Source organism: Aeromonas sp. R7-1, from assembly GCF_040908115.1.
In the GTDB taxonomy this organism is placed as follows: domain Bacteria; phylum Pseudomonadota; class Gammaproteobacteria; order Enterobacterales; family Aeromonadaceae; genus Aeromonas; species Aeromonas caviae.
Genome location: NZ_JBFODD010000041.1, coordinates 1 through 87,500, shown reverse-complemented (window position 1 = coordinate 87,500; position 87,500 = coordinate 1). Strand labels below are relative to the sequence as shown.

Here is an 87,500-nt window from a genome sequence, read left to right as displayed (position 1 = left end):
GGCGTCTCCGCAGGAACCGTCACCATCACTGCCTCCGGTGAAGCCAATGGCCAATCCTTCAGCGCGACGGCCGAGGTGACCATCACCCATGCCGTTGTGGCCCAGCTACAGATCACCCCCGCCGTTTCTTCTCTGCCGGTTGGCTTGAGTGAACAGCTCACAGGGGAAGTCATTCTGTCCGATGGCCAAGTGCTGGATGTCACCGCTGACGACCTTGTGAGCTGGCGCTCCAGCGACCCGGCCGTCGCCACCATCAGCAGCAGTGGCACCGACAAAGGCAGGGTGACCGGCGTGTCCGCAGGAACCGTCACCATCACCGCCTCCGGTGAGGCCAATGGCCAGCACTTCAGCGCCACCGCCGAGGTGACCATCACGGATGCCGTCGTGACCCGGGTACAGATCACCCCCGCCGTTTCCTCTCTGCCCGTTGGCTTGAGTGAACAGCTCACAGGGGAAGCCCTTCTTTCCGATGGTCAGGTGCTGGATGTCACCGCTGACGACGTGGTGAGCTGGCGCTCCAGCGACTCGGCCGTTGCCACCGTCAGCAACAGTGGCGCCGACAAAGGCAGGGTGACCGGTGTCTCCGCAGGAACCGTCACCATTACCGCCTCCGGCAAGGCCAATGGCCAGTCCTTCAGCGCGACTGCCGAGGTGACCATTACCCATGCCGTCGTGACCCAGCTACAGATCACCCCCGCCGTTTCTTCTCTGCCGGTTGGCTTGAGTGAACAGATCACAGGGGAAGCCCTTCTTTCCGATGGTCAGGTGCTGGATGTCACCGCTGACGACGCCGTGAGCTGGCGCTCCAGCGACCCGGCCGTCGCCACCATCAGCAGCAGTGGCGCCGACAAAGGCAGGGTGACCGGCGTGTCCCCAGGGACTGTCACCATCACAGCTTCCGGTGAGGCCAATGGACAGCACTTCAGCGCGACTGCCAAAGTGACCATTACCAAGGCAGTTGTGGCGGAAGTACAAATCACCCCCACCGTCTCCACCCTGCCAGCAGGCTGGAGTGAACGGCTCACAGGGAAAGTCACTCTGTCCAATGGTCAGGTGCTGGATGTCACCGCTGACGACGCCGTGAGCTGGCACTCCAGCGATCCTGCCATCGCCACTATCCATAGCAGTGGTCCCGACAAAGGCATGGTGACCGGCGTGTCCCCAGGGACCGTCACCATCACAGCTTCCGGTGAGGCCAATGGCCAGCACTTTAGCGCGACAGCCAAGGTGACCATTACCAGTCTCGTCGTGACCCAGGTACAGATCACCCCCGCCGTTTCCTCCTTGCCGATTGGCTTGAGTAAACAGCTCAAAGGAGAAGCCCTTCTGTACGATGGCCATCAGTCGATGCTGCTGCTGGATGTCACCGCTGACGATGCCGTGAGCTGGAGCTCCAGCAATCCGGCCGTTGCCACCATCAGCAGCAGTGGTCCCGACAAAGGCGTGGTGACCGGCGTATCGACGGGCACTGTCACCATCACCGCCTCCGGTGAGGCGAATGGTCAGCACTTTAGCGCCACCGCCGAGGTGACCATCACCCACGCCGTCTTGACCCAGGTTCTAATCACCCCCACCGTTTCCGCCCTGCCTGCAGGCTTGAGTGAACAACTCAAAGGAGAAGCCCTGTTCTCAGATGGCCAGGTATTCGACTTCACCACTGATATCGCCGTGAGTTGGAGTTCCAGCAACCCGGCCATCGCCACCATCAGCAGCAGTGGTCCAGACAAAGGCATGGTCACCGGCGTATCGGCAGGCAACGTCACCATCACCGCCTCCGGTGAGGTCAACGGCCAGCCCTTCAGCGCCACCGCCGAGGTGACCATTACCCATGCCGTCGTGACCCAGGTTCAAATCTCCTCCACCATTTCCACCCTGCCTGTAGGCTTGAGTGAACTGCTCAAAGGGGAAGCCATACTCTCTGATGGCAAGGTACTCGATGTTACTGCGGATAACGCTGTGAGCTGGAGTTCCAGCAACCAGGCTGTAGCCACCATCAGCAGCAGTGGCGCCGACAAAGGCATGGTGATCGGCGTGTCTGCCGGGACTGTTACCATTACCGCCTCCGGTGAGGTCAATGGCCAACATTTCAGCGCCACCGCAGAAATAGAAGTAGAAGAGGTGGCTCTTTTACCGTTTTTCACAACTCCTGACACCATCAAGCGTAATTTGCGGAATGCCGATGCCTATTGTAAAGGACTGAACCCCGCATATCGCCTGCCAACCATATACGAGCTGGAAAATCTATTTATTCAGAGCACTTCTGCCACGGCTACCGGTCAGCCCAATTCAGAGATGTGTAGTGTTCACGGGTGGCCCCTGGGCAATCCCCATCAGTGTGGTGGTACTACCAGCTACTACTGGACCTGGGCCCGCAATACAACGGGGATACTCAGTCACCACAGCAAACACATGGGTAGCGGCAACACCAACTACGCCAGCATCAACAGTGAATACAACGTAACTTGCGTTCGTAAGGACATTTAGCCTTTAACCTGTTGCTGGCGCGCAAGCGCCAGCTATATCCGTGCGCTTGGGCATCTGCAACACAACACCGTCCTGCGCCCCCAGTAAATAAACGTCTCGACAGTGAATAGATTACTGGCGGCCACCATCCGCCAACCAACACCTGGCGATTAACGCCGCTCTGATTGAAATCGTATGTTCTGACTGGGTTTCTAAACACCGCCATCAAAAACATGATTTCCAGCCAGACTGTCACGACGCGCATAAATTCATGTGAGCCCTTCAAGGCTTGCGCCAGAAATATAAACCTGGAGGACTTTACCTATGACAAAGATATTACGGTCATATGTCGCCCTGCTTTTTTCATTTTTATTATTGGGTTGTAGTGGTGGCTCAGAGGATTCCACCCCCGAGACCTCCCCATCGTTAGAACGGATCCATATTGTTGCCAGCCCGGTCAGCACTCGAGGAAGCAGCTCACTCATTCTGGCAAAAGGCAATACCCAGCCCTTTATTGCAACGGGTCATTACGGCGATGGTTCGGTCAAGGATCTGACGAATGAGACAAGCTGGCATTCCAGTGACGACCGGATCGCCACCCTTTCGGCATCCGGTGCACTCACTGCAAGAGACGCGGGGACAACCACCGTCACCGCCAGCCACGATGGCATCATCAGCAACACAATCCAGATCACCGTCACCGATGCCGTCCTCACCGCCATCCAGGTCACGCCGCCAAGCGTGTCGGTCGGCAAAGGCCAGACCCAGCAGCTGACTGCCACCGCCACCTACAGCGACAACACCACGGCCAATGTGACCGGCAGCGTCGCCTGGCTGCCAGCCGACATCACCACGGCCACCGTCTCCACCACTGGTATTCTGACCGGCAGGATTGCGGGCTCCACGGAAGTGACCGCCAGCCTGGATGGCGTGACCAGCAACGCAGTCCTGGTCACCGTCACCGATGCCGTCCTCACCGCCATCCAGGTCACGCCGCCAAGCGTGTCGGTCGCCAAAGGCCAGACCCAACAGCTGACCGCCACCGCCACCTACAGCGACAACACCACGGCGGATATCAGCGGCAATGTCGCCTGGCTGCCAGCCGACATCACCACGGCCACCGTCTCCACCACAGGTCTTCTGACCGGCAGGATTGCGGGCACCACGGAAGTGACCGCCAGCCTGGATGGCGTGACCAGCAACGCAGTCCAGGTCACCGTCACCGATGCCGTCCTCACCGCTATCGAGATCACGCCGCCAAGCGTGTCGGTCAGCAAAGGCCAGACCCAGCAACTGACCGCCACCGCCACCTACAGCGACAACACCACGGCCAATGTGACCGGCAACGTCGCCTGGCTGTCCAATGACACTGCCGCGGCCACCGTGATCAGCGGCCTGCTGACCGGTGTGGAGCAGGGCACCGCGGAAGTGACCGCCAGCCTGGATGGCGTGACCAGCAACACAGTCCAGGTCACCGTCACCGATGCCGTCCTCACCGCTATCGAGATCACGCCGCCAAGCGTGTCGATCGGCAAAGGCCAGACCCAGCAGCTGACCGCCACCGCCACCTACAGCGACAACACCACGGCGGATGTGGCCGGCAACGTTGCCTGGCTGTCCGATGACACCGCCGCGGCCACCGTGATCAGCGGCCTGCTGACCGGTGTGGAGCAGGGCACCGCGGAAGTGACCGCCAGCCTGGATGGCGTGACCAGCAATACCGTCCAGGTCACCGTCACCGATGCCGTCCTCACCGCCATCCAGGTCACGCCGCCAAGCGTGTCGGTCGGCAAAGGCCAGACCCAGCAGCTGACCGCCACCGCCACCTACAGCGACAACACCACGGCGGATGTGACCGGCAGCGTTGCCTGGCTGTCCGATGACACCGCCACGGCCACAGTGATCAGCGGCCTGCTGACCGGTGTGGAAGAAGGCACCACAGAGATCAGTGCCAGCCTGGATGGCGTGACCAGTGACAGGGTGACAGTCAATGTCGTCGTCACCCCTCTTTTCGGGGAGTTTAAAGATGTTTTCGTCAATGACTTCACGTTTGCGGTCGATGCCGGGTTCCCGGCCACGGGGTTTGATGGGGCAGAATTTACCCTGAATACCCCCAGTGCGCCGAGTGATTACACCTGGAGCAGTGATGCCCCATGGGTCTCTGTGGATAGCAGTGGCACAGTGAGCTTTATATCTCGGGGTAATGCCGCACCGGTGACGATTACTGCAACCCCCATCTCGGGCGGGGAGCCTCTGGCCTATACCTTCGCAATAACCCATTGGTTCCACGGCAACGGTAGTGAAAAGTTAGCAAGGAGTGCTGCCATCAGCTTGTGCAATACACTAGAACTCCCGTTGTTCAAATGGAACATCCCCCATTACTCATTATTAAATGTAAGAACTCATACTCGAGGAAACATAGGACAGCTCTGGTCTGAATGGGGCAATATGCACGTGTATAGTAACGCCGCCTTCCCTTTAAGGACTTACTACTGGGCAAAAGGATCAGGAACAAGCGTCAATTATCTTGTCAATTTAGGGTTAAATGGTTGGTTCGACAATACAACATCAAATACTGACGAATACGGTGTGATCTGCCACATGGAATTATAGGATATCAATACAAAGCAATATAAACCGCCACCACCTTTTGGTGGCGGCCTTATCTAGCTGCAACAAGAGCAAGAAGTAGTTTTTATACTTCAGTTGGCTAACAACATATCGCCCTCAAATAATCGTTGAGTCATCCAGCCTATCCCACTCATATTCAACATAAGCGTCGCCTTCTACCTTCCCGCCGGTCGTCACAAAGGTCTGTCGTGCGGCTTTATTTCCCATATCGGTCCCGGCCCAAACCAGTCTGACACCATCGCGCGTGCAGCAGGCAATCAGGGAATTGACCAACCCTTTTCCTATGCCACGCCCTCTTTTTTCATCCATCACCTCAATATCATAAAGATACGCCAGGTGCCCCCCGGTTCTCACGTCGGGGAAATGGTACGCACTGAGCAGCCCGACAGGCTCATCGTCATGCAAGGCAACCAGCAGATAACAGCGCTCATCGGAAATAGCGGCGGCAATATCCTCCAGAGAGGCTTTTTCTGCCCCCTCACCTGTTTCAGCAAGCAGTATGGATAATGCCTTGAACCAGATATTTTCGTCACCGCGCGCCAGTCTTCTTATTTCCATTGGATGACCTCATGCTGATGCCCGACCTGATATGCATCATCGATATCAGGTGACAGGCATTTATTAAAAGAGGACTCCATCAATAACATACTGAATAATGTGCATGAATGATCGAGCGCACACTTTTCGCGACCATGCCTCCATCTTTACTCGCGGCAAATAACCAACATCATCGCCAGCACACGCCCTGTCCAGTCACGACCGCATGACAGAGGAGCCATCACATTCAGGCATCCTCCTTGACGGAGAGTGGCCCCCTCGGGCAGCCCGGCGTGCACCGAAGACAACCAGGCGGGCATTGCCGCCCAGGGTCGGGTATGAGACAACGACAGCGCGGGAGACAGATCCTCTCGTTCAAATCTTGAAAGGAGTCATTCATGACCATGTGGACAGGTATCGTCCTGATTGTCTTTATCAGCGTGTCGTTCAGCTATCTCACCAAACGCGCCCGCTACCAGATGGGGGATGCCCGCATTACCGACCGTCTCGGCAAGCAGGACATGATCATCAAGGAGTTGCAGGAGCGCATCGCCAATCTGGAGGCCATCGTCATCGAGGAGGAGAAGCGCCGCCCGTTCAAGGAGCTCTGATCCGGCAAGCCGGGCGGCAAACCGGCCAGCCCCCGGGCTGCAAGGGTTTGCCGCCGCCCCCGCTCGCACCCGCTCGCCCTCTGCCTGGCAAAAGCGAAATTCACAGCAGGATCAATCCCCTGCCATTTTTCGGTTGAATGATCGCCAAGCTGGCCCGTTCCCTGCTCCGTCATGACATCAGTCGTACGGAGAGTGACATCATGATCGCCATCGGCACCCTGCTTCCCCTCGCCTCCCTTGCCATCAAGCTCGGCAGCAAGCTGCTGGGCGACAGCACGCCGCCCGCCCAGACCGAGCCCGCCGTGCAGGAAGCGCACCTTGCCCCCATGGTGCAGAGCCTGTTCCAGCGCCTCGGCATCCAGGAGGCTGACAGCGAGCAGAACCGCCCCGCCATCAACCACTTCATGGGGGCGCTGACGCAGACCCTGGGTCAGGAATCCTCGGGTCAGCCCCTGCCCCAGGCCATCGATGCCGCCCGCACCCAGTTGGCAGACGGCACCCAGAGCACCCGCCTCGACGCGCTGCAAAACGAGCTCGACACCCTCAAGGACTCCGTGGGCAACAGCGACCTCAACCTCGATCAGCTGCTTTCTGCCTTCAAGCAAACCCTGCCACAGGGCCCGGGGGAAGGCGTCGGCAAGCTGCTCAATGCCAGCGCGTGAGCGGGAGTGGAACCATGAAAAACGGCAACCAGACGGTTGCCGTTTTTGTCGAGCAGCTCCCTGGGTGCCACGCTAGGGCTGTGAAGGGGGCGGGTTCAGCATGGCGCCGGCCAGCGCGGTCTGCCCGCGATCCTGCAGGGCATTGGCCGCTCCCAGGCGATCCGCTGTCTCCTTGTTCTGACCCAGCTTGAACTTGCCGACCAGCCGCTCAATCTCGATCTCTATGCCCACCACGGCCTGCACCATGGTCTCGAGATAGTCTCGCGGCGCATCCGCCATCTTCCAGGGAATGGACTCTCCCGCCTCGTGGGTACGGGTCAGGGTCGCGAGCAGGCGACGCACGAAGCGGGCATCGTCCCTCACCCGGATACGTCCATGGGCGTGCACCACGGCATAGTTCCAGGTGGGCACCTGCTTGTGATGCACCTGCTTGCCCGGATACCAGCTGGGAGAGATATAACCCTCGGCGGCTCTGAAGATCACCAGCACCTCGTCGCCCTCTTTCACCTCCTGCCAAAGCGGGTTGTTGCGGGCCACATGGGCCCGCAGCACACCGTGGGCCCCCTGCCCCCCATCGAACTCGAACGGCAGGTGGTTGGCATCCAGCCCCCCTTCACCACAGGTGATCAGGGCCCCCAGGGGGTGCGCCTGCATCAGCTGGTGCAGCGCCTCGGGGTCGGTAACGGCGAAATGGGGTGGCAGGTACATGGGAACTCCTTGATCCGGTTGACGCGTCCATACGCATTGCAGCGGGATCATGCCCTGCCCGGCACGGGCCGTCACCCTGAATGTGCCCCACTGAGCCAGTTCATTGCCGCAGGTGGCCGCAATGCCACATCATCATCCGCAAGCGCGATATAACACCCTATGTTCACGATGCGAATATCACTTTCACAGCCCAAGTGAATGGAAAAACAACATAAATAACAAAGATAATTCCGCTTTACACCCCACCCCCCTTCGCCAGATAGCCGACACGGTAGATCTCGCCCCCGCCAGGCAAGGGCGATGAGAGGGACGGGAGAAAATCCGCCTCCAGCCATTCCCATCGGGTGAGATCCCAGCCGCTCACCATGGCCTCGCCGTGCAGGTCGGCCAGCTGGTCGTGGGAAGCGACCTTGGTGCGCCGCAGCCTGGCCATGCAAGCCCCGTCGAGGGAGGCCGGATCCGGCGCCCGCAGCAGATGCCAGGTCTCGATGCGGGGCCAGCCGAAATGCCGGGTGAGCGCCGCGAATCCCTCGCTTGCCAGAAATCGGTGCATCGCCTCGGCGCTGTGCCACACATAGAAGGGGGCATAGCGGTTCTCCTGCCCCGGCAGGGCCCCATCGTCCTGACGGCTGTAGAGATAGGCCTTGAACAACAGACCGGGAAAGCCGTCCAGTCTGGCGCCATTGCTGGCGATCCGCTGCTCGATCAGCGCCATGTCGTAGTCTACGGGCAGGGTGAATCGGTAGTGCATGGCGATCATGAGGTCACCTCCTGTCTGAACATCCGGCCCTGGCCGAAACTCCACGCCTCGGCATCGGTCTGCTGGATCACCACCATGAGGTTGTCGGGGTGGATCCCAAGCTCGGCCTCAAGGCGCTCGGCGAGACGTGCATAAAGCCGCTCCCTGGTCGCGGTGCTGCGCACCTTGCCCGCCAGGATCTGGAAGAGGATGAAACCCTGGTCCCGGCGGCCGGTCTGGTAGTGGGGGTCATAGATGAGCGCACTGGCAGGCAAGATCTCGAGGATCTGGAATTTATCCTTCGGCGGCACCTCGAACACCTCCACCAGGGTCTGGTGGTAGAGGGCGCTGAGTTGTTGCAGGTGTGCGTCGCTCATCCCCTCGCACAGGGTGATACGGGTCAGCGGCATGGGGTCACCTCCTCGCGCGGGGGCAGATAGCCCACAGCCGTCACTGCGGCGGGCAAACCGGCGTAGAAGGCAAGATGGGTGAACAGCTCTTCCAGCTCATCCCGGGACAGGCCGTTTTGCCGGGCGAATGCAATATGCCAGGGCAGTTGTTGCACCCGGCCCAGGGACGCCAGGATGGCCAGGGTGATCAGGCTGCGCTCGCGGGCCGAGAGGGTGGGGCGCTGCCAGATATCGCCAAACAGCGTCTCTTCCGCCAGTCGGGCGAGTCGGGGGGCAAGCTGCGCCAGGGTGGCGCGATCGGGAACATCGGGTGTCATGGCAATCTCCTTGGTGGATGACGCCACTCTCCCTCACTGCTACAATTTATAAAATCGAAACATTCAAGACCAATCATCCTGATTATAAGGATAGTTATGTCACCCCTTCCCCCCAGCCTGGATCTCGATGCCCTGCGCAGCTACGTGCTGGGGCTGGAGTGCGGCAGCTTTGCGCTGGCTGCGCAGCGGCTGTGCCGCTCCACCTCGGCAGTCAGCGCCCAGTTGAAAAAACTCGAACAACAGTGCGGCACCAATCTGGTCATGAAGCAGGGACGTCACCTGGTGCCGACAGCCAGCGGTGAGCGCCTGCTGGGCTACGCCAAGCGGCTGCTGGCGCTCAATGACGAAGCCGTGCTCGCCCTCAAAGGGGAACTGCTGCAAGGGGAGATCCGGCTCGGGGTGCAGGAGGACTTCGGTGAATCTTTGCTCCCCGCCGTGCTGGGGCCCCTCTGTCGCCAGCACCCGGCCCTGCGCATGACGACCCGCATCGATCGCAACGGGGCCCTGGTGCAGGGGATCAGGGAGGGCACCCTCGACATGGCTCTCGCCTGGCAGCCACAGGGAGAGCGGGAGGATCTTCCCCTCATCGAGGTGGTGCAACTGGCTTGGATTGCCCACCCCGAGTGGGACCTCGCCCCTTTGCTCGCGCGCGGGGAGCCCCTGCCCCTGGTGCTCTTCGATGCCCCCTGCCTGATGCGGGCACGGGCCATCCGCGCCCTCGACGATGCAGGGATCCCCTGGCGGATCGCCTTCACCAGCCAGAGCCTGGGCGGGATCTGGGCCGCCGTACAGGCCGGGCTCGGGATCACGGTGCGTTCCCCCATCGGCATGCCGGCCAGTCTCGCCCTCCTCGGCGGCGTGCTGCCCTCACCGGGTACCCTGGGGGTGGTGCTGCTCGCCGCCAGCCATGAAGCCGACGAGGCCAGATGCCAGTTGCAACGGCTGCTCACGGACGCCGTGCATCAGGCCAGCGCCGGACACAGGGGCTGAACAGCTTCTGGTCAACGCGCCTCACGGCGCCGAGGCGTGCCCATAAAAAAACGGCAACCCTGGGGTTGCCGTTCTGCCTTCTTGTTCCCATGGCGAGCCGCTTGGCTTAACCCGCCCGTTTGGCCAGCCAGGCCTCGGCGGCGGTGAGGGCTGCCTCTATCTGCTCGCGAGCGACGCCTCCCTTGGCAACCCGCTTGGCCAGAGTCGCTTCCAGCTCCAGGTTCGGGTAAACATCCTCCCCCACCACGGGGCTGAAGCGCTGGAACTCGGGGAGGGAGAGCTCTTCCAGGGGCTTTTTCACCTGGATCGCATAGACCACGGTCTCGCCGACGATATGGTGCGCCTCACGGAACGGGATGCCCTTGGCCACCAGATAGTCCGCCAGCTCGGTGGCGTTGGCGTAACCGCCCTGGGCCGCCGCCTTGGTCCGCTCGCCATTGACCTTCAGATCGATCAGCACCAGCGCCGCCATGTCGAGGCAGTCGTGCCAGGTGTCGAGGGCGTCGAACAGCCCCTCTTTGTCTTCCTGCATGTCCTTGTTGTAGGCCAGCGGCAACGCCTTGAGGCTCATCAGCATGCCCATCTGGGCGCCGACCACCCGGCCGGTCTTGCCACGAATGAGCTCCAGCGCGTCCGGGTTCTTCTTCTGGGGCATCAGGGACGAGCCGGAGGTGACGGCGTCAGACAGCTCAACAAAGCCCGCCTCGCCGGTGTTGTAGAAGATAAGGTCTTCGGCAAAGCGCGACAGGTGGGTCATGGACAGCGACGCCACGTGCATCAGCTCCACCACGTGATCCCGATCGGACACCGAATCCAGGCTGTTGCGGGTGGCGCCGCTAAAGCCCATGTCGAACGCCAGCGCTTCGCGGTCGATGGCATAGGCGGTGCCCGCCAGCGCGCCGCAGCCAAGCGGGCTGGTGTCGAGGCGCTTGAGGGCATCCTGCAGCCGGGAGTAATCCCGCTCCAGCATCTCCACATAGGCCAAGGCCCAGTGGGCGTAGGTGACCGGTTGGGCCCGCTGCAGATGGGTGTAACCGGGCAGCACCGCGGCCTGATTGGCACGGGCGGAGGCGACCAGCCCCTGTTGCAGGGCGGTGATGGAGCCGAGCAGCAGCTCGCCCTGCGCCTTGCACCAGAGTTTCAGGTCGGTGGCGACCTGATCGTTGCGCGAGCGGCCAGTGTGCAGTTTCTTGCCCAAATCGCCGACGGCGGCGATGAGCTGGCTCTCGACCCAGGAGTGAATGTCTTCGGCATCCGAGCTCAGGATCTGCTGGGGATCCTGCTGCACCGAGGCGAGCAGCACTTCCATCGCCTGCTGCAACTTGGCCTGTTCACCCTCGGTCAACACGCCCACCTTGACCAGCGCTTTGGCCCAGGCCATGGAGCCCTGAATATCCTGCTCCGCCAGCCGGTAATCGAACCTCAGCGAATCGTTGAACTGCTTGAACCGGCTATCGGCTCCCTGACTGAAGCGTCCACCCCAAAGTGCCATACTGCTCTCCTTGAATGCGTTGTCGGCGGCGCCTTGCGCCGTCGAACTTGAAATCTTGCCCTGTTTTTCTGCGAGCCTGTTATCTCACAGAAGCGGCCAGGGCGCAGCCGCTCTTGTCACACCCGATGAGGATGGCAAAGGGCCTCTCTGCCTGTAAAAGAGGGGGCCATGCCCCCTCGAATCAACGGGTGATAGCGCTTGTTTAGCCGTGGGTATGGTCGCCACCGATGGCTTGATGCTGCTCTTTCATGGCGCGGATCCGGCTCGCCAGAGTGTAGAGACGGATGAAGCCTTCGGCATGGCTCTGGTCGTACACTTCGTCGGCGCCGAAGGTGGCGAAGTCTTCGGAGTAGAGGCTGTTCGGCGACTTCTTCTGCACCGCGGTGACCTGACCCTTGTACATCTTCAGCACCACTTCACCGTCGAGCTCCTCGGCGATGGCGTTGGCGGAGGCGACAATGGCCTTGCACAGCGGGGTGAACCAGCGACCGTCATACACCAGGTGGGAGAACTCGGCGCCGAGTTTTTCCCGCCAGGCGCGGGTCGGTCTGTCCAGTACCAGCTCTTCCACGGCGCGCAGTGCGGCAACCATCACGGTACCACCCGGGGTCTCGTAGCAGCCACGGGACTTCATGCCCACCATCCGGTTCTCGGTGATGTCGATCCGGCCCACGCCGTGCTTGCCGGCACGCTCGTTCAGGGTGGTCAGGATCTGGTGCGGGCTGAGCGGCTGGTCGTCAACGGCGACCACTTCGCCCTTGGCCACGGTCAGCTTGACGTATTCCGGCTCGTTCGGGGCATCCTCTGCAGAGACGGTCCACTGCCAGACGGCTTCGGACGGCTCGTTCCAGGTGCTCTCCAGCTCGCCACCCTCGGTGGAGATGTGCCAGGCGTTGGCGTCGCGGCTGTAGATCTTCTTCAGGGTCGCCTTGCAGGGAATGTTGCGGGCTTCCAGATAGGCCAGCAGATCTTCCCGGGAACGCATGTCCCACAACCGCCACGGGGCGATCACTTTCAGCTGGGGCGCCAGGGCAGCCACCGCCCCTTCGAACCGCACCTGGTCGTTGCCCTTGCCGGTGCAACCGTGGGAGATGGCATCAGCCCCTTCCGCCAGGGCAGCCTCGACCATCGCCTTGGCGATCACCGGACGGGCCATGGAGGTACCCAGCAGGTAGGTGCCTTCATAGACGGCGCCGGTCTTCAGGGTCGGGTAGACGTACTCTTTGACGAACTCTTCCCGCAGATCCTTGACGATGCACTTGACCGCGCCGGAGGCGATGGCCTTCTGCTCGATCCCTTCCAGATCGTCACGCTCCTGACCCACGTCGGCGACGAAGGCGATGATTTCAGCGTCATAGTGCTCCTTCAGCCAGGGAATGATGGCCGAGGTATCCAGTCCGCCCGAGTAAGCCAGTACGATCTTGTTGATTCCGCTCATTTACTTCTCTCCGTGATGATTCGATAAAAAGGGGTGATTCCGGGTCGGTTGCCGGATTACTTCTGGCCCTGTCCGAACAGGGTCAGCAGCACGGCGTTCTGGATATGCATCCGGTTTTCTGCCTCATCCATGATGAGGGAGGCTGGGCCGTCCATGACCTCCGAGGTGATCTCCAGCTCCCGGTGGGCCGGCTGGCAGTGCAGCACGTGCTGGATGCCGGTCCGATCGAGCAGGGCCTGGTTGATCTGATAAGGCATGAAGATATCTTTTACCTGCTCCATTGGTGTGTTGTCACCCATGGAAACCCAGGTATCGGTATAAACCACGTCAAAGCCTTCGATATCCGCGACATCATCGCTGATATGTATGGTTGCGCCAGATTGAGCTGCCAGCGCCTGGGCCTGCAGGAAGATCTGGGTATCCGGGCCATGGCCTTTCGGGCAGACCAGGGTCACGTCGGTACCGAGGGTCGCCCCCAGCAGCAGCAGGGAGTGGCTCACGTTGTTGCCATCGCCGAGATAGGCCAGCTTCACCTTGGACAGATCGCTGTAGTGCTCGCTGATGGTCATGAAATCCGCCAGCCCCTGGCAGGGGTGGTAGAGGTTGCACAGGCTGTTGACCACAGGCACCGAGCCGAACTCGGCCAGCTCGACCAGGGTCTGGTGATCGAACACCCGGGCGACGATGGCGTCACACCAGCGGGACAGGTTGCTGGCGAAATCCTTCACCGACTCCCGCTTGCCGAGCGCCCCGTTCTGCTGATCCAGATAGACGCTGTGACCACCCAGTTTGGCGATGCCGATGTCGAAGGTGACCCGGGTACGCAGGGAGGGCTTCTCGAACAGGGTGACCACGCTCTTGCCCGCCAGGGCCTGGCTGTATTTCTTCGGATCGGCCTTGACCGCCTTGCCAAGCGCCAGCAGCGCCTCGATCTGGGCCTTGCTTAAATCACTGTCTTTCAGAAGATGTTGCATCGGATTGTCCTTTTCCCGGTGGAGATCAGAGGGTGACCTGGGTGCCGACCGCGCCGCCAGCCAGCAGCTTGAGCAGCTGATCCGGGTAGCGCCAGCTGGCGACACAGACCGGCTTGCCCAGGGTTTCGGCGGCGTGCAGGGCGGCTTTCACCTTGACGGCCATGCCGTCCGTGATAACCCCCTTCTCCATCAGGTCCAGCGCGCTCTGCTTGTCCAGTTGCGGCACCAGCTTGCCCTTGCCATCCAGAATGCCGCTCACATCCGACAGCATCACCAGATCGGCGCCCAGCGCTTCGGCGATGGCGGTGGCCGCCTGATCCGCATTGACGTTCATCATCTGTCCGTCGGCGGTAATGCCGATGGAGCTCACCACCGGCAGGAAGCCCTGCCCCAGGATGCCGGCCACCAGCGCCGGGTTGCCCGGTTTGCAGTCACCGACCGCACCGAGATCCGGATCGAGCTGGGTCACCTGGCACAGACCGCCGTCGGCGAGGCACAGACCCACAGCAGGAATGCCGGTGGAGATGGCCTTGGCCATCATCATCTTGTTGGCGGTCCCGGCCAGGGCACCGGCAATCACGGGGATCTGCTCGAACGGGGTCACCCGCAGGCCGTTCTTCTTGGTGGAGGTCATGCCCAGCCCCTTGAGCAGGTCGTCCACCAGGCAGCCACCACCGTGCACCAGCACCAGAGGACGGTGCTGATCATCCAGGAAGGTCTTCAGGGTGGCGAACAGGGCGGTCAGGGCCTCGTCGTTCTCGATCAGGGCACCACCCAACTTGATTACCAGCGTCTGCTTGTCCATCTTCTCGATCCTTTCTTAAAGCGTTAAATCAGGCCGGTGGCCGGTTCAAAACCAAACTTGATATTTATGCACTGCATGGCTTGCGAGGCGGCCCCCTTGAGCAGGTTGTCGATGGCAGAAACCACCACCAGCATGTTGCCCTGCTGCTGCCAGGCGATGTCGCAGTAGGGCGTGCTCGCCACGCCACGGATGGAGGGCATCTGGCCGGTGAGGCGTACCAGCGGCTTGCCTTCGTAGGCCTTGAGGTAGGCCTGATCCACCTGGGTCGGCGTCACCCCTTCCGCCAGTTGCACATAGATGGTGGCCAGGATGCCCCGCACATAGTTGCCAAGGTGAGGCTGGAACAGCACCTCCTTGCCGAGGTGGTGGCTGATCTCCGGCTGGTGCCTGTGATTGAAGGTGCCGTAGGGATTGAGGCTCACTTCGCAGAAACTGGTGTTGATGGCGGCCTTGCGACCGGCCCCGGAGACGCCGGAAACCGCATTGATGATGGGCTGCCACCCCTGGGCAATCAGCCCGGCCTGTTGCAGCGGCTTGAGAGCGCACAGGGAGGCGGTCGGGTAGCATCCCGGCACGGCAATCAGCTGGGCAGCCTTGACGGCATCGGCATTCCACTCGGCCAGACCGTAGGCGGCCTGCTCCAGCCACTGCTCATTCTCGTGGGTGAAGCCGTAGAAGGAGGAGTAGAACTGCTGATCGTTGACCCGGAAGGCACCGGAGAGATCGAACACCGGCAACCCCTTGGCCAGGAACTTGGGCGCGAGTTCCGCACTCACCTCGTGAGCAGTGGCCAGCACCACCAGATCGGCCTGGGTCAGGATCCGGGTCATGCCGTCTTCGTCCAGGGGCAGCAGCGGCTGATCCAGCTTGCCCACCCACTGGGGATGCAGGGAAGAGAAGCGCTTGTGGGCGTCCTGGCTGCCGGCGGAAACATAGAGGCCGAACAGCTCGAGTTGTGGATGGTTCTGGACCAGAGCGGCCAGTTCGGCCCCCGCGTAGCCACTGGCACCGACGATAACGGTCTTAAGCATGTTTGAGTATTCCAAGTCTGGGTTCGAAATTCACAGCATGGTGCTGCGGTGCAAGGGGTCGGCTATCGCCCCTTTGATGCAACGAGTGCGGAGGGGCAATTCAGGCGGATATGCGTCGTCGGTTACAGATCAGGTGACAGAACATTAACTTTCCCTTACAACTAGAGGCCTTGTCGATGAGCACTCGAACAGAATATTCATGCACTCACTTTGCATTTGTATTTTCTAACAGAAACACTCCGGGGACGCAAGGAGGAGCTGATGGCCAAACTGGATTTTTTTTCACTTTATAAGAATATTATTGCGATTCCCTCTATCAGCAGCACGGATACTCGCTGGGATCAGAGCAACGAGGCGGTGATCCGGCTGCTGGCCGACTGGTTCGGCCAGCTTGGGTTCCAGTGCGAGGTCACGGCCCTGCCGGATCTGCCGGGCAAGTTCAACCTGGTGGCGACCTATGGTCAGGGAGAAGGGGGGCTGCTGCTCGCGGGTCACACGGATACCGTTCCCTTCGATGAAGGAGCCTGGACCAAAGACCCCTTCAAGGTGACCGAAGAGGGCAACCGCCTGTACGGGCTCGGCACCATCGACATGAAGGGCTTCTTCGCCTTTATCGTGGAAGCGCTCAAGGAGGTCGACCTCAAGACCCTGAGCAAGCCGCTGCGCATCCTGGCCACCGCCGATGAAGAGACCACCATGGCCGGGGCCCGCGCCATCGCCGCCGCAGCTGAACTCAAACCCGACTACGCGGTGATCGGTGAACCCACCGGGCTGGTGCCCGTGGTGGCCCACAAGGGCCACATGTCGGAAGCCATTCGCATCACAGGCCGAAGCGGCCACAGTTCGGATCCCGCCAACGGCGTCAATGCCATGGAGATCATGCACAAGGCCATGGGTCAGGTGCTCAGGCTCCAGCAGGATCTGAAGGAAAAGTACGCGGATCACCGCTTCGCCGTGCCCCAGCCCACCCTGAACCTCGGCTACATCCAGGGGGGCGACAGCCCGAACCGCATCTGCGGCTGCTGCGAGCTGCACATCGACATGCGTCCCACCCCGCAGGTGGGTCCCGACGAGCTGATGGGCATGCTGAAAGAGGCGCTCTCCCCCATCGAGATCCACCAGCCCGGCTGCCTGCACCTGCAGCACCTGCACGAACCCATTCCGGCCTATGCCTGCCAGGATGACTCCGAGCTGGTGCGGGAGGCAGAAAAGGCGAGCGGCCGGGCCGCCGAGTCCGTGAACTATTGCACCGAAGCCCCCTTTATCCAGCAGCTGGGTTGCGAGACCATAGTGATGGGCCCAGGCCATATCACCCAGGCCCACCAGCCCGATGAATACCTGGATCTGTCGTTCGTCAAACCGACCACGGCGGTGCTGCAGCACCTGATCCGGCGCTTCTGCGTCTAGCCAAATAGGGATGTAAGTAAGTTACATGACAGGCGCCTTGGGACAGGTGAGGGAAATACATGTTCTGAATCGGCTTGTTATTTGACCTTGCGCAGACAATCTGGGTAGATTGTCCCCCTAAGATGACGGAGCATATGTTGTAATCGCACAACAATAAGTGAGGTCGCCTCCCGCCTGGAAGGTCAGGAGGCACCAACAAAATAAGGATGTGGAATGAACGAAAAGTACGCCGCACTACGGGCCAACGTAGGCATGTTGGGCCAACTGCTGGGTAAATCCATCAAGGATCATCAGGGGCAGGCCTTCCTCGACAAGATTGAGACCATTCGCCAACTGGCCAAGTCTTCCCGCAAGGGGAACGAGGCTGACAGAGAGCGCCTGCTCGACACCCTGCGTACCCTCTCCGATGACGAACTGCTGCCCGTGGCCCGTGCCTTCAGCCAGTTCCTCAACCTGGCGAACGTGGCGGAGCAGTTCCACACCATCTCCCGTCGCTGCGAAGAGCAGGTCTGCACCCCGGACCCGCTGGAGCAGATGTTCGACAAGCTGAAAGCCTCCAACCTGTCCCAGGAGGCCATCATCCAGGCCGTGCGCGAGCTGGACATCGATCTGGTGCTGACCGCTCACCCCACCGAGGTGACCCGTCGTACCCTGATCCACAAGCACGTGCAGCTCAACGACTGCCTCGAGGCCCTGGAACTCTCCGATCTGCTGCCCCGCGAGCGGGACAAGATCCAGAGTCGCATCGAGCAACTGGTCAACCAGGCCTGGCACACCAACGAGATCCGCGAACAGCGCCCGACCCCGGTGGACGAAGCCAAGTGGGGCTTCGCCGTGGTGGAAAACAGCCTGTGGCCAGCCATCCCCGAATTCATGCGCAATCTGGACGAGCGCCTGCAACACCATCTGGGTGTGCGGCTGCCGCTGGACGCCGCGCCGGTCAAGTTCACCTCCTGGATGGGCGGTGACCGCGACGGCAACCCCTTCGTCACCGCCAAGGTGACCGCCGAAGTGCTGGAGCTGGGCCGCTGGATGGCGGTGAGCCTGTTCTACAAGGACATCAAGGAGCTCACCTCCGAGCTCTCCATGGCCGATTGCACCGACGCCGTGCGTGCCCGGGTCGGCGACAATCCCGAACCCTATCGCGCCCTGGTGCGTGAGCTGCGCGAGCAACTGCGCGAGACCCAGGAGTACCTGACCGCCAAGGTACAGGGCCAGGCGAGCGAGAGCCGGGATCTGGTCAAGAGCACCGCCCAGCTGCGCGAGCCCCTGGAGCTCTGCTACCACTCCCTGCACGCCTGCGGCATGGGCAACATCGCCGACGGCATGCTGCTGGACGTGCTGCGCAAGCTGGCCTGCTTCGGCATCCACCTGGTCAAGCTGGACATCCGTCAGGATGGCGAGCGTCACGGCCAGGTCTTCTCCGAGCTGACCCGCTACCTGGGTGTGGGCGACTACGCCGAGTGGAGCGAAGAGGACAAGCAGGCCTTCCTGCTGCGCGAGCTGAACTCCCGCCGCCCCCTCATCCCGAGCGACTGGGATCCCAGTGCTGAGACCCGCGAGACCATCGACACCTGTCGCGTCATCGCCCAGCACGACCCCGATGCGTTCGGCATCTACATCATCTCCATGGCCGGTGCCCCGTCCGATGTCTTGGCAGTCCAGCTGTTGCTGAAGGAAGCTGGCTGCAAGTTCCGCATGCCGGTTGCCCCGCTGTTCGAGACCCAGGAAGACCTGATGGCGGGCACCGCCGTGATGGAACGCCTGCTGTCGGTGGACTGGTATCGCGGTTACATCCAGGGCCGTCAGTACGTGATGATCGGCTACTCCGACTCCGCCAAGGATGCGGGCATGATGGCCGCTGGCTGGGCCCAGTACGCCGCCATGGAATCCCTGGTGGCGCTGGCTGAAGCCAACAACATCCGCCTCACCCTGTTCCATGGCCGCGGCGGTACCGTCGGCCGTGGCGGCGCCCCCGCCCATCAGGCGATCCTGTCGCAACCCCCGGGATCCCTGCGCGGCGGCCTGCGGGTCACCGAACAGGGGGAGATGATCCGCTTCAAGTTCGGCTTGCCGAAGGTGGCCATCCAGAGCCTGAACCTCTACACCAGCGCCGTGCTGGAGGGGAACCTGCTGCCGCCGCCCAAGCCGAAAGAGAGCTGGCGCGCCGTGATGGAGCAGCTGGCGTCTGTCTCCTGTGATCACTACCGCAGTATCGTGCGCGGTCACCCGGACTTCGTGCCTTACTTCCGTGCCGCCACCCCGGAGATGGAGCTCGGCAAGCTGCCGCTCGGTTCCCGCCCCGCCAAGCGCAAGCCCAACGGCGGTGTCGAGAGCCTGCGCGCCATCCCCTGGATCTTCGCCTGGACCCAGAACCGGCTGATGCTGCCGGCCTGGCTCGGCGCCCACAAGGGATTGCAACAGGCCATCGACGACGGCCAGAAGAGCGTGCTGGACGAGATGAGCCGCCAATGGCCCTTCTTCCGCACCCGTCTCGAGATGCTGGAGATGGTGTTCCTCAAGGCCGACCTCTGGCTGGCGGAATACTATGACACCCGCCTGGTGCCGGAGAACCTGTGGGCACTCGGCAAGCAGCTGCGTCAGGAGCTTGCCGACTCCATCGAAGTGGTGCTGAAACTGCGCCCGCAGGGCGACCTGCTGGACGATCAGCCCTGGATCAAGGAGTCCATCAAGCTGCGCAACCCCTACACAGACCCGCTCAACGTGCTGCAGGCCGAGCTGCTCAATCGCTCCCGCAACCACCCGGAGACCCTGCACCCCGAGCTGGATCAGGCGCTGATGGTCACCATCGCCGGCATCGCCGCCGGCATGCGCAACACCGGCTGATCCCGGACCGTTGCAAACAAGGGCGCCCCGGCGCCCTTTTTCATCTCTGCCGGGCACGGGGATCCCGATATTGCCGCCAGCACAGCCCCCTCTAAGGGGAAAAAACATCCACAACAAACAGGGCGCCATGATGGCGCCCTGTTTTATTTCGCGATATGGCCTCTCATCAGGAGACCTGGTTGCGACCCCGACGTTTTGCCTCGTAAAGTCGCTGGTCCACGCATTGAAGCCAGTCATCCATGCGCCTGTAACTCATCTGATAGGGCGTGAGCCCCACGCTGATGGTGACGGTGATCGGCTGGTGCTGGTACAGGAAGGTGTGCTGCTCCACCTGGCGCCGGATGCGTTCCATGATGGTGTGGGCCTCCTCCAGGGTCGTGCCCCGCAGCAGCAGGATGAACTCCTCCCCGCCAAATCGCGCCACCAGATCCTTGCTGCGTACCGCCTGCATCAGGAGCCCCGCCAGCGACGCCAGCACGGCATCTCCGGCAAGGTGTCCATATACATCATTGATTTGTTTGAAGAAGTCGATATCTATCAAGGCCAGGCAGCAGGCCTCCCCTTCGGCGGGATGGTGCTGGACGTGATCCAGCAACACGTTGGCCTGCTGGAAAAAGCTGCTGCGGTTGGGCAGCTTGGTCAAGAAGTCGTGCTCGGCGTTGAAGCGCAGCACCCGCTCCATGCGGCTACGCTCGTCCTCCAGGTTGCGGGCGTGGATAAGGGTGCCAAGGGCCGTGGTGAGGGGCTCGAGCAGGCTGACATGGGTCTCGTCAAAGCCGCCCGGGCGGTTGGCCAGGGCGATCATGCCGATCGCCTCCCCCTTGTGGCGGATGGGAATGCCGAGGAAGCTCTCCAGGTGTGGATGACCACGGGGGGAGACACCGCGACTGGCTGGATGGCTCGGCAGATCGTTGCAGCACACCAGAGTATTGTGGGTCACCACGTGCCCAAACAGGTTGTCGAGCTTGCTGAAGATGAGCCCGCCCCGGCTCTGGCGCTGCTGCTCATACCAGGCATGGGTCGCCTCGTCCCAGGAGACATTGGAGATGGAGGGGACATAGAGACTGGGACGACCCTCCTCGTACTGGATGATGCCGATGAAACCATAGGAGCTCTCGCTCACGCTCAGCAGGCGCTCGAAGACGGTATCGCAGGCGGAGCCGAGATTGCGATCGAGCAGAAAACTCTGGTGCGCGGCCACCACGATGTCAAACAGCTGGCTCTGCTGCTCGACCCGCTGCTTGGCCATCACAGCCGAGGTAATGTCGTGCGCCAGCTTGACCACCCCCAGCAGGGTGCCGGCCTCGTCGCTCACGGGCATGTAGGTGGCATGGAGCCAGAGGGGGCTGCCACCTTGCCTGACCCGGCGAAACTCCCCCGACTGGATCTCGCCACCCAATACCTTCTGCCAGAAGAGATCATGCTCCGCCTGCAGATCCGGCGGCAACAGCATGAGATGGGACTGGCCCACCAGCGCTTCGGGGGGATAGCCCAGCATGTCGCAAAACAGGGGATTGACCGACACCATGCGACCATCGAGATCGAACTCGACCATGCCATAGGCCCGATCAAGGGCGGTCAGCCTGGCTAGGGTCTCATATCGATCCATCGCGTCGATATCGCGAGCGCAAAGTGCTGTGGTATTCATGGCTACGATTCCTTTCGATCGCCGGCGCATTACATTGGAATGCGGGGACAAGTGCCCAAATCATAGGATCCGGCACCCGGTTACGCTAACACAGGCCCCGATTGGGTGTGAAGACTGGTTCTTGCCACATCCGGCTCCCGGGCGCAGACTGTCTGGCCTTGCCACGGTTCGAGGAGACCCCATGACACCCGCCATCAACTTGCTAAAAAAGCTCAAGATCCCCCACAGGCTCTACCCCTACGAGTGTGAAGCCCACGACGACTTCGGCAAGCATGCCGCTACCCAACTGGGCCTGCCTGAGGCGCAGGTGTTCAAGACCCTGCTCGCCCATCACGACAAGCAGGCGGTGGTGGCCATCGTGCCCTCCTCGGGCATGTGCAGCCTCAAACAGCTCGCCAAGGCCACCGGGCTCAAGAAGGTGGAGATGATGAAGCCGGCGGAAGCCGAAAAGCTGACCGGCTACAAGGTGGGCGGCATCAGTCCCCTGGCCCAGAAGAAGCTGCTGCCCACCGTGCTGGACGACTCCGCCATGGCCTTCGACGAGATCCTGGTGAGCGGTGGCAAGCGGGGGCTCTCGGTCGGCGTGGCCCCCGGGGACATGGTTCGGCTGATGAACTGGATTGCGGCCCCCATCGGCGATCACCACGACTGAACAAACAAAAGAGGCGCCATGACTGGCGCCTCTTGCGTCTGGATATCGGATCTGGCGCCTTGTGTGCGAAGGATACCCAAAGCCCCGGCACCGGAAACCGCCCCGTCCCGGCGGGTGATCTGCCGCCCTCAACACGCCGCAGAGCGGCAGGCGGCGGTCAGTTCGGAGAGTCGCCGACGCTGACGCCCGGCATGGTCGAAGTTGCCGTCCTCCAGCCAGCGCTCGAAGCACCCTTTCAGGGCGGGCCACTCGCTGTCGATGACGGAGAACCAGGCCGTATCCCGGTTGTGCCCCTTGTCCACCCGCGCCTGACGGAAGGTCCCCTCATAGTGAAAGCCCAGGCGCAGGGCCGCCTGGCGCGAAGGCAGGTTCAGGGCATTGCACTTCCACTCGTAGCGCCGGTATCCCAGAGCAAAGGCATTGGCCATCATCAACACCATGGCCGCCGTCGCCAGCCGTGACTGCTTCATGGCGGGGGAGAAGTGCAGCCAGCCCACCTCGATGCAGCCCGCCAGAGGATCGATGCGCAGGTAGCTCGCCAGACCCAGCGCCCGTCCGCTCCCCTCGTCGATGATGCCGTAGAACTGGGGATCCCACTTGGTGGCCACCTCCCGCAGCCAGACCCCCATGGCGGCCTCGTCCGCGAAAGGGCCGCTGGTCAGGTAAGTCCACATGGCCCCGCTGTCGGCACTGAATGCCTGCCACAGATCCCCCAGGTGGCGCTCGGGATCAAGGGGCTCGAGACGACAGCCCCAGCCATGCAGGGCGCGGTGGGGAGGGAACTCGGCGCCGCGCCATTCTGGCAGTGCACGCCCCAGAGGCTGCCCAAAGTCGTTGAAAAGGGCGGCGCCGGACAGGGAGGCGTCGCCCCCCTCATTGCAACGTTCAACAGGCACAGGCAATTCCCCCTTCCAGCAACACTCCGGGCTCGCTGCCCGTGGCGACGGCGAAACCGTCCTGACGCCACCAGTGCAGACCCCCTATCAACTCCTTGACCTCAAACCCGAGGGACGCCAGCTTGTAGGCCCCTTGGGTCGAACCGTTACAGCCGATGCCGTCGCAATAGCAGACATACACCAGGTTCCGGTCCAGTAACGCCGTGGTCGACGCCGTCATGGTCCTGTGGGGGAAGGAGATGGCGCCGGGAATGTGCCCCTCGGCATAGTGTGCGGGGGAGCGGGTATCGATGACCACGATCCCCGCCGCCCCGGCCAGCAGATCGGCGGCCAGATCCGCCGGATCGGTACGAAACTTCAGTTGGGCCTCGAAAAAGGCGCTGGCTTCGGCGGCCCCTGCCACCCCTGTGCTCAATACATGACTCATCCTGAACGCTCCTGATGACTAGATGACGATCTCTGTGGTGACGACGGTGTTGACCGAGTTGGCGATGAAGCACTCCTCATGGGCCTGGTGGTGCAACTGCTCCAGATCCGCCAGGGCGGGCTCCCGCTCTCCCCCGAAGATCACCCTGGGACGCAGGTTGACCCGGGTCATGGCGAGGCGACCTTGCCCGTTTTTCGCCATGATGCCGACCGCGTCGTCCCGGTAGCTCTCTACCCGATAGCCCGCCTTCGCCGCCAGCCAGAGGAAGGTGAGCATGTGGCAACTGGAGAGGGCCGCCACAAACGCCTCTTCCGGGTCCACATGTTCCGCCACCGAGTAAGGCAGCGGCACCACATGGGGAGAGGAGGAGGCCGGCACCCTGACCCCGCCATCAAACGCCCACTCATGGGCCCGGCTGTAACGCTGATCGACGAAGGGCTCGTGCTCCCCCCGCTGCCAACTGATGGTGGCACTGTATTCCGACATGCAGACTCCTTGTGTTGCCAATCCGTGCCGCCCGCTGGCGCCACCCTGTGACCACCAATGTAGCGACAAAATGGCCTTGCCACGCCGACCAATTTTGCCAATATGGGCAGACCAATTTCATCGAGCCGCCACCATGACCATCCACCCCACCCGCTCTGCCCGTCGGTCGCCAGCCCCACAGCCGCGCCATGCCCTGCGGGTAGGATCCCTGCCTCGAAAGGGGCGCAACCCCCGCGCCAACGGGAGCGCATCATGACCGTTCTGCCAACGCTCTTCGCCAGCCAGCAGCAAGGGGATCTGCCCCTGCACGAACAACTGGTGCGTACCCTGCGCGAGGCCATCCTGGCGGGCCACCTGCCCCTGCACAGCCGCCTGCCCGCCAGCCGTCTCCTGGCCCGGGATCTCGGGATCTCCCGCAGCACGGTGGAACTGGCCTATGGCCGGCTTGAGGCGGAGGGGTATCTGGTGCGCAAGGTGGGCGCCGGCAGCTTTGTCGCCCTGGCGGCGGTGCGCCCCGCGCCGCGCCCGCCCCAGTCAGCGGCTGGCCTCTCCCGTCGCGGCCAGGAGATGGCCCTGGGTGGCGCCTGTCACGACGTGCCCGAGGTGGGCACCACCTTTGCTTCCAGCCAGCCGGATCCCCGTCTCTTCCCCCAGGCACTCTGGGGTCGGTTGATGCAGCAACAGTGGCGCCAGCGCGCCAGCGACTGGATGAACTACGGGGATCCCCAGGGGCTTGGGGAACTTCGCGCCGCCATCAGCAGCTATCTGGTGCAATCACGCGGCGTGGTGTGCGAGCCGGATCAGATCCTGATCCTCACCAGCTCCCAGCAGGGGATCCTGCTGGCGACCCAGTTGCTCATCGATGCCGGTGACACCGTCTGGGTGGAAGACCCCGGTTATCCCGGGGCTCGCACCGCCATGGAGAGCGCCGGTGCCCGGGTGCATCCGGTGCCGGTGGATGAAGAGGGGCTCAACCCTCATGGGGATCATCCTGCGCCGCGCCTCATCTACTGCACCCCGGCACACCAGTATCCCCTTGGCGTCCCCATGAGCCTGCCCCGCCGCATGGCGCTGCTGGCCGAGGCAGAGCGTCACGGCGCCTGGATCCTGGAGGACGATTACGACGGGGAGTACCAGTATGATCAGCGTCCCCTGCCCGCCCTGCAGGGGCTCGACGGCCAGGGGCGGGTGATCTATGTGGGCACCTTCAGCAAGGTGCTGTTCGGCTCGCTGCGTCTCGCCTACCTGGTGCTGCCCAGGCCGCTGATGGACTCCTTCTGCCGCGCCCGGGCCGCCGTCGACGGCCACAGCAACCAGTTGCAGCAAGCGGTCACGGCAGACTTCATCCGGGGCGGGCACTTCGCCACCCACCTGCGCCAGAGCCGCCTCCTCTACCAGAGCAGACGGGATCTGCTGCTGGCGGAACTGGCCGAGCACTGCCCGGGGCTCACCCCCATCCACAGCGGCGCCGGCCTGCAGTGCGCCGTGCTGCTGCCCCCCGGTGGCGAGGCGCGCTGGACCGATGCCGCCAACGCCTGCGGGCTGGGGCTGCGTCATCTGGGCCAGTTCTACCTGGGCCCGCCGACGCTGGAGGGGTGGCTGCTCGGCTTTGGCTGCCTCGACAACCAGACGCTGCGCCAGCTATGTCGTCGCCTGGGTCTCTTAATGAAATCCGCATGACCCCCTTCTCAAGAGGTCAGATCTGCCAGAGCCTGATAGCGCTGTGTCGACGGGAATGGCCCGTCTATACTGGGCACAATCACGTTGCCGAACCCGGTCAAGATGCATCGAACCCTGCTCCTTTTGCTCCTCCTTTCCCTCCCGTCCCTCACGATGGCGGCCACCCGCTTCACCCTGATCACCGGGGAAACCCAACAGGATGTGCGCATGAATTATTACCGGGCGGCGATGCAGCTGGCGCTGGAGAAAACACGGCCCGATTACGGCGACTATGAACTGCTCGACGCCATCAGGATGAACAAGGCGAGGATGCGGCTCGAAGTGCAAACGCCGGGCAAGAATGCCCTCTTCATCGTCGACAGCTGGCCCCAGGAGATCCCTCAACCCGGCGTCACCCTGGTCCCCTTCCCCATCGATCTGGGCGTGCTCGGCTACCGGGTCTGTTTTGTCGGCAGCGCCCGTGCCCAGGCCCTGGCCGGGGTTCACACCCTGTCCCAGTTGCAGCAGTTCACGCAAGGGGTGGGCACCGGCTGGCGGGATGCCGACATCCTTCGCTACAACGGCTTCAGGGTGCAGGAGGTGGATAACTATGAGTCACTGTTTCGCCTGGTGGCCCGTGGCCGGATCGATCTCTTCTGCCGTGGTGCCAACGAGATATTGAGCGAGTGGAAAATCCACAGACCCGGCCTGCCGGGGCTGACCGTGGATAGCCATGTCGCCCTCTTCTATCCGCTCATCCACTCCCTCTACAGCCACGCCACCTACAGCAAGGAGCGCGAGCGCCTTTTGCGCGGCCTGCAACTGGCCTGGAAAGATGGCTCCCTGCAGCGCCTCTGGCGCCATCATTTCCAGCCTTCCCTGGTCTTTGCCCGGCTCGATTCACGCCAGATCTTCCGGCTGACCAACCCGCAGTTGCCCGACGAGAGCACCGACTACCGCGCCTATCTCTATGACCCGATGAGGGATGACTTTGGCATCGCTCCCTGACTGGCTCGCCGGTTCTCCCCTGTCAGGCAGGCTCCCCTTGCGCACTCTCTGCCTGGCGCTGCTGCTCTGGTTGCTGCCGACCTGCGTCATGGCCGCCCCCGGCAGCATTCGTGCCTGCATGGAGAACAGCGATTCGCCTCCCTGGTTGCTGATGTCCGGCGAGGGGATAGTGCAGTTCCACCTCAAGGAGGTGGCAAACCGGATCGGGCATCCCATCATTCTCACCCCCCTGCCCTGGAAACGCTGCCTCTCCCTCGTCAGCCAGGGCCAGCTTGATGCCGCCGTCAAGCTGAGCTACAGCGAAGAGCCTGCTCGCACCATAGGGGTCTATCCCATGCGACAGGGGGCACCTGATCCCGCCAAGCGCCTGCTCACCGAGAGCTACAGCCTCTACCAGCCAAAAGGCGGACAGGTTCGCTGGGATGGCCGGCAGCTCGTCGCCCGGGGCGTCATTGCGGCGCAGTCCGGTTTCTCCATCGTCGCCTAGCTGCAGGAGAGCGGTGTCAGGGTGGATGACTCCAGCAGGGAACCACTGATCCTGCTCAAGAAGGTCGCGATGCAGCGCGCCGTTGCCGCCGCCCTGCAAACCGGGGTCGCAGAACGGACCCTGGCCGCCCACCCGCAGTTGCAGGCCACACTCGAGCGGATCACCCCTCCCCTGGTCGAAAAACCCTACTACCTCATCTTCTCCCACCCCTTCCATCAGGCCCACCCCGATCTCAGCCAACAGGTGTGGGACGAGATTGAGGAGGTGCGACACTCCGCAGCCTATGCCCGCTTCGTCACAGGCATGGCGTCACCGGGGACCCCCTAACCCCAGACCCTCTCTTCAGCCCTGTTCGCGGCACAGGGCAAGCCAGGCCTCGGCGGTGCGGGAGAGGTAGCGATCCCCTGGCCAGATCACCCCGAGCCGCCAGCTCAGCGCCGGGGCCAGAGGGCGCAACACCAGGCCGTCCGGCGTCAGCCGCCGGCAGATGGGCTCCGGCAGGAAAGCGACCCCCATGCCGCTTCGCACCATGGCGGTGAGAAAGTCCCACTGGCTGCTGCGGGCCGCCACCTGAGGCACGAACCCGGCTTGCTCGCAGGCCTGCTCCAGCCGCTCGCTCAGGGTGAAGGCCTGGGTATAGAGCAGGAAGGGTTCGTCCCGCAGAGCCTCCAGCCGGATCTCGCCCCCCTCGCGCCAGCGGGGCAGGTCCGGCAGCACCACCCGGATGGGGTAACTGTCCAGATCCAGGGCGCAGAGGGCCCCCTCTTCCCTGGTCGGCAGCATGGTGATGGCGAGATCCAGCTCCCCCGCCAGCACCGCCTGCTCGATGCGCCGCCCGCCATATTCGACGATGGAGAGCTCCACACCGGGGTAGCGGCTGCGATAGGTACGGATGAGATCCGCATAGACATGGCCCACCATGGGCGGGATGCCGAGGGCAAGACGCCCGGATTGCAGGCTCTGCAGATCCGCCAGCTCCGCCTCCAGCTGCTGCATCTCCGCCAGGATGGTCTGGGCCCGATTGAACAGCACCTGGCCGCTGTCGGTCAGGGTGAAGCGGCGGCCAACCCGGCTCAGCAGGGGCTGGCCCAGCTCCTCTTCCATGTTGCGGATCATTTTGCTGATGGTGGGCTGGGTGACGAACAGCTTTTCGGAGGCGCGGGTGAAGCTCTGCTCCCGCACCAGCTCGACGAAGTAACGCAGGGCTCGAATATCCATGGTGCTCTCTTGACGGGAATGGCTGGCTAAATCATGCCTCTTTGGCATGATTTTGATAATTTAAATTCATTTTTTGCAGGTTTGGTCCCCCTCTATACTGTGAGCAGGTTCACAGAAAGACGCTTGCCATGAAAACCCTCTGCCTTCGCTGGTTGCAAACCCCCTTCCAAATCGCCCTGCTGGCGGCCATCTGGTTGCTGGCCGACATCGCAGTGCGCACCTTGCACCTGCCCCTGCCCGCCAACCTCACCGGCATGTTGCTGCTGCTGGTCTGCATCCTGCTCGGGGTGGTCAAGGCCCAGTGGTTCAGTGCCGGGGCCCGCTGGCTGCTGGCGGAGATGCTGCTCTTCTTCGTCCCCGCCGTGGTGGCCGTGGTCAACTATCAGGAGCTGCTGCTGCAGGAGGGGTGGCGCATCATGGTGGTCCTGATCGTCAGCACCGTGCTGGTGCTCGGCACCACGGCCCTGGTGGTGGACAGGGTCTATCGCCTCGAGCTGAAGCTGGCCCGCCGGAGTCGCCGCCATGTCTGACACCCTGCTCGGCCTGCTCTGCTTCGCCCTGACCCTGCTCTTCTACTACGCCAGCAAGTGGCTCTATGGCAAAAAGCGCATCCTGCCCCTGATGCCGCTGCTGCTCGCCCCCACCCTGCTGGTGGCCGTGGTGATGCTGTTCCACATTCCCTACCGGGACTACATGGCCGAATCCCACTGGCTGCTCTGGCTGCTGGGCCCTGCCACCGTCGCCTTCGCGGTGCCCGTCTACGAGAATCGCCAGCTGATGCGCCGCCACTGGCTCTCCCTCTCGGTCGGGGTCGTGGCGTCCGTGGTGATGGCGGTGGGCAGCACAGTGCTGCTGGCCCGCTGGCTCAACCTCTCCGAGCTGTTGCAACGCAGCATGGCCATGAGATCCATCACCACCCCCTTCGCGGTGGAGGCGACCCGTTCCGTGGGTGGCAACGCCGATCTCACCGCCCTGTTCGTGGTGCTGACCGGCGTCATCGGCATGGCGGTGGGAGAAAGCGTGCTCACCGTGCTCGCCATCCGCAGCCGCCTCGGCAAGGGCGCGGGCTTTGGTGCCTCGGCTCACGGGGCCGGGACAGCCAGGGCCTATCAGATGGGCAACGAGGAGGGGGTGGTCTCCAGCATGGTGATGATGATCGCCGGCATGGCCACCGTGCTGCTCGCCCCCCTCCTGGGCCGGCTGTTCTGGTAACTCCGCCACCCGATAACAGAAGAGGCGCCCTGGGGCGCCTCTTCTCATTGCATCGTGTCACGCAGCCTCAGAGGCTGGCGCAGATCTGCCAGAGATCGTACTGGATGGCGGCGGCCGTCACTTCCCGGCCCGCTCCCGGCCCCTGGATCACCAGGGGGTTGGTGCGATAGCTGTCGCTCTCGATGGCGAACACGTTGTCGCAGGGCAAGAGGTTGGCAAACGGGTGATGGGGCTCCAGCGCCTCCAGCCCGACGCGGGCCTTGCCGTCGTGCTCGAAGCGGGCGACATAACGCAGCACCTTGCCGACCCGGCGCGCCCCCTCGAAGGCGGTCTGGATAGGGTCATCCAGCTCCTTGAGCCTGTCCATGAACTGATCCGCACTCACCTTGCGCAGGACCACCGGCACCAGGTTCTCCAGCTCGATGTCGGCGGAGTCGAGTTCGAAGCCCGCCTCCCGCGCCAGGATAAGCAGCTTGCGGCGCACATCCTGACCGGAGAGATCCTCCCGGGGATCCGGCTCGGTCAGGCCGTGTTGCCACGCCTCGTCCACCAGTTCGGAGAAGGGGCGAGTGCCATCATACTGCTGGAACAGCCAGGAGAGGGTGCCGGAGAAGATGCCGGAAACCCCCTGGATGCGGTCACCGCTCTGACGCAGCATCTGGATGCTGGACTGGATGGGCAGCCCGGCCCCCACGGTGGCGTTGTAGCGCCACTGCACCTGATGGTCGCGGCAGGTCTGCTTGATGCGCTGGTAAAACTCGCTGTCGGCGGCACCGGCAAACTTGTTGGCGGCGATGATGTGGATGCCGAGCTGGGCAAAGTCCGGGTAGTAGCGGCTCACCGTCTCGCTGGCGGTCATGTCGAGCGCGATCAGGGAGTCAAAACTGTGCTGCTCCAGCTGGGAGAGCAGCTCCGGCCAGATGAGCGGCTTGGGATGGAAGTTGTCCTGTACCTTGAGGGGATCCAGCCCCTCTTCGTCCAGCAGCCCGCCCTTGGAGTCGAAGACCCCGTAGAGGGTGAGCGCCAGATTGAGCTCATGCTCGAGGCGCGCCTTCTCGCGGGCGTAGAGCCCCAGCCAGTGACCGCCGATATTGCCTTTGCCGAACACCACCAGCCCGACCCGGGTCGGGCGGCTGAACAGGGCACTGTGCAGAGCGATGAGCAGCGGCTCCAGCACGATCTGGCGCAGCACGGCCACCAGGCTCAGGCCGTCTTTGGCCACCTGCACGAACTCCAGGGGCTGATCCGCCAGCAGCTGGTAGAAACGGTGGCACTGCTCGGCGTTGTCGGTGACGCCGGCCCCCACCAGGGCGACCAGGCTGAACCCCTCCTTCTGGATGAGGCCGGTAAAGTTGCCCTGCAACTGGAAGTCACGGAGCACCTCGAAGGCCCCTTGTGCCACCTCCAGGGTGTAGGCCAGACGCAGGACCCGCCGATCCGGCTGGCGCTGCAGGGTGAGCGGATGGAGGCGATGGCGGGCCAGATGGGCCTCGATGGCCGCCACTGTCTGCTCAAAGTCCGTCTGCGGCAGCACCTTGAGCTCGATGAGGGCTATCTGATCCACCGAGGAGACGATGCGGGCACCGCCGGAGCGGGGCGCACGGCGCAGGATGTGGGTACAGCCTTCGTCCGGATTGTAGCTGCAGCGCAGGGTGAGTCGCTGGCGGCTGTCGGCCACCGGCTGCAGGGTACGCGAATGCAGCACCGAGGAGCCCAGGCGCGCCAGCTCGTTGGCCTCGGCCAGGCTCAGGCGCTCCAGCAGACGAGCCTCTTTCACCCGGCGCGGGTCGGCACTGTAGACCCCGGCCACGTCGCTCCAGATGGTGGTGGACTCGCCGTCCGCCAGCGCCGCCAGGAGGCTGGCACTGTAGTCGGAGCCGTTGCGCCCCAGCAGCAGGGAACGCCCCTCCATGTCGGCGGCGATGAAGCCGGTCACCACGATGCGACCGGCGTGCTCGGCCAGGCGGGCCTTGAGCAGCTCGCTGGAGAGGGCGGTATCCACCTTGATGAGGGCGCCGTCTTCTGCGCGCAGGAAGCTGCGGGCATCGAGCCAGGCGGCCGCCTCACCCCGGCTGGTGAGCAGGGCAGCCAGCAGACGGGCGGACCACACCTCGCCAAAGGCGAGCAGGCCGTTGCGCTCGAAGCGGTCAAACTGCCCCTCCAGGGTCTTGGCGATCAGCTGCATGTCGTCCGTCAGTTGCTGGCTCAGATCGAGGTGAAGATCCCCTTCCAGCAGGCCGTCGATCAGGCTTTGCTGATAGGCGTGCAGGGCGGTGATGGCTTCGCCTGCGGCCTCATCCCCCGCTTCCGCCAGCTCCACCAGCTGGATCAGCCGGTTGGTGGTCTTGCCCGCGGCGGAGACCACCACCAGCTCGTTGCCCCCCACCTGTTGCTCGACGATGCTGGCGACCCGGCGATAACAGACCGGATCCGCCAGGCTGCTGCCGCCGAACTTGTGTACATGGCGCCGCTTGAAGACTGCCTCTGTTGCCACCACACACTCTCCTTGTTGTTGTTCCATTACTTCACCTGCTCTGCCTGTTGTGCCAACTGCGCCTGTTCAAACCCCTGGGCCAGATCGGCCACCAGATCCTCACCGTGTTCGATCCCCACCGACAGGCGCAGCAACTGGGCACTGATACCCGCCGCCTGCTGGGCCGCAGGGGTCATGGCCCTGTGGGTCATGCTGGCCGGATGGGCCACCAGACTCTCCACACCGCCGAGGGACTCCGCCACCGAGAAGAGGCGCAGCCCCGCGAGGAAGGCGCGCAGCCCCGTCTCGTTGCAATCGAGCTCAAAACTTAGCATGGCGCCAAAGCCGGACTGTTGACGGCGCGCAATGTCGTGGCCCGGATGGCTCGGCAGGCTGGGGTGATAGATCCGCTTGACCAGCGGCTGCTGCTGCAAGAAGGCGAGGATGCGATCCGTGTTCTCCTGATGGGTGCGCAGGCGCGGGGCCAGGGTGCGCAGGCCCCGCAGGGTGAGGTAGGAGTCAAAGGCACCGGAAGTGAGCCCCAGGCAGTTGGCCCACCACACCAGGGAGTCGGCAAGAGCCTGATCCTTGGCGATCGCCACACCCCCTACCACGTCGGAGTGGCCGTTGATGTACTTGGTGGTGGAGTGGACCACCACGTCGGCACCAAGGGCCAGGGGCTGTTGCAGCAAGGGGGAGAGGAAGGTGTTGTCCACCACCACCTGGGCCCCCACCCCGTGGGAGGCCTCGGCGATGGCGGCGATGTCCACCACCCGCAGCAGCGGGTTGGAGGGGGTCTCCACCCACACCAGTGCGGGTTTCTGGGCCAGCGCGGCGGCCAGCGCCACCTCGTCCCCCTGATCCACGAACTGCACCTGGTAGTGGCCCTTGGCCGCCAGATACTCGAACAGACGCCAGGTACCGCCGTAGCAGTCGTGGGGGGCGATCAGCAGATCCCCCGCCTTGAGCAGAGCCGTGGTCACCAGGTGAACGGCCCCCATGCCGGTGCCGGTCACCACGGCGCCGGCTCCCCCTTCCAGGGCCGCCAGGGCGTCCGCCAGATTGGTGCGGGTCGGGTTGCCGGAACGGGCATAGTCGTATTGACGGGGCTCGCCAAAGTCGGCAAAGGTGTAGTTGCTGGAGAGGTAGATGGGGGGCACCACGGCACCGTGCTGCGTGTCTGTCTCAATCCCGGTGCGTACCGCCAGGGTGGCCTTGTGGGTCATGTCACTCTCCTTGATGGGTTGCCGGAGCCGGTCCGCCTCGTGGGTCGTCCAGCCCCGCTCTCATTTTCGTTGGCCGGACTGCCGGCCCATGGTGCACCACACTACGCCACCTTAAAAAAGCCGTCAACACTTCTAGACGTCTAAATGGCTTTGCTGTTGGATTGCCATTGAATTCCTTAAGGGTTAAAATCCGCGCTCACGGCCAAACGACTACAGGTGGAACATGGGTACAGAGTGGAACGGCGACTACGTCAGCCCCTATGCAGAGCACGGCAAGAAGAGCGAACAGGTCAAGAAGATAACCGTCTCGATCCCGCTCAAGGTGCTGAAAGTGTTGACCGATGAGCGCACCCGTCGCCAGGTGAACAACCTGCGTCATGCGACCAACAGCGAGCTGCTCTGCGAAGCCTTCCTGCACGCCTTCACCGGCCAGCCGCTGCCCTGTGACGACGATCTGCGCAAGGATCACCCGGACAGCGTCCCCGCCGAGGCCCGCGCCATCATGGAAGCCCTTGGCAAAGAGATCGAAGACTTCGACGCCGAGTAATGCGGCTGCCCATGGCAAACGATGCATCCCTGTCAATGACGCGGCCCGGTGCCGCGTCATGCTTATCTGCCGCCTCCCCCTTCAGCCTGCGTCACTACCAGAGCGACATGCAGAGCCACAGTCATGACCACGCCCAGCTGGTGATCCCCCTCGTCGGCCCCCTCGAGATCGAGGTGCAGGGCCGGGGATGTCGCCTCGCCCCCGGTTTTGCCTGCATCATCGCCCCTGGCCTTCGCCACGACTACGCCGCCGACCCGGCGCACGTGTTTCTGGTGCAGGAGAGCCACTGGCTGCCAGCCGCCCTGGGGGACCACCCCTTCGTCGAGCTGGATGAGGCTCAGCGCCACTACCTCGCCTTCCTGCACCGCATGGTGGCCGAGGGGCGCCACGTGGCCGGCATGGATCAGGTGTGGCTCGGGCTGCTGACCGAGGGACGCGGCATGGGCCCCGCCGTCGCTCCCCGCATAGCCCCTCGTATCGCCAAGGTGCAGCGTCATATGGAAGCCCACCTCGCAGACCCCCTCACCAACGAGGAACTCGCCGCCATCGCCTGCCTCGGCCTGAGCCAGTTCAAACACGCCTTTCGCCAGCAGGTGGGCACGAGCGTCTCCCACTACCTCAGGATGCGGCGTATGGCACTGGCCCGCACCCTGCTCGCTCGCACCCGGCTGCCAGTCGGCGAAGTGGCCAGCCGCTGCGGCTACCAGAACCAGGGAGCCTTTGCCGAGCGCTTCCTGGCCGAGACCGGACTGACCCCTTCCCTCTGGCGCCGGCAAAACGGCCGCCTGCCGTAATCAGTCGGCTCTTTGCCGAAGACAATCCCCGGGCATTCGAGGCATGCTGAGGCTCATGCAAGGTATGAGCAACGAGGAGCCAAGATGCAGACCATAAGCTGGCAGGATTTCGAGATGGTGGAGCTCAGGGTGGGCACCCTGGTGCGGGTCGAGCCCTTCCCCGAGGCGCGCCGCCCCGCCTACAAGGTGTGGGCGGATTTCGGCCCCGAGCTCGGGGTGCGCAAGAGCAGCGCCCAGATCACCGACCTCTATCGACCGGAGGATCTGGTGGGCCGCCAGATCGTCGCCGTGGTGAACTTTCCCCCCAAGCAGATAGGCCCCATCCAGTCGGAGTTTCTGCTGACCGGCTTCTATCGCCCGGATGGCGCCGTGGTGATCGCCATCCCCGAGCAGGCGGTGGAGAACGGCGCCAAGCTGGGGTGAGACACGGCAAGGCAACCAGAAAGCAGAAGCAAGAGAGGCGACCCCCGGGGTCGCCTCTCTTGTTTGATGCTGACGGCCTGGCTTATTTCAGCAGGCTGAACAGCAGGGCCGAGACCGCCAGGGCACCGGTCAGCAGGATGAAGCCGTTGACCCAACGGTGACGGAAGCGGGCCAGCGCCTCCACCTTGTAGATGGCCACCACCGGCATGATGAAGAGGATCATGGCGATGACGGGACCGGAGAGGGTCTCCATCAACCCCAGAATGCCCGGGTTGATGATGGCGGCGCCCCAGATGGCGAAGAACATCAGGGCGATGCCGAGCTTGTCCGCCTTCGCCAGCGGCAGGCCGGTGGGCTTGGCGATCAGGCTTTTCAGGCTCTCGCGGGCACCGAGGAAGTGGCCGAGGAAGGAGGAGCTGATGGCGATGAAGGCGATGAGCGGCCCCAGGGTCACGATCACCGGGTTGTCGGTGATGTTGGCGAGATAGGAGAGCACGGAGACGTTCTGGGCCTTGGCCTCGGCCAACTGAGCCGGGGAGAGGCTCAGCACGCAGGAGAAGACGAAGAAGAGCACGAAGCCCACCAGCATGACGGTGGTGTTGCGCAGGATCAGGCCGCTCTTGGTTTCGGCCTGCTCCCCGTACTCCCGGCGCTGCACGTTGGCAAAGCCCGAGATGGCGGCGGCGTGGCTGAAGGCGAACACGGTGACCGGCAGCGCCAGCCAGACGGTGTTGAGGAAGCTCGTGCCTTCAAAGGCGGTCACTTCCGGCCACTGCCACTGGGGAATGAGGTAGCAGGAGAGGGCCAGCAGGATAGCCGCCAGCGGGTAGACCATGACGGCGAAGGCCCGCAGCATCGCCTTCTCGCCGGCCAGCATCACGGCGATCATGGCGAACACCAGCACGCCGGAGAGCATCACCCGATCCGGGGAGGCCAGGCCGAGCTGGTTGACCATGAAGCTCTCCACCGTGTTGGTCAGCCCGACGCCGTAGATGAGCAGGATCGGGAAGATGGAGAGGAAATAGAGCGCCGAGATGAGGCGCCCGGCCATCTTGCCGAAGTGCTCCTCGGCCACCTCGGTGAAGTCGGCCTGGGGGCGCGACGACGAAAGCACGAAACGCGCCAGCCCGCGGTGGGCGAGGAAGGTCATGGGACCGGCCAGCACGGCGACGATGATGAGGGGCCAGATCCCCCCCAGACCCAGGTTGATGGGCAGGAACAGAATGCCGGCGCCGACGGCGGTGCCGAACAGGCTGATGACCCAATGGGTGTCGTGGCGACGCCAGCCGGTGCTGGCCATGGTGGAGGGGGAACCGGAGAGCTCCCGTGAGACGTCTGCAGATAAACTCATCGATAAATCACTTTTACGTAGTATTAAAATCTAAAAAGATTGTGCTCCTTTAGCATTTAATTCTCAAAAAGGGAGACTGGCAGATCTCACTGGCAAAGCCCTGTTCCACCAGTGAGATTGGGAGGAAATTTCACCCCGGATTATTCGATTAATCCTGACATTAACCAAAAGTTAGGAATATAAAACCAAAATTAAAACCGACGTCGATTTTTTGTTTCGATGAAATGCATGTTTTCAGAATTAAATGAAATTTATGCCAGTACAGCCAGATTGGATGTGATGATCCACTGCCGTTATCGCCATCACTAGCGAATCTCCCTAAAATCCCCGTAACCAGCCAGTGGATCACACCAATGCAATCAGGCGACCCTGTGGTCGCCTGATTGCATTCCCTGCGAGCTGGTCGACCCGTCAGTGGGCCAGAATGCGACCCCAGGCGAGATCCGGGTCCCCCATCACGATGAAGTCCGGGTTCTCCAGCGACTCGGTCTCGTTGTAGCTCAGCGGTTGCAGCGCCAGGCTGAGGATGCGCCCCCCTGCCGCCTCCACGATGCACTGGGCGGCAGCGGTATCCCACTCCCCGGTGGGGCCCAGACGCACGTAGCAATCCGCCACGCCTTCCGCCACCAGGCAGGACTTGAGGGAGCTGGAGCCGAGCGGGATCAGCTCGTAGTGGATGGCCGGGTTGAGGCGACGGGTCAGGTTCTCCAGTTTCTGGCGGCGGCTGATGGCCACCACCAGGGAGTCTGGCTGATCGTGTTCATGATGGATGGCGCTGATGGGACGGCTCTCGCCGTTCGCCTCCTTGAAGGCGCCGTGACCACGCACCGCCCAGTAGAGCAGATCGGATTCGGGGGCATAGATGACCCCGAGCACCGGGACATTGTCCCGCACCAGGGCGATCAGGGTAGCGAAGTCGCCGCTGCCTGCGATGAACTCACCAGTGCCGTCCAGCGGGTCCACCAGCCAGTACTGGCGCCAGTTCGCACGCTGGCTGAAGGGGATGTCGGCCGCCTCTTCGGTCAGCACGGGGACATGGGGAGTGAGCGCTGCCAGCGCCTGTTTGAGGTAGGCATCGGCAGCAAGATCGGCACTGGTGACCGGGGTCGCATCCTCCTTCAACTGGCGTTCGAACTGACCGCCGCGATAGATCTCGTGAAGGATCCTGCCCGCCTCACGGGCGATCTCCTTGACCTCGGGTATCCAGGCCAACAACTCCTGCATGGTGCTTACCTCTGCCTCTGATTACCAAACAGACCCTCTGCGGGCTAATTTCCCTGCTCCGCCAGCCATTTGCTGGCCAGCAGCAGGGCACTGATGCTGCGCGACTCGGTGAAGTCCGGTCGTGCCAGCAACTCGTCGATCCGGTTGAGGGGCCAGGGGATCACCTCGAGAGGCTCGGGCTCGTCACCGACCCGCTGCTCGGGGTAGAGATCCCGCGCCAGCAAGATGTCCATCCGGCTGGAGAAATACCCCGGCGCCAGCGACACCTGCTTGAGCAGGGTCAGGCTGCTCGCCCCGAAGCCCGCCTCCTCCATCAGCTCCCGGTTGCCCGCCTCGAAGGCATTTTCACCGGGGTCTATCAATCCCTTGGGGAAACCCAGCTCGTAGGAGTGGGTGCCCGCCGCGTACTCGCGCACCAGCAGCAGGGTGTGGGCATCGAACAGGGGCACCACCATGACGGCACCCCGGTTGCCGCCGCGCATCCGCTCGTAGACCCGCTCCTCGCCGTTGGAGAATTTCAGGTGAAGGGACTCCACCTTGAACAACCGGCTCTCGGCCACGATCTCGGCCTTGAGGATCTCCGGCTTGCTCTTGTCATGGGCCATGGTCTCGACACTGAGGTGGACGGGATTGCGCTTGTGGGGATCGCTCATCGGGGGCTGACTGCTCGTTAAAAAATCGTGTTTCAAGAGTAAACGACTCCCCTGCCGAACACCACGGGGCAAAGAGGGGAAAGATGCCTGAAAAATCCGTTATAATGCGCCCCGTTTTTCCCATCACCACAGACATCGCGAGGCCCCATGTCGACTCCCCTGCCCTGGCACCAGATTGATACCGTGTTGCTCGACATGGATGGCACCCTGATCGATCTCCATTTTGACAGCCACCTGTGGCAAACCCTGGTGCCGGCGCGCTACGCCGAGCGACTCGGCCTGCCGCTGGCCGAGGCGAAGGCGCAGATAGACACCCACTATCATGCGGTCAACGGCACCCTCGACTGGTACTGCGTGGATTACTGGACCCGGACGCTCGGGCTCGACATCCGCGCCCTCAAACAGGAGATCCTGGAGAAGATCCAGTGGCGCCCCAACGTCATTCCCTTCCTGGCCGCACTCAAGGCCGCCGGCAAGCAGGTGGTGCTCTTCACCAATGCCCATCCCGCCAGCCTGTCGGTGAAGGATGCACGCCTCGGCCTCGCCCAGCACCTCGATCTGATGGTGAGCACCCATGAGCTGGGGTGGTCGAAGGAGAGCCAGCACTGCTGGCAGGCACTGGCCGAGCGGCTGGCCTTCGACCCGGCCCGCACCCTCTTCGTGGATGACAGCGAGCGGATCCTGGCCGCCTCGGTCGAGTTCGGCATCGCCCACCAGCTCGGCATCCGTCACCCCGACAGCCAGATGCCGCCACTCACCTTCCAGCACTTCCCGGCGCTCGACGACTACGCCGACCTGCTCCCTCTCGGCGCCTGACACGCACAAGGCCCTCTTCACGAGGGCCTTGTCACATCAGCTCAGCAGCCTGCCGAGCGCATACCGTTCATGAAAGCCCTCAGGCCGCATCGCGCGGGGCCAGCACCCCCATGCCGGCCAGGTAGTCGAGGGCGCTTGGGGTGAAGCCAACCTCCGTGAGGTGCGCCGCCGTGAAAGGGGCTGCATGCAGAGGCAGGCCGCGGCTCACCCGTTCCATCCAGTCCGGATTGCCAAGGGCCGCCGTGCCCACCGCCACCAGATCGGCGCCGCCGGCCAGAGCCCGCTCCGCCGAATCTGCGTCGCTAATCTTGCCCGCCACCATGAGCGGCACCCGCCCGGCCAACCCGACCCTTACCGCCTCCAGCAGGGCGCCGCCGTCGGGATCCCCCGCCACCGCCTTGAAGCTGTCCCCCATGGAGAAGTGCAGGTAGTCGATCCCCTCGTCCGCCAGCAGGCGCGCCACCGCCAGCTGATGGGCCAGTTCGATGCCCTGGATATGGGCATAGCTCTCGGGGGAGAGACGCACCCCGACCAGGAAGCCCCGGGGTAGACGGGCGCGAATGCCGCGCACTATCTCCACCAGGATCCGCCCCCGGTTGGCGAGGCTGCCACCCCAGCGGTCGGTGCGCCGGTTGTGCAGGGGGTTGAGGAAGTTGCAGAGCAGGAAGTGGTGGGCTGCGTGCAGCTCGACCCCGTGCAGGCCGGCGCCATGGGCCCGCTCCGCAGCGCTCACAAAGGCGTCAATGAGCGTCAGAATCTCCTCCTCGCTCAGCCCCTTGACCCCGAGGGGGTAACGCCCGCCCGGCGCCAGCGCGCACGGGCCGACTGGCGCCCCGTCGTTCAGCTCGGGCAGAGCCCGCATCCCGCCGTGATGCAGTTGCACCACCGCCAGCGCCCCGGCCTGCCGCGCACTGTCGGCCAGGGCCGTGAAGGCCTGCTGCTGGGCGTCCGTCATCAGGGCAGGCTGCCCCGCCCAGCAGCGTCCGCCGGGCCGCACCTGGGTGGCGGCGGCAATGAGCAGGCCGAAGCCGCCACGGGCGCAGCGCGCCAGCCAGTCGAGCTCGGCCTGGCCGGGATCACCGCCTGCGCCGCTCATGTTGTGGGTCAAAGGGGCCAGCACGGCCCGGTTCTTGAGCCGCAATCCGGCTCGCTCGAAGTGGAAGCTGTCGCCCAGTGTCTTGTTCATCGTCCTCTCCCGGGATCGCAATGGCATGGCGGCCACTATAAACCCGGGCCAACAGGATATAATCAGGCGCACAAGCAAGACATTCATTCCCAGCAAGACACAATAGGCCACCCTTCATGAGTCACCACAAGCTCGACACCCTCTACCTGATGCGCCTGCTGGTCGCCATCGTCCGCTGTGGATCCTTCGCCGCGGCGGCGGCCCAGCTCGGCATCACCCCGAGCAAGGCGTCAAAAGATCTGCGCCACCTGGAGCAGAGCCTCGGCAGCGTGCTCCTGAGTCGCACCACCCGCCGGGTGCAACTGACCGACGCAGGAGAGCTCGCCTACCGCCAGGCCGACCAGATGATCGCCCTGCACGAGCAGTTGCTGGACGGCCTGCAGCGCCGCCGCTCGGCACTGTGCGGGGAGCTGCGCATCACGGCGCCGGATCTCTGGGGAGAAGTGGTGCTGACCCCGGTGCTGCTGCGCTTTCGCGCCGACCACCCGGAGGTGCGGATCATCGCCGACTTCAGCAATACCCCGGCCGACCTGCTGCGCGACAACCTGCACGTGGCGTTTCGCAGCACTGAGCTCGGCACCCAGCCCTACCTGGCGCGCCCCATCGCGGTGGACGATCTGGTGCTCTGCGCCAGCGCCGACTACCTGGACCGCCACCCGCCCCTCACCACACCGCAGGATCTGCACCAGCACAGCCTCATCACCCGCAGCCAGGAGTACGGCCGCCACGAGCGCTGGCCCCTGCTTGCCCAGGGGCGCGAGATCCCTCTCGAGGTAGCGGGCGAACTGGCCTTCAGCAGCAAGAAGGCGATTCACCAAGGGATGCGCCAGGGACTGGGGATAGCCCGCCTGCCGCGCTACCTGGTGGCGGCCGAGCTGGCCGAGGGGGTGGTGCGCGAAGTGCTGCCGGACTATCGCCCCAAGGGGGCCCATTTCTACGCCCTCTATACCCAGCGCCGGGCCGAGTCGGCCCTGGTCGGCCACTTCCTCGACTACGTCATCGAGGCGCTCACCCCTTCATGAGCGGATCACCAGGTGGTACTGCTTCTTGCCCCGGCGCAGCAGCAGGTAGCGGCCGAACAGCCGATCGTCAGCGGTGAGCGGCTCATCCCGGCGGATCGCACCGTTGACGCTGACGGCCCCCGCCGCCAGCAGCTCGCGGGCGACCCGCTTCGAGTTGGCCAGGCCGCACTCCACCAGCAGGGTCACCAGATCCGTTTCCCCCTTGATGGGGCTGCTTGGCATGCCATCTTGCGCCAGCTGAGCCAGATCGCTCTCCCCAAGGCGGGCTACCTCGCCACTGAACAACGATTCGCTGATGCGCTGCGCCGCCGCCAACGCCCCCTTGCCGTGTACCAGTTCGGTCAGCTCGTCCGCCAGCACCTGCTGGGCCAGCTTGCGCCCCTGCCGCTTCGCATCCTCCGCCTCCAGCGCCTCAATCTCGGCCAGCGGCATAAAGCTGTAGTAGCGCAAGAAGCGGTAGACATCCTCGTCCGCGGTGCCGAGCCAGAACTGGTAGAAGGCGTAAGGGGAGGTGAGCGCCGGGTCGAGCCAGATAGCGCCCCCCTCGGTCTTGCCGAACTTGGTGCCATCGGCCTTGGTGATGAGCGGCAGCGTCATGCCATAGACCTGAGTCTGATGCAGCCGCCGTGTGAGATCCATGCCGCTGGTGATGTTGCCCCACTGGTCGTTGCCGCCGATCTGCAGGGTGCAGCCGAGGCGCTGGTTGAGCACGGCGAAGTCCTGGGATTGCAGCAGGGTGTAGGAGAACTCGGTGAACGAGATGCCCTGATCCGGACGGGCCAGGCGCTGGCGCACCGATTCGCGGGCCAGCATGGCGTTGACCGAGAAGTACTTGCCGATGTCCCGCAGAAAATCGAGGGCGGACATCTGCCCCATCCAGTCGGCGTTGTTGACCAGCAGCGACGCCGCCAGCCCGTCGCTCGCTGGCAGCAGCGCTTTTATCTGGGCCGACAGGCTGGCCACCCAGCCCTGCACCGTCTCGGCGCTGTTGAGGGGGCGCTCGCTTGCCTTGAAGCTGGGATCGCCGATAAGGCCGGTGGCCCCGCCCACCAGCGCCACCGGGGTGTGGCCCGCCAGCTGGAAGCGGCGCAGCATCAACAGTGGCACCAGATGGCCGATGTGCAGGCTGCCGGCGGTGGGATCGAACCCGCAGTAGACGGTGCGCGGGGTGGCGAGGTGGTCAGCCAGCGCCACCGGGTCGGAATTCTGGGCCACCAGGCCGCGCTGGGTCAGCTCATCGAGCAGGTGAGGATTTGTCATGGAGGGCTCCAACAGCAAGAGAAAGAGGGCCATCCTCGCCGTTTGCAGTGCTGGCAGATATGTCCCCCAGGGGACAGTTTTGCCACTCCCGTGCTAGCATCCTGCCATCGTGGGGAAGCCATTCCCTGACCCGGAGCCCATCGCCATGTCCCCGTCTCCTGCCACGGATACCCTGAGCCTGACCGCCGCCGTCGATGCCCTGCACGGCAGCGGCTTCCCGGCAGCCCTGGTGCGCCTCATCCAGCAACAGGTGGCGTTCGACTGTGCCCTGCTGCTCGGGGTGGGGCTGCGCCCCGTCTACCTCTACGACAACCTGCATCATCAGCGGGCCCTATTGTTCGACCGCTACCTCACCCGCCACTTCAGTCAGGATCCCTTCATGCAGGCGCTGGAGCAGGGGCTGGGTGCCGGGGTCTGGACCCTGGCGCAGGTGTCGCGGGGGCGGCTCGACCCCGAGTATCGCCACCACTTCTATCAGGCCACCGGCTGGCAGGAGGAGGTGGGGCTGATCCTGCCGGTGCGCGGCGGCCTCACCCTGATGCTGTTTCTGGGCCGCCTCGACAAGCGCAGCTCCCTCAGCCGTGACGAGCTGGCCAGGCTGGAGGCACTGTTCCCGCTGGTCCACTCCCTGTGTCGCCAGCACTGGCGGGAAGAGACACCCCGCCTGGCCCGCAGCCCGGCCAGGTCAGATGGCACTGACCTCAAGGGGGCGGTGGAGCAGGCTATCGCCAGTGTGGGGGGAGATCAGCTAACCCGGCGGGAGCGCCAGGTGGCGGGTTTGCTGTTGCAGGGGCTGGATACCGAGGCCATTGCCGATGCACTCGGCATCGGCAGCGGCACGGTGAAGAATCACCGCAAGCACCTCTACGCCAAGTTGAACCTGCACTCCCGGGCCGAGCTGTTCAGCTTCTTCCTCAATCACCTCATCACGGCGCCAGCCGGCGCGCCCCCATAACGACACCACCCCGCCGGGGCGGGGTGGTTCAAACCATGGGCAACGCCGTCAGATGCGGCCCTGATAACGCAGTGGGAAGCGCCCCTGCCCATCGGGCTGGCCGAGGAAGGGGAGCCCCTGTTTCATCTGGTCCGGCAGCTCGGGACCCGGTTTCAGGGTGCCCTGGAACAGGTACTGGCGATTGGCCTGCAACTCCAGCTTGCCCAGCACCTGCACCGCCTCCGAGCCCTGCTTGATCTTGGCCACCAGCCGGGAGTCGAGACAGGTGAGCGTGATCTCGGGATCCCCCAGGGCCAGCTTGCCCGCCGGGGTGTCCGCCTGTGCGTCATACCAGTGAAGATCCCCGTAAAGGTTGTCGCACCAGGGAGTGCCCTGGGCAAACTGATCGATCTTGAGCTGCAACTGGCCCGTCGCCGTCAACGGGAAGGGGGGTCTCATCGGCACCCGATCCAGCACCCAGGGGGCCGGCGCATTCAGGGTGATGTCGCGCCCGAAAGCGGCACCGTTCCAACCCAGGATCCCCTGCCCGTTGAGTCCGCTGCGCTCGCCAAAGCGCACCGACACCTCGGGCGCCAGCCGCAGCAGGGACCAGCCATCGAGATCCCAGCGCAACTGGGTGAGGGACTCGCTGGCATATTGCACCCGGGCGGCCTGACCGCTCCAGAGGGTGCCGCTCACCCCCTCCAGCCGCACCAGATTGGGGGGCAGCGGCAGATGGCGCACCACCAGGGATGCTGGCAACTGGGCCAGCAGGAAACCGAGATAGGCCAGCAGGAAGAGACTGGCGATCACTATTTTTCGCTTCATTGGGAACGACTCAACTGCAAACGTCTGACCTTGACCAGCCCGGGGGCCAGCCCCTCGCGGGCCAGCTCGATGATCTGCACCTGGACGCCGTATTGATCCGAGAGGGTCGCCAGCCAGATCAGCAGATCATCGAACGGCACTGTGTCTATCCATACCTGCAGCTCCTGACCCTGGGGCTGCAAGCGAGCAATCTTGATCTTCTGGTTGAAGGCGGTGCGGTTCACCACACCGTCCAGGGTACCGCCGGTATCGACCTGGCGCCCCTGTCCCCCCTGCATCGCCAGCACCTCCTGCCCTTTCTCCTTGAGCCAGGCCAGGGTCTGCTGCTGGTTCACCACCTGCCGCTCGCGCTCGGCAATGCGATTTGCAACCGGCTGCCAGATCGCCCAGTAGAAGAGCCCGATGAGCAACACGCTGCCCCCCACCGCCACCAGCCGCTGCTCGCGGGCACTGATGCCGCGCCACCAGCTCTGCAGTTTGTCCATCATGACGACCTCCCCTTGAGCACCAGCGCCCCTTCGACCTTGCCTTCGGTACTTCGCACCTCACCCTGCTGCACCTCGAAGCGCTTGCCCGCCAGCTCGCGGAAACGTTCGATCTCGGTGAAGCCGGGGGCCGTCACCTGCAACCTCAGCTCGCCCCGGGCTGCATCGAAGCGCAGCACCTCGGGCTTGAGGCCGGGCACCTCGGCAAACACCGGGGCCAGCTCGGTCAGGAGCAACAGGACGCCATCCTGCGGAGCCTGCCCCAACTGCTGGAGGTGCTGGGTCATCTGGCTGCGCACGTTGACGATCCGCGTCTCTCCCGGGAAGATCCGGGTGTAGACCTGCCGGATCTCCGCCTTGAGGGCCTTGTCCTGTTCCGTCAGCTGGTGCAGATGCACACCGCGCTGCACCAGGGCCACCAGCAACAATACGCCTGCCAGCACCGCCACCTTGCGCCACTGCAACCAGTAGCGGGCGTATTCGGTCTGGGGACGATAGGGCCCCTGCAACAGGTTGGCCTGGCAGGTCAGCGCCCCTTTCGCCAGCAACAGCATGGGCAGTTCCGGGTCAGCCCCCTGCCAGTTGCCCGCCGCCATGGCGGGGATGGGAGTATGGCAGTGAAGGGTGACGGGTTCGGTCTGCGCTGCCAGCAGCATGGCCAGCAGGGATTCCTCCGCCACTATGCCCTGACGGGGGCCCTGGCGGACCAGCCACTCCTCCCCCAGCTGCAGGGCTGACCAGCCATCGGCGGCGAGCGGCAGCGCCAGCACGTCGGGCAGCAGGTGCAGGGTCTTGAGCCCTGCCTGCTCCAGCCAACCGAGCCAGGAGTGCATCTTCCCCTTGTCCACCGCCATCAGATCCACCTCGCGGCCCTGATGGCCGAGCACCACCAGGTGCAGATCGTCCACGTCTGAGGCGATCTGCTCCTCCAGCAGATAGGGCAGGGCCGCCGCACTCTGGCGGCTGTATTTGCCCGGCAGATTGACCCGCCGGAAGATAAGATCGCTGCCGGGCACCAGGGTCACCACGGGGCGACCACCGGCACGCTCCTGCAGCTCGCCGAGGGCGTGCGCCGAGGCCAGGATGCCGGAGGCGATGATCTCCTGCTCCTGCGCCGACCAGACCAGCCAGTGCACTGGCTGCTGCGCATTGGTCCCCAGACGGATGACCAGACTCTCGCTCACTAATGTCTCTCCTGCCATGCCCGCTCCTCCCTCAGGGGGGCGGGCGCACAGCCATGGGTTGCAGTCCAATCGGGGGATGCGCAGGGCAGCTGAACCGCCCCACGCCCCCTTGTTATTCGGCGCCGCCGCTCAGGCGACGCAGCATCACCAGCTTGTTGTCCTTGCCACGCTGGAAGACGGTCTCAAGCCTGGCGCGGGTCTCCCCCACCTCCGCCAGCAGGCGGGCCTCGAAGAAGCTGCTCTTGATGTCCAGGGCGCCATCCAGCCCGGTGATGGCACCCGGCTGAACCTGCAACTGCTCCGTCATCTCCTGTTTGTTCTTCCACCCCTTCTTGGGGCGGCTGGTCAGCACCCGCTTGGCATCGTCCAGCCCGATCTTCCCCTGGTAGAGCCCCACCAGCAGGGCCGCCTGCTCCGGCCGGATGGTGTTGATGTTCACCACCAGCTTGTCATTGGGCAGGGAGCACACATAGGGGGCCAACCGGGCGTACAGGCTGGCGCTCACCCCGCGCACTGCCCGCAATTCGTCGGTGCCCAGCATCCGCTGGTTAGCCACCAGGTAGGGGGGATTGAGTCCCTCGTAGTAGGCATCCTCGGCCCCGTTGCTCGAGACCAGCTGGGTATCCTTGTCGGTCCAGTCACGGATGGCGTCCGTCAGCTGCACCGCTTCGTAATCATCCACCTCGAGCTGGGCGAGCAGGGCCCGGAACACCTTGAACTGATAAGGTTGGGCCTCGAGATCGTCGCCGTTCTCCCCCTCCTTGAGGGGCACGCTCAGGCTGTTGAGGTTGAAGCAGGATTGCAGATCCCGTACCCGGCCCGAGAGAGTGCCATCCTCCACCGGGAAGACCCCGTCCTCCCGCGCCCAGTTCTGTCCCAGACTCACCCGATCCGGGTCATCCTTGAAGTCCTGGTTCAGCACCTTGATCACCAGGGCCTCCGCCGACATGGCATACCACCAGGCCTGCTTGCCCAGGGTGAGGTTGGCGGTGCGGCGCAGCTCCAGTTGCAGGCGGCCACTCATGTTGCTGGCGACGATCACCATCACCGCGAGGATGAGCAACACCACCAGCAGGGCCATGCCCCGCTGTCTGCCGGGGGCCAAAGGAGGGCGGGGGCGCTTAACTGCCATTGTCCGCCCTCTGGCCACCAGCGCCGATCAGGAACTGGCGACGTCGAATAGTGCCGTCATCCTCCGTGACGGACAGGGGAAAACGACGATCAGTTACCATTCTCTGCCCTCTGGCCACCGGCTCCGATCAGGAACTGGCGGCGTCGAATAGTGCCGTCATCCTCCGTGATAGACAGGGGAAAACGACGATCAGTTACCATTCTCTGCCCTCTGACCACCGGCTCCGATCAGGAACTGGCGGCGGATGGTGCCGTAGTCTTCAAGCTCCAGCTCCACCGCCAGCCCGTAGGGCAGCAGGTCGCGCTGGGTCCACTCCTCCTTCCACTGTCCCTTGTCGTAGAAATAGAGGCGCAGCGCCGTCACGCCGGTCAGCACGGGCTGAATGCGCGGCTCGGTGCCAATGGCCGGATCCGGATAGAGGTAGCTCAACCGCTCCAGGGTCTGCCCCTTGAGACGCCAACCCACTCGTTGCAGGCCGGAGCGCGGCAGTATGCCGTCCGGATTGAGCCAGCCGCCGCGAATGAAGGCCATGCCCCAGTCGTCGCTCTGCTGGCCGAAGCGGGACGCCGCCAGCAGCACCTTGTTGTTCTCGCCGTCGATGCGACCGCTGCGCGGCACCATCTGGGTGACGTCCCGCTCCAGCAGGCTGAAGGCGAGCTGCAGTTCCGAAAGGCGGGCCTCCTTGCGCTTGGCCACCTCGTCGCTGGTCAGCACCCCTTGCAGCACCTGATAGGCCCCCAGGCTCAGGGTGGCGAAGATGGCAATGGCCACCAGCATCTCAAGCAGGGTAAAGCCGCGGTGGCGCGATGGGCGGGGGTTGCTCTGGATCATCGGCTGACACCGGCTCCGGATCATGGACGCACGTTGATGAATGTTCATCGGCTGAGATAGGTCCGGATCATGGCCACCGGGCTCTCGGCCTTGGGCGCGGTGCGCACTTCCATGTCCAGCGCCCTGAAGTTGCTGTCCGCCGTGGCGACGCCGCGATAGCGCCAGTACCAGGTCTGCCCGGCCATCTCCTCGTCCCCTTCCACCCAGCTGTCTCCCGGCCACTTGCCTTCGAGCTTCTGCTGCACCAGCTGATTCTCCACCACCCAGGTCGCCAGGGTCTTCTGCTCCAGATAATTGAGGCCGGCCAGGTGTTCGCTCGCGGTCTTCATCACCGCCAGCCCGGCGATGGCAAACACCGCCAGGGCCACCATGACCTCCAGCAGCGTCATGCCGCGCACCCGGGCGGGGCCGCCCGACAGAGCGGTGCGACGCGCTAGAACGCCCCCTGCGGGCCTGGCGCTCTTCACTCTTCTTCCTCTTCATCCTGCAGCAGGGAGAGACGACCGAACTCGTCCCCCCTGACGGTGCGCAGGTAGTGCAGATCCTCGTCCTGCTGGCTCAGAGTCAGCACGAAGGGAGAGAGCTCTCCCCCCGGAAAGACCAGGATCTGGGGTGTCCGCTCGCGCTCGTCCCGACCCTGCTCCTGGCGTTCGTCCGACGCAGTGCGCCAGTTGAAGCCTTCCAGCTCCACCGCCAGGGTCATCCCCTCCGGCAACGTCACCGGCCCCAGCAGCTTGTCACCGGTCAGTGCACGCCACTTGCGATCCTTGGGATCCCGGGACATAAACTGCCAGCCGTTCTCCTCGACCCGCAGCCCCAGCAGCCTGCCATCCATGACCGAATACTCCTGGGCCTGCTGCAGGGTCGCCATGAAGCGGCGCGCCTGCTTGTCGAGCTCCCGATCCCCCCTGGCGCCCCCCATGCTGAGGGTGACGGCGGTCGCCACCAGTCCCATCAACATGGCGACCAGCAACACCTCCAGCAGGGTAAAACCGGCCTGGTGACGGGCCCAAGAGGCCACCTTCATTCAGGCAGCCCCGGGGTGGCCCGGTGAGCACGACGCGGCGGAATCACTTATTGGAAGTCCTTCAGGTTCCAGTTGCCGATGTCGTCATCGGTCCCGGCTTCGCCGTCCATCCCCATGGAGAAGATGTCGATCTTGCCGAACTGGCCCGGGCTCAGCAGCTGGTACTGGTTGCCCCAGGGATCCTGCGGCAGGCGCTTGATGTAGCCCCCTTCCCGGTAGCTGCGCGGCTCAGGGGATGCGGTCGGCTTGTTGACCAGGGCATCCAGCCCCTGCTCGGTGGTGGGGTAGCGGTTGTTGTCCAGCTTGTACATGTCGAGGGCGTTTTCCAGCGCCACTATGTCGGAGACCGCTTTTTGCTGATCCGCCTTCTCCTTGTTGCCCATCAGGTTGGGCACCACCAGACTGGCCAGGATCCCCAGGATCACGATGACCACCATCACTTCCAGCAGGGTAAAACCCGATTGACGACGCTTTTGCATGACTGACTCCCTAACGAAATGAGATGGCATGAGCCATCAACGATTAACTGTTAAACCACGATCGTTCGATTGAATTTGCAGGTTCGAATGGCGAAGCCTATTCGGGCACCCGACCCTCACAGATTCACCATGTTGTTGAGCTCCAGGATCGGCTGCAGGATCGACATCACGATAAACAGCACCACCCCTGCCATGGAGACCACCAGCATGGGTTCGAACACCCCGAGGGCGATGTTCACCTGGGTTTCGAACTCCCGGTCCTGGTTGTCCGCCGCCCGCTCCAGCATGCTGTCGAGCTCGCCGCTCTGCTCGCCCGAGGCGATCATGTGCAGCATCATGGGCGGAAAAATTCTGGTTTCATCCAGCGACTTGCGCAGGCTGGTCCCCTCCCGCACCCGCTCGGTGGCCTCACCGATGCGCATGCGGGCATAGTCGTTGGAGAGCACTTCGCCGGCGATCTTCATTCCCTCCAGCAGGGGCACGGCGCTGGCGTTGAGGATGCTCAGGGTGCGGGCAAAGCGGGCGGTGTTGAGACCACGGCTGACCCGACCGATCACCGGCAGGCGCAGTATCACCTGGTGCCAGCGACGGCGACGCTTGTCGTCGGTCAGCCACCAGCGCCAGATCAGGCCGCCAATGCCAAGGAGCAGCAGGAACCAGAGGCCGTAGTGCTGCAACAGCTCGCTGGTGCCGATGAGGAAACGGGTGGTACCCGGCAGTTGCTGGCCCATGTGTTCGAACTGGGCCACCACCTTGGGCACCACGGCGGTGAGCAGTATGGAGATGACCCCCACCGCCACCAGGGTGAGGACGATGGGATAGATCATCGCCTGCAGCAGCTTGGTGCGCATGTGCTGGCGCTGCTCGGTGTAATCGGCGAGACGGTTGAGCACCTTCTCCAGGTGACCGGACTTCTCGCCGGCCGCCACCATGGAGCGGAACAGCTGGTCGAACACATGGGGGAAGGCCCCCAGCGAGTCGGCCAGGGAATACCCCTCCACCACCTTGCTGCGCACCGTCGCCACCAGGCTGCGCAGGTGGGCCTTCTCGCACTGCTCGGCGACCGCCTTGAGGGCCTCTTCGATGGTGAGACCGGCCCCCACCAGGGTCGCCAGCTGGCGGGTGATGAGGGCCAGTTCTGCGGTGGAGGCACCACGGCGAAACAGCACGAAGCGGTTCGCCTCCCGCTTGGCCTTCTCGGTGGTCTCGTTCACCTCGAGGGGGGTCAGCCCCTGCTCGCGCAGCAGCTGGCGCACCTGGCGGGCGGAATCCCCTTCCAGCACGCCGCTCTTGTTGCGCCCCTTGCCGTCGAGGGCCTTGTATTCAAATGCCGCCATCTCAGTCTTCCCGGGTCACGCGCAGCACCTCTTCGAGGCTGGTCTGCCCCTTGAGCACCTTGTCGATGCCGTCGCGGCGGATGCTGGGGGTGTGACCCCGGATCAGCCGCTCGATGGCGAGCTCGCCGCTGGCGCTGTGGATCGCCTCGCGCACCGCCTCGTCCACCACCACCAGCTCGTGGATGCCGGTCCGGCCGCGATAGCCGGTGTGGTTGCACTGCTCGCAGCCCACCGGACGCCAGATCTGCTGATCCGGCGCAAGCTCGATGCCCATGGCCAGACGCTCCTGCTCGGTGACAGGGTGCGGTGCGCGGCAGTCCGGGCAGAGGGTACGCACCAGCCGCTGGGCCAGTACCGCCAGGAGCGACGAGGAGAGCAGGAAGGGCTCGATCCCCATGTCCCGCATTCGGGTGATGGCGCCGATGGCGGTGTTGGTGTGCAGGGTCGACATCACCAGGTGACCGGTGAGGGATGCCTGCACCGCGATCTGGGCGGTCTCGAGGTCACGGATTTCCCCCACCATCACCACATCCGGATCCTGGCGCAGAATGGCGCGCAGGCCCCGGGCGAAGGTCATGTCCACCTTGCTGTTGACCTGGGTCTGGCCCACCCCTTCGAGGTCATATTCGATGGGGTCTTCGACGGTCAGGATGTTGCGATCCCGGGAGTTGATCTCCGAGAGGGCCGCATACAGGGTGGTGGACTTGCCCGAACCGGTCGGGCCCGTCACCAGGATGATGCCGTGGGGCTTGCGAATGAGCTCGCTGATGATGTTGCGGTTGGCCAGCGTCATGCCGAGCTGCTTGAGCTCGAGGCGCACGTTGTTCTTGTCGAGCAGTCGCAATACCACCCGCTCGCCGTAGCTGGAGGGCATGGTGGAGACCCGCACGTCCACCGCCCGGCCGCCGATGCGCAGTGAGATACGGCCATCTTGCGGCACCCGCTTCTCGGCGATGTCCATGCGCGACATGACCTTGATGCGCGACACCAGCAGGGAGGCGAGTTTGCGATGGGGGCGCAGGATCTCCCGCAGCACCCCATCGATGCGAAAACGGATCACCAGGGCCCGCTCGAAGGTCTCGATGTGGATGTCGGACGCCTCTTCTTTTATCGCCTCGCTCAACATGGCATTGATGAGGCGAATGATGGGGGCGTCGTCGTCGGCGTCCAGCAGATCCTCGCTCTGAGGCAGCTCTTCGGCCAGGGCAAAGAAGTCCATCTCGTTGCCGAGATCCTCCATCAACTGACGCGCCTCGGAGGAGTCACGCTGATAGTGTGCCATCAGGAGCGTTTCGAACTCGTCGTTGCCAAGCTGCTCCACCGCGAAGGCACAGCCCGCCACCCGTCGCACCTCCAGCAGGGTCTGGGGGGAGATCCCCTGACGACAGAGCAGTACCGGGGCACCCTGGCGCTCGGTCAGGATGGCCCCGAAGTTGCGGGCAAACGCGAACGGCAGTTCCGGCAGGGGAGCCGGCAGCTCGCTGCCATCGAGCTGGTAGGCGGCCATCAGGGCTTGCTCTGCACGAAGGGCTGCTCCTGCACCTGGGCGCGCACGCCGGTGGCGGTCGCCTGCTGCTGGGCCTGCATTCTCTGGATCTGCTGCTGCACCTCGGGGGACATCATCACGTCCTGGCCATAGGCGGGCAGCACCTGGCGAGCCGGCGAAGTGGCATAGCCCTCTTCCGCAGCCCGGCTCAGCTGTTCGGCCCTGAACAGGGTGTACTTGTTGCTGGAGACCCCGGAGTAGACATTGGCGTCACGCAATATGGTCGGGCGGATGAAGACCATCAGGTTGCGCTTGGCGGTGGAGGTCTTGGAGGAACGGAACAGGTAACCCAGTACCGGAATGTCCCCGAGCAGGGGCACCTTGGAGATCTGCTCCTGGGTCTGTTCGTCCATCAGGCCGCCCAGCACCACTGTCTCGCCGCTCTTGACCAGCACGGCGTTCTTCACGGTACGGGTATCGAAGGTGGGGCCCAGGTTGGCGGTCCCGGTCGCCTGCTTCTGTGCCACGCTGGAGACCTCCTGCTCGATGTTGAGCAGCACGGAATCTCCTTCGTTGATCTGGGGCGTCACCACCAGCTTGGTCCCCACTGTCTTGCGCTCTATGGTGTTGAACACCTGATCGCTGGTGGTGGAGCTCTGGGAGCCGCTCTGCACCGGCACTTCCTGACCGACGTTGAAGGAGGCCTCCTTGTTGTCCATGGTGACGATGCTCGGGGTGGAGAGAATGTCGTTCTTGCTGTTGGTGGAGAGCGCCGTCACCAGCGCCGCCCAGTCCCCGTGATAGAAGCCTGCCGCCATGCCGCTGAAGCTGCCCGCCAGGGATGACAGACCGTCGGTGTTGCCGTTGTCTTTGTAATCCTTGGCGGCGATGGCCAGGGAGCCGATGGGCAGACCGGTGTCGGTGAACTGGGTGCCGCCGCCATTGGTGTTGGCCCACTGCACCCCGAGGTTCATGCCGTCACCATCCGATATCTCGACGATGATGGCCTCCACCAGCACCTGGGCACGGCGAATGTCGAGCTTGGCGATCACCTGCTCCAGCTCGGCCATCACGTCCGGCTGGGCGGTGATCACCAGGGCATTGGTGGTCTCGTCGGCGGAGATGGCGAGCTGGCCGCCGCCGATGCTGGCACCGCCCGTGGCCGTGGCAGGCGCCCCGCCCTTCTTGTCGGCGGCGATGCTGGAGCTGACCCCCTTGAGGACGTCCACCAGATCCTTGGCCTTGCCATATTTCAGGTAGAAGACCCGGGTGTTGCCCTGGCTCTGCAGATCCCGGTCGAGCTGGCGCACCATCTGGATGATGCGGGCACGGGCCTTGGGCTCGCCGCTGATGACCACGGAGTTGGTGCGCTCGTCGGCCACCACCTTGGGGGAGAGCAGCAGCGAGGCGTTGGCCCCCTGATTGCTGCCATCCTTGTTGAGGTTGGTCACCAGCCGCACCATCTCGCCGGCGGAGGCGAACTTGAGCTTGATGACGTCCATGTCCTGATCCCCCGCCTTGTCCACCCGGCGAACCACCTCCACCAGGCGGTTGACCACGGCGGCGCGGCCAGTGATGAGCAGCACGTTGGAGGGCTCGTAGTGGACCACGTTGCCGCCGCCGGCGTTGTCGTTGAGCTGACGCAGCAGGGGGGCCAGTTCACGGACCGAGACATTGCGCACCGGCACGACCCGGGTCACCATCTCGTCACCCACGCCGGGGTTGGTGTCATCCACCACGGGGATGGCCGAGGTCTTGGCATCCTTGGAGCGCACTACCTTGAGCACGCCGTTGTTCATGGGCACCACGGCAAAGCCGTAAACGTCGAGCACGCTCAGGAAGAACTGGTAGTACTGATCCTCGTTGAGCAGGTCATAGCTGCGCACGTTGATCTTGCCGCGTACCGATGGCTCTATGATGATGGTTTTGTTCAGGTTCTTGCCGACCGTGTTGATGAACTCCTCGATGTCGGCGTTCTTGAAACTGGCGGAATACTCGGTGGCCCAGGCAGAACCGGCCATCATCAAGGCTGCCGCCATGGTGGCCAGACGCCAGCCCTTCCCTTTATTTGTCATTCTTGGTGCTACTCCAATTCATTATTCTGACAAGCCGACATAGACGTCGTAGAGCTGTCCTTGCCGCTCGACGGTGACGGTCATTTCCGTGGCGCCCGCCACCTGCTGCATCGCCTGCATGGCCTGGGCGTTGTCACGCAGATCCAGGCCGTTGATGCTGACCGCCAGATCGTTGGCGACCAGTCCGAGTTGATTGAACAGTTCCGGATTGCGACCCGGGTTGAGGCGATAGCCGGTCATGCGACCGTCCACCCGGACCGGAGAAATATTGAGGTAATCGGTGATCTTGCCCGGGTTGCCCAGCAGTTCGCTGCGCACGGAGGAGAGTCCCTCCTGGCGGGCCGGTTTGGGCAGGGGCTTGCCATACTCTTCCCCGTCCAGCATCAGGGTCTCGTCACGGCCGTCCCGGGCGATGATGACCCGATCGGCAAACACCTGGCGTATCCTGGCCTGGGTACCGTCGATGTAGTCTCCGATGCCGTAAGAGTTCTGTGTCCCGTTGTGGGCGATGATGGCGATGGACTTGGCGGGATCCGAGCTTGCCAGCACCCCGTTGAGCTGGGCGTTGAGCTGGGTTTTCGGGGCATCCGCCGCCACCGTCTCTGCCGCCTTGTCCGCCTGGGGTTGCAGCGCCTTGCCAAAGAGAGAGAGGCGGCTGAGGTTGCCAAGATCGAGGCGATCGCCGCCACTCCCCTGCACCGAGGTGACCGAGGGTTGCCAGGGGGTCAGGGGAGCGGGCTGGGCCAGTTCGTACAGGCGCCAGGTGAGCACGGCGCACTGCTGGGCCAGCAACAGCAGCAGAAGCCAGAACAGGGGCTGGCTGAAACGGGAGAGTGGCATGGCCTTGCAGCGAGCCAGAAGGGAAGTCAACAAATCATCCCTGAACGGTAGCGTCATCTTTCTCAAAATTGTCTGGCATCCAAGTCGGTTGGCTATTGTGTACGGCAATGGACCCAGAGACAACCGACCGGATGGGACCAAGGGGTGAAAATTCAGTTTCCGTCACACCCGGATGCCCCCTGTTTCTATCCCGGGGCCCGCCTCTGGTATAATCAGGCACCTTTTCAGCCATCCCGGAGCCGATCCATGTCGAATCCAGCACAAAGCAGCACTCAGGTCCGTCTCGACAAGTGGCTGTGGGCCGCCCGCTTTTACAAGACCCGCAGTCTGGCGCGGGAGCAGATCGACGGCGGCAAGGTGCACTACAACGGCCAGCGCACCAAGCCGGGCAAGGCGGTCGAGGTCGGCGCCCTGGTGCGATTCTGGCAAGGCCAGGACGAGCGGGAGGTGCGGGTGCTCGAGGTGAGCGAGCAGCGCAAATCCGCCCCGCTGGCCCAGCAACTCTATGAAGAGACAGAGGCCAGCCTGAAGAAACGGGCCGAAAACAGCGAAGCCCGCCGCTTCAACAGCCAGTTTGCCCCAAGCCCGGAGCGCCGACCCGACAAGCAGGAGCGACGCCAGCTTATCCGGGTCAAGCAATCCTAATCCGCGTCTGTGGCCCCTTTATGACGACAGGTGGAGGAATTAGTTCCTAACCACCTGTTTAACAATGTGTTTATTTTTCCCCAAGAACATCCTAGGAAACCATGATGAGTAACCAAGACCTCCTGTATCGCTATCTGTTCGAAGAGTACGAAGTGCGTGGGGAGCTGGTCCAGCTGGATCGTACCTACCGCCACATCATCGACGCCCAGAACTACCCGGTACAGGTGCAGCACCTGCTGGGCGAGCTGCTGGTTGCCACCAGCCTGCTGACCGCCACTCTCAAGTTCGAAGGCTCCATCACGGTGCAGCTGCAGGGGGACGGTCCGGTACGTCTGGCCGTCATCAACGGCGACAACAACCAGCAATTGCGCGGCGTGGCACGCTATGAAGGGGAACTGCCGACTGACGGCAAGCTGCAAAGCCTGATCGGCAACGGCCATCTGGTCATCACCATCACCCCGGATCAGGGAGAGCGCTATCAGGGCATCATCGCCCTGGAGGCCGACACCCTGGCGGCCTGCCTGGAGCACTACTTCGCCCAGTCCGAACAACTGGCCACCCGCCTCTGGATCCGCACCGGCCACCACGAGGGCGAGCCCCGTGCGGCGGGCATCCTGCTGCAGGAGCTGCCGGCCCAGAGCGAGGATCACAGCGAAGATTTCGACCACCTGGTCCAGCTCACCACCACCATCAAGGACGAAGAGCTGTTCGGTCTGGACGCGGAAGAGATCCTCTACCGCCTCTACCACCAGGACAAGGTACGGGTGTTCGATCCCCAGGCCATCGAGTTCCGCTGCACCTGCTCCCGCGCCCGTTGCGAAGGGGCCTTGCTGCAGATAGACAAGGAGGAAGCGGTATCCATGGTGCAGGAGCTCGGCAAGATCGACATGCACTGCGATTACTGCGGCGCCCACTACGAATTCGACGGGATAGACATCGAAACCCTGTTCAGCAGGGCTCCCGGTAATGATGCAAACCAGTTACACTAATCAAAGGCGGGCAAAACCCGCCTTTAACTTAAATAACAAAAAAATACCCTATTTTATAAAGTTTGATGGCGATCGCTAAAAACTACCACCTAGGTGGTAGCATGAACGTCAGATAGAACCCTACACACCTCTGAACCCAGGAGAATACAATGACAATCGTGGTAGAACCCACCCTGGCCCAACAACTGAAGCTGGACCAATACGGTATCAAAAACAGCCAGGAAATCGTTCGCAACCCCTCCTATGAGCAGCTTTTCGCTGAAGAGACCCGCTCAGACCTTGAGGGCTTCGAACGTGGCGTCGTCACCGAGCTTGGCGCCGTCAACGTCAACACCGGCATCTTCACCGGCCGCTCCCCTAAAGATAAATATATCGTCAAAGATGCCACTACCCAGGATACTGTGTGGTGGTCTGACCAGGGTAAAAACGATAACAAGGCGATTACCCCGGAAGTGTGGTCACATCTGAAAGGGCTGGTCACCAAGCAGCTCTCCGGCAAGCGTCTGTTCGTGGTGGACGGCTTCTGCGGCGCCAACCCGGACACCCGCCTGGCAGTGCGCATCATCACCGAGGTGGCCTGGCAGGCGCACTTCGTGAAGAACATGTTCATCCGCCCGAGCGAAGAGGAGCTGAAGACCTTCAAACCGGACTTCGTGGTGATGAACGGTGCCAAGTGCACCAACCCGAACTGGAAGGAGCAAGGTCTCAACTCCGAGAACTTCGTCGCCTTCAACATGACCGAGAAGATGCAACTCATCGGCGGCACCTGGTACGGTGGCGAGATGAAGAAGGGCATGTTCTCCATGATGAACTACTTCCTGCCCCTGCGCGGCATCGCCTCCATGCACTGCTCCGCCAACGTGGGCAAGGATGGGGACGTGGCCATCTTCTTCGGCCTCTCCGGCACCGGCAAGACCACCCTCTCCACCGATCCCAAGCGTCAGCTGATCGGCGATGACGAGCACGGCTGGGATGATCACGGCGTGTTCAACTTCGAAGGGGGCTGCTACGCCAAGACCATCAAGCTCTCCGAAGAGGCCGAGCCGGACATCTACCACGCCATCCGCCGCGATGCGCTACTGGAGAACGTGACCGTGGCCGCCGATGGCACCATCGACTTCGACGATGGTTCCCGGACCGAGAATACCCGCGTCTCCTACCCCATCTATCACATCGACAACATCGTCAAGCCGGTCTCCAAGGCGGGTCACGCCACCAAGGTGATCTTCCTGACCGCAGACGCCTTCGGTGTGCTGCCCCCGGTCGCCAAGCTGACCAAGGAGCAGACCAAGTACCACTTCCTGTCCGGCTTTACCGCCAAGCTGGCCGGTACCGAGCGCGGCATCACTGAGCCGACCCCGACCTTCTCCTCCTGCTTCGGCGCGGCTTTCCTCAGCCTGCACCCGACCAAGTACGGCCAGGAGCTGGTGAAACGGATGGAAGCGGCAGGGGCTGAAGCCTATCTGGTCAACACCGGCTGGAACGGCACCGGCAAGCGGATCTCCATCAAGGATACCCGTGGCATCATCGACGCCATCCTGGATGGTTCCATCGAGAAGGCGCCGACCAAGGTACTGCCGGTGTTCAACCTGGAAGTGCCGACCGAGCTGCCGGGCGTCAACCCCGCCATCCTGGATCCGCGAGACACTTACGCCGACCAGGCCGAGTGGGATGCCAAGGCGGCCGATCTGGCCGGGCGCTTCATCAAGAACTTCGAGCGCTTCACCGACAACGACGAAGGCAAACGCCTGGTCGCGGCGGGCCCGCAGTTGTAAGAAACGCGCCTCGCGTCTCACAATCCCGTACCGGTCAGCCCTGCTGGCCGGTATTTTTTTGGCCGATGCGCAGCATATGGCTCCCGCCAAGCCTTGCCTTGACGGCCCTTGCGCGTTAGATTCAGCCAAACTTTATACAATATACAATTTTGCAACCTGCCCGTGACCCCAGCATGACCCCACCTTACAAGACCCGAACCCAGATGGTGATGGAGAACCTCCGCGGCCGGATATTGCGTGGCGAGTTTGCTGCGGGCGCCCCCCTGCGCCAGGACGCCATCGCCAAGGAGCTGGCGGTGAGCCGCATCCCGGTGCGGGAAGCCCTGATGCAACTGGAAGCTCAGGGGCTGGTGAAGTTCGAGGCCCATCGCGGCGCCGTGGTGACCATGCTGGATGCCTCGGCCATCGAGGAGCTCTTTTATTTGCGGGCACTGCTCGAAGCCGATACCCTGTTCCACGCCGTCGACCTGATGACGGAGGAGACCTTCGCCCAGGCGCAAGCCATCCTCGCCCAGTTTGATCTGGCGCTGGAGTCTGGCACCCAGATCGAACACTGGGCCGAGTTGAATCACCGCTTTCACGCCACCCTTTACCAGGCAGCCAATCGCCCCCAGGCACTGGAACTGATCGCCCAGATCAATCTGAGCTGCGACCGCTATGTGCGTTTCGAACTGCTGTTCGCCCAGGGCGGCGTGGACAAGGCCGAGCGGGAGCACGCCCGACTCCTTGAACTGTGCCGCGCCCGGCGCAAGCACGAAGCAGTGGTACTGCTCAAGCAACACATCGAGGCGGCAGGCCAATCGATCAGACAGATCCTGGCAAGCGGCCACCATCAATGAACACTCACATCACCACAAGCTGGCAATAACGACATGAACCATTTCGAGATTATTGAAACCCGCGTCGCCCAGGTCAGGGCCACACTGGCCACGCTGGAGCTGGACGCCTTCATCGTTCCCCACGACGACGAGCATCTGGGGGAGTACATTCCCGCCTATGCCGAGCGGCTGGACTGGATCACGGGTTTCAACGGCTCCGCCGGGCTCGCCATCATCATGGCGCATCGGGCGGCCCTGTTCATCGACGGTCGTTATACCGTGCAGGCCCGCATGCAGGCGCCGGCCGAGCTGTTCGAGTTTCTCCACCTCAATGAAGACCCCCACGTGCAGTGGCTGGCGGAGCAGTTGCCCTCAGGCTCCCGGGTCGGCTTCGATGCCCGCCTGCACAGCCTGGCCTGGTATCAGAACGCCAACGCCGTGCTGGCCGATCACGGCATCGAGCTGGTGCGCATCGACGAGAACCCCATCGATCTGCACTGGAGCGATCGTCCCGCTCCGACCAAGAGCCCTGTCATCCTCTACAGCGAGGAGCTGGCGGGCCAGTCCAGCCAGGCCAAGCGCGAAATGCTGGCCAGCGATCTGCGCAAGCGCGGGCTGGATGCGGTGCTGCTGACCCAGGCCGAGCCCATCAACTGGCTGCTCAACCTGCGTGGTCGCGACGTGGAACGCCTGCCGGTGGTGCTGGGCTTTGCGGTGCTCTACGCCAACACCACCATGGATTTCTTCGTCGATACCGACAAGATCGACTGCTTCGCCTTCAGTCAGCACGTGGGGCAGGATGTCTCCGTCTACCCCATCGACAAGCTGGGTGACGTGTTGCAGCGCATCGGCGAGGATCAGCAGAAGGTGCTGGCCGACCCCAACACCGCCAACGCCTGGACCCAGCTCGTGATGGAAGAGGCAGGCGCCATTCTGGTGGCCGGCCAGGATCCCACCATGCTGCCCAAGGCGTGCAAGAACCCCGTGGAGCTGGCCGGCATGCGTGCCGCCCACCTGCGCGACGGCGTTGCCGTCACCCGCTTCCTGGCCTGGCTGGATCGCCTGATCGCCAGCGGCGAGTTCGACGGTGTGGACGAAGGCACCCTGGCCGACCAGCTGGAAGCCTTCCGCCACGAGCAGGAGCACTATGTGGAGCCGAGCTTCGACACCATCTCGGCACTCGGCCCCAACGCCGCCATGTGCCACTACCGCCACACCAACGGTACCCCGCGGGCCTTCGGCCAGGACAGCATCTATCTGGTGGACTCCGGCGCCCAGTACCTGGACGGCACCACCGACATCACCCGCACCGTCAAGGTGGGTGAGGTGACCGACGAGCACAGGGCCATGTTTACCCGGGTGCTGCAAGGTCATATTGCCCTGGATCAGGCCCGCTTCCCCCGCGGCACTGCCGGCATCCAGCTCGACGTGCTGGCCCGCATGCCCCTGTGGCAAGCCGGTTACAACTACGACCATGGTACCGGACACGGGGTCGGCCACTTCCTCAGCGTGCACGAAGGCCCGCAGCGCATCGCCCCCAAGGGCAGCCTGGTGGCCCTGCAGCCGGGCATGGTGCTCTCCAACGAGCCGGGCTACTACCGGGAAGATGCCTTCGGCATCCGCTGTGAAAACCTGGTGGTGGTGACCGAACAGGAGGCCCGTGGCGAGCTGACGATGCTGGGCTTCGAGCGACTGACCTATGTGCCGTTCGACATCCGCCTCATCGATCGCAGCCTGCTGAGTCCGGCGGAGTTCCGCTGGATCAACGAATACCATGCGGAGGTCTACCGCCGTCTGAGCCCGCTGCTGGAGGGCGAGGATCTCGCCTGGCTGGAGCAGGCGACCAGCCTCCTCTGATGACACAGGGCCTGCGGGCCCTGTTTCTTTATCTGCGGCATGCCACAAATGCCCCCCTTGCATCGACTCCCCGCCCCTTCTACCCTGTGCCTCCTTTTTGGCTGCCCCGCAGCAGAGACCCGATGAGAGGAGCCCCGATGCACTCGTCCCCCGTATTGCGCCTTGCCACCCACACCGACATGCACGCCATCTGGCAGATAGATGCCGATGTCTTCGGCGAGGATGTCTACCCCGGTTTCTTCTTTCGCCAGGCCATGGATCTGTGGCCCGAACTGCTGGTCGTCGCGGAGCGGGAAGGCCGGCTGCTGGGCTATGCCCTGGGGGGGCTTGGTCAGGATCGGTCGCAGGGCTGGCTGCTCTCCCTCGCGGTGCGTCCCGAAGCGCGCGGCTTCGGCCTGGCCGAGCAAATGATGTTGCAGGTGGAGCAGGGACTGCTGAAACTGGAAGTTGAGCGGGTCAGACTGACCGTTGATCCCGCCAATCCGGCCCAGCGCCTCTACTTCAGGCTGGGTTATCAGCAGTTGGCAGAAGAGAGAGGCTACTTCGGGCCGGGCGAGGATCGCCTGCTGCTGGAAAAAGCCCTGACCTGACCATCCACCACCGGCACGGGAGCCTTCCGGCCACATAATTGGTTACACTTTGCGGGTTTAATGCTCAATCTGGTTGGCGTAAAGTGCAATTCATCACCAGATTAATCCGATGCCCGCCCAGGAGGCCCATCATGTTCAAACGTATTGCTCTCGTCACCCTGCTGGCGGCCACCACCGCCATCACCGGCTGTGCCAACAGCGACGTCTACTCCGGCGATGTCTACACCAAGGATCGCGCCAAGCAGGTACAGACCGTCAGCTATGGCACCATCCTCTCCACCCGCCCCGTCAAGATCCAGGCCGATGAGAACTCCCTGATCGGCACCATTGGCGGTGCCGTGGTCGGCGGCCTGCTCGGCAGCACCATAGGCGGCGGTCGTGGCAGTGACATCGCGGCGGCCGGTGGCGCCATCGCGGGTGCGGCGGCCGGCAAGGCGGCAGGGGACAAACTCAACCAGGTTGACGGGGTCGAGCTCGAGATCAAGAAAGAGAACGGCGAATCCATCGTGGTGGTACAAAAGGCCAGCCCCACCTTTGTGCCTGGCGCCCGGGTCCGCATGACCCAGGGCAACGGCACCATCAACGTGGCCGTGGTGAACTGATAGCGCCGTTCAAGGTGCAACTGCCATAAAAAAGGTGAGCCCTGGCTCACCTTTTTGCGCTCTGCACCACTTAAGATTCACTCCCCCAGATGCAGCCAGGCCGCGATGGACAGCTGCAGGCCCACCAGGTCGGCATGGTGGAACAGGGCATGCAGTGATGCACGATCCCCGGCCACCTGCATCATCAGACGCTGTTGCGCCTGCAGGTCGGCCAGCCAGGAGGGGGGCACCGTCAGCGTGCCTGCCGCCTCGGCAACCAGGGATATCCCCTCAAGCAGGGCATGCAGCGCCCGTTGTTGTTCGCCAGCATCGCCACTCTCGAGCCAGAGCTGCTCATGATACTGCCAGTGCTGCATACCCAGGGTAATGCTGGTCTTCTGATCTTTGCCCTCAATCCCTTGCAGGGGCTGCACGGCCAGTGGCTTGCCAAGCCCAGCCAGCCTGTATCCGCGCTGCGCCTTGGACTGGGCACCCAGCCGCAATCCTCCCAGCGCCGCCAGCTTGCTCGCCAGGGTGAACAGCGCGCGGGCATCGCCGGATTTCAGCTCCAGCTCCAGCTCGTCGATCCCGGTACGCCCCAGGGCACCGGCAATCTCCCCCTGATCCCAGGCCAGCTCGATCTCGGCATCTCCGAATGCGATCAGCCAGTGGCGGCGCAGGAAATCGGTGCTGAACTGGGCCACCAGACGGCTCTGGAGTTCATCGCGCACTGCCAGACTCGGCCAGATATCGGCAGGAAAGGCAGACAGGGTCGGAATGGTGCCCTCCACCGGGGCGTTGTACTCGGGTCTGGCGTGCAATCCGCCCACGACCTGCCCCCGGCACTTGATGGTCTGCTCGGAAAAATCATCGCTGCGACGAATACGCAACCCCATGTCGAGCCCACGCAAACCCAGATCGGGCGTGTCGAAATAGACGTTGCCAAGAGCGGCTTGATTGGAAGAGATAATCTCTAGTGAATTCAGAAGGTTGGAGAGGGATTCTTGAATATTGCTGGTGACGAAAAACTTTATCTCGATCTCAGTTTGCATAGTCATTCCGGGCTGGCGGGCAACTTTGGGGGGCATGTTCAGGGTCGCGAGGATATAATGCCAACGACAGTTCACGATTAATTCACGGTTTTATTGATGGCACAGTTCGGTTACCATGCGCCCCTCATAAAATCGTATCGAGTGTTTTTTCACCGACACAGGTTTGGCCATGCCAGTAAATACTATTTTGGGTCTTTTTGCCAAGTCCCCCATCAAGCCGCTGCAGAAGCATATCGTCAAGGTTCACGTGTGCTGCGAACAGCTCATTCCCTTCTTTGATGCCGTTGCCGAAGACCGCTGGGAAGATGCCGAGAAGATCCGGCAACAGATCGCCCAGCTGGAAAAAGAAGCGGACATCCTCAAGCGCGAAATCCGCTTGAAACTCCCCCGCGGCCTGTTCCTGCCGGTCGCCCGTACCGATCTGCTGGAGCTCTTGACCCAGCAGGACAAGATTGCCAACCGTGCCAAGGATATTTCCGGTCGCATGCTTGGCCGCAAGATGGAATTCCCCACCGAGATGCGCGCCGATTTCATGGCCTATCTCAAACGCTGTATCGATGCGACCGCCCAAGCCGAAAAAGCCATCGGAGAACTCGATGAGCTGCTCGAAACCGGCTTTAAAGGACGTGAAGTTGAAATGGTTGCCGAGATGATCCACCAGCTGGATCTCATCGAGGACGATACTGACACCATGCAGATCGGACTGCGCCAACAGCTGCAAGCCGTTGAGCACAAATACAATCCGATCGACGTTATGTTCCTCTACAAGATCCTCGAATGGGTAGGTGACCTGGCTGATCAGGCAGAGCGCGTTGGCGCCCGTCTGGAATTGATGCTGGCTCGTTCGTAATCGACTGACTGGGTAAACACTACTAATGGACATTATCGCAAATTACGGCACCACCCTGGTGCTCGTGGCGGCCTTGTTCGGCTTTTTGATGGCCTGGGGCATTGGTGCGAACGACGTCGCCAACGCCATGGGCACATCGGTCGGCACCAAGTCCCTGACCATCCGTCAGGCGATCATCATCGCCATGATCTTTGAATTTGCCGGTGCCTATCTGGCCGGTGGCGAAGTGACGGCCACCATCCGCAGCGGCATCATCGACAGCAACGCCTTTGCCGACACGCCGGATCTGCTGGTGCTCGGCATGATCGCCTCCCTGCTGGCTGCGGGTCTGTGGCTGATCCTGGCCTCCTATTTCGGCTGGCCCGTCTCCACCACCCACTCCATCATCGGCGCCATCGTGGGCTTCGCCGTGGTGAGCATCGGTCCGGAAGCGGTACAGTGGAACAAGTTTGGCGGCATCGTCGGCTCTTGGATCATCACGCCGGCCATCTCGGGCATCATCGCCTACTTCATGTTCATCAGCGTGCAGAAGCTCATCTTCAACACGGACAACCCCCTGGACAACGCCAAGCGCTATGTCCCCTTCTACATGTTCCTGACGTCCCTGGTCATCTGCCTGGTCACCATCAAGAAGGGGCTGACCCACGTCGGTCTGCACCTGAGCAATGGCGAGGGCGTCCTGCTCTCCGTCGCCATCTCCATCGCGGTGGCGTTTGCCGGCTGGATCTATATCCGCGGCCAGCAGTACAACCCGAAAGATGACAGCAAGATGCACTTCGCCAACGTGGAGAAGGTGTTCGGCATCCTGATGATCATCACCGCCTGTGCCATGGCCTTCGCCCACGGCTCCAACGACGTGGCCAACGCCATCGGTCCGCTCTCTGCAGTCGCCTCCATCGTGGCGGCCGGCGGCGAGATCGGCGGCAGCTCCCACATCGCCTGGTGGATCCTGCCCCTTGGCGGCATCGGCATCGTCATCGGTCTGGCCACCATGGGCGAGAAGGTGATGGCGACCGTCGGCACCGGCATCACCCACCTGACCCCGAGCCGTGGCTTCGCCGCCCAGCTGGCCACCGCCGCCACCGTGGTGATCGCCTCCGGCACCGGTCTGCCCATCTCCACCACCCAGACCCTGGTCGGTGCCGTCATGGGTGTCGGTCTGGCACGGGGCATCGCGGCCCTGAACCTGGGCGTGCTGCGCAACATCGTGGTCTCCTGGGTCATCACCCTGCCCGCGGGCGCCATCCTGGCTATCGCCATCTTCTACGTGCTGCAGGCCTGCTTCTCCTGAGCAGCCCACGCCGCACGACAAAAAGCCCGGGTCATTGACCCGGGCTTTTTTATGCTTCGCCCATATTACGCCGTCGATTGAGCGTCGATCGGCTGCGGCGTTTACTCCTCGATGAAGGTCCACTCGTCGCGCACCCGGCTGATGGCATCAAGCCGCCGCTTGGCAAGCTGCTCGCGGATTGCCTCCCCTTTGAAGCCGGCCGCCACTATCTCCTTGACCGGCACAGCCTGCGCCGCCTCTAGGGCCTCGGCGACATAGTCCGGCTGACTGTAGACCTTCTCTTCGAAGCCGGTACGACCGTGGAAGTCGGCGCGACAGGCATCGAGCAGCTGGGCAAAGCGCTCCGGTCTGCGCCAGGCATCGGCCTTGTCGAATACCTTGAGCAGGGTCGCGGGCTTGAGCTCGAAGGCAATGTGGATATGGGTGTGCAGGTCGCTCACCAGCAGCGCCAGATCGCGACACTCGTTCGGCACCCGGAAGCGCTCGCAAAAATCCCGAATGAGCGGCAACCCCTTCTGGCCATGGCCGTGATGGCTCGGCCAGAAGGCGGGCGGGGTCAGCCCCTTGCCAAAGTCGTGGCAGAGGGACGCGAAGCGCACGGTCAGTTCGGGGGAGAGACGACATGCCTGCGCCAGCACCATCATGGTGTGGATGCCGGTGTCGATCTCCGGGTGCCATCTGGCAGGGGCCGGCACACCGAACAGGGCATCGAGCTCGGGGAAGAGCGCCTTGAGGGCGCCGCATTCGCGCAGCACCTCGAAGAAGATCTGGGGTGTCGGCCCCAGCAACACTTTTTCCAGCTCCTTCCAGACCCGCTCCGGGGTCAGGTGGGTCAGCTCCCCAGCCTCCGTCATCTCGCGCATCAGCCCCAGCGTCTCGGGGGCCACTACGAACCCCTGGGCATGGAAACGGGCGGCGAAGCGCGCCACCCGCAGGATGCGCAGGGGATCCTCGGCAAAGGCCGGCGAGACATGGCGCAGCAACCGCGCCTCCAGATCCTGTACACCGCCGTAGGGATCGTGCAGTTGCCCGTCCTCATCTTCGGCGATGGCGTTGATGGTGAGATCCCGGCGCAGCAGATCCTGCTCCAGCGTCACCTCGGGGGCGGCATGGCAGACGAAGCCGGTGTAACCCTGCCCCTGCTTGCGCTCGGTGCGCGCCAGGGCGTACTCCTGCTGGGTTTTGGGGTGAAGAAAGACCGGAAAGTCTCGGCCCACCTGGGTGAATCCGAGACCCAGCATCTGCTCCACCGTGGCGCCGACCACCAGATGATCCCTGTCACCCTGGGGCAATCCCAACAGGCGATCCCGCACCGCCCCTCCGACCAGATAAATCTGCACGCGCACTCTCCCTCGATAAACTTGCCCCGATGATACCGCTTTTGGCCAAGAGAGACGATGTGCACCCGTCGCACCAGGCTCGCCATCACTCGGCCGGGCGGCTGCTTCCCGCTATCGTCCCGAGCGACTCAGCCCGTGGTTCGAGCCAGCTCCCCTTATGGTATCCGGGTCTTTGACTTCCCTTTTGGGAGGCTTTAACCTGCCGCCCATAACAATGGAATGGATCCTTATGTACACACAGTTCTTCGGTCTGTCGGAGCCCCCGTTCTCCATCTCGCCCAACCCCAAATACCTCTATATGAGCGAGCGTCACGGGGAGGCCCTCGCCCACCTCAACTACGGGTTGCAGGACGGTGGCGGCTTCGTGCTGCTGACCGGGGAAGTGGGTACGGGAAAGACCACCGTCTCCCGCTGCCTGCTGCAGCAATTGCCCGCCGACACCGAGATCGCCTACATCCTCAATCCCTCTCTGACCGAGCGGGATCTGCTGGCCGCCATCTGCGACGAATTCCTGTTGCCCTACGGCGAAGAGGCCAGCCTCAAGCAATTGTTCGACCTTATCCGGGATCATCTGCTGGCGAATCTGGCGGCAGGCAAGCGCAGCGTGGTGCTGGTGGATGAAGCCCAGCACCTGCTGCCCGGCGTGCTGGAGCAGTTGCGACTGCTCACCAATCTGGAGACAGACGAGAAGAAACTGCTGCAGGTGGTGCTCATCGGCCAGCCCGAGCTGCAACAGATGCTGCGCCAGCCCCTGCTGCGCCAGCTGGCGCAGCGGATCACCGCCCGCTATCACCTGCTGCCGCTGTCGCGCCAGGATGTGGATGCCTATGTCCGCTTCCGGTTGCAGGTGGCAGGCTGCGTCCAGCCCATCTTCACCCCCAGGGCCATCCAGACCCTGCATCGCCTCTCCGGGGGCATTCCCCGTCTCATCAACCTCATCTGCGACCGCGCCCTCATCGCCGCCTTCGCCCGTGGCAGCCACAAGATAGTGCACGGGGACATCAGCCAGTCCGCGTATGAGGTGAGCGGCATTCGCGACGAGGGAAGCTGGCAATCCGGCCTCACGGTCGCCCTGGTGGGCGCCCTGCTGGTCGCCACCGGCTGGTGGGGCTGGCAATTCTTCGGATTCTTCCCAGCCCGCCCCCTGGTCAAGGTCGAGGTACCGGTCAAGGTGGATGACACGCCAGAGCAGCAGGCCCAGCTGACCCGCGCCATCAATCAGGCGCTGGAGCCGGACATCGCCATGCAGAATCTCTACAAGGTATGGGGCTACCAGGCCGAGCTGGAGGAGGCAACCTGCGACAATGCCCCCCGTGCGGGCCTGCGCTGCCAGGAGGGAGAAGCCTCCCTGGCGCAATTGCAGGCGCTGCAATACCCGGCCCTCATCAGTCTCACCGACGAGACCGGCGGCCTCTATTACGCCACCCTGGTCAGCCTGGGGGCGGACAAGGCTTCCCTGCTCATCGGCAACCAGAGCTGGCAGGTGGACAGGCAGTGGCTCTCCGACGCCTGGGGCGGCAGCTACACCCTGCTCTGGCGCATGCCCAGGGGCAACGTGCCCCTGATAGCGAGCAATGCCGGGGCTGCCCAGGTGCAGTGGCTGGACAACGCCCTTAGCCGCGCCATGCAGCAACCCGATCGCAAGGTGAGCCGCTTCGATGCCACCCTCAAGAACAAGCTGCAACAGTTCCAGCGCGAGCAGGGACTGACCCCGGACGGCATCGCCGGCAGCAACACCCTGCTGCGGCTGAATGTGGCCTCCGGCGAACCCATGCCCAGGCTGGAGGATGAATCCCTGCGAGCCAGCACGCCGGTCGATCTCGACAGCGTGGCAGATGATGAGACGGATCCCATGGTCGAGGAGGCCTCCTGATGTCCACCCTGCTCAAGGCCCTGCGCCGGGCCGACCAGCCCCAGTTCACCCCCCATATGCCGCTCATGGGTCTGCCCGTGAGCCAGGAAGAGGAGCCCAACCGCCGCTGGATCTGGTGGGCCCTGGTGCCCCTGGCCCTGGTGATGGGCGCCGCCGCCAACTATGGCTGGCACCTCTATCACCTCAAACCCGTGGAACAGCAAGTCGAAGTGAAGGAAGTGGTGACTCCCCCCTTCGTGCGGGTCGAACCCAGGCCCATGATCACCCGGCCGCTGCCGCCCCCCCTGCCGGAGCCCGTGGTCGCTCCAAGACCTGCCGCAACCCCGGCTGCGACTACCGCAAACCAGGGGGGACAGAGTCTGGCAGAACGGCTGATGGCCGCCCTAAACAACACGCCGCTGGTGGAAGAGAGTGCGCCACAGGCCCAGGTCCAGACCAGTGCCATCCCCCTCGGCGCCCTGGCCCCGGCCCTGAAACAGCAGGTACCGTCCCTGACCTATGGTGCCCACAACTACTCCTCCGACCCGGCCAAGCGGGCCGTCGTGCTCAATGGACGGGAGTGGCGCGAGGGCAATGAAATAGCCCCCGGTGTCATCCTGGCAGCCATCGCCCAGGACTACATCGTCCTGCAGGTCGGCGGCCAGTATGCCAGCCTCAAGGCGCTGCAAGACTGGCGCGGCTGATCTGCCGGCATCCGGTGGCCCTCCCCCGGGAGGGTCAGCGCCCATTCTGAGGGAGCCCGAGAGCTCCCCTTTTTAATCAATAACCTACACTCGACCTTTGCCATGCGCCGGGTCGGGGATCGCCCTCCTGATGGCGGGCGGACTTATCATCAGAACATGAGCACACTGTGAGCCACTCAGACAACACCACCTTCGCCACCCGCATTCTGGACTGGTACCAGATCCACGGCCGCAAGACCCTGCCCTGGCAGCAGGACAAGACCCCCTACCGGGTCTGGGTCTCCGAGATCATGCTGCAACAGACCCAGGTTGCCACTGTCATCCCCTATTACGAGCGGTTCATGGCCCGCTTCCCCGACGTGCTGGCCCTGGCCAACGCCCCCATCGACGAGGTGCTGCATCACTGGACCGGGCTTGGCTACTACGCGCGCGCCCGCAACCTGCACAAGGCTGCCCAGCAGATCCGCGATCTGCACGGCGGCCTCTTTCCGGAACAACTGGAAGAGGTGATGGCTCTGCCCGGCATCGGTCGCTCCACCGCCGGGGCCGTGCTCTCCCTCTCTCTGGGCCAGCCCCACGCCATCCTGGATGGCAATGTGAAGCGGGTACTCACCCGCTGGCTGGCGCTGGCGGGCTGGCCGGGCCAGAAGCTGGTCGAGCACGATCTCTGGGAGCTGGCGACCCGCCTCACCCCGCGCGTCGGGGTGGCCCAGTACAACCAGGCCATGATGGACATGGGGGCCACCGTCTGCACCCGCAGCAAGCCCGCCTGCGAGCGCTGCCCGGTGCAGGCCGATTGCCAGGGGCTGTCGCAGGGCAACCCCACCGCCTACCCTCACAGCAAGCCGAAGAAGAGCATTCCGGCACGCAACGGCATTATGCTGATCATCCGCCACGGCGATCAGCTGCTGCTGGAGAAGCGTCCGCCGCAAGGTATCTGGGGCGGGCTTTACTGCTTCCCGCAGGTGGAATCCCTCACAGAGGTGACCGGACGACTGCGGGAGTTGGGGCTGGAGGATGCCGCCTATCAGGAGCTCGCTGGATTTCGTCACACTTTCAGTCACTTCCACCTCGATATTCGCCCTTTGCTGATCGAAATGGCTGTTCCGCCCGCCCCCCTGCTCATGGAAGCGGATACCCGACTCTGGTATAACTTACGCCATCCTGCCGAGGTGGGATTGGCGGCGGCCACGGCCCGTCTGCTCGCCTACCCGGACTTACAACCAGACTTGCAACCACAGAGGTCAACATGAGCCGTACCGTATTTTGCCTGCGCCTGAAGAAAGAAGCGCCGGGTCTCGATTTCCAACTCTACCCCGGTGAACTCGGCAAGCGGATCTTCGACAACATCAGCAAGGAAGCCTGGACCGAGTGGCAGAAGAAGCAGGTCATGCTGATCAACGAGAAGAAGCTGAACATGATGAATCTCGAGCACCGCCAGTTACTGGAAAAAGAGATGGTCAGCTATCTGTTCGACGCGGGTGAAGTCCAGATCGACGGCTACACCCCTCCCAGCCAGTGAGCGGGAATCGAGTCAAAGGGCCAGCGTCCCCCTGAGTCGTCAATATGCCGCAGGGTGACACCAATCCTGGCTCAGGCCAGTCAGTGACGGGCGGCCCCACCGCCCGGTTTGAGGATCTTATGGGTCGTTTTTTTGGGCTGCTGTGCGCCCTGCTGTTTCTCTCTGCCTGTTCATCCACACCCCAGACCAGCGGGAGTGGCGATGATGATCTGGTCAACGGCAAGGACGTGCGCGGTTTTGAACACATGATCAGTGCGCTCTCCCATAACGTGAACGAGATATGGGGGCGCGAGGCGCTGTTCGCGGGCAAGTTTGACTACGTCAAATACACGGATCAGTACAAGAGCCGCGCCCACATCGATTTCTCCAGCGGTCACATCATGGTGGAGACCGTCTCGGGTCTGGATCCCCGCGCCCACCTGCGTCGCGCCATCATCGAAACCCTGCTGACCCCGGACGATCCGGCAGAGGTCGACCTCTATTCCGACCGTGAGATCATGCCAGGTGGCGAGCCCTTCCTCTATGGCCAGGTGCTGGACAACCAGGGACAAGCGATCCGCTCCAGCTGGCGTGCAGAGCGTTATGCCGACTATCTGATCGCCAACGCGATGAAGAAGCGCACCCTCGGGATCCGCAACATCTTCTTCATCGACATTCCCATGGTGGCCAACCACGAAGACAGGCGCGGCTACAAATACGCCAGCATCATCCGCGACGCCTCCCGCAAGTACGGGGTCGCCGAGAGTCTCATCTACGCGGTGATCAAGACCGAGAGCAGCTTCAACCCCTATGCGGTCAGCCACGCCAACGCCTATGGCCTGATGCAGGTGATCCCGGCTACCGCTGGGCGGGATGTCTATGTGAGGGTCAAGGGCAAGGATGGCCAGCCGACCAGGGAAGATCTGTTCAATCCGGCCTACAACATCGATGTGGGGACCGCCTACCTGCACCTGCTGCAGACCGTCTATCTGGCGGATATCCAGGATCCCCAGTCCCGCCGCTATGCGGTGATCTCCGCCTACAACGGTGGTGCGGGAGGGGTGCTCAACACCTTCTCCAACGATCGCAAGGCGGCCCCCGGCATGATCAACCGCCTCTCCCCCGAGGCCGTCTATCAGGTACTGACCGAACAACATCCCAAGGCAGAGGCTCGCCGCTATCTCTACAAGGTCAATCAGGCCGAGAAGGGGTTCAAGCGAACCGTCGCAAGCCGGGCTGGCTGATGGCATGCAAGAAGGGCGCTCCCGGAGCGCCCTTCTCATTTACTGTGGCCTGAAAGCTTACTTGGCGATAAAGCCGCCCTTGCTCAGGGGCGCTGCCCCCACCTTCTCCAGGTGTTCCACCTCGACTTCGGTCTTGTTCCAGCTGTGGTCCACCTCGCCGCGCACGCGGATCAGATCGTCAGGACCCACCTCGGTACCGCGCCACACGTCACCGTCCACCTCCACTTCCACCTCGCCGCTGTCGTCACGGAACAGGTAGTTTTCGCCACCCAGGTGTTTGACCAGCTTGCCTTCCAGGGTCACCCACTGATCATCGGCCACGTCTTTCAACTGGGCGACCGATACCTTGTTCTGCTCCTTGGGGCCGGTGTAGGCCGCCATGGCGAAGGAAGAGACGGACATCAGGGCCACCAGGGCGATTGCTTTTGCGTTGTTCATTTCATGCTCCTGTCTTTGCGGTATGAGGGCATCTTGCCCGGGGGCGCGTGAAACAAACGTGAAGCCTCCCCATTCAGGGAGGAGTGATGTGATCGCAAGCGATTAAATGGCCACGGCATGCTGCAAATATGTATTCGAGTGGATACCTTCTCACCTGGCCATGCGGGTTCCCAGCCCGCCGCCATCGAGGAACAGCCCGCAGGCCCGTCCTGCCCCATCCATGAGAACAGCTACATGAAAAAATGGCTTTTGTGTTTATTGGGACTCTTCGCCCTCACGGTCCATGCCGCCGAGACGCGTCCCCCCTTCTCCCGCATCGTGATGTTCGGCGACAGCCTCTCCGATACCGGCAAGATGTACGACAAGATGCGTGGTTACCTCCCCTCCAGCCCGCCCTACCATCAGGGCCGCTTCTCCAACGGACCGGTCTGGCTGGAGCAGCTCAACCAGTACTTCCCGGGCCTCGCCATCGCCAACGAGGCGGAAGGGGGCGCCACTGCCGTGGCCTACAACAAGATCTCCTGGAACCCCAAGTATCAGGTCATCAACAACCTGGACTACGAGGTGACCCAGTTCCTGCAAAAGGATGGCTTCAAGCCCGACGATCTGGTGATCCTCTGGGTCGGTGCCAACGACTACCTGGCCTATGGCTGGAACACCGAGCAGGATGCCAAGCGGGTGCGCGACGCCATCAGCGATGCGGCCAACCGCATGGTATTGAACGGTGCCAAGCAGATCTTGCTGTTCAACCTGCCGGATCTGGGCCAGAACCCCTCGGCCCGCAGCCAGAAAGTGGTCGAGGCAGCCAGCCATGTCTCCGCCTACCACAACCAGCTGCTGCTGAATCTGGCACGCCAGTTGGCTCCCACCGGCATGGTGAAATTGTTCGAGATCGACAAGCAGTTCGCCGAGATGCTGCGCGAGCCACAGAACTTCGGCCTGAGCGACACCGAACACGCCTGCTATGGCGGTGGCTATGTGTGGAAGCCGTTTGCCTCCCGCAGCGCCGCCACCGACAGTCGACTGGCCCCCTTCAATCCCGAGGAGCGCCTTGCCATCGCCGGCAACCCCCTGCTGGCTCAGGCCGTCGCAACGCCCATGGCGCGCCGCAGTGCGGGCGAGCTGAACTGTGAAGGCAAGATGTTCTGGGACCAGGTCCACCCCACCACAGTGGTACACGCCGCCCTGAGCGAGCGGGCTGCCGCCTTCATCGAACAGGAGTACGAATTCCTCCCTCGATAACGGAGGCCATCCTGCCAGGGCCGGCGCTTCGCCGGCCCTCTTGCCGACAAGGGCAAGCAATCCATATGACACCCATCACAGATTCGAGTCACGGTTCCCCGGCGGTCTTCTGTCTCCACTATGATGCAGATGGATATCACAATATGTTTTATATCAGTTGCTTGTAGATCGAGAAAAGCGAGCTACGTTTAAACGTGTTGTGGTCGAACACAGGCCCAACCCACGAGGCGAGGCGACATGAATTCGCGCTCCCCACACACAAGATTGCAGAGGCATCTATGAACAAAACACTGATTACCTTGCTGGTTTCAGGCTTGCTTGCGGCCAACGCCCAGGCAGCCGGACAAGACAACACCTGGTATGGCGGTGCCAAACTGGGTTGGTCCAACTTCTACGGTGTCGATGAAAGCAATTCCATCGCCATCACCGACAAAGACGACGATGAAGTCGGCGCCGGTGCCTTCGCCGGTTACCAGATCAACCAGAATCTGGGTGTCGAACTCGGTTATGACTACCTTGGCAAGCTCAAGTACAGCGGCACCCGCAATGGCGCGGCCTTCAATGACTCCGTGCAAGCCCAGCTGGCTCAGCTCACGCTGAAACTGGGCTTCCCGGTTGCGGACAATCTGGACCTTTACGGCCGTGTCGGGGGCGGCTATGGCTGGACCGACAGCGATCAGCTGGAAAACGACAGCCGCTTCACCTTCGTCGGCGCGCTCGGTGCGGAGTATGCCCTGAGCCTGGATTGGGCAGCCCGCCTCGAATACCAGTACAGCACCCCGTATGGCAGCCGTGACGATACCGGCCTGCGCATGGACAACGGCCTGCTCTCCCTGGCCGCCGTCTATCGCTTCGGTCAGGTTGCACCGGCTCTGCCGGTCGCAGCTCCCGCCCCCGCGCCCGAGCCCGTGATGGTCGACAAGCAGTTCACCTTGAGCTCGGACGTGCTGTTTGACTTCAACAAGGCCACCCTCAAGCCCCAGGCCGGGCAGGCGCTGGATACCCTCTACAGCCAGATTGAAGAGGCCAGGCCCAAAGACGGATCGGCCACCGTCATCGGCTATACCGACCGCATCGGCTCCGAGGCCTACAACCAGAAGTTGTCCGAGCAGCGTGCCCGGACCGTGGCCGATTACCTGATTGGCAAGGGCCTGCCAGCCGGCAAGGTCAATGTGGAAGGGCGTGGCAAGCAGTCTCCCGTCACCGGCGACAGCTGCACCAGCAAATCCAAGCGCGAGCTGATCGTCTGCCTGGCCCCGGATCGCCGGGTAGAGGTCAAGGTACAGGGCGTCTCGGAAGTACAGCAATAACGACGACCCCAAACAAAACGGGAGGCCATGGCCTCCCGTCTTTTTTTATGCTCCCTCAGCTGCGCGTGCGCACATCCGCCGCAATCTGATCGAGCAACAGTTGCCAGCCCTGCCCCAGCTCGTTCACCAGGGCGCCATACCCATCGGCAGGCAGCACCCGCTCCTGCTGGAAGGGAACATCTCTCAACACGACCCCCTCCTCCGTCAGCAGGCGCCAGCGACCGCTGAGCAGGGCGCGGCCGTCGTGCCGCCCCTGGAAACGCTCGACCGAGATGCTCAGCACAGGCCCCTTGCGGGCCCCGTCCTGACGCACCACCCAGCCAGGCAAGCGGCTGGAGAGGCCATTGAGGGTCAACTGGTTCAACTGGGCATCGAGGGAACCTGCCCAGCGATGGTACTCGGCAAAGTGCAGCTCCTTGCCCTCCAGCTGATAGACCAGGCTCATCCGGTCAAGCTGACCGGACAGGGCGACGGGGCGCAGCACCAACTGGTGCTGCGGCTGCGCCGTGGTGACACTCGACGGCGCCGTGTCGGCATCCAGCGAATAGTAATGCAGCGTCGTCGGCGCACTGCCACATCCCGCCAGCAGGCCCAGCAAGGCCAGCGTCATCATCCGTTTTTTCATCATTTTCCTCGCTTGGGCTCGGGATCCCGCGGACGAGCGCGGTCAAAGATCAGCGAACTCGGCTGCTCGTTCAGTGAATGGACCAGAGGTTGCAACTCGCTCATCAGCTGGTTGAGGGATTGCACCGACTGGCGCAGCTCCTGATTGGTCTGGGAACCGGCATCATAGGTCTGCAACGTCTCCTGCAACTGCTTGAGGCTCTGGTTGAGGGAGGCCGGCAACTGCTGGGTCGACTGCTGACCGGTAAACTGCTCCAGATTCGCACTCACGGCACTGACATGCTTGAGCGTCTTGTCCAGCGTCATCAGGGTGCTGTTGACCTGAGTGAGGGTGGTGGCCATGTCCATGTCGACGAACTTGTCGAGGATGAGGTTCACCTTGCGTTCGATCTGATCCAGCCCGGCCTGGGCGGTCGGGAAGACCTGATAGCCCGCCATCTTGAGCGGCTGATAAACAGGCGCATCCGGATAGAAGTTCAGATCGATCACCTTGCCCCCCGTCAGCAGGCTGGCGGTCTTGAGGCTGGCCCTCAGCCCTTCCTTGAACTGCTTGTTGAACAGGGCCCGCCACTGCTCCTTCTCCGCATTGGCATAACGGTGGGAGAGACGCTGCACCTCGATGCGCGCCAGCACCGGGATCTGTCGGCTCTTGAACAGCTGGACGCCCTTGTCGTCGATGAGATAGGGAGCCGAGATGACGGTACCGACCCGGATGCCGCGATACTGTACCGCCGCGCCGGGATGCAGCCCGCCCACATCATTGTCGAACAGGAAGACATAGTCGATGAACTGATCCAGGCTACCGGCCAGCACGCTCTCCTCGTCCTTGAACAGCACGAACTCGTCGTTCTGTTTCACCGGCTCCCCCGGCAACCAGCCGGGAGGCAGCCCCATGGTGATGCCGCCGTTGATCAGGCTCTCCAGCGAGTCCATCTTCACCTTCATCCCCTCGCTGCTCATGGAGACCTCGAAGCCGGGCGTCAGCCAGAACCGGGAGTTGCTGCTCACCAGGACGTCATAAGGCGCGTTGATGAAGAGCTGGTACTGCATCTCGCTCTTCTCGGGCAGGAACTTGGCCTCTTCGACCTGGCCGATGGTGAATCCCTGATAGCTGATGGGGGAACCCGCGCCCAGCGCGTTGGCATCCCGGCTGGACAGGGAGAGCCGCAATCCCTTGGCATCCAGGGATGCCAGGGGTGGCCTGTCCAGCATGGCGTATTCGCTTCGCGCCCTGCCCTTCTTGCCGGGAGAAAGCTCGATATAGGCACCGGAGAGCAAGGTGCCAAGACCGGAAACGCCCTCACGCCCGACCCTGGGCTTGACCACCCAGAACTGGCTGTCTTTCTTGAGCATGCCGGCGGCGGCATTGGTCAGGCGAGCCTTGAGCACGGCATGGCTGTAGTCCTCGCTGAGCTCCACCGTCTCGATACGGCCCACCTCCACTTCACGAGAACGGATCACCGTCTTGCCCGCCACTATGCCCTCGGCGGTCGCCACCGTCAGGGTGAAGCTCGGCCCTTGTGAATACCAGTGCTGGAACAGCATCCAGGCGCCGATGAAGAGGGCCAGCAAGGGCACCATCCAGATAGCGGCAGCCGAACTCATGAAATCAGAGCCCGGTTTCCACCTTGTCTTACGCTCACTCACGTTCGCGTTCTCCTTGTTGTAAATCCCAGATCAGGCGGGAATCGAAACTCATGGCAGCCACCATGGTGACCAGTACGACCCCGGCAAAGGCGACGGCCGCAGGGCCAGGGTAGATGGTCATCAGATTGTCGAGCCGGATGAGACCGGCCAGGATGGCCACCACGAAGACGTCGATCATCGACCAGCGCCCCACAAATTCGGTCATGCGATAGAGTTTGAGCTTGCCGAGGGGAGATGCCCCCTGGCCGCGCTGCACCACGTAGCAGAGCCACAGCAGCGCCAGGATCTTCACCAGCGGCACCACCACGCTTGCGAAGAAGATGACGGCGGCAATGGGGTAGGAGCCCATTGCCCACAGCAGCACCACCCCGCCCATGATGGTCGAGGGGCTGTCATCCCCCAGGAACACGGTGTCCATGATGGGATACAGGTTGGCTGGAACATAGAGGATCACCGAGGTGATCAGCAGGGCCCAGGTGCGGTTCAGACCACCCGGCTTGCGGCTGTGCAGGTGATCCCCGCAGCGAACGCAACTATGGGCATCCTGCTCGTTCAGGGCGCCGCAGATGTGACAGCCCACCAGACCGCACGACAGGGCGCTCTCCTCGGGATCCAGTTCCCTCGCCGCCGTCGGGCCGAACAGCCGCTGCCACAGCCACATCCGATCCAGGGAGGAGATCATCTTGATGAGCAGCAGGGTGTAGCCAACAAAGGCCCAGAACGACAGCCCCATCTTGATGTCGGCCATCCCCATCAGCTTCACCAGAGAGATGAGCACGCCGATGAGGAAGACGTCCACCATCAGCCAGGGCTTGATCCGGCACAGCAGGCGGCCAAGGGAGCGCAGGGCCTTGCTGTGCAGATCCTTGTCCAGGCGCCACAGCACCAGCATGATGGAGCCGATATAGACCAGCGGCAACCCGATCAGGGTAATGCTCAGCACGGCCCCGAGGAACAGGTAGCCTTGATCCACCAGGGTGGTGATGCACTGCAGGAAGGTCATCTCCTGCCCCACCCCCTTGGCCGAGAACGACATGAAGGTAAAGGCGTTGGAGAGCACGAACATGATGATGGCCGCAAAGCCATAGGCGATGGGCCTGCGCTCCTGCTCCGGCAGATGACGAGTCAGGGTATGCCCGCAGCGCGGACAACTGCTCGTCTCCCCCACGGCCAGCTCGGTGGCCGGCACCAGCAGGTCACACTCTTCGCAGGCGGTCGCGTCATGGGTATAGGTGGGTGGATGTTGGTGTGAAACCGGATGCAAGATAAGACCCCAGCATGAGGCCCGCCACGGGGCCAGAGCCGCCAATTATTGCAGCAGCGGCCCCTGCCGACCAGCCCTGTCGTTGTCCATCCTGCCCGGGTGTGAGAATGACTTTGACAAGGCAGTGCCCATTTAGCACAATCAAACGCCACTTTTTTTCCGCGGGACAATAATTTATGACAACTGAATCCCCAAGCTACTCCACTATCGAGCAGGCCTTCTCCCTCGGGAACGGGCAAGATTCTGCCCTCAACTGGTTGCGCAAAAACCGTAGCCAGGTCGCCATCTTCCTGGTGAGCGGCATCAAGCTGGAGGGGACCATCAGCGGTTTTGACCAGTACAGCGTGCTGTTGACCGATGCCCATGGCAATCAGCAACTGGTCTACAAGGCCAAGATTTCCACCATTGCCATGCACTCCGGCCGTCCTGCCGTCAGCATCCAGCGGGCCCGCAAGCCACGGGTTTCCATGGCGCCGCGCCCCCATGGCGCCCCCAGCCGTTATGACGACAACCAGGGTGGTGGCAGCGAGCAGTAAATCTCGCCACTGCCCATCCTGACGGTGTCGCTGCGTCAGCCAGTGACATCTGCTCCCCACTCTCATGTTTCGCCTGTCCCGTATGAGAGTGGGGCTTCTCTCCCGAGCAGGTTGTTGACCCGCTCGTCTTCGTTACTCAGTAGGTCAACCCGACCGGTTTTCCCTCTCTGACCATGCAGACCTGCATACCGGCCGCTTCACCGGCCTGTGCGCCTATGCCCGTGTCCTCGAACACCAGACATTGACCGGGCTCGACCCCCAGGCGTCGCGCCACCAGCAGGAAGGTGTCTGGATGGGGTTTGTGCAGCTCCACGTCGTCGGCGGTGACCACCACGGGGAAATACCGATCCAGCCCAGTGTTGCGCAGCACCGCTTCGGCATTGATGCAGGGGGAACCTGTCCCTATGCCCATGGGGATCCGGCCGTGATAGCGTTCCACCAGATCCAGCATGGCCGGGAAGGGGGTGGCCTTGTGCAGGTTGGCGACATAGTGTTCGGTCTTGCAGCGTGTCACCACCAGGGGATCCAGCGCGATCTGCTGCACTTCGGCCACCAGCAGGGCTATCTTGCGGCTGGGCATGCCTCCCAGCTCATAAAACCAGTCGGCGTCGAACCGAAAGCCAAACTCGCGGGCGGTGTGCTCCCAGGCGGCCAGGTGCAAAGGCATGGAGTCCACCAGTGTGCCGTCGAGGTCGAAAACCAGGCCTTGAAATCCGGATAGGGTCATGGTGCAGGATCTGTCTGTGAAAAATGGGCCCCCATTCTAGCCAGAGCGCGGGCGCATCGCCATGCGCCAGATGGCGAGAAACGCTTGCCACCTCATTTATACAGGGCGGCGTGGATCTGAAAGCCCGCACGTATACAGATCAGCATGGATCTGATGCCAGGCAGGCAGCCTCCACGCAGGTGTCAGCGATAGGCCAGGGTACAGGCCCGCCCTTGGGATTTGGCGTGATAGAGTGCTTGATCCGCCTGCTCGGTCAGGGTTTGCCACTCCTTGTCCGATGACGGGACCAGATAGCTGAACCCGATGCTGACGGTGAGTGTCGCCGCCACCCGGGAGGCCGGATGGGGAATCTGCAAGGCGTCAAGGCCGTGGTGGATCTGCTCCGCCAGCCGCTCCGCTTCTCCCGGCTGCGGTGAACACAGCAGGATGACAAACTCCTCCCCCCCATAGCGGGCCACCAGGTTGGTGCGCCGCCGCTCGGTGTCCTGCAGCAGTGCCGCCACCCGCTGCAGGCACTGATCCCCCTTGCCGTGGCCGAAGTGATCGTTGTAGGACTTGAACTCGTCCACATCGATCATCAGCACCGCCAGCACGCCCTGATGGCGGCGAGCCCGCTCCCACTCCCGTTCCATGGTGATGTCCCATTGGCGGCGGTTGGCGATGCCAGTCAGGGGATCTTCCAGAGACAGCAGAGAGAGGCGCCGGTTGGCCTCCTCCAGCGCCCGGTTGGTATCGGCCAGTTGCCGGGTCCGTTCCTGCACCCTCAGCTCCAGCTCCCGATTGAAGCGCTCAAGCTTCTCCTGGGTGCGCTGGCGGATCAGCAACTGGGAGAGCACGGCGGCATACTGCTTGAAGATCTCGCTCTGATACGCCTTGAGGGGGCGCCGCCAGAGCAGGTTGTCGGCGGCGATCCAGCCGATGGGGGTACTCCCGTCCCAGAGCGACACCATGGCGTTCCAGCCGCGACCCACCTCCTGCTTCTCGTAATAGAGAGGCGTGTCCTCCAGCACCAGGACATAGTCCTTGCGACGCAGCGCCTCCTGCACTGTGGGGTGATCCGGAATGAGGCTGATGAAATGGCGCTCGTCGATGAGCTCACCCGCCTCGTTGGTACCCCAGGTACCGTGCATGGTCTTGAATTCACTGTCAGTCAGGAAGATGGCGATGCGATCGAACTGCAACTCCTGGCGGGCCAGTGCCACCGCGTCGTGCAGCAGACGATCCTCGCTCTCGCAGCGGGAGAGCTTGACCCCCACCTGATGCAGCGCCTGCAGCATGCTGAGGAAGGAGTCCTGCAGGGCCTGGCTGCGCACGAGGTCTGCCTGGGTGTGGAGCCGCTGATCCCGCTCCAGATCCACCTGTCCCGCGAGTCGCCGACTCTCGAGCTCGGCGGCGAGATAATGCATGAGCAGCTGGATGCTCTGCTGCTGGCGTCTTGGCAGGCGATCGAGACGACGGCGGGTTTCCAGATAGACCACGGCCTCCAGCCCCTTGTGACGCTTGAGGGGGAAGCTGGCGCGCAGGCGCGGGATCTCGGGTTCGACGCTCTCCCGCTCCCAGATGGCACGGGTCGGCGCGATGGGCTCCACCAGCAACTGGCCGAGCGCAAGGGAACGTTCGATGAAGAGGATGGGCAATTCGAGGGAAGAGAGGATGTCGGCGCTCAGGCAGAGCAGACCCTGTTCCGGGCGATAGTGATAGAGCTGGGGCGTCGGAGCACGCAGCCACAGATAGATCTGTTCAGCCTCTGTTTTTTCCCTGACCGCAGACAAGGTCACTTCACAGAGATGTTCAAAACTGGTGAAGTGCTCCGGATCCCATTCTTCCATGCCAAATCATCCTTGGTTGTATCCAAGCGAGTATATCGGCAAAGCCCGGCCATTAATTGACCGGGCAATCAAAAGCGAGATCCAGAGCCCAGTTTTTACAACAGATTCAATGCCTGCATGGCACTGCGGATGCGCTCGCGGGTGGCCTCGGAGAGCGGCATCACCGGCAGACGGCACTCTTCGCTGCACAGACCCAGCAGGGAGACCGCATACTTGGCCCCTGCGGGGCTTGGCTCGGCGAACATGGCCTGGTGCAGCGGAATGAGCTTGTCCTGCAATTCGCGGGCAGCTTGCCACTCACCGGCCAGCGCCAGGTTCTGCACCTCGGCCACCAGCTTGGGGGCCACGTTGGCCGTCACCGAGATGCAACCCTGGCCACCACCGATGTTGTAGGCCACGGCGGTGGCGTCTTCACCGGAGAGCCAGGCAAACGGCTTCTTGATGAGCTGGCGTTCAACCCAGGGGCGGGCCAGATCACCGGTGGCATCCTTCACGCCGGCAATGCGCGGCAACTCGGCCAGACGGGCCAGGGTCGCCGGCTGCACGTCAACGATGGCGCGGGGCGGAATGTTGTAGACGATGATGGGTTTGGTGGTGGCGTCGTGCACCGCCTTGAAGTGGTGGTAGAGCCCTTCCTGATTGGGGCGGTTGTAGTAACCGGCCACATGCAGGGTGGCATCCGCTCCCATCTGCTCGGCATAGCGGGTGTATTCAATGGCTTCAACCGGGTTGTTGGAGCCTGCACCTGCGATCACGGGAATGCGCCCGGCCACCAGCTTGACCACCAGCTCCACCACGCGGCAATGCTCATCGTGGGTCAGGGTCGGGCTCTCCCCGGTCGTGCCGACCGGCACTATGCCATGGGTTCCCTGCTCTATGTGCCACTCCACCAGGCGAGCCAGTGCGGCCTCGTCCAGCTGGCCCTGTCGAAATGGGGTGATCAGGGCAACTATCGAACCTTGAAACATGGGATTTCCTTCTCCTAAACAGATGGATTGGTCAATAAAAAGCCCCGGTACGGGAGTCGCTACCGGGGCTTGAATCGTCTCAGGGATGAGAGGTTACGCGCGCACGCCAGCAGGCCCGATTGTCAGGCTGTGTTTATGCTTTCGTTTCGATACGCATGACCGCATTGCATCATCTCTGGGTAAATAAGGCGTCTGGGCATATTTCGGGAACACGGCATAAATGTCAAGGCGAAAGCGGCCATGTATAATGGCCGCCCAAAAATGCGTGGAGAGACCCAATGAGCCGTCCTGTCAGTGCCGTCAGTCAGATGCTGGAACGTAACCAAGCCCTCTTTGTCGGCAAGCGGCTGTTGGTGTGCGGTGCCCTGGAGGATGATTATCCTCGTCAACTGGCCGAGCTGGCACAAAGCCTGACCGTCTTCACCACGGATTACTGCTATTACCGCACCCAGCAGGCCGTTCTGGGAGACGCCATCCTGTTCGATCACCAGCTGGGTGGCGCCCCCCGATTCGATGCCCTGCTGCTGCTGATGCCCAAGGCCAAGGCCGAGGCGCAATACCTGCTGGCCATGATGACGCCGCTGCTCGAAAGCGGGGCCGACCTGTTCCTCGCCGGCGAGAACCGGGGCGGCATCAACGGAGCAGACAAGCTGCTGGCACCTTATGGCGAGAAACCGATCAAGCGCGACTCTGCGCGCCGCTGCTCTCTCTACCACGGCACGCTCGACAAACCGGTCGTCCCCTTCGAGCTGGACGCCTGGTTCAGTCGCTATGAGTGCCAGGCGGGCGACACCACCCTGACCGTCATGGCCCTGCCCGGGGTCTTCAGTGCAGACGGCCTGGATCTCGGCACCCAGATGCTGCTGGCGAGCCTCCCCCCCGTGACGGGCAAGCTGCTCGACTTTGGCTGCGGCGCCGGCGTCATCGGTTCCGTGCTGGCCAAGCGCAACCCGGCCCTGGCCGTCACCATGGTGGATATCAATGCCCTGGCACTGGAGTCCAGCCGCCGAACCCTGGCGGTCAACGGTCTGAGCGGACGTGTCCATGCCTCCGATGTCTATTCCGACATTGCCGAAACATTCCAACAGATTGTCTCGAATCCCCCCTTCCATGCCGGGCTCAAAACCTTCTACGCCGCCACCGAAACCTTCCTGGCAAAGGCACCTGAGTACCTGACCGCAAATGGCGCCCTGACCATAGTCGCCAATGCCTTCCTGCGATACCAGCCTATACTGGATGCGCACTTCAAACAGACCGAGGTGATCGCGGGCGATGCCAAATTCAAGGTGTATCTGAGCAAAGCTTAAAGAAGTGCAACGGTTGTAATAAAACAAGTAGAGAGTGCCAGACGGGATCTGTTAAGGTACCAAGAAAACGTTTACCACCCCTTTAGGGGTGTTTTTTTCGCAGCAACATGAAAACCTTTTCAACATCATGATCTCAGGGAGAGAACGACGATGGCAGGCATACTCACCATGATACTGGCAGGCGGTGAAGGTACCCGACTGCAACCGCTGACCACCACCCGCAGCAAACCCTCCGTACCCTTTGGCGGCAGTTACCGGTTGATCGACTTCGTGCTCAACAACTTCGTCAACGCCGACTTCCTGCGCATCTATGTACTCACCCAGTTCAAGTCCCAGTCCCTTTATCTGCACATGAAGAAGGGCTGGAACATCGTCGGCATCACGGATCGCTTCATCGACCCCATTCCGGCCCAGATGCGAATGGGCAAACGCTGGTATGACGGCACCGCAGACGCCATTTACCAGAACCTGCGCTTCATCGAGATCTCCGACCCCGAGCACGTCTGCATCTTCGGCTCCGATCACATCTACAAGATGGACGTGAGCCAGATGGTGAGCTTCCACAAGCAGAAAGCGGCCGCCCTGACCGTCGCGGCCCTGCGCATGCCCATCGAGGAAGCAAGCGCCTTCGGGGTGATCGAGGTGGATCAGGAAGGGCGCATGATTGGCTTTGAAGAAAAGCCCCGTCACCCGAAACACATCCCCGGCGACCCCACCCAGGCCCTGGTCTCCATGGGCAACTACATCTTCGAGACCGAGGCCCTCTATCGGGAGCTCAAGCGGGATGCCGCCGAGGAGAACTCCAGTCACGATTTCGGCAAGGACATCATTCCCAGCCTGTTCCCCCGTGCCCCCGTCTATGTCTACGACTACAGCACCAACGTGATCCCGGGCGAGAAGCCCAACGTCTACTGGCGCGATGTGGGGACGCTCGACTCTTACTGGCAGGCACACATGGACCTGGTGGCCGACGATGCCCCCTTCTCTCTCTACAATCGCAAGTGGCCGCTGCACACTCATTACCCGCCCCTGCCCCCCGCCACCTTCATCGATACCGACGACTGCAAGGTCAAGATCGCCAACTCCCTGATTTCCGGTGGCTGCTTCATTCAGGGCAGCCAGATCCAGCGATCCATACTGGGATTTCGCTGCAACATAGGCCCCTGCAGCCACATCAGTGAATCCGTGCTGCTGGGGGATGTGAAAATCGGCGAAGGTTGCTCCATTCGCCGCGCCATCATCGACAAAAACGTTGAAATTGCACCCGGCACCGTGATCGGTGAGAATCTGGACCATGACAGAGAGCGGTTTACCGTATCCGAAGGCGGTATCGTCGTGGTACCTAAGGGAGCAAGAGTTGGCTATTAACCCACTGAAAATCCTGTTTGTAGCCTCGGAGGTTGAGGGGCTGGTGAAGACCGGGGGCCTGGCAGATGTGGCCAAGGCCCTGCCGCAGCATCTAGCCCGTCAGGGGCACGATGTGCGCATCATTATGCCCTTCTACAAGACCATCAAGCGCCGGGACGAGGCCACCCTCCTCGCCTCGCGCTGGCTCCCCACCCCTCAGGATCGCAGTGATATCAGCTATCGCATCCATCAGCTGGAACTGGACGGGATCTGCGTCTATCTGCTCGATTGCCCGCACTATTTCGACCGCCCCCAGCTCTATGCCGAGAACAACCAGGCCTATCCCGACAACGGTGAACGCTTTGCCTTTCTGGCCGCAGCGGCCCTGCATACGTGCGAACAGCTGGGTTTCGCTCCCGACATCGCCCACTGCAACGACTGGCACACCGGTCTGCTGCCGCTGCTGCTGAAAACCCGTCATGCCCACAACCCCTTCTTCCAGCGCACCCGGTCGGTCATCAGCATTCACAACGCGGCCTTTCAGGGCGTGTTCGATCGCCAGCAGTTCTGGGCCGTGCCGGAAATCCACGACTACGAGCAGCGCATCAACTACGACTATGGTCACATCAATCTGCTCAAGTGCGGTGTGCTCTACGCAGACAAGATCAATGCGGTCAGCCCCAACTACGCCAGCGAGCTGCTGACACACCTGGGCGCTCACGGCATGGCCAGCGTATTCCAGCAGCGGGCAGCTGACCTGCGTGGCATCCTCAACGGCTGTGACTATCAGGACTGGGATCCCGCCTTCGATCCTCTGTTGCCCGCCACCTATGATGCCGACAACCTGGATGGCAAACACACCTGCAAGCGCATCCTGCAGCAGGAGACGGGGCTCCCCGTCGGCAACCTCCCCATCTATGGCATGGTGTGTCGACTGACCGAGCAGAAAGGAGTACACCTGCTCATCCCGGCGCTGGACAAGTTCTTGCAGCATCAGGTCCAGGTAGTGATCGTGGGCTCCGGTGATCCCTCTCTCGCCGCCCAGTTGCAAAGCATTGCCCAGCAGCATCCCGACAAGTTTGCCTTCATCAATGCCTATGACGACCGTCTGGCCCACCTGGTGGAGGCCGGCGCCGACTTCTTCCTGATGCCTTCTCTGTTCGAGCCATGCGGGCTCAACCAGATGTACAGTCTGGCCTATGGCACCCTGCCCCTGGTGCGGGCTGTCGGCGGATTGAAAGATACCGTCGTGGACTGGGATGCCGACCCGACGCACGCGACCGGTTTCTGCTTCAACGATCCCACTGCCAGCACCTTGCTCGACGCCATGCGCCGCAGCCTGCTCCATTATCTGCAGGAGCCGGCACGTTTTGCCCATGTGCAGCACCACGCCATGAACACCCGCTTCGACTGGGCAGACTCCGTCATCCAGTACGAACAGATGTATCAGGATGCGCTGGCCACCGTCTGACGCCGATTGCTGAAGTTTTGTGCCCTTGGCACGCCTTTATCCGTCAACAGCGAAAAAAGTCCCCTTTGGCTGTTGACGCCCCCCCAAAACTCTATAGAATCCCCCACCGCAGTGATGCGAAGGTGGCGGAATTGGTAGACGCGCTAGCTTCAGGTGTTAGTGTCCCACGGATGTGAGGGTTCGAGTCCCTCTCTTCGCACCATACTGCAACATGCTCTTATCAGACGGCATGTAAATTCAGACTGATAACCCGATGTGCGAAGGTGGCGGAATTGGTAGACGCGCTAGCTTCAGGTGTTAGTGCCCCCCGGGTGTGAGGGTTCGAGTCCCTCT

General features: G+C 63.0%; 82 protein-coding genes, 1 tRNA gene and 2 pseudogenes. 41 read left to right on the top strand and 44 right to left on the bottom strand.

All coding sequences use genetic code 11. The annotated features are described in order from the left end of the window. Together AB5Y51_RS10940 and AB5Y51_RS10935 are read left to right on the top strand one after the other, a co-directional pair. On the top strand, positions 1-2,484 hold a 2,484-nt coding region (locus AB5Y51_RS10940; RefSeq protein ID WP_368178431.1), incomplete at its 5' end, for an Ig-like domain-containing protein. Positions 2,485-2,787: 303 nt separating this feature from the next. After that, a complete protein-coding gene (locus tag AB5Y51_RS10935; RefSeq protein WP_368178430.1) occupies positions 2,788-5,076 on the top strand; it encodes an Ig domain-containing protein in 2,289 nt (762 codons plus the stop codon). 114 nt (positions 5,077-5,190) lie between these two features. Here the strand turns inward: AB5Y51_RS10935 and AB5Y51_RS10930 are convergent, their stop codons facing one another. Beyond that, positions 5,191-5,652, bottom strand: coding sequence for a GNAT family N-acetyltransferase (locus AB5Y51_RS10930; protein ID WP_368178429.1), 462 nt, complete (start codon positions 5,650-5,652; stop codon positions 5,191-5,193). A 377-nt stretch (positions 5,653-6,029) separates the two neighbouring features. On the opposite strand from AB5Y51_RS10930, the gene AB5Y51_RS10925 reads away from it, so the two are divergent. Together AB5Y51_RS10925 and AB5Y51_RS10920 are read left to right on the top strand one after the other, a co-directional pair. Further along, positions 6,030-6,242, top strand: a complete 213-nt coding sequence (locus tag AB5Y51_RS10925) for a hypothetical protein (protein ID WP_041211694.1) — start codon at positions 6,030-6,032, stop codon at positions 6,240-6,242. 200 nt (positions 6,243-6,442) lie between these two features. Beyond that, on the top strand, positions 6,443-6,904 hold the full coding sequence (locus AB5Y51_RS10920; protein WP_323912765.1) for a hypothetical protein: 462 nt from the start codon (positions 6,443-6,445) through the stop codon (positions 6,902-6,904). A 72-nt stretch (positions 6,905-6,976) separates the two neighbouring features. Here AB5Y51_RS10920 and AB5Y51_RS10915 read toward each other — a convergent pair whose 3' ends face one another. The 4 genes from AB5Y51_RS10915 to AB5Y51_RS10900 all read right to left on the bottom strand — a co-directional run bounded on the left by AB5Y51_RS10915 (position 6,977) and on the right by AB5Y51_RS10900 (position 9,078). Then, the gene (locus AB5Y51_RS10915; protein ID WP_368178428.1) at positions 6,977-7,612 is read right to left on the bottom strand and encodes an FMN-binding negative transcriptional regulator; all 636 of its coding nucleotides are present in this window, start codon (positions 7,610-7,612) and stop codon (positions 6,977-6,979) included. A 235-nt stretch (positions 7,613-7,847) separates the two neighbouring features. Further along, the gene (locus tag AB5Y51_RS10910; protein WP_368178427.1) at positions 7,848-8,372 is read right to left on the bottom strand and encodes a DUF4865 family protein; all 525 of its coding nucleotides are present in this window, start codon (positions 8,370-8,372) and stop codon (positions 7,848-7,850) included. Next, positions 8,369-8,761: a tautomerase family protein gene (locus tag AB5Y51_RS10905; RefSeq protein ID WP_368178426.1), complete on the bottom strand. Its 393-nt coding sequence runs from the start codon at positions 8,759-8,761 to the stop codon at positions 8,369-8,371. The genes AB5Y51_RS10910 and AB5Y51_RS10905 overlap by 4 nt, the downstream gene beginning before the upstream one ends. Further along, the gene (locus AB5Y51_RS10900) at positions 8,752-9,078 is read right to left on the bottom strand and encodes a carboxymuconolactone decarboxylase family protein (protein WP_010675684.1); all 327 of its coding nucleotides are present in this window, start codon (positions 9,076-9,078) and stop codon (positions 8,752-8,754) included. Before AB5Y51_RS10900 ends, AB5Y51_RS10905 begins: the two co-directional genes overlap by 10 nt. 96 nt (positions 9,079-9,174) lie before the next feature. Here AB5Y51_RS10900 and AB5Y51_RS10895 point away from each other — a divergent pair, with 96 nt between their 5' ends. After that, the gene (locus tag AB5Y51_RS10895; protein WP_368178425.1) at positions 9,175-10,068 is read left to right on the top strand and encodes a LysR substrate-binding domain-containing protein; all 894 of its coding nucleotides are present in this window, start codon (positions 9,175-9,177) and stop codon (positions 10,066-10,068) included. A gap of 106 nt (positions 10,069-10,174) precedes the next feature. Here AB5Y51_RS10895 and argH read toward each other — a convergent pair whose 3' ends face one another. The 5 genes from argH to argC all read right to left on the bottom strand — a co-directional run bounded on the left by argH (position 10,175) and on the right by argC (position 15,808). Further along, positions 10,175-11,560, bottom strand: coding sequence for an argininosuccinate lyase (gene argH, locus AB5Y51_RS10890; RefSeq protein ID WP_368178424.1), 1,386 nt, complete (start codon positions 11,558-11,560; stop codon positions 10,175-10,177). Between the two features lie 202 nt (positions 11,561-11,762). After that, positions 11,763-12,998, bottom strand: coding sequence for an argininosuccinate synthase (locus AB5Y51_RS10885; protein ID WP_010675687.1), 1,236 nt, complete (start codon positions 12,996-12,998; stop codon positions 11,763-11,765). 56 nt (positions 12,999-13,054) lie between these two features. Then, positions 13,055-13,972 (bottom strand): ornithine carbamoyltransferase, encoded by a 918-nt coding sequence (locus AB5Y51_RS10880; protein ID WP_010675688.1) that lies wholly within the window; start codon positions 13,970-13,972, stop codon positions 13,055-13,057. A 25-nt stretch (positions 13,973-13,997) separates the two neighbouring features. Next, a complete protein-coding gene (gene argB, locus AB5Y51_RS10875) occupies positions 13,998-14,777 on the bottom strand; it encodes an acetylglutamate kinase (RefSeq protein ID WP_010675689.1) in 780 nt (259 codons plus the stop codon). Between the two features lie 23 nt (positions 14,778-14,800). After that, on the bottom strand, positions 14,801-15,808 hold the full coding sequence (argC, locus tag AB5Y51_RS10870; protein WP_010675690.1) for an N-acetyl-gamma-glutamyl-phosphate reductase: 1,008 nt from the start codon (positions 15,806-15,808) through the stop codon (positions 14,801-14,803). A 261-nt stretch (positions 15,809-16,069) separates the two neighbouring features. Between argC and argE the strand changes: the two genes are divergently transcribed. Continuing rightward, positions 16,070-17,215 (top strand): acetylornithine deacetylase, encoded by a 1,146-nt coding sequence (gene argE / locus AB5Y51_RS10865; protein ID WP_039040568.1) that lies wholly within the window; start codon positions 16,070-16,072, stop codon positions 17,213-17,215. A gap of 213 nt (positions 17,216-17,428) precedes the next feature. Then, positions 17,429-20,062, top strand: a complete 2,634-nt coding sequence (gene ppc, locus AB5Y51_RS10860) for a phosphoenolpyruvate carboxylase (RefSeq protein ID WP_010675692.1) — start codon at positions 17,429-17,431, stop codon at positions 20,060-20,062. A 166-nt stretch (positions 20,063-20,228) separates the two neighbouring features. Here the strand turns inward: ppc and AB5Y51_RS10855 are convergent, their stop codons facing one another. Then, positions 20,229-21,710: a diguanylate cyclase gene (locus AB5Y51_RS10855; RefSeq protein ID WP_368178423.1), complete on the bottom strand. Its 1,482-nt coding sequence runs from the start codon at positions 21,708-21,710 to the stop codon at positions 20,229-20,231. Between the two features lie 181 nt (positions 21,711-21,891). On the opposite strand from AB5Y51_RS10855, the gene ybaK reads away from it, so the two are divergent. Then, positions 21,892-22,362 carry a Cys-tRNA(Pro) deacylase gene (gene ybaK, locus AB5Y51_RS10850; protein ID WP_010675694.1) on the top strand — a complete coding sequence of 157 codons (471 nt, stop codon included), beginning with the start codon at positions 21,892-21,894 and terminating at the stop codon, positions 22,360-22,362. A gap of 128 nt (positions 22,363-22,490) precedes the next feature. On the opposite strand, the gene AB5Y51_RS10845 is transcribed toward ybaK, so the two are convergent. The 3 genes from AB5Y51_RS10845 to AB5Y51_RS10835 are packed head-to-tail and all read right to left on the bottom strand — an operon-like array spanning position 22,491 to position 24,171. Further along, positions 22,491-23,258 carry a GNAT family N-acetyltransferase gene (locus AB5Y51_RS10845; protein ID WP_368178422.1) on the bottom strand — a complete coding sequence of 256 codons (768 nt, stop codon included), beginning with the start codon at positions 23,256-23,258 and terminating at the stop codon, positions 22,491-22,493. After that, positions 23,248-23,685: a rhodanese-like domain-containing protein gene (locus AB5Y51_RS10840; protein WP_042864918.1), complete on the bottom strand. Its 438-nt coding sequence runs from the start codon at positions 23,683-23,685 to the stop codon at positions 23,248-23,250. The genes AB5Y51_RS10845 and AB5Y51_RS10840 overlap by 11 nt, the downstream gene beginning before the upstream one ends. 18 nt (positions 23,686-23,703) lie before the next feature. Continuing rightward, positions 23,704-24,171: an OsmC family protein gene (locus AB5Y51_RS10835; RefSeq protein ID WP_279988704.1), complete on the bottom strand. Its 468-nt coding sequence runs from the start codon at positions 24,169-24,171 to the stop codon at positions 23,704-23,706. Positions 24,172-24,423: 252 nt separating this feature from the next. Here AB5Y51_RS10835 and AB5Y51_RS10830 point away from each other — a divergent pair, with 252 nt between their 5' ends. From AB5Y51_RS10830 to AB5Y51_RS10815, 4 genes are all read left to right on the top strand, one after another. Beyond that, the gene (locus AB5Y51_RS10830) at positions 24,424-25,851 is read left to right on the top strand and encodes a PLP-dependent aminotransferase family protein (protein WP_103858797.1); all 1,428 of its coding nucleotides are present in this window, start codon (positions 24,424-24,426) and stop codon (positions 25,849-25,851) included. A 153-nt stretch (positions 25,852-26,004) separates the two neighbouring features. Beyond that, entirely contained in the window at positions 26,005-26,838 is an 834-nt protein-coding gene (locus AB5Y51_RS10825) for a hypothetical protein (RefSeq protein WP_368178421.1), read from the top strand. Beyond that, positions 26,822-27,325, top strand: a complete 504-nt coding sequence (locus tag AB5Y51_RS10820) for a hypothetical protein (protein ID WP_368178420.1) — start codon at positions 26,822-26,824, stop codon at positions 27,323-27,325. The genes AB5Y51_RS10825 and AB5Y51_RS10820 overlap by 17 nt, the downstream gene beginning before the upstream one ends. Before the next feature lie 21 nt (positions 27,326-27,346). After that, positions 27,347-27,652 carry a hypothetical protein gene (locus AB5Y51_RS10815; protein ID WP_234035469.1) on the top strand — a complete coding sequence of 102 codons (306 nt, stop codon included), beginning with the start codon at positions 27,347-27,349 and terminating at the stop codon, positions 27,650-27,652. A gap of 15 nt (positions 27,653-27,667) precedes the next feature. On the opposite strand, the gene AB5Y51_RS10810 is transcribed toward AB5Y51_RS10815, so the two are convergent. Continuing rightward, entirely contained in the window at positions 27,668-28,543 is an 876-nt protein-coding gene (locus AB5Y51_RS10810) for a LysR family transcriptional regulator (RefSeq protein ID WP_039040573.1), read from the bottom strand. 128 nt (positions 28,544-28,671) lie between these two features. On the opposite strand from AB5Y51_RS10810, the gene AB5Y51_RS10805 reads away from it, so the two are divergent. Together AB5Y51_RS10805 and AB5Y51_RS10800 are read left to right on the top strand one after the other, a co-directional pair. Beyond that, positions 28,672-29,073, top strand: coding sequence for a CidA/LrgA family protein (locus AB5Y51_RS10805; RefSeq protein ID WP_039040574.1), 402 nt, complete (start codon positions 28,672-28,674; stop codon positions 29,071-29,073). Further along, positions 29,066-29,755, top strand: a complete 690-nt coding sequence (locus AB5Y51_RS10800) for an LrgB family protein (RefSeq protein ID WP_010675703.1) — start codon at positions 29,066-29,068, stop codon at positions 29,753-29,755. The genes AB5Y51_RS10805 and AB5Y51_RS10800 overlap by 8 nt, the downstream gene beginning before the upstream one ends. A 67-nt stretch (positions 29,756-29,822) precedes the next feature. Here AB5Y51_RS10800 and AB5Y51_RS10795 read toward each other — a convergent pair whose 3' ends face one another. Both AB5Y51_RS10795 and metB read right to left on the bottom strand, forming a co-directional pair. Beyond that, entirely contained in the window at positions 29,823-32,276 is a 2,454-nt protein-coding gene (locus AB5Y51_RS10795) for a bifunctional aspartate kinase/homoserine dehydrogenase II (protein WP_213320072.1), read from the bottom strand. After that, positions 32,276-33,454 carry a cystathionine gamma-synthase gene (metB, locus tag AB5Y51_RS10790; RefSeq protein WP_010675705.1) on the bottom strand — a complete coding sequence of 393 codons (1,179 nt, stop codon included), beginning with the start codon at positions 33,452-33,454 and terminating at the stop codon, positions 32,276-32,278. The genes AB5Y51_RS10795 and metB overlap by 1 nt, the downstream gene beginning before the upstream one ends. Before the next feature lie 223 nt (positions 33,455-33,677). On the opposite strand from metB, the gene metJ reads away from it, so the two are divergent. From metJ to AB5Y51_RS10775, 3 genes are all read left to right on the top strand, one after another. Continuing rightward, a complete protein-coding gene (metJ, locus tag AB5Y51_RS10785; RefSeq protein WP_005327165.1) occupies positions 33,678-34,001 on the top strand; it encodes a met regulon transcriptional regulator MetJ in 324 nt (107 codons plus the stop codon). Between the two features lie 35 nt (positions 34,002-34,036). Next, positions 34,037-34,795 carry an AraC family transcriptional regulator gene (locus AB5Y51_RS10780; RefSeq protein WP_183148948.1) on the top strand — a complete coding sequence of 253 codons (759 nt, stop codon included), beginning with the start codon at positions 34,037-34,039 and terminating at the stop codon, positions 34,793-34,795. Positions 34,796-34,879: 84 nt separating this feature from the next. Beyond that, positions 34,880-35,218 (top strand): tRNA-binding protein, encoded by a 339-nt coding sequence (locus AB5Y51_RS10775; protein WP_010675707.1) that lies wholly within the window; start codon positions 34,880-34,882, stop codon positions 35,216-35,218. A gap of 82 nt (positions 35,219-35,300) precedes the next feature. Here AB5Y51_RS10775 and AB5Y51_RS10770 read toward each other — a convergent pair whose 3' ends face one another. The 3 genes from AB5Y51_RS10770 to nudE form a co-directional block, all read right to left on the bottom strand. Continuing rightward, entirely contained in the window at positions 35,301-36,569 is a 1,269-nt protein-coding gene (locus tag AB5Y51_RS10770) for an aromatic amino acid transport family protein (RefSeq protein WP_029314815.1), read from the bottom strand. A 411-nt stretch (positions 36,570-36,980) separates the two neighbouring features. Beyond that, on the bottom strand, positions 36,981-37,793 hold the full coding sequence (gene cysQ / locus AB5Y51_RS10765; RefSeq protein ID WP_010675709.1) for a 3'(2'),5'-bisphosphate nucleotidase CysQ: 813 nt from the start codon (positions 37,791-37,793) through the stop codon (positions 36,981-36,983). Positions 37,794-37,837: 44 nt separating this feature from the next. After that, positions 37,838-38,446, bottom strand: a complete 609-nt coding sequence (gene nudE, locus AB5Y51_RS10760) for an ADP compounds hydrolase NudE (protein ID WP_039040577.1) — start codon at positions 38,444-38,446, stop codon at positions 37,838-37,840. Positions 38,447-38,593: 147 nt separating this feature from the next. On the opposite strand from nudE, the gene yrfG reads away from it, so the two are divergent. Beyond that, positions 38,594-39,262 (top strand): GMP/IMP nucleotidase, encoded by a 669-nt coding sequence (gene yrfG / locus AB5Y51_RS10755; protein ID WP_282414608.1) that lies wholly within the window; start codon positions 38,594-38,596, stop codon positions 39,260-39,262. A gap of 79 nt (positions 39,263-39,341) precedes the next feature. Here yrfG and AB5Y51_RS10750 read toward each other — a convergent pair whose 3' ends face one another. Continuing rightward, the gene (locus tag AB5Y51_RS10750) at positions 39,342-40,448 is read right to left on the bottom strand and encodes an NADH:flavin oxidoreductase (protein ID WP_323882289.1); all 1,107 of its coding nucleotides are present in this window, start codon (positions 40,446-40,448) and stop codon (positions 39,342-39,344) included. Between the two features lie 116 nt (positions 40,449-40,564). Between AB5Y51_RS10750 and AB5Y51_RS10745 the strand changes: the two genes are divergently transcribed. Next, positions 40,565-41,470 carry a LysR family transcriptional regulator gene (locus AB5Y51_RS10745; protein ID WP_103259517.1) on the top strand — a complete coding sequence of 302 codons (906 nt, stop codon included), beginning with the start codon at positions 40,565-40,567 and terminating at the stop codon, positions 41,468-41,470. On the opposite strand, the gene tyrS is transcribed toward AB5Y51_RS10745, so the two are convergent. Next, on the bottom strand, positions 41,465-42,730 hold the full coding sequence (tyrS, locus tag AB5Y51_RS10740) for a tyrosine--tRNA ligase (protein ID WP_368178419.1): 1,266 nt from the start codon (positions 42,728-42,730) through the stop codon (positions 41,465-41,467). The genes AB5Y51_RS10745 and tyrS overlap by 6 nt on opposite strands. Positions 42,731-42,875: 145 nt before the next feature. Between tyrS and AB5Y51_RS10735 the strand changes: the two genes are divergently transcribed. Then, the gene (locus AB5Y51_RS10735; protein ID WP_368178418.1) at positions 42,876-43,685 is read left to right on the top strand and encodes a LuxR C-terminal-related transcriptional regulator; all 810 of its coding nucleotides are present in this window, start codon (positions 42,876-42,878) and stop codon (positions 43,683-43,685) included. A 48-nt stretch (positions 43,686-43,733) separates the two neighbouring features. Here the strand turns inward: AB5Y51_RS10735 and exeN are convergent, their stop codons facing one another. The 13 genes and pseudogenes from exeN to exeC all read right to left on the bottom strand — a co-directional run bounded on the left by exeN (position 43,734) and on the right by exeC (position 55,401). After that, positions 43,734-44,492, bottom strand: a complete 759-nt coding sequence (gene exeN / locus AB5Y51_RS10730) for a GspN family type II secretion system protein ExeN (RefSeq protein WP_368178417.1) — start codon at positions 44,490-44,492, stop codon at positions 43,734-43,736. Continuing rightward, the gene (gene exeM, locus AB5Y51_RS10725) at positions 44,489-44,980 is read right to left on the bottom strand and encodes a GspM family type II secretion system protein ExeM (RefSeq protein WP_048208487.1); all 492 of its coding nucleotides are present in this window, start codon (positions 44,978-44,980) and stop codon (positions 44,489-44,491) included. Before exeM ends, exeN begins: the two co-directional genes overlap by 4 nt. Beyond that, positions 44,977-46,161 (bottom strand): GspL family type II secretion system protein ExeL, encoded by a 1,185-nt coding sequence (gene exeL, locus AB5Y51_RS10720; protein WP_081999394.1) that lies wholly within the window; start codon positions 46,159-46,161, stop codon positions 44,977-44,979. The genes exeM and exeL overlap by 4 nt, the downstream gene beginning before the upstream one ends. Before the next feature lie 112 nt (positions 46,162-46,273). Next, positions 46,274-47,293, bottom strand: a complete 1,020-nt coding sequence (gene exeK / locus AB5Y51_RS10715) for a GspK family T2SS minor pseudopilin variant ExeK (RefSeq protein WP_368178416.1) — start codon at positions 47,291-47,293, stop codon at positions 46,274-46,276. Further along, positions 47,283-47,357 (bottom strand): annotated as a pseudogene (locus tag AB5Y51_RS10710) (type II secretion system protein GspJ); the annotation flags it as partial. The pseudogene AB5Y51_RS10710 and the gene exeK, both read right to left, overlap by 11 nt. 125 nt (positions 47,358-47,482) lie before the next feature. After that, the gene (exeJ, locus tag AB5Y51_RS10705; RefSeq protein WP_103858238.1) at positions 47,483-48,124 is read right to left on the bottom strand and encodes a GspJ family T2SS minor pseudopilin variant ExeJ; all 642 of its coding nucleotides are present in this window, start codon (positions 48,122-48,124) and stop codon (positions 47,483-47,485) included. 44 nt (positions 48,125-48,168) lie between these two features. Beyond that, positions 48,169-48,522, bottom strand: coding sequence for a GspI family T2SS minor pseudopilin variant ExeI (gene exeI, locus AB5Y51_RS10700; RefSeq protein WP_257707003.1), 354 nt, complete (start codon positions 48,520-48,522; stop codon positions 48,169-48,171). Positions 48,523-48,587: 65 nt separating this feature from the next. Continuing rightward, a complete protein-coding gene (gene exeH / locus AB5Y51_RS10695) occupies positions 48,588-49,151 on the bottom strand; it encodes a GspH family T2SS minor pseudopilin variant ExeH (RefSeq protein ID WP_039040587.1) in 564 nt (187 codons plus the stop codon). Positions 49,152-49,198: 47 nt separating this feature from the next. After that, complete coding sequence (gene exeG, locus AB5Y51_RS10690; RefSeq protein WP_010675723.1) at positions 49,199-49,630, bottom strand: GspG family T2SS major pseudopilin variant ExeG; 432 nt, start codon at positions 49,628-49,630, stop codon at positions 49,199-49,201. Positions 49,631-49,746: 116 nt separating this feature from the next. Next, entirely contained in the window at positions 49,747-50,967 is a 1,221-nt protein-coding gene (gene exeF, locus AB5Y51_RS10685) for a GspF family T2SS innner membrane protein variant ExeF (RefSeq protein WP_039040588.1), read from the bottom strand. A 1-nt stretch (position 50,968) separates the two neighbouring features. After that, positions 50,969-52,474 (bottom strand): GspE family T2SS ATPase variant ExeE, encoded by a 1,506-nt coding sequence (gene exeE / locus AB5Y51_RS10680; RefSeq protein ID WP_041211720.1) that lies wholly within the window; start codon positions 52,472-52,474, stop codon positions 50,969-50,971. Next, positions 52,474-54,528: a GspD family T2SS secretin variant ExeD gene (gene exeD, locus AB5Y51_RS10675; RefSeq protein WP_368178415.1), complete on the bottom strand. Its 2,055-nt coding sequence runs from the start codon at positions 54,526-54,528 to the stop codon at positions 52,474-52,476. The genes exeE and exeD overlap by 1 nt, the downstream gene beginning before the upstream one ends. A 21-nt stretch (positions 54,529-54,549) precedes the next feature. After that, complete coding sequence (gene exeC / locus AB5Y51_RS10670; protein WP_272865916.1) at positions 54,550-55,401, bottom strand: GspC family type II secretion system variant ExeC; 852 nt, start codon at positions 55,399-55,401, stop codon at positions 54,550-54,552. Positions 55,402-55,614: 213 nt separating this feature from the next. Here exeC and hslR point away from each other — a divergent pair, with 213 nt between their 5' ends. From hslR to AB5Y51_RS10635, 7 genes are all read left to right on the top strand, one after another. Next, positions 55,615-56,013, top strand: a complete 399-nt coding sequence (hslR, locus tag AB5Y51_RS10665; RefSeq protein ID WP_368178414.1) for a ribosome-associated heat shock protein Hsp15 — start codon at positions 55,615-55,617, stop codon at positions 56,011-56,013. A gap of 104 nt (positions 56,014-56,117) precedes the next feature. After that, positions 56,118-57,002 (top strand): Hsp33 family molecular chaperone HslO, encoded by an 885-nt coding sequence (hslO, locus tag AB5Y51_RS10660; RefSeq protein WP_010675729.1) that lies wholly within the window; start codon positions 56,118-56,120, stop codon positions 57,000-57,002. A gap of 149 nt (positions 57,003-57,151) precedes the next feature. Beyond that, the gene (pckA, locus tag AB5Y51_RS10655; RefSeq protein ID WP_010675730.1) at positions 57,152-58,777 is read left to right on the top strand and encodes a phosphoenolpyruvate carboxykinase (ATP); all 1,626 of its coding nucleotides are present in this window, start codon (positions 57,152-57,154) and stop codon (positions 58,775-58,777) included. Between the two features lie 173 nt (positions 58,778-58,950). Continuing rightward, positions 58,951-59,616 carry a GntR family transcriptional regulator gene (locus AB5Y51_RS10650; protein ID WP_029314822.1) on the top strand — a complete coding sequence of 222 codons (666 nt, stop codon included), beginning with the start codon at positions 58,951-58,953 and terminating at the stop codon, positions 59,614-59,616. 33 nt (positions 59,617-59,649) lie between these two features. Continuing rightward, positions 59,650-61,452 (top strand): aminopeptidase P family protein, encoded by a 1,803-nt coding sequence (locus tag AB5Y51_RS10645; RefSeq protein ID WP_039040593.1) that lies wholly within the window; start codon positions 59,650-59,652, stop codon positions 61,450-61,452. Between the two features lie 137 nt (positions 61,453-61,589). Further along, positions 61,590-62,042 carry an N-acetyltransferase gene (locus AB5Y51_RS10640; protein WP_010675733.1) on the top strand — a complete coding sequence of 151 codons (453 nt, stop codon included), beginning with the start codon at positions 61,590-61,592 and terminating at the stop codon, positions 62,040-62,042. Between the two features lie 131 nt (positions 62,043-62,173). Further along, complete coding sequence (locus AB5Y51_RS10635) at positions 62,174-62,644, top strand: glycine zipper 2TM domain-containing protein (RefSeq protein WP_010675734.1); 471 nt, start codon at positions 62,174-62,176, stop codon at positions 62,642-62,644. Between the two features lie 77 nt (positions 62,645-62,721). Here AB5Y51_RS10635 and AB5Y51_RS10630 read toward each other — a convergent pair whose 3' ends face one another. After that, a complete protein-coding gene (locus tag AB5Y51_RS10630) occupies positions 62,722-63,675 on the bottom strand; it encodes an inorganic triphosphatase (protein ID WP_368178413.1) in 954 nt (317 codons plus the stop codon). A gap of 169 nt (positions 63,676-63,844) precedes the next feature. Here AB5Y51_RS10630 and AB5Y51_RS10625 point away from each other — a divergent pair, with 169 nt between their 5' ends. Then, entirely contained in the window at positions 63,845-64,525 is a 681-nt protein-coding gene (locus AB5Y51_RS10625; protein ID WP_010675736.1) for a TIGR00153 family protein, read from the top strand. A gap of 25 nt (positions 64,526-64,550) precedes the next feature. Continuing rightward, positions 64,551-65,816 (top strand): inorganic phosphate transporter, encoded by a 1,266-nt coding sequence (locus AB5Y51_RS10620; RefSeq protein ID WP_010675737.1) that lies wholly within the window; start codon positions 64,551-64,553, stop codon positions 65,814-65,816. A 101-nt stretch (positions 65,817-65,917) separates the two neighbouring features. Here AB5Y51_RS10620 and AB5Y51_RS10615 read toward each other — a convergent pair whose 3' ends face one another. Continuing rightward, the gene (locus tag AB5Y51_RS10615; protein WP_319918858.1) at positions 65,918-67,156 is read right to left on the bottom strand and encodes a multifunctional CCA addition/repair protein; all 1,239 of its coding nucleotides are present in this window, start codon (positions 67,154-67,156) and stop codon (positions 65,918-65,920) included. Positions 67,157-67,385: 229 nt separating this feature from the next. Here AB5Y51_RS10615 and AB5Y51_RS10610 point away from each other — a divergent pair, with 229 nt between their 5' ends. The 5 genes from AB5Y51_RS10610 to mltC all read left to right on the top strand — a co-directional run bounded on the left by AB5Y51_RS10610 (position 67,386) and on the right by mltC (position 72,457). Then, positions 67,386-69,029 (top strand): ExeA family protein, encoded by a 1,644-nt coding sequence (locus AB5Y51_RS10610; protein ID WP_368178412.1) that lies wholly within the window; start codon positions 67,386-67,388, stop codon positions 69,027-69,029. Next, entirely contained in the window at positions 69,029-69,712 is a 684-nt protein-coding gene (gene exeB, locus AB5Y51_RS10605; RefSeq protein ID WP_010675740.1) for a GspB family T2SS assembly factor variant ExeB, read from the top strand. The genes AB5Y51_RS10610 and exeB overlap by 1 nt, the downstream gene beginning before the upstream one ends. 167 nt (positions 69,713-69,879) lie before the next feature. After that, the gene (gene mutY / locus AB5Y51_RS10600; RefSeq protein WP_368178411.1) at positions 69,880-70,965 is read left to right on the top strand and encodes an A/G-specific adenine glycosylase; all 1,086 of its coding nucleotides are present in this window, start codon (positions 69,880-69,882) and stop codon (positions 70,963-70,965) included. Next, entirely contained in the window at positions 70,962-71,234 is a 273-nt protein-coding gene (locus AB5Y51_RS10595; RefSeq protein WP_010675742.1) for an oxidative damage protection protein, read from the top strand. The genes mutY and AB5Y51_RS10595 overlap by 4 nt, the downstream gene beginning before the upstream one ends. A gap of 119 nt (positions 71,235-71,353) precedes the next feature. After that, positions 71,354-72,457, top strand: a complete 1,104-nt coding sequence (mltC, locus tag AB5Y51_RS10590; RefSeq protein WP_010675743.1) for a membrane-bound lytic murein transglycosylase MltC — start codon at positions 71,354-71,356, stop codon at positions 72,455-72,457. Positions 72,458-72,514: 57 nt separating this feature from the next. On the opposite strand, the gene AB5Y51_RS10585 is transcribed toward mltC, so the two are convergent. Next, complete coding sequence (locus tag AB5Y51_RS10585) at positions 72,515-72,895, bottom strand: YgiW/YdeI family stress tolerance OB fold protein (RefSeq protein ID WP_039040598.1); 381 nt, start codon at positions 72,893-72,895, stop codon at positions 72,515-72,517. Between the two features lie 234 nt (positions 72,896-73,129). On the opposite strand from AB5Y51_RS10585, the gene AB5Y51_RS10580 reads away from it, so the two are divergent. Together AB5Y51_RS10580 and ompA are read left to right on the top strand one after the other, a co-directional pair. Next, entirely contained in the window at positions 73,130-74,137 is a 1,008-nt protein-coding gene (locus AB5Y51_RS10580; RefSeq protein WP_368178410.1) for an SGNH/GDSL hydrolase family protein, read from the top strand. Positions 74,138-74,415: 278 nt separating this feature from the next. Beyond that, on the top strand, positions 74,416-75,447 hold the full coding sequence (gene ompA, locus AB5Y51_RS10575) for a porin OmpA (protein WP_041211729.1): 1,032 nt from the start codon (positions 74,416-74,418) through the stop codon (positions 75,445-75,447). Positions 75,448-75,502: 55 nt separating this feature from the next. Here the strand turns inward: ompA and AB5Y51_RS10570 are convergent, their stop codons facing one another. From AB5Y51_RS10570 to AB5Y51_RS10560, 3 genes are read right to left on the bottom strand one after another with little or no spacing between them, the layout of a single operon-like run. Further along, positions 75,503-76,072: a membrane integrity-associated transporter subunit PqiC gene (locus tag AB5Y51_RS10570; RefSeq protein ID WP_043152838.1), complete on the bottom strand. Its 570-nt coding sequence runs from the start codon at positions 76,070-76,072 to the stop codon at positions 75,503-75,505. Next, positions 76,072-77,718 carry an intermembrane transport protein PqiB gene (pqiB, locus tag AB5Y51_RS10565; RefSeq protein WP_069651939.1) on the bottom strand — a complete coding sequence of 549 codons (1,647 nt, stop codon included), beginning with the start codon at positions 77,716-77,718 and terminating at the stop codon, positions 76,072-76,074. Before pqiB ends, AB5Y51_RS10570 begins: the two co-directional genes overlap by 1 nt. Beyond that, complete coding sequence (locus AB5Y51_RS10560) at positions 77,711-78,982, bottom strand: paraquat-inducible protein A (RefSeq protein WP_041211730.1); 1,272 nt, start codon at positions 78,980-78,982, stop codon at positions 77,711-77,713. The genes pqiB and AB5Y51_RS10560 overlap by 8 nt, the downstream gene beginning before the upstream one ends. 176 nt (positions 78,983-79,158) lie before the next feature. On the opposite strand from AB5Y51_RS10560, the gene hfq reads away from it, so the two are divergent. Continuing rightward, positions 79,159-79,518: an RNA chaperone Hfq gene (gene hfq, locus AB5Y51_RS10555; protein WP_039040603.1), complete on the top strand. Its 360-nt coding sequence runs from the start codon at positions 79,159-79,161 to the stop codon at positions 79,516-79,518. 136 nt (positions 79,519-79,654) lie between these two features. On the opposite strand, the gene AB5Y51_RS10550 is transcribed toward hfq, so the two are convergent. The 3 genes from AB5Y51_RS10550 to dapA form a co-directional block, all read right to left on the bottom strand. Continuing rightward, a complete protein-coding gene (locus tag AB5Y51_RS10550) occupies positions 79,655-80,245 on the bottom strand; it encodes an HAD family phosphatase (RefSeq protein WP_180907076.1) in 591 nt (196 codons plus the stop codon). A 182-nt stretch (positions 80,246-80,427) separates the two neighbouring features. Further along, positions 80,428-82,074, bottom strand: a complete 1,647-nt coding sequence (locus tag AB5Y51_RS10545) for a diguanylate cyclase (RefSeq protein WP_104454799.1) — start codon at positions 82,072-82,074, stop codon at positions 80,428-80,430. Between the two features lie 95 nt (positions 82,075-82,169). Beyond that, the gene (gene dapA, locus AB5Y51_RS10540) at positions 82,170-83,042 is read right to left on the bottom strand and encodes a 4-hydroxy-tetrahydrodipicolinate synthase (RefSeq protein ID WP_039040606.1); all 873 of its coding nucleotides are present in this window, start codon (positions 83,040-83,042) and stop codon (positions 82,170-82,172) included. A gap of 278 nt (positions 83,043-83,320) precedes the next feature. Between dapA and rsmC the strand changes: the two genes are divergently transcribed. The 4 genes and pseudogenes from rsmC (at position 83,321) to AB5Y51_RS10520 (ending at position 87,369) form a co-directional block, all read left to right on the top strand. Further along, a complete protein-coding gene (gene rsmC, locus AB5Y51_RS10535; RefSeq protein ID WP_010675754.1) occupies positions 83,321-84,349 on the top strand; it encodes a 16S rRNA (guanine(1207)-N(2))-methyltransferase RsmC in 1,029 nt (342 codons plus the stop codon). A gap of 147 nt (positions 84,350-84,496) precedes the next feature. Beyond that, positions 84,497-85,717, top strand: a pseudogene (gene glgC / locus AB5Y51_RS10530) (glucose-1-phosphate adenylyltransferase); the annotation flags it as partial. Then, positions 85,707-87,167: a glycogen synthase GlgA gene (gene glgA, locus AB5Y51_RS10525; protein WP_368178409.1), complete on the top strand. Its 1,461-nt coding sequence runs from the start codon at positions 85,707-85,709 to the stop codon at positions 87,165-87,167. The pseudogene glgC and the gene glgA, both read left to right, overlap by 11 nt. 116 nt (positions 87,168-87,283) lie before the next feature. Further along, positions 87,284-87,369: transfer RNA gene (locus AB5Y51_RS10520), tRNA-Leu, on the top strand. The last annotated feature ends 131 nt before the right edge of the window (positions 87,370-87,500 follow it).

Bases quoted from the DNA above. Each gene is read 5' to 3' on its own strand.
- AB5Y51_RS10935 (WP_368178430.1), top strand. From the start codon at position 2,788: ATGACAAAGATATTACGGTCATATGTCGCCCTGCTTTTTTCATTTTTA.
- AB5Y51_RS10930 (WP_368178429.1), bottom strand. From the start codon at position 5,652: ATGGAAATAAGAAGACTGGCGCGCGGTGACGAAAATATCTGGTTCAAG.
- AB5Y51_RS10925 (WP_041211694.1), top strand. From the start codon at position 6,030: ATGACCATGTGGACAGGTATCGTCCTGATTGTCTTTATCAGCGTGTCG.
- AB5Y51_RS10920 (WP_323912765.1), top strand. From the start codon at position 6,443: ATGATCGCCATCGGCACCCTGCTTCCCCTCGCCTCCCTTGCCATCAAG.
- AB5Y51_RS10915 (WP_368178428.1), bottom strand. From the start codon at position 7,612: ATGTACCTGCCACCCCATTTCGCCGTTACCGACCCCGAGGCGCTGCAC.
- AB5Y51_RS10910 (WP_368178427.1), bottom strand. From the start codon at position 8,372: ATGATCGCCATGCACTACCGATTCACCCTGCCCGTAGACTACGACATG.
- AB5Y51_RS10905 (WP_368178426.1), bottom strand. From the start codon at position 8,761: ATGCCGCTGACCCGTATCACCCTGTGCGAGGGGATGAGCGACGCACAC.
- AB5Y51_RS10900 (WP_010675684.1), bottom strand. From the start codon at position 9,078: ATGACACCCGATGTTCCCGATCGCGCCACCCTGGCGCAGCTTGCCCCC.
- AB5Y51_RS10895 (WP_368178425.1), top strand. From the start codon at position 9,175: ATGTCACCCCTTCCCCCCAGCCTGGATCTCGATGCCCTGCGCAGCTAC.
- argH (WP_368178424.1), bottom strand. From the start codon at position 11,560: ATGGCACTTTGGGGTGGACGCTTCAGTCAGGGAGCCGATAGCCGGTTC.
- AB5Y51_RS10885 (WP_010675687.1), bottom strand. From the start codon at position 12,998: ATGAGCGGAATCAACAAGATCGTACTGGCTTACTCGGGCGGACTGGAT.
- AB5Y51_RS10880 (WP_010675688.1), bottom strand. From the start codon at position 13,972: ATGCAACATCTTCTGAAAGACAGTGATTTAAGCAAGGCCCAGATCGAG.
- argB (WP_010675689.1), bottom strand. From the start codon at position 14,777: ATGGACAAGCAGACGCTGGTAATCAAGTTGGGTGGTGCCCTGATCGAG.
- argC (WP_010675690.1), bottom strand. From the start codon at position 15,808: ATGCTTAAGACCGTTATCGTCGGTGCCAGTGGCTACGCGGGGGCCGAA.
- argE (WP_039040568.1), top strand. From the start codon at position 16,070: ATGGCCAAACTGGATTTTTTTTCACTTTATAAGAATATTATTGCGATT.
- ppc (WP_010675692.1), top strand. From the start codon at position 17,429: ATGAACGAAAAGTACGCCGCACTACGGGCCAACGTAGGCATGTTGGGC.
- AB5Y51_RS10855 (WP_368178423.1), bottom strand. From the start codon at position 21,710: ATGAATACCACAGCACTTTGCGCTCGCGATATCGACGCGATGGATCGA.
- ybaK (WP_010675694.1), top strand. From the start codon at position 21,892: ATGACACCCGCCATCAACTTGCTAAAAAAGCTCAAGATCCCCCACAGG.
- AB5Y51_RS10840 (WP_042864918.1), bottom strand. From the start codon at position 23,685: ATGAGTCATGTATTGAGCACAGGGGTGGCAGGGGCCGCCGAAGCCAGC.
- AB5Y51_RS10835 (WP_279988704.1), bottom strand. From the start codon at position 24,171: ATGTCGGAATACAGTGCCACCATCAGTTGGCAGCGGGGGGAGCACGAG.
- AB5Y51_RS10830 (WP_103858797.1), top strand. From the start codon at position 24,424: ATGACCGTTCTGCCAACGCTCTTCGCCAGCCAGCAGCAAGGGGATCTG.
- AB5Y51_RS10825 (WP_368178421.1), top strand. From the start codon at position 26,005: ATGGCGGCCACCCGCTTCACCCTGATCACCGGGGAAACCCAACAGGAT.
- AB5Y51_RS10810 (WP_039040573.1), bottom strand. From the start codon at position 28,543: ATGGATATTCGAGCCCTGCGTTACTTCGTCGAGCTGGTGCGGGAGCAG.
- AB5Y51_RS10805 (WP_039040574.1), top strand. From the start codon at position 28,672: ATGAAAACCCTCTGCCTTCGCTGGTTGCAAACCCCCTTCCAAATCGCC.
- AB5Y51_RS10800 (WP_010675703.1), top strand. From the start codon at position 29,066: ATGTCTGACACCCTGCTCGGCCTGCTCTGCTTCGCCCTGACCCTGCTC.
- AB5Y51_RS10795 (WP_213320072.1), bottom strand. From the start codon at position 32,276: ATGGAACAACAACAAGGAGAGTGTGTGGTGGCAACAGAGGCAGTCTTC.
- metB (WP_010675705.1), bottom strand. From the start codon at position 33,454: ATGACCCACAAGGCCACCCTGGCGGTACGCACCGGGATTGAGACAGAC.
- metJ (WP_005327165.1), top strand. From the start codon at position 33,678: ATGGGTACAGAGTGGAACGGCGACTACGTCAGCCCCTATGCAGAGCAC.
- AB5Y51_RS10780 (WP_183148948.1), top strand. From the start codon at position 34,037: ATGACGCGGCCCGGTGCCGCGTCATGCTTATCTGCCGCCTCCCCCTTC.
- AB5Y51_RS10775 (WP_010675707.1), top strand. From the start codon at position 34,880: ATGCAGACCATAAGCTGGCAGGATTTCGAGATGGTGGAGCTCAGGGTG.
- AB5Y51_RS10770 (WP_029314815.1), bottom strand. From the start codon at position 36,569: ATGAGTTTATCTGCAGACGTCTCACGGGAGCTCTCCGGTTCCCCCTCC.
- cysQ (WP_010675709.1), bottom strand. From the start codon at position 37,793: ATGCAGGAGTTGTTGGCCTGGATACCCGAGGTCAAGGAGATCGCCCGT.
- nudE (WP_039040577.1), bottom strand. From the start codon at position 38,446: ATGAGCGATCCCCACAAGCGCAATCCCGTCCACCTCAGTGTCGAGACC.
- yrfG (WP_282414608.1), top strand. From the start codon at position 38,594: ATGTCGACTCCCCTGCCCTGGCACCAGATTGATACCGTGTTGCTCGAC.
- AB5Y51_RS10750 (WP_323882289.1), bottom strand. From the start codon at position 40,448: ATGAACAAGACACTGGGCGACAGCTTCCACTTCGAGCGAGCCGGATTG.
- AB5Y51_RS10745 (WP_103259517.1), top strand. From the start codon at position 40,565: ATGAGTCACCACAAGCTCGACACCCTCTACCTGATGCGCCTGCTGGTC.
- tyrS (WP_368178419.1), bottom strand. From the start codon at position 42,730: ATGACAAATCCTCACCTGCTCGATGAGCTGACCCAGCGCGGCCTGGTG.
- AB5Y51_RS10735 (WP_368178418.1), top strand. From the start codon at position 42,876: ATGTCCCCGTCTCCTGCCACGGATACCCTGAGCCTGACCGCCGCCGTC.
- exeN (WP_368178417.1), bottom strand. From the start codon at position 44,492: ATGAAGCGAAAAATAGTGATCGCCAGTCTCTTCCTGCTGGCCTATCTC.
- exeM (WP_048208487.1), bottom strand. From the start codon at position 44,980: ATGATGGACAAACTGCAGAGCTGGTGGCGCGGCATCAGTGCCCGCGAG.
- exeK (WP_368178416.1), bottom strand. From the start codon at position 47,293: ATGGCAGTTAAGCGCCCCCGCCCTCCTTTGGCCCCCGGCAGACAGCGG.
- exeJ (WP_103858238.1), bottom strand. From the start codon at position 48,124: ATGATCCAGAGCAACCCCCGCCCATCGCGCCACCGCGGCTTTACCCTG.
- exeH (WP_039040587.1), bottom strand. From the start codon at position 49,151: ATGAAGGTGGCCTCTTGGGCCCGTCACCAGGCCGGTTTTACCCTGCTG.
- exeG (WP_010675723.1), bottom strand. From the start codon at position 49,630: ATGCAAAAGCGTCGTCAATCGGGTTTTACCCTGCTGGAAGTGATGGTG.
- exeF (WP_039040588.1), bottom strand. From the start codon at position 50,967: ATGGCGGCATTTGAATACAAGGCCCTCGACGGCAAGGGGCGCAACAAG.
- exeE (WP_041211720.1), bottom strand. From the start codon at position 52,474: ATGGCCGCCTACCAGCTCGATGGCAGCGAGCTGCCGGCTCCCCTGCCG.
- exeD (WP_368178415.1), bottom strand. From the start codon at position 54,528: ATGACAAATAAAGGGAAGGGCTGGCGTCTGGCCACCATGGCGGCAGCC.
- hslR (WP_368178414.1), top strand. From the start codon at position 55,615: ATGTCGAATCCAGCACAAAGCAGCACTCAGGTCCGTCTCGACAAGTGG.
- hslO (WP_010675729.1), top strand. From the start codon at position 56,118: ATGAGTAACCAAGACCTCCTGTATCGCTATCTGTTCGAAGAGTACGAA.
- pckA (WP_010675730.1), top strand. From the start codon at position 57,152: ATGACAATCGTGGTAGAACCCACCCTGGCCCAACAACTGAAGCTGGAC.
- AB5Y51_RS10650 (WP_029314822.1), top strand. From the start codon at position 58,951: ATGACCCCACCTTACAAGACCCGAACCCAGATGGTGATGGAGAACCTC.
- AB5Y51_RS10645 (WP_039040593.1), top strand. From the start codon at position 59,650: ATGAACCATTTCGAGATTATTGAAACCCGCGTCGCCCAGGTCAGGGCC.
- AB5Y51_RS10640 (WP_010675733.1), top strand. From the start codon at position 61,590: ATGCACTCGTCCCCCGTATTGCGCCTTGCCACCCACACCGACATGCAC.
- AB5Y51_RS10635 (WP_010675734.1), top strand. From the start codon at position 62,174: ATGTTCAAACGTATTGCTCTCGTCACCCTGCTGGCGGCCACCACCGCC.
- AB5Y51_RS10630 (WP_368178413.1), bottom strand. From the start codon at position 63,675: ATGCAAACTGAGATCGAGATAAAGTTTTTCGTCACCAGCAATATTCAA.
- AB5Y51_RS10625 (WP_010675736.1), top strand. From the start codon at position 63,845: ATGCCAGTAAATACTATTTTGGGTCTTTTTGCCAAGTCCCCCATCAAG.
- AB5Y51_RS10620 (WP_010675737.1), top strand. From the start codon at position 64,551: ATGGACATTATCGCAAATTACGGCACCACCCTGGTGCTCGTGGCGGCC.
- AB5Y51_RS10610 (WP_368178412.1), top strand. From the start codon at position 67,386: ATGTACACACAGTTCTTCGGTCTGTCGGAGCCCCCGTTCTCCATCTCG.
- exeB (WP_010675740.1), top strand. From the start codon at position 69,029: ATGTCCACCCTGCTCAAGGCCCTGCGCCGGGCCGACCAGCCCCAGTTC.
- AB5Y51_RS10595 (WP_010675742.1), top strand. From the start codon at position 70,962: ATGAGCCGTACCGTATTTTGCCTGCGCCTGAAGAAAGAAGCGCCGGGT.
- mltC (WP_010675743.1), top strand. From the start codon at position 71,354: ATGGGTCGTTTTTTTGGGCTGCTGTGCGCCCTGCTGTTTCTCTCTGCC.
- AB5Y51_RS10585 (WP_039040598.1), bottom strand. From the start codon at position 72,895: ATGAACAACGCAAAAGCAATCGCCCTGGTGGCCCTGATGTCCGTCTCT.
- AB5Y51_RS10580 (WP_368178410.1), top strand. From the start codon at position 73,130: ATGAAAAAATGGCTTTTGTGTTTATTGGGACTCTTCGCCCTCACGGTC.
- ompA (WP_041211729.1), top strand. From the start codon at position 74,416: ATGAACAAAACACTGATTACCTTGCTGGTTTCAGGCTTGCTTGCGGCC.
- AB5Y51_RS10570 (WP_043152838.1), bottom strand. From the start codon at position 76,072: ATGAAAAAACGGATGATGACGCTGGCCTTGCTGGGCCTGCTGGCGGGA.
- hfq (WP_039040603.1), top strand. From the start codon at position 79,159: ATGACAACTGAATCCCCAAGCTACTCCACTATCGAGCAGGCCTTCTCC.
- AB5Y51_RS10550 (WP_180907076.1), bottom strand. From the start codon at position 80,245: ATGACCCTATCCGGATTTCAAGGCCTGGTTTTCGACCTCGACGGCACA.
- AB5Y51_RS10545 (WP_104454799.1), bottom strand. From the start codon at position 82,074: ATGGAAGAATGGGATCCGGAGCACTTCACCAGTTTTGAACATCTCTGT.
- dapA (WP_039040606.1), bottom strand. From the start codon at position 83,042: ATGTTTCAAGGTTCGATAGTTGCCCTGATCACCCCATTTCGACAGGGC.
- rsmC (WP_010675754.1), top strand. From the start codon at position 83,321: ATGAGCCGTCCTGTCAGTGCCGTCAGTCAGATGCTGGAACGTAACCAA.